At 58.9% G+C, this 115,343-nt stretch carries 104 protein-coding genes, 2 tRNA genes and 2 pseudogenes (2 of these 108 running past the window's edge); 47 read left to right on the top strand and 61 right to left on the bottom strand.

The window, feature by feature from the left end; translation table 11 throughout:
- Window positions 1-387, bottom strand: the 5' portion of a protein-coding gene (locus B30_RS09205; protein WP_009571776.1) for an ABC-F family ATP-binding cassette domain-containing protein. Its footprint begins 1,461 nt before the window's first position; the window shows 387 of its 1,848 coding nt (coding positions 1-387); it begins with the start codon at window positions 385-387; its stop codon lies off the left edge, out of view.
- Window positions 388-724: 337 nt separating this feature from the next.
- Here B30_RS09205 and B30_RS09200 point away from each other — a divergent pair, with 337 nt between their 5' ends.
- Window positions 725-1,480, top strand: a complete 756-nt coding sequence (locus B30_RS09200) for an SDR family oxidoreductase (RefSeq protein ID WP_009571775.1) — start codon at window positions 725-727, stop codon at window positions 1,478-1,480.
- 146 nt (window positions 1,481-1,626) lie between these two features.
- On the opposite strand, the gene B30_RS09195 is transcribed toward B30_RS09200, so the two are convergent.
- Window positions 1,627-2,388, bottom strand: a complete 762-nt coding sequence (locus B30_RS09195) for a GNAT family N-acetyltransferase (protein ID WP_009571774.1) — start codon at window positions 2,386-2,388, stop codon at window positions 1,627-1,629.
- A 177-nt stretch (window positions 2,389-2,565) separates the two neighbouring features.
- Between B30_RS09195 and msrB the strand changes: the two genes are divergently transcribed.
- Entirely contained in the window at window positions 2,566-2,973 is a 408-nt protein-coding gene (gene msrB / locus B30_RS09190) for a peptide-methionine (R)-S-oxide reductase MsrB (RefSeq protein ID WP_009571773.1), read from the top strand.
- Window positions 2,974-3,060: 87 nt separating this feature from the next.
- Here msrB and B30_RS09185 read toward each other — a convergent pair whose 3' ends face one another.
- Window positions 3,061-3,513 (bottom strand): outer membrane protein assembly factor BamE, encoded by a 453-nt coding sequence (locus B30_RS09185; protein ID WP_009571772.1) that lies wholly within the window; start codon window positions 3,511-3,513, stop codon window positions 3,061-3,063.
- Between the two features lie 113 nt (window positions 3,514-3,626).
- Here B30_RS09185 and B30_RS09180 point away from each other — a divergent pair, with 113 nt between their 5' ends.
- The 8 genes from B30_RS09180 (at window position 3,627) to B30_RS09140 (ending at window position 10,020) form a co-directional block, all read left to right on the top strand.
- On the top strand, window positions 3,627-4,193 hold the full coding sequence (locus B30_RS09180; protein WP_009571771.1) for a YceD family protein: 567 nt from the start codon (window positions 3,627-3,629) through the stop codon (window positions 4,191-4,193).
- Between the two features lie 332 nt (window positions 4,194-4,525).
- Complete coding sequence (gene rpmF / locus B30_RS09175; RefSeq protein ID WP_009571770.1) at window positions 4,526-4,732, top strand: 50S ribosomal protein L32; 207 nt, start codon at window positions 4,526-4,528, stop codon at window positions 4,730-4,732.
- Window positions 4,733-4,764: 32 nt separating this feature from the next.
- Window positions 4,765-5,910, top strand: coding sequence for a phosphate acyltransferase PlsX (gene plsX / locus B30_RS09170; RefSeq protein WP_226946380.1), 1,146 nt, complete (start codon window positions 4,765-4,767; stop codon window positions 5,908-5,910).
- Between the two features lie 12 nt (window positions 5,911-5,922).
- Window positions 5,923-6,897: a beta-ketoacyl-ACP synthase III gene (locus B30_RS09165; RefSeq protein WP_009571768.1), complete on the top strand. Its 975-nt coding sequence runs from the start codon at window positions 5,923-5,925 to the stop codon at window positions 6,895-6,897.
- A 168-nt stretch (window positions 6,898-7,065) separates the two neighbouring features.
- Entirely contained in the window at window positions 7,066-7,365 is a 300-nt protein-coding gene (gene ihfA / locus B30_RS09160; protein ID WP_009571767.1) for an integration host factor subunit alpha, read from the top strand.
- Between the two features lie 37 nt (window positions 7,366-7,402).
- Window positions 7,403-8,650, top strand: a complete 1,248-nt coding sequence (locus B30_RS22510; RefSeq protein ID WP_009571766.1) for a MerR family transcriptional regulator — start codon at window positions 7,403-7,405, stop codon at window positions 8,648-8,650.
- A 115-nt stretch (window positions 8,651-8,765) separates the two neighbouring features.
- A tRNA-Pro gene (locus tag B30_RS09145) sits at window positions 8,766-8,842 on the top strand.
- A 104-nt stretch (window positions 8,843-8,946) separates the two neighbouring features.
- Window positions 8,947-10,020 (top strand): 2'-deoxycytidine 5'-triphosphate deaminase, encoded by a 1,074-nt coding sequence (locus tag B30_RS09140; RefSeq protein WP_009571765.1) that lies wholly within the window; start codon window positions 8,947-8,949, stop codon window positions 10,018-10,020.
- Window positions 10,021-10,056: 36 nt separating this feature from the next.
- Here B30_RS09140 and B30_RS21350 read toward each other — a convergent pair whose 3' ends face one another.
- The 9 genes from B30_RS21350 to B30_RS09095 form a co-directional block, all read right to left on the bottom strand.
- Entirely contained in the window at window positions 10,057-11,496 is a 1,440-nt protein-coding gene (locus B30_RS21350) for a GGDEF domain-containing protein (protein ID WP_152003360.1), read from the bottom strand.
- 299 nt (window positions 11,497-11,795) lie between these two features.
- On the bottom strand, window positions 11,796-12,092 hold the full coding sequence (locus B30_RS09130) for a hypothetical protein (RefSeq protein WP_009571763.1): 297 nt from the start codon (window positions 12,090-12,092) through the stop codon (window positions 11,796-11,798).
- A 142-nt stretch (window positions 12,093-12,234) separates the two neighbouring features.
- Entirely contained in the window at window positions 12,235-12,903 is a 669-nt protein-coding gene (gene scpB, locus B30_RS09125) for an SMC-Scp complex subunit ScpB (RefSeq protein WP_009571762.1), read from the bottom strand.
- Window positions 12,900-13,694 carry a segregation and condensation protein A gene (locus B30_RS09120; protein WP_009571761.1) on the bottom strand — a complete coding sequence of 265 codons (795 nt, stop codon included), beginning with the start codon at window positions 13,692-13,694 and terminating at the stop codon, window positions 12,900-12,902. Before B30_RS09120 ends, scpB begins: the two co-directional genes overlap by 4 nt.
- Window positions 13,695-13,701: 7 nt before the next feature.
- On the bottom strand, window positions 13,702-14,736 hold the full coding sequence (nagZ, locus tag B30_RS09115; protein ID WP_009571760.1) for a beta-N-acetylhexosaminidase: 1,035 nt from the start codon (window positions 14,734-14,736) through the stop codon (window positions 13,702-13,704).
- A 6-nt stretch (window positions 14,737-14,742) separates the two neighbouring features.
- Window positions 14,743-16,002 carry an SPOR domain-containing protein gene (locus tag B30_RS22505; protein WP_009571759.1) on the bottom strand — a complete coding sequence of 420 codons (1,260 nt, stop codon included), beginning with the start codon at window positions 16,000-16,002 and terminating at the stop codon, window positions 14,743-14,745.
- 127 nt (window positions 16,003-16,129) lie between these two features.
- Window positions 16,130-17,848, bottom strand: a complete 1,719-nt coding sequence (gene argS, locus B30_RS09105; protein WP_009571758.1) for an arginine--tRNA ligase — start codon at window positions 17,846-17,848, stop codon at window positions 16,130-16,132.
- A 79-nt stretch (window positions 17,849-17,927) separates the two neighbouring features.
- Window positions 17,928-19,958, bottom strand: coding sequence for a cation:proton antiporter (locus tag B30_RS09100; RefSeq protein WP_009571757.1), 2,031 nt, complete (start codon window positions 19,956-19,958; stop codon window positions 17,928-17,930).
- Window positions 19,959-20,006: 48 nt separating this feature from the next.
- Window positions 20,007-21,179: a deoxyguanosinetriphosphate triphosphohydrolase gene (locus tag B30_RS09095; protein WP_009571756.1), complete on the bottom strand. Its 1,173-nt coding sequence runs from the start codon at window positions 21,177-21,179 to the stop codon at window positions 20,007-20,009.
- 212 nt (window positions 21,180-21,391) lie between these two features.
- On the opposite strand from B30_RS09095, the gene B30_RS09090 reads away from it, so the two are divergent.
- The 5 genes from B30_RS09090 to B30_RS09070 all read left to right on the top strand — a co-directional run bounded on the left by B30_RS09090 (window position 21,392) and on the right by B30_RS09070 (window position 24,988).
- Window positions 21,392-21,724, top strand: a complete 333-nt coding sequence (locus B30_RS09090) for a HesB/IscA family protein (RefSeq protein ID WP_009571755.1) — start codon at window positions 21,392-21,394, stop codon at window positions 21,722-21,724.
- Window positions 21,725-21,959: 235 nt separating this feature from the next.
- Window positions 21,960-22,322 (top strand): hypothetical protein, encoded by a 363-nt coding sequence (locus B30_RS09085; RefSeq protein WP_009571754.1) that lies wholly within the window; start codon window positions 21,960-21,962, stop codon window positions 22,320-22,322.
- A gap of 156 nt (window positions 22,323-22,478) precedes the next feature.
- On the top strand, window positions 22,479-23,663 hold the full coding sequence (locus tag B30_RS09080; RefSeq protein WP_009571753.1) for an NAD(P)/FAD-dependent oxidoreductase: 1,185 nt from the start codon (window positions 22,479-22,481) through the stop codon (window positions 23,661-23,663).
- A 59-nt stretch (window positions 23,664-23,722) separates the two neighbouring features.
- A complete protein-coding gene (gene xth / locus B30_RS09075; RefSeq protein ID WP_009571752.1) occupies window positions 23,723-24,553 on the top strand; it encodes an exodeoxyribonuclease III in 831 nt (276 codons plus the stop codon).
- Between the two features lie 66 nt (window positions 24,554-24,619).
- Complete coding sequence (locus tag B30_RS09070; protein ID WP_009571751.1) at window positions 24,620-24,988, top strand: hypothetical protein; 369 nt, start codon at window positions 24,620-24,622, stop codon at window positions 24,986-24,988.
- Between the two features lie 91 nt (window positions 24,989-25,079).
- On the opposite strand, the gene der is transcribed toward B30_RS09070, so the two are convergent.
- The 3 genes from der to B30_RS09055 form a co-directional block, all read right to left on the bottom strand.
- A complete protein-coding gene (gene der, locus B30_RS09065) occupies window positions 25,080-26,606 on the bottom strand; it encodes a ribosome biogenesis GTPase Der (protein ID WP_009571750.1) in 1,527 nt (508 codons plus the stop codon).
- A 178-nt stretch (window positions 26,607-26,784) separates the two neighbouring features.
- On the bottom strand, window positions 26,785-28,113 hold the full coding sequence (locus tag B30_RS09060) for a PQQ-like beta-propeller repeat protein (protein WP_009571749.1): 1,329 nt from the start codon (window positions 28,111-28,113) through the stop codon (window positions 26,785-26,787).
- A 73-nt stretch (window positions 28,114-28,186) separates the two neighbouring features.
- On the bottom strand, window positions 28,187-28,840 hold the full coding sequence (locus B30_RS09055) for a tetratricopeptide repeat protein (protein WP_040402181.1): 654 nt from the start codon (window positions 28,838-28,840) through the stop codon (window positions 28,187-28,189).
- Between the two features lie 540 nt (window positions 28,841-29,380).
- Here B30_RS09055 and B30_RS09050 point away from each other — a divergent pair.
- Together B30_RS09050 and B30_RS09045 are read left to right on the top strand one after the other, a co-directional pair.
- Entirely contained in the window at window positions 29,381-30,562 is a 1,182-nt protein-coding gene (locus B30_RS09050; RefSeq protein ID WP_009571746.1) for an efflux RND transporter periplasmic adaptor subunit, read from the top strand.
- The gene (locus B30_RS09045; protein WP_009571745.1) at window positions 30,559-34,335 is read left to right on the top strand and encodes an efflux RND transporter permease subunit; all 3,777 of its coding nucleotides are present in this window, start codon (window positions 30,559-30,561) and stop codon (window positions 34,333-34,335) included. The genes B30_RS09050 and B30_RS09045 overlap by 4 nt, the downstream gene beginning before the upstream one ends.
- Before the next feature lie 6 nt (window positions 34,336-34,341).
- On the opposite strand, the gene B30_RS09040 is transcribed toward B30_RS09045, so the two are convergent.
- From B30_RS09040 to B30_RS09020, 4 genes are all read right to left on the bottom strand, one after another.
- Window positions 34,342-35,154, bottom strand: coding sequence for a class I SAM-dependent methyltransferase (locus B30_RS09040; protein WP_009571744.1), 813 nt, complete (start codon window positions 35,152-35,154; stop codon window positions 34,342-34,344).
- 33 nt (window positions 35,155-35,187) lie between these two features.
- On the bottom strand, window positions 35,188-36,165 hold the full coding sequence (gene dusA, locus B30_RS09035; protein ID WP_040402102.1) for a tRNA dihydrouridine(20/20a) synthase DusA: 978 nt from the start codon (window positions 36,163-36,165) through the stop codon (window positions 35,188-35,190).
- A gap of 760 nt (window positions 36,166-36,925) precedes the next feature.
- A complete protein-coding gene (locus B30_RS09025; protein WP_009571741.1) occupies window positions 36,926-38,227 on the bottom strand; it encodes an NAD(P)/FAD-dependent oxidoreductase in 1,302 nt (433 codons plus the stop codon).
- Window positions 38,227-39,603: a glutamine synthetase family protein gene (locus B30_RS09020; RefSeq protein ID WP_009571740.1), complete on the bottom strand. Its 1,377-nt coding sequence runs from the start codon at window positions 39,601-39,603 to the stop codon at window positions 38,227-38,229. Before B30_RS09020 ends, B30_RS09025 begins: the two co-directional genes overlap by 1 nt.
- 114 nt (window positions 39,604-39,717) lie before the next feature.
- Between B30_RS09020 and B30_RS09015 the strand changes: the two genes are divergently transcribed.
- A complete protein-coding gene (locus B30_RS09015) occupies window positions 39,718-40,413 on the top strand; it encodes a GntR family transcriptional regulator (RefSeq protein WP_009571739.1) in 696 nt (231 codons plus the stop codon).
- 7 nt (window positions 40,414-40,420) lie between these two features.
- On the opposite strand, the gene B30_RS09010 is transcribed toward B30_RS09015, so the two are convergent.
- The 3 genes from B30_RS09010 to B30_RS09000 all read right to left on the bottom strand — a co-directional run bounded on the left by B30_RS09010 (window position 40,421) and on the right by B30_RS09000 (window position 43,488).
- A complete protein-coding gene (locus B30_RS09010) occupies window positions 40,421-40,609 on the bottom strand; it encodes a hypothetical protein (protein ID WP_009571738.1) in 189 nt (62 codons plus the stop codon).
- 181 nt (window positions 40,610-40,790) lie between these two features.
- A complete protein-coding gene (gene ade / locus B30_RS09005) occupies window positions 40,791-42,485 on the bottom strand; it encodes an adenine deaminase (protein ID WP_009571737.1) in 1,695 nt (564 codons plus the stop codon).
- Between the two features lie 19 nt (window positions 42,486-42,504).
- Window positions 42,505-43,488: a siroheme synthase gene (locus B30_RS09000; RefSeq protein ID WP_081583696.1), complete on the bottom strand. Its 984-nt coding sequence runs from the start codon at window positions 43,486-43,488 to the stop codon at window positions 42,505-42,507.
- Between the two features lie 295 nt (window positions 43,489-43,783).
- On the opposite strand from B30_RS09000, the gene glpK reads away from it, so the two are divergent.
- The gene (gene glpK / locus B30_RS08995; protein WP_009571735.1) at window positions 43,784-45,286 is read left to right on the top strand and encodes a glycerol kinase GlpK; all 1,503 of its coding nucleotides are present in this window, start codon (window positions 43,784-43,786) and stop codon (window positions 45,284-45,286) included.
- A gap of 83 nt (window positions 45,287-45,369) precedes the next feature.
- Here the strand turns inward: glpK and xylA are convergent, their stop codons facing one another.
- From xylA to xylF, 5 genes are all read right to left on the bottom strand, one after another.
- A complete protein-coding gene (xylA, locus tag B30_RS08990) occupies window positions 45,370-46,674 on the bottom strand; it encodes a xylose isomerase (RefSeq protein ID WP_009571734.1) in 1,305 nt (434 codons plus the stop codon).
- A complete protein-coding gene (xylB, locus tag B30_RS08985) occupies window positions 46,671-48,110 on the bottom strand; it encodes a xylulokinase (protein WP_009571733.1) in 1,440 nt (479 codons plus the stop codon). Before xylB ends, xylA begins: the two co-directional genes overlap by 4 nt.
- A 71-nt stretch (window positions 48,111-48,181) precedes the next feature.
- Window positions 48,182-48,949 (bottom strand): ATP-binding cassette domain-containing protein, encoded by a 768-nt coding sequence (locus B30_RS08980; protein ID WP_040402171.1) that lies wholly within the window; start codon window positions 48,947-48,949, stop codon window positions 48,182-48,184.
- 36 nt (window positions 48,950-48,985) lie between these two features.
- Complete coding sequence (locus B30_RS08975; RefSeq protein WP_040402168.1) at window positions 48,986-50,314, bottom strand: sugar ABC transporter permease; 1,329 nt, start codon at window positions 50,312-50,314, stop codon at window positions 48,986-48,988.
- A 213-nt stretch (window positions 50,315-50,527) separates the two neighbouring features.
- Complete coding sequence (gene xylF / locus B30_RS08970; RefSeq protein WP_009571730.1) at window positions 50,528-51,556, bottom strand: D-xylose ABC transporter substrate-binding protein; 1,029 nt, start codon at window positions 51,554-51,556, stop codon at window positions 50,528-50,530.
- A gap of 235 nt (window positions 51,557-51,791) precedes the next feature.
- Here xylF and B30_RS08965 point away from each other — a divergent pair, with 235 nt between their 5' ends.
- Window positions 51,792-53,075 carry an ROK family transcriptional regulator gene (locus tag B30_RS08965; protein WP_009571729.1) on the top strand — a complete coding sequence of 428 codons (1,284 nt, stop codon included), beginning with the start codon at window positions 51,792-51,794 and terminating at the stop codon, window positions 53,073-53,075.
- A complete protein-coding gene (locus B30_RS08960; RefSeq protein ID WP_009571728.1) occupies window positions 53,072-54,589 on the top strand; it encodes a CRTAC1 family protein in 1,518 nt (505 codons plus the stop codon). The genes B30_RS08965 and B30_RS08960 overlap by 4 nt, the downstream gene beginning before the upstream one ends.
- Window positions 54,590-54,592: 3 nt before the next feature.
- Here the strand turns inward: B30_RS08960 and B30_RS08955 are convergent, their stop codons facing one another.
- From B30_RS08955 to B30_RS08935, 5 genes are all read right to left on the bottom strand, one after another.
- Window positions 54,593-55,912: a cytochrome-c peroxidase gene (locus B30_RS08955; protein ID WP_009571727.1), complete on the bottom strand. Its 1,320-nt coding sequence runs from the start codon at window positions 55,910-55,912 to the stop codon at window positions 54,593-54,595.
- Window positions 55,893-56,747 (bottom strand): TolB family protein, encoded by an 855-nt coding sequence (locus tag B30_RS08950; RefSeq protein ID WP_009571726.1) that lies wholly within the window; start codon window positions 56,745-56,747, stop codon window positions 55,893-55,895. The genes B30_RS08955 and B30_RS08950 overlap by 20 nt, the downstream gene beginning before the upstream one ends.
- A gap of 82 nt (window positions 56,748-56,829) precedes the next feature.
- Window positions 56,830-57,867 carry an L-glyceraldehyde 3-phosphate reductase gene (mgrA, locus tag B30_RS08945; protein WP_009571725.1) on the bottom strand — a complete coding sequence of 346 codons (1,038 nt, stop codon included), beginning with the start codon at window positions 57,865-57,867 and terminating at the stop codon, window positions 56,830-56,832.
- Window positions 57,868-57,884: 17 nt separating this feature from the next.
- On the bottom strand, window positions 57,885-58,571 hold the full coding sequence (locus B30_RS08940; protein ID WP_009571724.1) for a D-lyxose/D-mannose family sugar isomerase: 687 nt from the start codon (window positions 58,569-58,571) through the stop codon (window positions 57,885-57,887).
- Window positions 58,568-60,997: a beta-mannosidase gene (locus tag B30_RS08935; protein WP_009571723.1), complete on the bottom strand. Its 2,430-nt coding sequence runs from the start codon at window positions 60,995-60,997 to the stop codon at window positions 58,568-58,570. Before B30_RS08935 ends, B30_RS08940 begins: the two co-directional genes overlap by 4 nt.
- A gap of 229 nt (window positions 60,998-61,226) precedes the next feature.
- Here B30_RS08935 and B30_RS08930 point away from each other — a divergent pair, with 229 nt between their 5' ends.
- The 4 genes from B30_RS08930 to B30_RS08915 all read left to right on the top strand — a co-directional run bounded on the left by B30_RS08930 (window position 61,227) and on the right by B30_RS08915 (window position 64,957).
- Entirely contained in the window at window positions 61,227-62,303 is a 1,077-nt protein-coding gene (locus B30_RS08930; RefSeq protein WP_009571722.1) for a LacI family transcriptional regulator, read from the top strand.
- A 73-nt stretch (window positions 62,304-62,376) separates the two neighbouring features.
- The gene (locus B30_RS08925) at window positions 62,377-62,919 is read left to right on the top strand and encodes a TRAP transporter small permease (protein ID WP_009571721.1); all 543 of its coding nucleotides are present in this window, start codon (window positions 62,377-62,379) and stop codon (window positions 62,917-62,919) included.
- The gene (locus B30_RS08920; protein WP_009571720.1) at window positions 62,916-64,238 is read left to right on the top strand and encodes a TRAP transporter large permease; all 1,323 of its coding nucleotides are present in this window, start codon (window positions 62,916-62,918) and stop codon (window positions 64,236-64,238) included. Before B30_RS08925 ends, B30_RS08920 begins: the two co-directional genes overlap by 4 nt.
- A complete protein-coding gene (locus B30_RS08915; RefSeq protein ID WP_009571719.1) occupies window positions 64,238-64,957 on the top strand; it encodes a phosphotransferase enzyme family protein in 720 nt (239 codons plus the stop codon). The genes B30_RS08920 and B30_RS08915 overlap by 1 nt, the downstream gene beginning before the upstream one ends.
- Here the strand turns inward: B30_RS08915 and B30_RS08910 are convergent.
- Window positions 64,954-65,463: a MarR family winged helix-turn-helix transcriptional regulator gene (locus tag B30_RS08910; RefSeq protein ID WP_009571718.1), complete on the bottom strand. Its 510-nt coding sequence runs from the start codon at window positions 65,461-65,463 to the stop codon at window positions 64,954-64,956. The genes B30_RS08915 and B30_RS08910 overlap by 4 nt on opposite strands.
- Before the next feature lie 92 nt (window positions 65,464-65,555).
- Between B30_RS08910 and B30_RS08905 the strand changes: the two genes are divergently transcribed.
- Complete coding sequence (locus tag B30_RS08905) at window positions 65,556-66,434, top strand: EamA family transporter (protein ID WP_009571717.1); 879 nt, start codon at window positions 65,556-65,558, stop codon at window positions 66,432-66,434.
- Window positions 66,435-66,477: 43 nt separating this feature from the next.
- Here the strand turns inward: B30_RS08905 and B30_RS08900 are convergent, their stop codons facing one another.
- The 7 genes from B30_RS08900 to B30_RS08870 form a co-directional block, all read right to left on the bottom strand.
- Entirely contained in the window at window positions 66,478-68,256 is a 1,779-nt protein-coding gene (locus B30_RS08900) for a SulP family inorganic anion transporter (protein ID WP_009571716.1), read from the bottom strand.
- Window positions 68,257-68,331: 75 nt separating this feature from the next.
- The gene (locus tag B30_RS08895) at window positions 68,332-70,008 is read right to left on the bottom strand and encodes a bifunctional protein tyrosine phosphatase family protein/NAD(P)/FAD-dependent oxidoreductase (RefSeq protein ID WP_009571715.1); all 1,677 of its coding nucleotides are present in this window, start codon (window positions 70,006-70,008) and stop codon (window positions 68,332-68,334) included.
- Between the two features lie 115 nt (window positions 70,009-70,123).
- Window positions 70,124-70,537, bottom strand: coding sequence for a TIGR01244 family sulfur transferase (locus B30_RS08890; RefSeq protein ID WP_009571714.1), 414 nt, complete (start codon window positions 70,535-70,537; stop codon window positions 70,124-70,126).
- Window positions 70,538-70,631: 94 nt separating this feature from the next.
- Window positions 70,632-71,522, bottom strand: a complete 891-nt coding sequence (locus tag B30_RS08885; protein ID WP_009571713.1) for an MBL fold metallo-hydrolase — start codon at window positions 71,520-71,522, stop codon at window positions 70,632-70,634.
- Window positions 71,523-71,560: 38 nt separating this feature from the next.
- Window positions 71,561-72,004, bottom strand: a complete 444-nt coding sequence (locus B30_RS08880; protein WP_009571712.1) for a DUF6691 family protein — start codon at window positions 72,002-72,004, stop codon at window positions 71,561-71,563.
- The gene (locus B30_RS08875; RefSeq protein ID WP_009571711.1) at window positions 72,004-72,465 is read right to left on the bottom strand and encodes a YeeE/YedE family protein; all 462 of its coding nucleotides are present in this window, start codon (window positions 72,463-72,465) and stop codon (window positions 72,004-72,006) included. The genes B30_RS08880 and B30_RS08875 overlap by 1 nt, the downstream gene beginning before the upstream one ends.
- 328 nt (window positions 72,466-72,793) lie before the next feature.
- The gene (locus B30_RS08870; protein ID WP_009571710.1) at window positions 72,794-73,144 is read right to left on the bottom strand and encodes a DNA-binding protein; all 351 of its coding nucleotides are present in this window, start codon (window positions 73,142-73,144) and stop codon (window positions 72,794-72,796) included.
- A 47-nt stretch (window positions 73,145-73,191) separates the two neighbouring features.
- On the opposite strand from B30_RS08870, the pseudogene B30_RS22500 reads away from it, so the two are divergent.
- A pseudogene (locus tag B30_RS22500) lies at window positions 73,192-73,503 on the top strand (hypothetical protein); the annotation flags it as partial.
- Here the strand turns inward: B30_RS22500 and B30_RS08865 are convergent.
- Window positions 73,489-74,757, bottom strand: a complete 1,269-nt coding sequence (locus tag B30_RS08865; protein WP_009571709.1) for a nucleotide disphospho-sugar-binding domain-containing protein — start codon at window positions 74,755-74,757, stop codon at window positions 73,489-73,491. The pseudogene B30_RS22500 and the gene B30_RS08865 sit on opposite strands and share 15 nt — an antisense overlap.
- Window positions 74,754-75,686, bottom strand: a complete 933-nt coding sequence (locus B30_RS08860) for a GntR family transcriptional regulator (RefSeq protein WP_009571708.1) — start codon at window positions 75,684-75,686, stop codon at window positions 74,754-74,756. Before B30_RS08860 ends, B30_RS08865 begins: the two co-directional genes overlap by 4 nt.
- A 195-nt stretch (window positions 75,687-75,881) precedes the next feature.
- On the opposite strand from B30_RS08860, the gene B30_RS08855 reads away from it, so the two are divergent.
- The 13 genes from B30_RS08855 to B30_RS08795 all read left to right on the top strand — a co-directional run bounded on the left by B30_RS08855 (window position 75,882) and on the right by B30_RS08795 (window position 88,307).
- The gene (locus tag B30_RS08855) at window positions 75,882-76,925 is read left to right on the top strand and encodes a polyamine ABC transporter substrate-binding protein (protein ID WP_009571707.1); all 1,044 of its coding nucleotides are present in this window, start codon (window positions 75,882-75,884) and stop codon (window positions 76,923-76,925) included.
- Between the two features lie 106 nt (window positions 76,926-77,031).
- Entirely contained in the window at window positions 77,032-77,892 is an 861-nt protein-coding gene (locus tag B30_RS08850; protein WP_009571706.1) for an ABC transporter permease, read from the top strand.
- Window positions 77,885-78,676, top strand: coding sequence for an ABC transporter permease (locus B30_RS08845; RefSeq protein ID WP_009571705.1), 792 nt, complete (start codon window positions 77,885-77,887; stop codon window positions 78,674-78,676). The genes B30_RS08850 and B30_RS08845 overlap by 8 nt, the downstream gene beginning before the upstream one ends.
- Window positions 78,673-79,734, top strand: a complete 1,062-nt coding sequence (locus tag B30_RS08840; RefSeq protein WP_009571704.1) for an ABC transporter ATP-binding protein — start codon at window positions 78,673-78,675, stop codon at window positions 79,732-79,734. Before B30_RS08845 ends, B30_RS08840 begins: the two co-directional genes overlap by 4 nt.
- A 20-nt stretch (window positions 79,735-79,754) precedes the next feature.
- The gene (locus tag B30_RS08835; protein ID WP_009571703.1) at window positions 79,755-81,032 is read left to right on the top strand and encodes a glycosyltransferase; all 1,278 of its coding nucleotides are present in this window, start codon (window positions 79,755-79,757) and stop codon (window positions 81,030-81,032) included.
- Entirely contained in the window at window positions 81,029-81,388 is a 360-nt protein-coding gene (locus tag B30_RS08830) for a cupin domain-containing protein (protein ID WP_009571702.1), read from the top strand. Before B30_RS08835 ends, B30_RS08830 begins: the two co-directional genes overlap by 4 nt.
- A gap of 12 nt (window positions 81,389-81,400) precedes the next feature.
- Window positions 81,401-81,745, top strand: coding sequence for a cupin domain-containing protein (locus B30_RS08825; RefSeq protein WP_009571701.1), 345 nt, complete (start codon window positions 81,401-81,403; stop codon window positions 81,743-81,745).
- On the top strand, window positions 81,742-82,770 hold the full coding sequence (locus tag B30_RS08820) for an aminoglycoside phosphotransferase family protein (RefSeq protein ID WP_009571700.1): 1,029 nt from the start codon (window positions 81,742-81,744) through the stop codon (window positions 82,768-82,770). The genes B30_RS08825 and B30_RS08820 overlap by 4 nt, the downstream gene beginning before the upstream one ends.
- A gap of 10 nt (window positions 82,771-82,780) precedes the next feature.
- On the top strand, window positions 82,781-84,286 hold the full coding sequence (locus B30_RS08815) for an aldehyde dehydrogenase family protein (RefSeq protein ID WP_009571699.1): 1,506 nt from the start codon (window positions 82,781-82,783) through the stop codon (window positions 84,284-84,286).
- Between the two features lie 16 nt (window positions 84,287-84,302).
- The gene (locus B30_RS08810; RefSeq protein WP_009571698.1) at window positions 84,303-85,796 is read left to right on the top strand and encodes an aldehyde dehydrogenase family protein; all 1,494 of its coding nucleotides are present in this window, start codon (window positions 84,303-84,305) and stop codon (window positions 85,794-85,796) included.
- Entirely contained in the window at window positions 85,793-86,533 is a 741-nt protein-coding gene (locus B30_RS08805) for an NTP transferase domain-containing protein (RefSeq protein WP_009571697.1), read from the top strand. The genes B30_RS08810 and B30_RS08805 overlap by 4 nt, the downstream gene beginning before the upstream one ends.
- Window positions 86,530-87,918, top strand: a complete 1,389-nt coding sequence (locus tag B30_RS08800) for an NAD(P)/FAD-dependent oxidoreductase (RefSeq protein WP_009571696.1) — start codon at window positions 86,530-86,532, stop codon at window positions 87,916-87,918. The genes B30_RS08805 and B30_RS08800 overlap by 4 nt, the downstream gene beginning before the upstream one ends.
- 23 nt (window positions 87,919-87,941) lie before the next feature.
- Window positions 87,942-88,307, top strand: coding sequence for a cupin domain-containing protein (locus tag B30_RS08795; RefSeq protein ID WP_009571695.1), 366 nt, complete (start codon window positions 87,942-87,944; stop codon window positions 88,305-88,307).
- Window positions 88,308-89,293: 986 nt separating this feature from the next.
- Here the strand turns inward: B30_RS08795 and B30_RS08785 are convergent.
- Complete coding sequence (locus B30_RS08785) at window positions 89,294-90,082, bottom strand: alpha/beta fold hydrolase (protein WP_009571693.1); 789 nt, start codon at window positions 90,080-90,082, stop codon at window positions 89,294-89,296.
- A gap of 86 nt (window positions 90,083-90,168) precedes the next feature.
- On the opposite strand from B30_RS08785, the gene B30_RS08780 reads away from it, so the two are divergent.
- Window positions 90,169-90,546, top strand: a complete 378-nt coding sequence (locus tag B30_RS08780; RefSeq protein WP_009571692.1) for a MerR family transcriptional regulator — start codon at window positions 90,169-90,171, stop codon at window positions 90,544-90,546.
- Between the two features lie 289 nt (window positions 90,547-90,835).
- Here B30_RS08780 and B30_RS08775 read toward each other — a convergent pair whose 3' ends face one another.
- A complete protein-coding gene (locus tag B30_RS08775; RefSeq protein WP_009571691.1) occupies window positions 90,836-91,465 on the bottom strand; it encodes a class I SAM-dependent methyltransferase in 630 nt (209 codons plus the stop codon).
- Window positions 91,462-92,931 carry an MFS transporter gene (locus tag B30_RS08770; RefSeq protein ID WP_232616910.1) on the bottom strand — a complete coding sequence of 490 codons (1,470 nt, stop codon included), beginning with the start codon at window positions 92,929-92,931 and terminating at the stop codon, window positions 91,462-91,464. The genes B30_RS08775 and B30_RS08770 overlap by 4 nt, the downstream gene beginning before the upstream one ends.
- An 81-nt stretch (window positions 92,932-93,012) precedes the next feature.
- Between B30_RS08770 and B30_RS08765 the strand changes: the two genes are divergently transcribed.
- Window positions 93,013-93,453: an Rrf2 family transcriptional regulator gene (locus tag B30_RS08765; protein ID WP_009571689.1), complete on the top strand. Its 441-nt coding sequence runs from the start codon at window positions 93,013-93,015 to the stop codon at window positions 93,451-93,453.
- 169 nt (window positions 93,454-93,622) lie between these two features.
- Here B30_RS08765 and prfB read toward each other — a convergent pair whose 3' ends face one another.
- Both prfB and B30_RS08755 read right to left on the bottom strand, forming a co-directional pair.
- Window positions 93,623-94,747 (bottom strand): peptide chain release factor 2, encoded by a 1,125-nt coding sequence (prfB, locus tag B30_RS08760; RefSeq protein ID WP_009571688.1) that lies wholly within the window; start codon window positions 94,745-94,747, stop codon window positions 93,623-93,625.
- Between the two features lie 122 nt (window positions 94,748-94,869).
- A complete protein-coding gene (locus B30_RS08755; RefSeq protein ID WP_009571687.1) occupies window positions 94,870-97,374 on the bottom strand; it encodes a penicillin-binding protein 1A in 2,505 nt (834 codons plus the stop codon).
- A 130-nt stretch (window positions 97,375-97,504) separates the two neighbouring features.
- Between B30_RS08755 and B30_RS08750 the strand changes: the two genes are divergently transcribed.
- On the top strand, window positions 97,505-98,176 hold the full coding sequence (locus B30_RS08750; RefSeq protein WP_009571686.1) for a class I SAM-dependent methyltransferase: 672 nt from the start codon (window positions 97,505-97,507) through the stop codon (window positions 98,174-98,176).
- 47 nt (window positions 98,177-98,223) lie between these two features.
- Here B30_RS08750 and B30_RS08745 read toward each other — a convergent pair whose 3' ends face one another.
- The 4 genes from B30_RS08745 to B30_RS08730 all read right to left on the bottom strand — a co-directional run bounded on the left by B30_RS08745 (window position 98,224) and on the right by B30_RS08730 (window position 102,381).
- The gene (locus B30_RS08745) at window positions 98,224-99,093 is read right to left on the bottom strand and encodes an aldose 1-epimerase family protein (RefSeq protein ID WP_009571685.1); all 870 of its coding nucleotides are present in this window, start codon (window positions 99,091-99,093) and stop codon (window positions 98,224-98,226) included.
- A gap of 220 nt (window positions 99,094-99,313) precedes the next feature.
- Window positions 99,314-99,802, bottom strand: coding sequence for a hypothetical protein (locus B30_RS08740; RefSeq protein ID WP_009571684.1), 489 nt, complete (start codon window positions 99,800-99,802; stop codon window positions 99,314-99,316).
- A 121-nt stretch (window positions 99,803-99,923) separates the two neighbouring features.
- Entirely contained in the window at window positions 99,924-101,210 is a 1,287-nt protein-coding gene (locus B30_RS08735; protein WP_009571683.1) for an N-acetylmuramoyl-L-alanine amidase, read from the bottom strand.
- Between the two features lie 19 nt (window positions 101,211-101,229).
- Window positions 101,230-102,381 carry a pyridoxal phosphate-dependent aminotransferase gene (locus B30_RS08730; RefSeq protein WP_009571682.1) on the bottom strand — a complete coding sequence of 384 codons (1,152 nt, stop codon included), beginning with the start codon at window positions 102,379-102,381 and terminating at the stop codon, window positions 101,230-101,232.
- A 57-nt stretch (window positions 102,382-102,438) separates the two neighbouring features.
- Between B30_RS08730 and B30_RS08725 the strand changes: the two genes are divergently transcribed.
- Together B30_RS08725 and B30_RS08720 are read left to right on the top strand one after the other, a co-directional pair.
- Window positions 102,439-103,776 (top strand): M48 family metalloprotease, encoded by a 1,338-nt coding sequence (locus B30_RS08725; RefSeq protein ID WP_009571681.1) that lies wholly within the window; start codon window positions 102,439-102,441, stop codon window positions 103,774-103,776.
- Between the two features lie 4 nt (window positions 103,777-103,780).
- Window positions 103,781-104,542 carry a DsbA family protein gene (locus B30_RS08720; protein WP_009571680.1) on the top strand — a complete coding sequence of 254 codons (762 nt, stop codon included), beginning with the start codon at window positions 103,781-103,783 and terminating at the stop codon, window positions 104,540-104,542.
- Window positions 104,543-104,655: 113 nt separating this feature from the next.
- Here the strand turns inward: B30_RS08720 and ispG are convergent, their stop codons facing one another.
- The 4 genes and pseudogenes from ispG to hemA all read right to left on the bottom strand — a co-directional run bounded on the left by ispG (window position 104,656) and on the right by hemA (window position 108,459).
- On the bottom strand, window positions 104,656-105,783 hold the full coding sequence (gene ispG, locus B30_RS08715) for a flavodoxin-dependent (E)-4-hydroxy-3-methylbut-2-enyl-diphosphate synthase (RefSeq protein ID WP_009571679.1): 1,128 nt from the start codon (window positions 105,781-105,783) through the stop codon (window positions 104,656-104,658).
- 128 nt (window positions 105,784-105,911) lie between these two features.
- Entirely contained in the window at window positions 105,912-106,694 is a 783-nt protein-coding gene (locus tag B30_RS22740; protein WP_420042215.1) for a DUF4115 domain-containing protein, read from the bottom strand.
- 177 nt (window positions 106,695-106,871) lie between these two features.
- Window positions 106,872-107,036: pseudogene (locus B30_RS22735) on the bottom strand (helix-turn-helix domain-containing protein); the annotation flags it as partial.
- Between the two features lie 193 nt (window positions 107,037-107,229).
- Window positions 107,230-108,459 carry a 5-aminolevulinate synthase gene (gene hemA / locus B30_RS08705; protein WP_009571677.1) on the bottom strand — a complete coding sequence of 410 codons (1,230 nt, stop codon included), beginning with the start codon at window positions 108,457-108,459 and terminating at the stop codon, window positions 107,230-107,232.
- Between the two features lie 263 nt (window positions 108,460-108,722).
- On the opposite strand from hemA, the gene B30_RS08700 reads away from it, so the two are divergent.
- The gene (locus B30_RS08700) at window positions 108,723-110,108 is read left to right on the top strand and encodes a dipeptidase (protein ID WP_009571676.1); all 1,386 of its coding nucleotides are present in this window, start codon (window positions 108,723-108,725) and stop codon (window positions 110,106-110,108) included.
- A gap of 70 nt (window positions 110,109-110,178) precedes the next feature.
- On the opposite strand, the gene B30_RS08695 is transcribed toward B30_RS08700, so the two are convergent.
- Window positions 110,179-111,714, bottom strand: a complete 1,536-nt coding sequence (locus B30_RS08695) for an alkaline phosphatase D family protein (protein WP_009571675.1) — start codon at window positions 111,712-111,714, stop codon at window positions 110,179-110,181.
- A 316-nt stretch (window positions 111,715-112,030) separates the two neighbouring features.
- Here B30_RS08695 and B30_RS08685 point away from each other — a divergent pair.
- Window positions 112,031-113,142 (top strand): IS3 family transposase gene (locus tag B30_RS08685; RefSeq protein WP_085952024.1). Its coding sequence is split into 2 segments (ribosomal slippage): window positions 112,031-112,286 and window positions 112,286-113,142, totalling 1,113 coding nucleotides; the frame shifts between segments, so codons are not numbered across the junction.
- Here the strand turns inward: B30_RS08685 and B30_RS08680 are convergent.
- From B30_RS08680 to B30_RS08660, 5 genes are all read right to left on the bottom strand, one after another.
- Window positions 113,137-113,286: a hypothetical protein gene (locus B30_RS08680; RefSeq protein ID WP_009571672.1), complete on the bottom strand. Its 150-nt coding sequence runs from the start codon at window positions 113,284-113,286 to the stop codon at window positions 113,137-113,139. The genes B30_RS08685 and B30_RS08680 overlap by 6 nt on opposite strands.
- A 42-nt stretch (window positions 113,287-113,328) precedes the next feature.
- A complete protein-coding gene (locus B30_RS08675; RefSeq protein ID WP_051130603.1) occupies window positions 113,329-113,964 on the bottom strand; it encodes a histidine phosphatase family protein in 636 nt (211 codons plus the stop codon).
- Between the two features lie 315 nt (window positions 113,965-114,279).
- Window positions 114,280-114,783, bottom strand: a complete 504-nt coding sequence (locus tag B30_RS08670) for a hypothetical protein (protein ID WP_009571670.1) — start codon at window positions 114,781-114,783, stop codon at window positions 114,280-114,282.
- Window positions 114,784-115,177: 394 nt separating this feature from the next.
- Window positions 115,178-115,252 (bottom strand) — tRNA-Val (locus B30_RS08665).
- A 74-nt stretch (window positions 115,253-115,326) separates the two neighbouring features.
- Window positions 115,327-115,343, bottom strand: the end of a protein-coding gene (locus B30_RS08660) for an HU family DNA-binding protein (RefSeq protein ID WP_198430600.1). Its footprint extends 391 nt past the window's final position; 17 of the gene's 408 nt are visible here — the last part of the coding sequence; its start codon lies off the right edge, out of view; the stop codon is at window positions 115,327-115,329.

Below are 115,343 nucleotides of genomic sequence, written 5' to 3'. Positions count from 1 at the left end.
GGCGGCGCGGCGTTTTTCGCCCCCCGAGGCGGTGTCCACCGGCGTCTCGGGATTAAATTTAAGGCCCTCTGCGACCATATCGACTTTATAGGTCTCGGCCGGATCAAGCTCTGAGGCAGCAAAATCGCCCAAAGTGGCAAAACCCGACAGGTCCGGGTCCTGCTCCATATAGCCGACCGTGATCCCCGGCCCCAAAACCCGCGATCCCCGGTCCGGTTCAACCAGCCCGGCCATGACCTTAAGCAAAGTCGATTTCCCCGACCCATTGCGCCCCACAAGGGCGACACGGTCACCCTCCTGAACCACAAGGCCAAGGCCATCAAATACGGGATCTCCCCCAAAAGTGAGGGAAATGTCGGAGAGCTGTAAGACGGGTGCGCGTGCCATGCCGCACCGCTACTGTGCGCCGCACGAAAGGTCAACGGGGAACGGAGGGGATGGGGATGTGGCGCGGCGACTTAGGGCCGAAGTGAGCAGAGAGCAGGCGTTGCAAACTGTGACCGTCTCACCAAAGCCGCCCTTGGGCAAAGGTGCGGCGTCTGGCCGTTGAGTGTCCATGTATCCGATGCTGCAAGGCGCGCGCAGCAGCTCCAGTTTGCAGACCATAAGCCGACCCGTTTCTTGCGATTTCGATTCAGTTGGCTCAACACGCGCAAGAAACGGGTCGAGTTGGCGGCACCTCTTTCCCTATTTGTTTGGCATGCAAATATAGAAAGGCATGACCATGGAACTGAAAGACAAGACAATTATCATCACAGGGGCGAGTAGCGGCATAGGTGCTGCTGCAGCGCTTTTGTTTGCCGCAGAGGGGGCAAATGTTGTGCTGGGTGCCCGCCGTGAACCCGAACTGAATACACTCGTCGAACAAATTGCACAAAGCAATGGACGTGCCGTTTGCCTTGCGGGCGATGTGACGGACGAAACCTATTCCAGAGATCTTGTCGACCTGGCTGAAAAGCAGTTTGGCGGTCTTGATGGCGCATTTAACAATGCCGGCATTATGGGCGATATGGGGCCAATTCCAAAAATGGATTCAGGTACTTGGCAATCAGTTCTTGCGACAAACCTAACCAGCGCGTTCTTCGCGGCAAAGGCTCAGATTCCGGCAATTGAGAAACGTGGAGGAGGATCTATCGTATTCACGGGCACTTTTGTGGGTTTCAGCAATGGGGGGATGCCCGGCATGGGAGCCTATGCCGCTTCGAAGGCAGGCTTGATTGGGCTCATGCAATCTTTGGCATCCGATCATGCGGCAAATGGTGTTCGCATCAACACCATTCTGCCGGGTGGCACAAAAACCGATATGGCTGGTGATGATCCTGAAACGCACGATTTCATCGCCAGTTTACACCCCATGAAACGTATGGCTCAACCTAAGGAAATTGCTCAATCTGCTTTATTCTTATTGTCCGACAGAGCCAGCTTTGTAACGGGCTCCCCGTTGGCCGTTGACGGCGGCATGGCGACCCGTTTGCTTTGAAAAGCTGCCGTTGGTTGCATCGTGACCAACGGCAACAAAATCTGCATTGCCGTCATCAAAGCGCAACACTGTGAAGCTCCGCTATCACTCTCTGATCGTAACGCCGAAACGCAAATGGCTAAAATCAGCCCTTCAAACCGCCCCCGTCACCCCGCAACAGCCCGTAACAACTTCTTGCGCGCGGGTGGGATGGCGTTGATTTCCACCCCAGTGAACACATGCATCGTGCCAAGGTCACGGTCCACGACGGCGTGATCAGAGACCCAGCCGCCCATCATCAGGTAGGTTTTCAAAAGTGGCGGCATTTTCAACATGGCGCGGCGAGCGTCGGGTTTACGGCGCAGGCGGGCGGCGAATTTGAACACGTTGGGGGCTTTGACCTTGGGGAGGAACCGTTTCGGCCCCAAATGGCGGTGTTTGAGCATGGCCAAAGCGTCGGCGTGGTCCTTCCATTCGGTGCCGTGAAAGGACGAACAGCCAAACAGCAAAGCGATCTCTTGTTCATCGACATAGCGGGTCATCGCCCCCCAGGCGACGCGCAAAATATCGGGGTCGCGGGCTTCGGGATGGATGCAGAACCGGCCCATTTCCAACATCCGGCCTTCAAAATCGGCCAGACCGTCGAGGCCATAAAACTGCGCCGAATAGCTTTGCGCGATCTCGGCCCCTCCAGCCAGATCGAGGAAACGATAGGTACAGACGAGCCGCCCGGTCTTGCGCTCTTCGATCAAGACGTGGCGACAGAGTGCGTCGAAATCATCGGCCTCAAGCCCATCTTCGCGCAGACCTGCACCCTGAACGCCCGATCCGACGATAAAGGCAAGATAACGCAGGCGCTGTGCCGCTTCGATGTCGGGACGGGTCTCAGCAAAACGGGCGGTGTAACGGCCCTTGAGCAACGGGATCATGGCACTGGTCCTTTTTCAGCCTCACCATCGAATAAGTCCCGAACAAGGGACGCCTATAGACTATGGTGTCTCCCCTTCTTGCCCGCAAGACATGACGATTTTTTGAAACCCGGTTCGGCTTGCTTCACGCGGGCAATCCCCTATCTGCTATACCAAAGAGCAAAAGGAGTGCGCACAATGGCGAAGATTCACAAAACAGAGGCCGAATGGCGCGACTCATTAGACCCGGAGACCTTTCGCGTGACGCGACTGGCCGGCACAGAGCGGCCATTTTCGCATCCCGGTTTTCCGAAATCGGCCGGGTCGTTTAAATGCGCCTGCTGTGGCGCGGAGCTGTTTAGCCAAGAGACCAAATATGAAAGCCACTGTGGTTGGCCTGCGTTTTACGCCACCAAAGAGGGCGCGCCCGTGGCCGAAACCCGCGATCTGTCGCATGGCATGGTGCGGGTCGAGGTGCATTGCGACGATTGCGGCGCGCATCTGGGCCATGTGTTTCCCGACGGGCCTCAGGACAAAACCGGGATGCGCTATTGCATCAACGGCGTGTCGATCCGGTTTGAACCGAATGAGGGCGCGGAAGGATAAGGCAGGGTAAGGCGAAAACGCCCGAACAGTCCGCCAAACAAAAAGCCGCCCATAAGGCGGCTTTTTCATGCGGAATATGACAGCACGTTATTGCAACAATTGATCGGCGGAAATCTGCCCCAAGTTGCCAAACAACTGTTTGATAAAGGTGGTGCCTTTGGTGTTGGCCACGGTCACACGACGCGACAAGACCACGACACGGCCCTTTTCCAACCCGAACCGTTCGATATTGCTGACCGTGCCACGCGAATCAAAGGAGATGGCAACGACCTGACGGTCCACCTCTTTGGGCGCAAGTGCCCCCATGTGACGGAATTGCGAGCGGACATAATACCACCCGGAACTGTCCAAAATGCCCTCGGTGCCGGGGACGCCGATCACATCAGAGACCGTGTCCTTGGTGTCCACACCCACGACAACCTGCGCCAAAGCCTCCTCAGAGGGGACATAGCCATGATTGCGGTATTGCGCGACACAGCCGGACAAAACAACAGCAAAGACAACGCCCAAAGAGAGCCCTAGAATGCGGTTCAATCTCATGGTCGGTCCTTTTGGGAAAATGCGTGTGGACATGTGCCCCCTCTTGCCTTGTGCGCGCGCGCCTCGTATCCGGCTTATAGAAACAGCGCCCGACGATCAAGGAGACATCCAACATGGGACACGACGGTTTGACAAGCTGGGGCACTGAGTTGCGCTTGCGCGATCTCTCAAATGCCCACGCTCACCCGTTCCGCCTCATCCCCACCTCGGAAGACATGGAGGTGCTGGCCACGGCACTCGGCCTGTCCGCGGTGAAAAAATTGCGATTTGAAGGCAAACTGACCCCCATCGGCAAACGCGACTGGCAATTGACCGGAACGCTGGGTGCGACGGTGGTTCAGCCCTGTGTGGCCACGCTTGCGCCGGTCACCACGCGGATTGATACGCCGCTCTCGCGCACCTATCTGGCCGATCACACAGATGAGATCGACGTGGCTGATGCAGAAATCGAAGCGCCTGAGGACGACACGATCGAACCTTTGCCCGCAACCTTGTTGCTGTCTTTGGTGGCCGAAGAGGCGCTTGCGCTTGCCGCGCCCGATTATCCCCGCGCCGAAGGGGTCGAAACCGTCAGTGCCCAGATCACCGAGCCGGGCAAAGCGCCTTTGCTCGATGAGGATACAAAGCCTTTTGCCAGCCTGAAGGCGCTGCGTGATATGCTTGGAAAAGACGACAGTTGAGCCCAGAAAAAGGCGCGTAAACCGAGACCAAACAAAAAGGTTGCACGCGTCAAGATTCCGAGTATGTTCCCGGCCTCGCTTCCCGTAACGGTTTTGCCTGTGGCATGTGTGGCGCATGAGATCGGTCCTGACAGTGTCATGGACCAAGACTATGCGCCTCTCCATGTGAAACGACAGGGTCAAACTGCATGGTTTACACTCTGCCCGCGAAGCCCTATGAAGCGCCGAGAATTGATCGGGATAACACCCGAATGTATATGGGGCCACGGCCCCGCCCACCTAGGGGCCCGCAGCAAAGGCGGATCAGATCCCCACGAACCCGAGGTCGAGACATGGCTGTTCCTCAGAATAAAGTCACCCGCTCCAAGCGGAACATGCGCCGCGCGCACGACGCATTGGTTGCTGGCAATCCGGCAGAATGCCCGAACTGTGGCGAATTGAAACGCCCGCACCACGTCTGTGGCGCATGTGGCCACTACGACGACCGCGAAGTCGTTGCACAAGCCGACGAGATTGATCTCGACGACGACGCAGCATAAGCGCGTTTGACTGCCCTGATGCCGCTAAGAGCATGAGCACACCCGTTCCCTCCTCTCCTATGACCGACTCGGATGTTCCGGGTCGGATTGATGAGACGAAAGGGCGGCTTGGTGCGCGCGGGGGCCTTCAGGTCACGCTTTCTATCGACGCCATGGGTGGCGATCGTGGGCCGGCGACCATTGTCGCCGGCATTGCACGTTCTGCGTCCAAAAACCCCCATTTGAATTTCATCCTGCACGGGCCCGGTGACGAGCTTGATAAACTTGTGCGCAAGCGCAAGATTTTGAAAGATCGTGTGGACATCCGCGATGTGCCCGGCGTTGTGCGCATGGATGAAAAGCCATCACAAGCGATGCGCCGCGCCGATACCTCCATGCGCTCCGCCATTGATGCCGTCAAAGACGGTGAAGCGCAGGCCTGTGTGTCCTGTGGCAACACCGGCGCGCTGATGGCCACCTCGATGATCCGCCTGCGCAAGCTCGACGGCATCAACCGCCCCGCCATTGCCTGCCTCTGGCCCTCGCGCAATCCGCAGGGCTTTAACGTCATGCTTGACGTCGGCGCGGATATTCGCGCCGATGAACGCGACCTTTTGCAATATGCGATGATGGGCGCCTCCTATGCCCGCAACGGCCTCAACCTCAATGTCCCGCGCGTCGGTCTTTTGAACGTCGGCACCGAAGAGCACAAAGGCCGCGCCGAATTGAAAGCGGCCCAGGATCTGATCGCCAACGCTTCTGGCATTGGTGGCTATGAGTTTATGGGATTCATCGAAGGCGGCGATATTCCCGGCGATAAGGTCGATGTCATCGTCACCGACGGGTTCACCGGCAATGTCGCGTTGAAAACCGGCGAGGGCACGGCGAAACTCGTGGGTGATTTCCTCAAAGAAGCGTTCAAGGCCACGCCGCTGTCGCGCATCGCCGCCCTGCTCGCTTTGACCTCGCTCAAACGCCTGCAAAAGCGAATCGACCCGCGCCGCGTCAATGGCGGTGTGTTCCTTGGCCTCAGAGGCACCGTGGTCAAATCCCATGGCTCGGCGGACGCCACCGGCGTCTCTGCCGCGATCAAATTGGCCTATGAACTCTCCGCCTCGGGTTTTTCCGAACGTTTGGCGGCACGGGTTGCATCTGCCGTCGCCTCAGCGCAAAATGACGGAACGTCACAACCAAAATAAGGCGGCAAAGCCATGACTATCCGGGCAGTTATCACGGGGGTGGGCCACTACCTTCCCAAACGTGTGGTTGAGAACGCCGAGTTCGAAAAAACCCTCGACACTTCCGATGAATGGATTCGCTCGCGCTCCGGCATTGAACGCCGCCATTTTGCCGCCGAGGGGGAAACCACCTCGATGATGGGCACCACCGCCGCCAGAGCTGCGCTGGCCGATGCGGGCCTGACGGCCGCCGACATTGATGCGGTGATCGTGGCCACCTCGACCCCGGATCTGACCTTTCCCTCTGTGGCGACGATGATCCAAAAAGAACTGGGCATGACCTGCGGCTTTGCCTTTGACGTACAAGCGGTCTGTGCCGGGTTCATCTATGCCCTCTCCAACGCCAATGCCCAAATCGTTTCCGGTCAGGTCAAACGCGTTTTGGTGATCGGCGCCGAAACCTTTAGCCGGATCATGGATTGGACCGATCGCTCCACCTGTGTGCTGTTTGGCGATGGTGCGGGCGCTTTGGTGCTTGAGGCGCGTGAGAGTGCTGGCACCTCCGAAGATCGCGGCATCCTCTCCGTCGATCTCAATTCCGATGGTACTTATAAAGACATGCTCTATGTCGATGGCGGTGTCTCCACCACCGGCACCTCTGGCAAATTGCGGATGCAGGGCAATGCCTTGTTCCGCCAAGCCGTACAAAAACTGGCCGAAACGGCAGAAACCGCCATTGCCAAGGCCGGTTTGACCCCCGCCGATATTGATTGGATCATTCCGCATCAGGCCAATATCCGCATCATCGAAGGCACCGCGAAAAAGCTCGGTCATGCGATGGATCAGGTCGTTGTCACCGTTCAGGACCACGGCAACACCTCCGCCGCCTCGATTCCCCTGGCGATGTCTGTGGGCCGTGCCCGTGGTCAGATCAAAGACGGCGATCTCTGCGTGGCCGAGGCGATTGGCGGCGGTTTGGCCTGGGGCGCAGTGGTTCTGCGCTGGTAATCATGCGCGCTGTGGTTCTGCGCTGGTAAATTGGGGCAGATACAAGCGCATTTGCGACAAAATCCGCCCGTTCGCCTCTCTCAACACCCTGTGCCAAGTCATTGATATTGACGCCTGCTTTGCAAACTGCCACTCTCCTTGGCAACTCAATCCACCCGGGGGAGACCGATGAGCAAAACTTTGACACGTATGGATCTCAGCGAAGCCGTGTTTCGCGAGGTCGGCCTGAGCCGCAATGAATCCGCCGCCCTTGTTGAAAGCGTTCTGGCGCATGTGTCCGACGCGCTGATCGGCGGCGAGACGGTGAAAATCTCCTCTTTCGGCACCTTCTCCGTGCGCGCCAAATCCGAACGCGTGGGTCGGAATCCAAAGACCGGCGACGAGGCCCCGATCCCTGCGCGCCGGGTGTTGACCTTCCGCCCCTCGCATCTGATGAAAGATCGCGTGGCAGACGGCAACAAGGCCTGATCCGAGGTCTACAAACTCTTGTAAAGGTTTGTTTTAAATGGATAAATCACCGGACGCCTTTCGCACAATAAGCGAAGTCGCCGATTGGCTCGACACGCCTGCGCATGTGTTGCGCTTTTGGGAGAGCCGCTTTACCCAAGTCAAACCCGTGAAACGCGCGGGCGGGCGGCGCTATTACCGCCCTGCCGATATGGCACTTTTGGGCGGGATCAAAAAACTGTTGCACGACGATGGGATGACCATTCGGGGCGTGCAAAAACTGTTGCGCGAACATGGGGTGAAATACGTCGCCTCGCTGTCGCCGCATATTGAGGGGGTCGATCCGATCTCGGCACAGGCCAGCGGATCACCGAGTCCCCTCGCCCCACCGACGCATGACGCGATTCCCACGACGAATCCCTTTGTGACTCCCGCTGCGCCCACAGTGCCTCCCGCTGCGCCCACGGTGCCTCCCGTAGCCGACGCGCCCATGGCCGAAAACGTGCCGCATGATGCCTTTGACATCTCCCTCCCTGAGGCAGAGAAAATCGTGCATTTCTCGCGACCTTCTTCCCCTTCGCCGCACGCCCGGTCCGAACCAACCCCGGCTCCGACCCCGATGGCGCCCACCACGCCCGATCTGACGCCAGACGCGATCCCAGAAGCGCCCCATGAGTTCATGGCGGAATCGGAGTCCACAGCGGAATCGGTGTTTGACATGCGGGCCGAAGAGGCACTGACCGATCTGGCTGAGGCCGACGAACCACTGTCGCGTCAGGACAGCCCTGTCGCGGCAGACACGCCGGAGCTTCCCGCCGTACTGCAGACCACCGAACAGCGGACCTTTGACTTTGAACTGACACCGGCGGCCTCCGCGCCAGACCCCTTGACGCCAACCGCCGACCCGCGGCCGACGTTGACCGACGACTTTGCGGCAGACGAGGCGGCGGCGGATGAGGCGGATGAGCTGTCTGGGGATATGGCCGATTTGGCCCCGTCAGATGGCCCGGCCCTTTTCACCGAACCGGGCGAAGAGCCTGTCGCGGGGGCCGATCCAGACAGGTCCACAGATGTCAGCCCTGACATCGCAGCCGAGGCTCCTGCCCCCACTGCGCCCGTGCACCTCCCGCCGCTTGGGGTCGGGATGGACCTGCCGGACGACCCGGATGAGGCGGCGGCGGATTTGGTCGTCGGAGATGGTATTTTGGGCCGGCTCAATCATCGCGATCTGATCCGGATTCCGCCGCAAGACATCGCCACTCTTCTGGCGCGCACGCAAGCCCTGCGCGCGCGGCTGGTGTCCTGACCTGCCGCCATGCCCGGAGGTACGGTGGCGAAATCCTCTCTCATGCGGTTTCGCATCAGATTTGCCGAAATTCCACTTGCCCCTGCCCATAAAATCACTATGTAAGGCTCCAGTTCGGGCTATAGCGCAGCCTGGTAGCGCGTCCGTCTGGGGGACGGAAGGTCGCAGGTTCGAGTCCTGCTAGCCCGACCAAAACACCCTTAAAACCGCTCGTAAGCCTCTGGGCTTGCGGGCGGTTTTGCGTTAAGGGGGATAAACTGCGCCCAGTGGGGCCAAAGCGACGTGAGGGGATAAACATGGGTGTATTGGCTGATCACGCGATCCGCGACATGGTGGCACGAGGCGAAATCACCGCCACACCAGAGGTGATCGACGCACAGGTGCAACCTGCCTCTCTCGATCTGCGTCTTGGCACCCGTGCGTGGCGGGTGCGCGCGTCTTTTTTGGCGGGCGACGGGCGCAAAGTGGCGGATCGGTTGGCCGAATTCGAAATGCATCAGATTGATCTGAGCAACGGCGCGGTGCTGGAAAAGGGCTGTGTCTATGTTGTGCCCTTGATGGAATCTTTGGCCCTGCCGGAGGGCGTTCAGGCGGTGGCCAATGCCAAAAGCTCGACCGGGCGGTTGGATCTTTTGACCCGGCTGATCACCGATGAGGGCGTCGAATTTGACCGCATCGCCCCCGGCTATCACGGCCCGCTATTTGCCGAAATTTGCCCCCGCTCCTTCTCCGTTCTGGTGCGTCCCGGCATGCGGCTGAACCAAATCCGCTTTCGGGCCGGACAAGCGATCCTCAGTGACACGGAGTTGAAAGCGCTGCACAGTGAAAGCCCACTGGTCGATGGGACTGCGATGATTGATCAAGGGCTTGGCTTTTCGGTCGATCTCAAACCCGCGTCGGGTGATCTGGTGGGGTACCGCGCCAAACCGCACACCGGCGTGATTGATCTCGACAATATTGGCTATTACGAGCCCTCAGAATACTGGGAGCCGATCCACGCCAAAGACGGGCGGATCATTTTGGACCCCGGTGCGTTCTACATTTTGGTGAGCCGCGAGGCGGTGCATATCCCGCCCGATTATGCCGCCGAAATGGCGCCTTATCTGGCAATGGTCGGGGAATTCCGCGTCCATTATGCCGGGTTCTTTGATCCGGGCTTTGGTCACGCCAATGCCGGAGGCGCGGGCTCGCGCGGGGTATTGGAAGTCCGCTGTCACGAAGCGCCTTTCGTGTTGGAAGACGGGCAGATCGTCGGCCGTTTGGTCTATGAGCGGATGGACAGCCGTCCAGAGCGGCTTTATGGCGCGGATTTGGCGTCCAATTATCAGGGACAGGGCCTGAAACTGTCGAAACATTTCCGCGCGCAATAATCTATGCCGCCCTGCGTAGCGCTCCCCGGCTCTTGCTCAGTGAACCCTATCACGCGGTGGCAAAAGATCGGTGGAGCGCACCGTCTTACCGCGTTCTGATTTGAAACATTTGACCCGATTGCGCCCCTGCGTCTTGGCACTGTAAAGCGCTGTGTCGGCGTGTTGAATCGTCTGCTCCAACGACTCAGCCCCGTTGCGGCTGTCATAACAGGCCACGCCGATCGAAATGGTGATCGGTTCAACCTCCACCCCATTTTTCCAACTCACATGCGTCGCAATCGCTGTGCGCAAGACCTGCGCCGTGTTCATCGTCTGATCTAACGTGGCTTCGGGCAGCAGCATCAAAAATTCTTCGCCGCCCCAGCGCGCCACCATATCAGAAGACCGCAGCTTGCCCCGCAACACGCCCGCCACGCTTTGCAACACCCGATCCCCCACTTCATGGCCCAGCGTGTCATTCACCCGTTTGAACAAATCAATATCGGCCAAAATCACCCCCACCGTGATCTCGCCGTCATCACGGCGTCGACCACGGGCCATATGCTGCACCATGGCGACATAGTCGCCCACCGCATGGCGGTTCAAAAGCCCGGTCAGCGGATCATGGCGCGCCCGATGTTCGACCTCGCGCAACAACGCCCGCCTGTCGCGTTCGATCCGTTCAAACACAGAGCCGGACACCAAAATGATCATGCCAAAGAGCCACATGGCCGAGGCCAGAATAGCCTCAAACATCATGGCGGTTTCGGTCAGATGCGACACGGCGCCGACGATCCAAACCCCTACTATCGTGCCGAACAATTGTAGTCGCGCCATCCGTCCCCACGCCGATGTGGTGAGAAGCGGTCGCAAAATCACGCTGCGGCTAAAAGAAAAAATCGAGGAAAACCCAATCAGGATAAGCAAAGCCAGTGTCGCGGGAGACATGTCGACACTGGCCGCTGTCAGCCCATATGAGTAAATCAAAAAGACAAAACTCACGGGCACCAGGCCCGACAAGGTGATCACGAATCCTGACACCGGCGCGACGGGGCGCAGAAATGCACCCAAGCTGAACAACATCAATGAGATGGCCGTGCTCATGGTCATATCGTCGCGCGGGTATCTGTTGAACAGAAGCGCAGCCACATCAGACAGGGGCGTGACCGCAAAGAGGTAGGTCTCAGCCAAACGAAACAGCGCAAGGACGAAGACCAAAGCAAACAGCCCACGCCGCCAAGGGTGCACCACCGGAAACAGGGTTTTGTAGATCAAGGCGATGCTCAACAACAGGACACAGATCAGCGTCAGCGGGTTAGGACCATTTCCGGCCGGGTAGAGCAAATCGCCGCCATAGTGAAACAGTTCCATCCCGGCAATGATCACAGCCAGACAACCGGCAATAAGCGCCAGCAAGGATTGCAACCGAAACGCAATGAAGGCCGGGCCAAAAGACGGCCGCGTCTTGTCAGATTGAAAGCCGGAAGGTAGGATCAATGCCTCACTCTCCCCTTGTTTGCGGGAAACAACATACCCAAACACCTAAATTCATCACCAATATTCCTGTGACCGTAACAACATGAGTCCGCTCAGAGGAACTATGCAATGGTCTCTTAATTGTGGTAAATAAATCGTAAAAATATACCCGATGTCGCAGGACATAAGCACATTCCCGCCGATATTGGCGGGAAATCATGCGTTTGTACCCGTTGCCTCACCCGATCCTTTGTGACCTCACGTCACCCGGCCTTAGCGCCTCTTTGGCGCGCATCAGGTGCAGAGATGCTAACTCGGCATTAAAACCGACCGATGCGTTTGCTCATCCGCGCCATTTTGCGCGCGCGTTTGGCGGCTTGTTGCGCCTGAGCATTCAGCTGAGCGTCGCCTTGGCCGCCACTCTGGCCACCGCTTTGGCCTTGCCCTGGTTGAGCGCGGATGTTGCCGTAATCATCGACCTCACCCATCTGCACGCCACCGGATTTGCGCCGCGCCAAGGCGGAACTGCCCGCATCAATGCCCTTGTTGATCCCCTTGCTAATGAGAACCCGCATCACGCGGTTGATGATCATGTTGATCAGCCTGTCCAAATTCATCGTTACTCTGCTTTCCGGCCTCTGCTTTGGCCTGACTGCTGCGGTTTCGGTTCACTTTAACATAGATAGGCGCGCAATGCGCCTTTAACAGGGCTTGATCACGGCAAGGGGATGAAACCCTCGTGACAGCGACAACAGTCGCTTAGCTTTCATCCTCGAACAGATCGTCTTGATCCTCGCTGTCCTCATCGTCCAGCCCCGGCATCGGTCGGCTTTCCAAAAGGCCCGCCGCCCGAAGCTCCCGAACGCCCGGCAAATCGCGCGCGCTTTCCAGACCGAAATGGTCCAAAAATGACGGCGTCACCACATAGGTCACCGGACGCCCCGGCGTCATGCGGCGGCGGCCAAAGCGGATCCATTCCAGCTCCAAAAGCTGATCAATCGTGCCCTTGGACACCGACACCCCACGGATCTCTTCGATCTCGGCGCGGGTGCAGGGTTGGTGATAGGCCACAATCGCTAAGGTCTCGATCGCCGCGCGCGACAGTTTGCGGGTCTCGACCGTTTCCTTTTGCATCAAAAACCCAAGATCGGGCGCGGTGCGGATGGCCCAGGCCTCGCCGATTTTCACCACCCGCACGCCGCGGCCTTCATAACGCTTTTGCAACATCTCAAGCGCGGCTTTGGCGTTGCAGCCATGCGGCATCCGCCCGCTCATCTCGGCCACGCTCACGGGATTGGCGGAGGCAAACAGCACCGCCTCGACCATGCGCTCTTGCTCGGCCAAAGGCGGCGCCTCAAACAGGCTGGCCTCTGCGGGCGCGTCCAAATCCGTGTCGTCACTCGCAGCGTCACTCACAGGCTCACTCATCGTCCAGTCCTCGCCTTGATCTCGATACGGGCGAACGTCCCGCTTTGGCGGATTTCAATCTGGCCCTGTTTGGCCAATTCCAAAGAGGCCGCAAAGGTCGCCGCCGTGGCCGAACGCCGCTTTTTCGGGTCAAGCTCCCAGCCCTCGGGCAGGTAACTTGCCAAATCGGCCCATTCAACCGCATAGGGGATCAACCCGCGCAGCCGCTCCAACGCCTGTTCCATCGACAGGATCGCCTCGCGGTCCATGACAAAGGGGCGAAATTCGTCCTTGGTGCGCACGCGGGCATAGCCCTGCATCAGGTCCAACAGAGAGGCGCTATAGGTGACATTTCTGAGCCGTGCGACCTCTTCGGGAATGCCGCGCACAAAGAAATCCCGGCCCTTTTGATCGCGCGCCATCAATTTCGCCGCCGCCTCCCGCATCGCTTCCAAACGCTGCAACTGAAACGCCAAATGCGCCGCAAGCTCTGCGCCAGACGGGCCGTCATCGGTCGGATCGGGCGGCAGCAACAACCGCGACTTCAAAAACGCCAACCACGCCGCCATCACCAGATAATCGGCGGCCAATTCGATCCGAAGCTCAGTGGCTTTCTCGACAAAGATCAAATATTGCTGCGCCAGATGCAGGATCGAGATTTTCATCAAATCGACCTTTTGCGTGCGCGACAATTGCAACAAAAGGTCCAAAGGCCCCTCATAGCCCTCGACATCGACGATCAACGCCTCAGCCGCGAGCCTCTCCTCGACGCTGAGCAGATCGTTGATTTCAAATTGGTCCGGGTCGGCCATTTTGCCCCTATCGGTTCAACAGGCTTTGAAGTTCGGCATCCAAGGCTGCGATGTCAATGGGGTGATGCATGGGTTGACGTTTAGGGTGGGTACAAATGGCCCGATCCGCACGAGCCTGTGCCGCCTGTGTCATCGGCCCAAGCGCGGCCAGTGTCTCCATCTCGGCCAGATCACCGTTACAGTGCAACACCATGTCACAGCCTGCGACCAGCGCCAGTTCTGCCCGCTCCATGACCGTGCCCGCCAAAGCGCCCATCGAAATATCGTCGGTCATCAACAGCCCGTCAAAGCCGATCTCCTTGCGGATCACTCGGATCGCGGCGGGGCTTTGGGTGGCGGGATGGTCCGGGTCGATTGCCTCCATCACGATATGCGCCGACATGCCCATGCTCAGGTCGTTCAGCACCTTAAACGGGGCAAAATCCACCGCCAACTCCGCCCGCGACGCCGAAACACGCGGCAGGCCCTTGTGGCTGTCCACAGCCCCGCGCCCATGCCCCGGCAGGTGTTTCATCACCGGCGCGACACCGCCCGCCGCCATGCCATCGACCAAAGCGCGGCCCATTTGGGCGACCACTTCCGCGTCATCGGAAAAACAACGGTTCATCAAAAACGGATGGGTCTGTGCAGAGGCCACATCCAGCCCCGGCACGCAGTTCACATCAATGCCGACGCTGTGCAAATCCGCCGCCAACAACCGCCCGCGCAGCCACATGGCCCGCAGCGGATCGGAGGCGGATTGCACCTGATCCAATGGTGGCAAAAATTCGCGCCAATGTGGCGCGCGCAGCCGTTGGACCCGCCCGCCTTCCTGATCTATCAGGATCGGCGCGTCACGGCCCACGGCGGCGCGCAGATCATCCGTCAAACGGCGCAGTTGGTCAGGGCTGTCCACATTGCGCGCAAACAGGATAAAGCCCCAAGGATTGGCGTCGCGAAAGAAATCAGCCTCCAAAGAGGTCAGCGCAAGCCCTTCACATCCAAAGATAAAAGCGCCCTGCCCCGAAACTTTACCCCCTGCGTGCTCCGGCCCCGTTCCCATCGCGGCTTATCGCTGAACCGTGGGCACACAGGCCGCATTCATTGCGGTCAAAGCGGCACAGAACCGGTTGGCATCCGACGCATCAGCAAAACCATAGGCGCGCAGACGGTAAAAGGTCGTCCCGCCGCTTTCGGCCCGCTCGATCACCCGCGATTTGCCTTCCATCAGGTCCTCAAACCGACCCGAAAGACGATCCCATTCGCTGCGCGCAATCTCTTCGTTTTGAAACGCGCCAAATTGCACCAAACGCGCGCCTGTCGGCACTTCGCTCGGGGCCAATTCATCGGTCGCCCCAATCGCCGCCAAAATATCGCCCGCTACGCCCTCAAGGCTGGCAGAAGACGTGCTTGGAACGCTGGCCAAAGACGCCAGCCGCACAGGGCGCGGTTTCGGACGCGGTGAATGGACGATACCCGAGGTCTCAGGCATCACATCGGCGGCAGAGGCCACCTCTTCGACAGAGTCCAGTTCAAGCGGATCGTCCTCAACCGCGACAGTGGTCATATCCGGGGCAACAACCGGCTCTTCCGGTTGCACCGAATAGGCGGTGTTTTCCGGCTCATACGCCGAAACAACGGTTTGGGTCGCTGACATCGGTTGATCTTCGTCGCTCAATGTCGCAATGCGCGGTGCCAAAATCAAACTGTCAGCAGGTGCTGCGGCGGAGCCATCGGCCGTGACGGAATTGACCGCCAAGCCTTGGTGCATCGCCAATTGGCCGCCCGGATCGTCGGGCACCATGCGCGCCGAGCCTTCGAGCGCACGAATGACCGGTACGCCGTTCACATCGCGCATCATCAATTGATAGCCCCAAACCCCAAGACCCAGCACCAGCGCCAGCGAGACCACCGCGCCAGCCCATTGCGCCTTGCCGAGTTTCGGACGCTCAAAACCTTCAGATGAGCCATCGTCGCCCGTGGTGTCATAGACATAAGCTGGCCCGGTGTCCGGTCCTGACGCATAGTGCGATTGCGGCGCGGAAAAACCCTGCGGGGCATGGCCGTGGTGTCCGGCATATTGCACCGACGGCTGACCCGACGGATAGCCGGACTGCGCGCCAGACTGTGGCGCAAACCGCACATCCTGATCGGTGAAATATCGGTCCGGGTCAGTCGCCGCGCCAAAATTTTGCGCGCCTGAAGAGCGCGACTGGCTCAGATGAGCTTCGCGGTAAGTATATGTCCCGTTCTTATCCGCGACATAGTTCCCGTTCACACGGGGGGAAGGATAGCCCGCATTGGGGCCGTTCCGGAAATCCTGCGCCATTTTCGCCTCATACCGATTCCCGCTTTGTTTTCTGCGGGTTATTGACTGCTCTTAAGGGGATGCATGAGGATCTATGCCCTCATTTTGCACCAATCCCTCTCGGGGGTCCGACCTTGGGCGCTTTGACTTAACGCATCTCTTCCGCCGGAGTTACCCCCAGAATAGCAAGACCTGCAGAAATCACAACGGCCACGGCACGCGGTAGGGCAATTTTTGCCGCCGACAGCGCGGGGTCATCCTGCAAGAACCGCAAGGCACTATTGTCATTGCCCTTGTTCCACAGCGCGTGGAAATCGGATGCCAAATCATAAAGATAAAAGGCGATGCGGTGCGGCTCATGGCCCTTTGCGGCGATCTCGACCTGACGCGGCCAATCGGCCAATTTGCGCGCCACGGCGATCTCTGCCGGATCATCAAAGCGCGGCGTGTCAGTCAGGGTCACCCCCGCCTCCTCCGCCTTGCGCAGCACAGAGCGCACGCGGGCATGGGCGTATTGCACATAGAACACCGGGTTGTCTTTCGACTGTTCCAGCACCTTGTCGAAATCGAAATCAAGCGAGGCATCGTTTTTGCGGGTCAGCATGACGAACCGGGTGACATCCGCGCCCACTTCCTCAACCACATCGCGCAGGGTGACAAAATTGCCCGCACGTTTGGACATTTTCAACTCTTCGCCATTCTTGATCAGTTTGACCAATTGAATGAGCTTGATGTCACAGCCAACCTTGCCATCGGACAGGGCAGACACAGCCGCTTTCATCCGTTTGACATAGCCACCGTGATCGGCGCCGAACACGTCGATGATCTCGTCAAAGCCACGTTTCACCTTGTCATAGTGATAGGCGATGTCGGGGGCGAAATAGGTCCATGCGCCGTCGGATTTTTGGATCGGACGGTCCACATCATCGCCATGCGCAGTCGATTTGAACAAAAGCTGTTCGCGCGGCTCCCAATCCTCGGGCATCTTGCCCTTTGGCGGCTCCAACACACCGCGATAGATCAGGCCCTTTTCGTCCAATTCCTTGATCGCGGCCTCGATCAGCCCGGTGTTGTACAAAGATTTCTCCGAGTAGAACACATCCATTTCAACGCCCAGGGCTTTGAGATCACCCCGGATCATCTCCATCATCGCGTCGGTGGCAAAGACCCGCACATCGGCCAACCAGACCTCTTCGGGCTGGTCCAGCAACGTGTCGCCGTATTTGGCCTTCAAATCCTCGCCGACCTGCACAAGGTAATCACCAGGGTACAGCCCTTCGGCGATTTCCGGGTTCAGGCCATTGGCCTCGCGGTAGCGTTGAAACACCGAACGCGCCAAAACATCGACCTGCGCGCCGCCATCGTTGATGTAATATTCGCGCGTCACGTCATAGCCCGCGTAATCCAACAAGGACGCCAAAGCATCGCCAAACACCGCGCCGCGGGTGTGGCCGACATGCATTGGTCCGGTCGGGTTGGCGGAGACATATTCGACGTTGACCTTGGTGCCCGTGCCCATCGGGGAACGGCCATAGCCTTTGGCCGCCAAAATGCCTTCGACCAGCCCGGACCATACGCCATCGGCGAGCCGCAGGTTGATAAACCCAGGCCCCGCCACATCCACAGCGGCGATGCGCGGATCGGCGGCGAGTTTTTCGGCCAGCTTATCGGCAATGTCGCGCGGTTTCAGATTGGCCGGCTTGGCCAACACCATTGCCGCATTGGTGGCCATATCGCCATGCAGCGCATCGCGCGGCGGCTCGACCGCCACATTGGCAAACTCAAGCCCCTCGGGCAGGACGCCATCGGAGACAAGGCCAGTCAGGCTGTCGATCACAAGGGCGCGGATATCGGCGAACAGGTTCATCTTTGGTCTCTCCATCTCTTGCGGCGGGTTTACCACGCCCGCGCGGCGCGTCAACGGCATTGACCCACCATGCACAGCGCTATGCGGGTTTTGGCGGCGCTTTCGCGGCTGTTTTGGCCGCATTTGCACGCGCCGCTGTCGGCTTTTCGACTGTTTTCACGGTTTCGATCTCCGGCGCGGTGGGTACGGAGGCCTCGGGCGGCACCAAGGCGACAAGACGCGCCCCTGCCGCCACGCGCGCCCGCGATGCGGCCTCGCGCGCCTCTGTCATGCGGCGTTTGAGGGCCGCGCGCGCGCTCTCGCGCTGCTCTTCGGGCAAGGCGTCAATCTCCGCTTCGGCGCGCAACGGAAACAGGATATCCGCATCCTCCGACAGCAACCGCCGAAACGTCCCGTCCTCTTTCAAACGGCCCAGCAAAAGCGCGCCTTTGCGATCGGATTTCCATGTCTCGAAATCGTAATCCTCGCTCAATGTCGTCACCGACACCCGCCAACCGCTTTGCATCAGCGTATCCAGATCGCCAAAGGTTTTACCCAGCCCAAAGGGCCGCCCCCCCAATTGCGTCGGCAGGCTGTGGCGGGCTTTGCCCTCTTTCACACGAGCCAGTTGCCAGACGTTTTCGCGGCCATATTCCGAGCCAAAATCGGTCGCAACCAAGGTGTTATAGGCGTCATTGTCCGAGGCCGCGATCAACGTGTCATAGGACAGAATTTCAAGACTGTCTTCGGCCGCCTCGCCCAAAATATCGCCATAAAACACCGGCAAATTTGCCGCGCGCGGCCGCACAAGGCGTGCATGGTTGGGATCGGCGATCAGCACCGGGATGTCCTCGCGCTTGAGCGCCTCGGCCAGTGAAGTGGTGAAACGCGAGCCACCCAGAATCAACACCCCCGGCTTGCCCGTCGAGGCCAGCCCAAGCGCACGCGCAAAAGGTGCCAGCGTGAACCCATGCAACACCACCGTGACCAAAACCAAGACAAAGGCCAGTGGCCCGATGACGCCCGCACCCTCGACACCTGCGGCGGCCAGACGTTCGCCAAACAGCCCCGCCACGGCGACCAAAACCACGCCACGCGGGCCCGTGAAGGCGATCAAAAGCTTTTCATTGCGCGGCAATTTGGTTCCGATCAAAGCAACCAGCACGGTCACAGGTCGCGCCACCAGGATCACCAGCGCCACAAACAGTCCGGCCCGCCAGGTCAATTGCCCCAGAGAGGCAAAATCCATCGAGGCGGCCAAGAGGATGAACACGCCCGACACCAACAGGATCGTTGCGTGTTCTTTGAACCGGCGCAGCTCGTCAAAGGAGGGCAAATCGGCATTGGCGATCACCAGTCCCATCACCGTCACGGCCAAAAGCCCGCTTTCATGCAGCATCAAATCGGGCACGGCAAATGTCGCCAACAGGGTCACAAACAACACCGGAACCTTCATATATTCCGGCACATAGGCCCGCCTGAACGTGTAAGAAATTGCCAACCCGGCCAAAAGCCCCACGCCGCCCGCCACAATGATGCCAAAGCCCAATTGCAGGAGTGCGGCAGACAGGCTTTCGGCTTCGCGGCCCACAAGCACGAATTCAAACGCCAACACGGCGGCCAAGGCGCCGACCGGGTCGTTGACGATGGCCTCCCATTGCAACAGGTTCGCGGGACGGCGTTGGAGTTTCGCCTGTCGCAGCAAAGGCGCGATCACCGTTGGCCCCGTGACCACCATGATGCCGCCAAACACCGCCGAGGCCTCCCAGCCCAGCCCCGCACCCCAATGCAGCGCCGAGGCCGACAACAGCCACCCGAGAGGCGCGCCGACAACCACAAGCCGGAACACGCCATGTTTGGCGTCACCCAATTTATGCAGATCCAGCGTCAGCCCGCCCTCAAACAGGATCACCGCCACCGCCAGAGAAATCAGCGGTTGCACCACCGGGCCAATGTCGCGCGCGGGCTGTAAAAGCCCGAAGCCCGGCCCGACAATCAGCCCCGCCGCCAGCATCAGAACAATCGCCGGGAGCTTCAATCGCCACGCCAGCCATTGCGCGCCCACACCCAAAACGCCGACCAGCGCAAAGGCTTCCACCGGGTTCATCCCTGTCATCGTGTCCGTGGCCATGATCGTCCTTCCCCCATGTGGTCTTGTGTGCGCTCTGTCGTCACAGACTTAGGTACAAAGCCGCTCAAATTCCTGAATGGCAAAGCGATCGGTCATCCCGGCCACATAGTCCAAAACAATGCGAGCCAGTTCCGTATCGCTCTGCGCCAGCTCCACCTCATGACGCCATTCCTCGGGCAACAGCTCGGGCTGTTTCATGAACAAAGGAAACAGCGTGTTGACCATATGCGTCACCCGTTCGCGTTCTTTGATCACCGTAGGAGCGCGATACATCCGTTTGAACAAAAACGATTTAATCGCTTTAAGGTTTTGAAAGAACGGTTTGGAAAAGCGAATGATCGTGCGGTCCATCTCGCGAATATCCTGCGCCGTTTCGGGCTTGGCGCTCTCCAAACGGTTGGTGGCAATGGTGATCACATCCTCGACCATATAACCAAAAATCCGCCGCAGCGCCTCGTGATCGCGCCGATGCGGATCAAGGTCGGGATAGTCGCGATCGACCTCCGCGTAAGCCGGGCCAGTCAGCGGCAATTCCATCAAATCGGCGGCGGTAAACAACCCCGCGCGCAAGCCGTCATGCAGGTCGTGGTGATTGTAAGCCACATCATCGGCAATCGCCGCCACCTGCGCCTCGGCACTGGCAAAGGTGTAGAGTTCAAGATCAAACTGATCGTTCACCTCTTTGAGCGCATAGGGCAGTGGCGCGTCCGCCGGGTGCTTTTTCGGGTCGGCATGTGGCCCCATCACCGGACCATTGTGTTTGGCCAGCCCCTCAAGGCTTTCCCATGTCAGGTTCAGCCCATCAAAATCGGCGTAGTGCTTTTCCAGCTTGGTGACGATCCGCAGCGCCTGGGCGTTGTGATCAAAGCCGCCATAAGGCGCCATCAACAGTTCAAGCGCATCCTCGCCGGTGTGACCAAAGGGCGAATGGCCCAGATCATGCGCCAGCGCCACAGCCTCCGCCAAGCCTTCATTCAGCCCCAATGCCCCGGCCAAGGTGCGCGCCACCTGCGCCACCTCGATCGAATGGGTCAGACGGGTGCGGTAATAATCGCCCTCATGTTCGACAAAGACCTGGGTCTTGTGTTTGAGGCGGCGAAAGGCCGAAGAATGAATGATCCGATCCCGGTCGCGTTGAAACGGCGAGCGAAAGGTCGAGAGTTTTTCCGGGAAAAGCCGCCCGCGGGTTTCAAACGGTTGGCTTGCATAGGGTTTCAACATCTGCCTGTCCTGCTATCTATGACCGGATCGAGCGGTCGCATGGCACGTCTCTCGCGCCATTGCCGCGCCATGTCCTTGTCGATGATCTTTTTCACACTTATATTAAGAGACAAGCCCTACAACAAACAGATGACACGGGGTTATCCCTTGTTTCTGCTTTAAATCGCTGAAATTCGGTGAATTCCCGCCGCTTTAGACCAAAAGGTAGCATCATGTCCCTCACCCTGCCCCCAAAAGTGACCGCCCGCGCCTATGAACGCCTCTCTGAGATCAACGCGGCGACGGGCGAGTCCAAGGCGCTTCGCGTCGCGGTTGAGGGTGGCGGCTGTTCAGGATTTCAATATGACATCACGCTGGACGAGCCTGCGAGCGACGACATTGTGTTGTCCGGCACCGGCGGCACGGTGGTGATTGACCCGGTGTCTTTGCCATTTTTGGAAAACGCCGTGATTGATTTTACCGAAGAGGTGATCGGCGCGCGGTTCGTGATTGAAAACCCCAATGCGACCTCGTCCTGTGGCTGTGGCACCTCGTTTTCGATGTGATCCGCTCCGCAAACCGACACCTTTGACCTGTCCAAACGCCCTGCGCCAAAACGCGGGGCGTTTGGTATCTGGACCAAGCCGCACGCACACGCCACCTCACAAACCGTTCCGTTTCTTGTGATCTTTCAACCCCTTAACATCGCGGGGCGGCACCCCCACCTGTCTTTCACAACGACGGAATATACCCTGTCAGTTATCCGCCGCTCGTAAAACAAGATCAGGAAAGGATAAGACAATGACCTTCAATTCCCTCAAAACCCTCGCCGCTGCTTCACTCATCGCGTTGGCCTCCGGCACCGCCGCATTTGCCGCCGGTATGTCCTACAATTACATCATCCCGGGCACCTACGAGCATACGAACTCAGTCATCAATCTGGACCTTGTACGCGCCGATAATGGCGGCACCGTGTCGATCTATGATTTCACCGACGGCACCCAAGGCGCGCTTCTTGGCTCTGAAATGGTTCACGCCGGGGCCAATGAGAACGTGAAAGTCCAACTTCAGCCAAACGTGGCGCAAAAAGCGCTTGTGGTCTTGAGCGTCGATGGCATGGCCCCCGTGGCCACAGCGACGATCAGCGACTTTAACCAAGGGTAATTCGCCCCTCCCAAGGCGCAGTGAACAGGCCTCGCATCACGCGGGGCCTGTTTGCGTTTGAGACATCGGGGCCGAAGATGAAAGATCGGGCAAATCCTGCCACGTCTCTTGCCAAATCCGCTCCTGCCTGTTCAAACCACAACCAAGGAGCCGGGCATGGAACAGTTTGACACGATCATCATCGGTGCAGGCGCAGCAGGATTGTTTTGCGCCAAATTTGCAGCCGCCAAAGGCGCACGGGTGCTGGTTGTGGATCACGCCAAACGCCCCGCCGAAAAGGTGCGGATTTCCGGTGGCGGACGCTGTAATTTCACCAATCTGGACGCAGGGCCGGACAATTACCTGTCGCAAAACCCGCATTTCGCCAAATCCGCTTTGGCGCGCTACACCCAATGGGATTTCATCGAGCTTTTGGCCCAGCATGGCATCACCTGGCATGAGAAAACCCTCGGACAATTGTTTTGCGACGGCAAATCCGCCGCCATTGTCGAAATGCTTCTGCATGAGGCCCGCGCCGCCGATCTGCGCCTCTCCACCACCGTGGACGAGGTCACGCATGATGGCACAGAGTTTCGCGTGTCTCTGTCTAGGCGCGAGGTTGCAACGCGCCATCTGGTGATCGCCTCCGGCGGCAAATCCATACCCAAAATGGGTGCCACCGGATTGGGCTATCAGATCGCTGCACAATTCGGCGTGCCGCTCGTCGAGACCCGCCCCGGCTTGGTGCCCCTCACGTTCGGTCCGCAAGATTTGGACTGGATCGTGCCCTTGGCTGGCACCGCGCTTGACGCGCGTGTCGGAGCGGGCGGCACCTCCTTTGATGAGGCGCTTTTGTTCACCCATCGCGGTCTCTCAGGCCCGGCGGTGTTGCAGGCGTCAAATTACTGGCGCGAGGGCGAAGAGATTCACGTCGATCTCTTGCCCGCCCGTTCCGCCTTTGACGCGCTCAAAGCCGCCCGCTCCGAGAATGGCCGCCGCCAAATGCACACGGCGCTCTCGCTGTTGTTCCCCACCAAATTGGCCGCCGCTCTGGCGCAAAAATGGAACCTCACGGGCAATCTCGCCGATCAATCCGACGCCAAACTGCACGCTTTGGCCGATCTGATCCACTCACTGCCCCTCAAACCCACCGGATCGGAGGGCTACCGCACCGCCGAGGTCACCTTAGGCGGCGTCAACACAGACGCGCTCTCTTCCAAAACCATGGAGACCAACTCCGTGCCGGGGCTTTATTTCATCGGCGAAGTTGTCGATGTCACCGGCTGGCTTGGCGGTTATAATTTCCAATGGGCCTGGGCCTCCGCCGCCGCCTGTGGGCGCGCAATCGCAGATCGGGGCTGATCCCTCCTTTCCCTTCCGCGCCCATCGCCATACAAAGAGTCAAAGACGAGGAGACGCACATGAAAATCGCCAGTTTCAACATCAACGGCATCAAGGCCCGCGTCGAGGCGTTGCAGGAGTGGCTGAAAGAGGCCGAGCCCGATGTGGCGATCTTGCAAGAGATCAAATCGGTCGACGACAACTTCCCGCGCGGCCTCTTTGAGGACATGGGCTATAATGTTGAAACCCATGGCCAAAAATCCTTCAACGGCGTGGCTCTCCTGTCCAAACGCCCACTCGAAGACGTCACCCGCGGCTTACCCGGCGCGGAAGGTGCAGGTCGCGACGGCGCAGACGACATCGAAGCGCGCTACATTGAGGCCACGGTGGTTGGCGACACACAGGCGATCCGCATTTGCGGGCTCTACCTGCCGAATGGCAATCCAGTGGAGTTGACCCCCGAGGGCGCGCCGGTGCCTGGCTCAAAATATGACTTTAAACTCAAATGGTTTGATCGCCTTGAGGCGCGCGCCCTTGAACTGATGCGCGAAGAACAGCCCTTTCTCATGGCGGGCGATTTCAACCTGATCCCACAGCCCGAGGACGCCAAACGCCCCGAGGCGTGGAAGGACGATGCGCTGTTTCGCCTCGAGTCCCGCGCCGCCTTTCGCCGCTTGATGAACCTCGGCTTTACCGATGCGCTACGGGTCAAAAACAACGCCCCCAACACCTACACATTCTGGGACTACCAAGGCGGTGCGTTTGACAAAAACGATGGCATCCGCATCGACCATTTCCTGCTCTCACCGCAAGCCGCCGACCTGTTGCGCGATTGCCAGATCGACGCCTATACCCGCGCCAAGGCAAAACCGTCGGATCACGTTCCGATCTGGGTTGATCTGAACCTCTGACATCCTCTAAGTGGTGCCGAGGGTCATGTTCAGGCCCTTTCGATGCATTTGGTATAGGACTCTTGAATGAAGAACTTTTTTATCGGTGCGGCTTTGATTGCCGCCCTTTCCGCCTGTTCCGTTGACCCGCAAGCGGCTGCGGACCGCCGTCAGAAGATCAAGGACGTGCTTCTTGAACCTGCGGATCAACGCGGGATTGAACTCCTGTTCCCGTTGGAAAACAACGGACGTCTCTCGACGTTCCAAGTCACCTACAATCCGAAACTCGTGTCCGAACCAGAGGTAATCCGCCGCATCGGCAAAATCTGTGTCGATCAGGGATTCGAGAACGGCATTTCCATCAAAGCCGAGGGCGAACCCGGTTTCTCGACACAACCGGACGGCACGAAACTTCCGATCATCAGCATATGGCTCAAGTGTAACCTCAGCCGCTGACTGTCGCTCGGGCGGCAAGAGATACAAGACACAAAAGGCGCCCGCGGGATATCCGACGGGCGCCTTTTTCAATGCGACTGTCTTGGTAGCCTCAGCGTTTTGGAGGGCGCTGTTTTTGGACCTTTGGCGCGTCGGCACGATCTTTTCCGAGGTGCTTGCGCAGGCGCGATGGCATGGATTTGGTTTTGTTCTTGAACGGGTTCTTGTCGCCCTGTGAGCGGAAAAACAGCCGGATCGGCGTGCCGGGCATATCAAAATCTTCACGCAACCCATTGATCAGATAGCGTTTATAGCTGTCGTTCAATTCCTCAGGATGGCTGCACATTACCACGAATTGCGGTGGGCGCGCCTTGACTTGGGTCATGTAGCGCAGCTTGATCCGGCGGCCACCGGGCGCGGGCGGCGGGTGCGCCGTGGTCATCGCGCCCAGCCAATTGTTGAGCTTGGCGGTGGAGACGCGACGGTTCCACACCGCATGCGCATTCAAAATCGCCTCTTGCAGCTTGTCCAGATTCTTGCCGGTCAGCGCCGACACCGTCACCAATTGCGCGCCGCGCAGCTGAGGCAAAAGCCGGGTGAATTCTTCGCGCAGAGCCTTGGCTTTGTTGGATTTATCGGTCTCTTCGTCCCATTTGTTGACCGCGATCACCACCGCACGACCTTCGCGTTCGGCCAAATCGGCGATGCGCAGGTCTTGTTGTTCAAAGGGGATCGACACGTCGAGCAACACGACGACCACTTCGGCGAATTTCACCGCACGCAGCCCGTCAGAGACCGAGAGTTTCTCAAGTTTTTCCTGAACCTTGGCCTTTTTGCGCATCCCCGCCGTGTCGAACACCCGAACAGGCACGTCGTTCCACGTCATCGTCACCGAAATACTATCGCGGGTGATGCCCGCTTCTGGCCCGGTCAAAAGCCGCTCTTCGCCAAGCAACTTGTTGATCAGCGTGGATTTCCCGGCGTTCGGACGACCAACGACGGCGATTTGCAGCGGCTTATCAAGGGTGAAGTCGCGCGAAAATCCGGCCTCATCGCCTTCTTCGAAATCCTCGCCAAGGGCTGCTTCTTCCTCGGACAATTCAATGTCGGTCGCAGGCGCCTCAGAGGCGGCGCGTTCGTCGAATTCTTTCGAGAGCGGCAACAGCGCGTCATACAGCTCATGCATGCCCTCGCCATGTTCGGCAGAGAGGCGCAAAGGCTCGCCCAGACCCAAGGCATAGGCCTCCAAAAGCCCGCCCTCGCCGGCTTTGCCCTCGGCCTTATTGGCCGCCAAAATCACATGTTTGGCGCGTTTGCGCAGGATTTCGGCAAAGATTTCGTCGGCGGGCAAAATGCCCACGCGGGCGTCAATCATAAACAGGCAAATGTCGGCCATATCGACCGCGCGCTCGGTGAGTTTGCGCATCCGGCCCTGAAGCGATTCATCGGTCGCTTCCTCAAGCCCGGCAGTGTCGATCACGGTGAAACGTAGGTCCACAAGCCGCGCCTCGCCTTCGCGCAGGTCGCGGGTCACCCCCGGCTGGTCATCCACAAGCGCCAGACGCCGCCCAACCAGACGGTTGAACAGGGTCGATTTGCCCACATTGGGACGGCCAACGATGGCAAGCGAAAAACTCATGAGGATAGCTCCGGGTCATAGTCTAAAACGGTCCGCCACACACCTGAGACACGGGGTTCTTGGCGAAAGGTGCGACACGCTGAGATGTTGCGCTGCGCACCGCCTTTCCCCAAAACAGGTCAAAGGCCGCACGCTTTAGCGGCCCCGATACACCCAAACCGGGGGCGCGGTAAAGGCCTTAACGCAGTGCGGCCAGGTTCCCGTCCTCAAGCAGCACATACATCACGCCCCCGACAACGATCGGGTCGGAGGCCGCGCCCTTGGGCAAGGCGACAGAGGCGATCAGCGCACCGGAGGCCGGATCAAAGCCCCGCAGCACCGCGTCATTGGAGGCAACCCAAAGTTTGCCCCCCGCCGCCACAGGCCCGTAATGGGCAAAGACATCTTTGCGTTTGCGCTCTTTATCGGTGGTGAAAAACGGCAGTTGCACCGACCAGACCCGCGCGCCGGTGGCAGCAGACAACCGCACCAAAGCGTTGCGATCCGTGACGATAAACACCGATCCGCCGATCACCGTCGCCGGGCTATAGGCGCCCTCATCCGCGGTCCATTTGCGCGCGCCGGTCTCGACGTCAAAGGCGGCATAGCGTCCGGCTTGGTTGCCGACATACATCGTCGGGCCTACGACCACAGGATCGGATGTGATGTCAGAGATATTGGCGTAGACCACGCCTTTGCGTTGGCCAGCCAAAGAGGCGGACCACATGCGGATGCCGCCCTTGCGGAATGCGCCGTACAGATCGCCGGAGGCAAAGGGGAAGACCACCATACGGTCGGTGACAACCGGCGAGGCGGCACCTACGCGCGAGGTTACGGTTTCGGGTCCACTGATTTGCCATTTGACCCGGCCATCCGATGTTTTCACCGCCCAGCCCTGGCCATCGCCCGCCACGACATAGACCAAGCCATCATAGACCGCGAGGCCAGAGGCCCCCACAGCATCCAAGGATTGCCGCCATTTGACCGCGCCCGTGGTCAAATCCAAAGCAATCAGTTCGCCGTAACCAATGGTGGCATAAACGGTTGTGCCCTCAATCGCCAAAGCCCCGCCTGAGGCCTTGCCGGGCTTTTCGCCCGCGGGCGTCAGATCGACCGACCACACCGGCGCACCAGAGGCGGCAGACACGGCGCTCAAGTGCGCCGCCGCATCCATCGCCACGACCAAACCGTTCGCGGCGACAGGATCAACAGAGAGGCGCAGTTTGCGCGAGTTGCCTTGGCCAATCGGCGCGGTCCAAGCCACAGTTGGCGTGCCTGAGGTAAAGGCATTGTGACCAGAGGCATGCAACCGCCCGGCCCCGGTTGTGGTCCATGCGGCGCGGCTGACCTGTTGACCAAGGGCGATATTTTCAACCCGGTTGGCCGTCTCGGTCTGCGCCGGACCAAAGACCAAGCCTTCGCGCGGATCAAGGCGCTGCCCTGACAGGATCTCTTCGCGTCCAGCCCCACATGCCGTGAGCGCCAGCACGGCGCAAAAAAGCCCCGCTTTCCCTGCCTGACCGATCATGCCCGCACTCCCATTTGTCTCAACTCGACTTAAACCCACGCCCCGAGAGGCACCATATGCACTCACCCGGCGCTCACTCAACCGCCGGGTCGGCTCCAAGCGCCACAATCATCTGCAGCGCACGCCGACGCAAGGCATTACTTGCCTCACCATCTTGCGAGATCGCCCGATAGCCATCAATCGCCGCCTCGACCTGACCCATTTCAACCTGAGCGGCGGCAATTTGTTCTTCGGCCAAAAGCCTGTACGGCGCGCCGGGGGCGGCAATGCCCGCAAGCTGGCTCACCCGCTCTTCAGCCGGGATGTCGCCCGCACCGATCATGGCGGTTTTGAGCACGGCCAAATCGCGATACACCGGGTCCAACATGGCATCCGCGGTAAATGGCGCCAAAGCGGCGATCGCCCCTTTGGCATCGCCCGCCGCATGCAATTCGCCCGCGCGCAGCATCGCCGTGATCACCCGGACATCGCCCTCGCCGCCAATCTCGGCCAAGGCTTGCGCCCGTGCCGTGGCATCCGCGCCCTCAAGCGCCGCCGTCAACGCATCGCCCATGGCCTCTGCCTGAGTCCGGGCTTGGGCTTTGGCGTATTCGTTCCACGCCGCGCCCCCGACCAGAACACAGACGGCCAAAATGCCGATCCAGCCAAACTTGCGCAGAAAAGCATAGAATTTGTCACGGCGGACCTCTTCGGTCACCTCGTCGATAAAACTGTCGGTTTGGCTCAAGGGGCCCCCATCTCGCAACACGGCGTGCGGTCATTATGTTTCAACCTGTTGCCCCCTCATACCCCGATCTGAAACCGAATGCCAAGACCTGAGCAACGGTCTGGATCGGGGAGCGTGGTAAATCGTCCTGCCCATGGTGTTGGCCACGGCCCCGCCCACGGTGTCGGCCCCTCACGACTTGAGCCGCATTCCGGCTTGGGTTAGGCTCCTTACCGTGGCCTCGTGATCACGCCGCTGTCACCAACGCCGTCACAAGCAAGGTGCAATCTGAGCGAATTTTAACCTGCAGAGACCGAAATTTCTATATTCAGGCGATTTTTTTCCATCGCGACCTTGTGATTGCCCTGCGATCTCCCCATCTTGGCCGCAATGTTAATGATGTTAACTCTATGGTGAACGCGCCACAAAACCTGACAGGCCGCAAAATATCTGCCAAAAATATCCGGCAAAATGAACTGTTGTGTGCACGACGCCGTATATCGAACTGAAACCCAGCCTCTCTGAGAAGAGAGGACGCCCCAGACCGAGACAGAGACCCACATGCGTATTGTTTCCATCGTCATCGCCTTGCTTGTCACCATTGCTCTGTATTTCTTTGTCTTTGAGCGTGATCGGCTGACCAATTTTGCCGCCTCAGACAGCCCGCCTTCCGGGGAAACGCCAGACACCACCGCACAGACAGAATCAGAATTTGCAACGCCCGCGCAAAAAACCATGGGTGAGGCCCGTCCCGTTTCCGTGGTGGTGCGCCACTCCACCGCACAGCTTTTGACAAATGTGGTGGTTGTACGGGGGGAAACCGAAGCGGCGCGCGAAGTCAATGTGACGGCGGAAACCTCCGGTCGTGTGGTCAACGCCCCGCTGCGCAAAGGCGCTTATGTTCAGGTCGATCAAACGCTTTGTGAGCTTGATATAGGCACCCGCGAGGCGACATTGGCCCAAGCCAAGGCCGAATTCACGCAGGCCGAGGTCGCATTGGCGAATGCGCGTAAACTGGCCGAGGGTGGCTATGCCTCCGAGACCCAGATCCTGACCGCGGAGGCCGGGATCGAAAGCGCGCGCGCGGCGGTCGCCTTGGCCTCCCGCGACATCGAAAACCTCACCATCAAAGCGCCGTTTGCCGGGCTTTTGGAAAGCGATACGGCCGAGCTTGGCACGTTTTTGTCCTCTGGCTCCGCCTGCGCCACGGTGATCCAACTCGATCCGATCAAATTGGTCGGCTACGCACCGGAAGCAGACGTGGCGGCGATTGAGGTCGGGGCTTTGGCAGGTGCACGGTTGATCTCGGGCCGCGACGTCACCGGCCGCGTCACGTTTTTGTCGCGCTCCGCCGACCCTGCGACCCGCACGTTCCGGGTTGAGGTCGAAATCCCCAACCCGGATTTCTCCATCCGCGATGGTCAAACCGTTGAAATGGCAATCTCCGCCGCCGGCCTGGCCGCACATCTGGTGCCGCAATCGGCGCTGACTCTGGACGATGAGGGCCAAATCGGGCTCCGGCTCCTCGGTGCGGACAGCCGCGCCGAATTTGCCCCGGTTCAGGTGCTGCGCGACACCCGCGAGGGCATTTGGGTGGCAGGTCTGGCCGATGAGGTCGACATCATCGTGGTGGGTCAGGATTTTGTCAAAGCCGGGGTTTTGGTGGCGGCCTCTTTTGAGGAGGCCCCCGCCGCAACCGATACAGAGACGCAGATGGAGACGCCTATGGAGAGCGACCAATGACCGGTCTCGTCGATTGGGCGGGCGAACGCGCCCGGATGATCCTCGCCTTCATCGCGCTCACCTTGATCGCGGGGACATTTGCCTATGTCAGCCTGCCAAAAGAGGGCGAACCGGATATTGAAATCCCCGCGCTCTTTGTCTCCGTCCCGTTCCCCGGCATTTCCGCCGAAGACGCCGAGAAGCTTCTGGTCAAACCGATGGAGACGGAACTCTCCGATCTCGACGGCCTCAAAACCTTGTCGGGCACCGCCGCCGAAGGCTACGGCGGCATCGCGCTTGAGTTTGAATTTGGCTGGGACAAAACCAAAATCATCGCCGACGTGCGCGACCGGATGGGCCGGGTTCAGGCGAATTTCCCCACGGGGGCGGACAATTATTCGATCACCGAGATCAACTTTTCCGAATTTCCCATCCTGATCGTCAACCTGACCGGCCCCGTGCCCGAACGCACTTTGGTCCAATATGCCAAGCGGATGCAGGACCGGATTGAGGGCCTGGAGCCGATTTTGGAAGCGCAGCTTGCCGGACAGCGCGACGAGATGCTGGAGGTGGTCATCGACCCGCTGCGGCTTGAATCCTACAATGTCACGGCGGGCGAATTGATCTCGGTCGTCACCAACAACAATCGCCTTGTTGCGGCGGGCGAAGTGGAAACCGATCAGGGGACATTTTCGGTCAAAATCCCATCGTCGTTCAAAGATCAACGCGATGTCATGGCTCTGCCCGTCAAGGTCAATGGCGACCGTGTCGTCACGCTGGGCGATTTGGCCGACATCCGCCTGACCTTTGAAGACCGCGAGGGCACGGCGCGCTTTAATGGCGAAAACACCGTCGCGCTTCAGATCGTCAAACGCAAAGGCTACCCGATCATCGACACGGTTGCCTTGGTCAAAGAGGAGGTGCGCGCCGAGGTCAAAACCTGGCCGCAAGCCCTGCAAGACGCCGTGGTGGTCGGCACCTCCAACGATCAGTCGCGTCAGGTCGCCTCGATGGTCAGCCAGCTTGAAGGCTCGGTTCTGACCGCTGTGGCGCTGGTGATGATCGTGGTGTTGGCCTCTTTAGGCATCCGCTCGGCTTTGCTCGTGGGCTTTGCCATTCCGACCTCGTTTCTCCTGTGTTTCATCCTCTTGGGGCTGATGGGCATCACCATTTCCAATATCGTGATGTTTGGCCTCATTCTGGCCGTGGGCATGTTGGTCGATGGCGCGATTGTGGTGGTCGAATATGCCGACCGCAAAATGGACGAGGGCGAAGGCCCGATGGCGGCCTTTGTCGAGGCGGCCAAACGGATGTTCTGGCCGATCGTCTCCTCCACCGCCACCACGCTTTGCGCATTTTTGCCGATGTTGTTTTGGCCCGGTGTTGCAGGCGAATTCATGGGCATGTTGCCGGTGACGATCATCTTTGTGCTCTCCGCATCTCTGATTGTGGCGCTGATTTACCTGCCGGTGATGGGCGGTGTGTCAGGCCGGATCGCGCGGATATTTGACCGCGCCTCAGCGGGCCTGCGCGCCACCACGCCCTATTGGCTGCGCGCCGTTTTGGTCGCACCTTCGGCCTATCTGGTGTTCCTGGGCCTGATGCAATTGATGAACCCCAGCTATCTCATGGGCGTGGGGGCTTCTGGTATTATGCCCAAGATTGTCGGCGGCGCTTTGTTCCTCATCGGCTCATCGCTGACGGGCATCATGTTGTCGGCAGCCCGGATCGAACGGGCGGAGAAAAAGGTCAAATCCGGCTACAAACGCACCCTATTCGGCCATTTCACCCATGCCATCGCGGGCAACCCGGTGATGCCTTTGGTGGCGATTGGTGTGGTGGTTTTTGGCGTGATCTCGGTCTTTGGCTATTACGGCAAACACAACAAGGGCATTGAATTTTTTGCCGCCTCCGAGCCCGAACAGGCGATCATCTATGTCCGGGCGCGCGGCAACCTCTCGGTGGCGGAAAAAGATGCGCTGGTGCGTCAAGCCGAAGAGGTGGTGTTGACCCAGCCGGGCGTCGACAATGCCTTTGCCTTTGCGGGCTCCGGAGGGCTCAACGCCAACACCGGCGGCGGATCATCGCCGCGCGACACCATCGGGCAAATCCAAGTCGAATTGATTCCATGGGAAGACCGCCCGACCGAAACCAAGGACGGCTGGTTGTTCTTTGAGGACACCCATGTTGCGCCGGAGTATGACGGCGATTATGTCTTGGCCCAGTTGGAGGCCCGACTGGCCGAAATCCCCGGCATCTACACCGAAACGCTCAATCTGGCGATGGGTCCCGCCTCGGCCAAGCCGGTGCACTTGCGCCTCAAAAGCGACAGTTTCGAGGATTTGGAAACGGCCACCGCCCTTGTGCGCGCCAAATATGACGCCACCCCGGCGCTCACCGACGTTGAAGACACCCGCCCCCTGCCCGGCATTGATTGGCAAATCGACGTCGATGTCGCCAAGGCCGGGCGCTATGGTGCGGATGTGGCGACCGTCGGCGGCATGATCCAATTGGTGACGCGCGGGCTGTTGCTCGACACCATGCGGGTCGACAGCTCGGATGAGGAAATCGACATTCGTGTGCGTCTGCCGGAACAGGACCGGGTGCTGTCCACGCTCGACACGCTCAAAGTGCGTACGATGGACGGGCTTGTGCCGCTGTCGAATTTCATCACCCGTCAACCCGTCGCCAAGCTGGCGCAAATCGACCGGGTCGATCAGCAACGCTATTACGATGTCAAAGCCGCGGTCGACTCCGGCCTGACCCGCGAGGACGGCGTGGCGATCACCGCGACCGAACGGATCGAAACCCTGACCAAATGGCTTGAGAGCGAGGCCACATTGCCCAATTCCGTCACATGGGAATGGACCGGAGATGATGAGGAGCAAAAGGAAACCGGGGCGTTTTTGGTCAAAGGCTTCAGCGCCGCCTTGGCCCTGATGTTCATCATCCTTCTGGCCCAGTTCAACAGTTTCTATAATTCCGTTTTGGTGCTGATGGCGGTGGTCATGTCCACGGCGGGCGTCTTGGTCGGCCTTTTGGTGATGGACATGACATTCGGCATGATCATGACCGGCACCGGGGTCGTGGCCCTCGCCGGGATCGTGGTGAACAACAACATCGTGCTCATTGACACCTACCAGGAATATTCCCGGTTTATGCCCCGGATCGAGGCCATCGTGCGCACCGCCGAAGACCGCATCCGCCCCGTGCTTTTGACCACGATCACCACCATGGCAGGCCTGACGCCAATGATGTTTGGCCTCTCGTTGGACTTTATCAATGGCGGCTATTCGATGAATTCGCCAACGGCGGATTTCTGGACCAACCTGGCCACCGCCGTGGTCTTTGGTCTTGGCATCGCAACGATTTTGACGCTGATCTTCACCCCGGCCATGTTGGCTTTGCGGGTCTGGTTCTGGGACATCGCGCATCATCTGGCCATGCGTTTGGCCACGCTGTTGGGCCGTCAATCGCGCACGGCCGAAGATTTCCGCCTGCGCGCCGAAGCCAAACGCGCCAAAAACCCGGAATTCGTCTGGTCCACCGGCGCGGCCGCATGGGGGACGCCCGAAGACTTCGACGCCCACCGTGCCACAGCCCCGGCCCTCGCCTCAGCCTCCGCCCCGGCAGCGGCCCCAATGGACAAAGCCCCCGAGCGCCCGGTGACCCAACCCACCGCCACACCCGAAAGCGTGGTGGAGTTTGAAGCCGAACAGCCCGAAACCGGCACGCTCAAAAAGGGGAAAAAGGAGAAAAAACCGAAGCGTGGCGGGCAGGAGGCGGCGGAATAATCCGCCCTAACCTTCGCGCCGCGCAACCAATGTATAGCTCATCGGGATTTGCGCGGCGCGTCCCTCATAGAGGTCATATTCCGGCTCACGATTGCTGTGTCCATGTTCCGTCAACCGCTCAATCCGCAACCCGGCCCGGATACAGGAGGTCACAATCTCGCCCAGTGTGTGCGGGAACCAATAACTGGTTGTCCCCGTGCCGTGATCCTGGCCGTAATAGCTGAACATCTCGTCCTGCCTATGCGGCACTTGTTGGAAATAACTGAACGCTGGCTCATGCGGCTGCTCCGCCACCGGGTCGAACATTTCCATCACCGGATGGGTCTCATAGATCACCAGCCGGGCGCCGGGCGCCATCACCCCCGCGACAATCTCGAAAAATCGCGCCAGATCGGGCATCCAGTTGAGCACGCCAATGGTGATCAGCACAAAATCGAACGCGCACATGTTGGGCGGCAACTCGTACACATTCGCCTCGATCCACTCCGGGGTGAGCTTTGCCGCCTCTGACAGCATACGCGCCTGTGCAAGAAAGGCCCCGGACTGGTCGATCCCCACTGCGGGCACTGCGCCATACTGCGCCAGAGACAACAGCTCGCGCCCATTGTTACACCCGATCTGAACCGCGCGTTTGCCCGAGAGATCAAGGGCCCCAAGCGTCTCCGCCAAGCAGGTGTCAAAGGTTGAGAACCCTGGTTCTGACGCCGCTTTGAGCAGCGCCTCCCATCCCGCACCCGTCCCATGCAGAGGCGCGGAGGCCTCCCAAGCGGCTTTGTTTGCCTGTGTCGCCTCTAACAGGCTGAGAGCATCTTTCATCATATGCGCCTCCTGCGCCGGTTGTCATTCCGCCCGTCACGCGGGCAAAGCCTCTTTCACCAGTTCAAACCCCGCGCCGTCTTTATGTGCGCCCTCGGAGAGCACTCGTTTCCACCGCCGCGCGCCGGGTTGGCCGGCGAACAGCCCCAACATATGTTTGGTGATCTGCGCCACCTTGCCCCCCTCCGCGATATGCCGGCCGATATAGTCCTCCATCGCCAGCACGACCTCATGCCGGGTCAACGCCACACGGGTGTCGCCAAAAATCCGCGCATCTGCCGCGCCTAAAATGTCATAGGGCTGATGATAGGCGGCGCGCCCGACCATGACGCCATCCATATAGGTCAGTTCTTCTTCCACCATTTCAAGACTTTGAATACCGCCATTGATCGACAGATGCAGATCGGGGAAGACCTCTTTCATCGCATGGGCCAGCGGGTAATCCAAAGGCGGAATATCGCGGTTTTGTTTGGGGCTGAGTCCGTCGAGCCAGGCCTTACGGGCATGAATTTGCATCCGGGTGATACCTGCGGCGCGCATGGTCTCAACGAAGGCGGGCAAAACCTCGGTCGGTTCTTGATCATCCACCCCGATGCGGCATTTTACCGTCACGGGCACATCGCCCGCCGCCTCTTGCATCAACGTGACGCAATCCGCCACCAGCTCCGGCGATTTCATCAACACCGCGCCAAACGCCCCCGATTGCACCCGATCCGAGGGGCAACCGACATTGAGATTGACCTCATCATAGCCGTGATCGACGCAGATCTTCGTGGCCTCTTTCAACTCTACCGGATCAGAGCCGCCAAGCTGTACCGCGACCGGATGTTCCTCCGGGTTGAAGGTCAATAAATGCACAGCCCCACCGCGCACCAAAGCCGGGGCGGTCACCATTTCGGTGTACAAAAGCGCATGATGCGACATCAACCGATGCAGGTACCGGCAATGGCGGTCGGTCCAATCCATCATCGGCGCAACGGACAGGCGAGAGGCCGTTGATATGTCTTGTTTCATATTTTTAACAACCACTTATAAGCACCTTTCGTCCGCCTCATTTCCGCTCATTTCGGGCCAAATAAAAAGGCCATTATCGGTTCGATCACGACTCGCAAACGCAGGGATGGACGTCACGGCTATAGGGCACGTCTGCGAGTGATGCGCGAGGGAACCGTCTATCACGACACGAAGACTTTTGACAGACGCCCGCCGCAACCGCTTGGGGAAAAAAAGAGCTTGCCAGACCTGACGCGCTAAAGGGCTGAACGTATGCGACCCTCCGTGGTTCAAAGTGATCGAACGCGCCACCGCAGAGGCTGTAAAGAAGACCAGACGCACGAAGGCACAGGCCCTCAGAGCCATCACGAACGATCCGTTCGCCGATCTGCCCTCCGCCACCCTGTCGAAGGAGATTATCGGGTTCCGTCCGTCTCTGTCTGGGCAACCTCACCTCGTTGGGAACGACGCGCCCCCTTGCCTCCATCTTCGTCATCGCAGGTGGCCCGCGATGAATGATCGCGTAGAGTTGGGGCCGGACACCTACGCAGTCCCTGATCTCATGTAGGATCTGAAATCTGGCCGACCCTGCTCATCCGTAGTGAGAGGCCGAATGTCAATCCTATAAGACACCTGCGCAGTCGCAAAGCGCGTCAGAGCCGCGTGGGGCCGTGAAATTTACTTGCTCGGATTAAGAAGTTCCGGTCTGTATAGAGGTCAGATAAGCCTGCGCCGCGCCCCCTCTGGAGCGCGGCGTACCATGTTTTAGACACCCAGCGTTTTAGACACCCAGTTTGTCGCGCAGCGCGTACCACCACGATCCGATCACCGAATACGGCACCCGCAACGCGCGCCCGCCGGGGAACGGAATCCAAGGCAAGGCGGCAAACACGTCAAACCGGGTCAGATCGCCATGGATTGCCTCGGACAGGATGCGGCCAAAGGTGTGCGATCCGGTGACGCCGTGACCGCTATAGCCATGGGCGAAATAGGTGTTGGCGCCAAGGCGGCCCATCTGTGGCACCCGCGAGAAAGACAGCGCGAAATTGCCGCTCCACGCATAGTCGATCTCGACGTTTTTGAGCTGCGGAAAGACCTTATCAAGATTGCCTTTGAGCTTGGCTTTGATGTCCTTCGGATCGGCCCCGCCATAGACCGTTCCACCACCAAACAGCAACCGCTTGTCGGCAGACATACGATAATAATCAAGGATATAGCGCACGTCCTCAACGCAGACATCGGTGGGCATCAGCTCGGCTGCCAAGGCCTCGCCCAGCGGTTTCGTTGCCATCACTTGCGTCGACACCGGCATCACCCGCGCGGTCAGCGCCGGGACGACATGGCCCAGATAGGCATTGCCGCAGAGCACCAAGGTTTTGCAGGTCATAGACCCCTCAGCCGTGCGCACAACCGGCCGCGCCACCTCTGTGTCCGCCGAGGTCACTGGCGACATTTCATAGATCACGCCGCCCAGGGATTCAAACGCCGCCGCCTCGCCAAGCGCAAGGTTGAGCGGGTGCATATGGCCGCCGGAATGATCAATCATACCCCCGACATAGAGGTCCGATTTGACATGGGCGCGCATCTCGTCTGCGCTCAGCATATCCTGATTGTGGATGCCATATCCGGCCCAAAGCGCGCGGCGTTCTTCGAGTTCCTGCATGTGTTTCGACGTCAAAGCGGCAAAGACATTGCCCTCTTTGAGGTCACATTGAATGTCATAGGTCTTGATCCGCTCGCGGATGATCTGACCGCCCTCTTGCACAAGACCGGCCACGAATGTCGCAGTCTCACCACCGTAGCGCTTGCCGATGGTCTGAAGGCTGGCGTTCAGACCGTTGACGATCTGACCGCCGTTGCGCCCGGACGCGCCCCAGCCGACGCGCGCACCTTCAAGGATCGCAACCTTATAGCCTTTTTCAATCAAATGCAGCGCGGTCGAGAGGCCGGAATAGCCCGCGCCCACAACACAGACGTCAATCTCATGATCGCCGGTCAGGGCCGGACGGTCCGGCACAGGGTTGGCTGAGGCGGCATAGTAGCTTGTCGTATGCGCGCCGGTGCCCGCGTAGGGATGAGCCATTATACGGCCTCCAGGTAAGAATGGTATTCGAAATCAGTGACATGGCGGGCAAAGCGGCGCAGCTCTTGTTGTTTGCACTGCACGAACATGCGCTTGAGGCGCTTGGAATAGATGTCTTCGACATGGCGCCCGCGACTAAAGGCTTCGATCGCCGAGGCCCAGTCATAGGGCAAGTGAAGCAGGTCCTGCGAATAGGCATCTCCAACGATGGGCGCGCTTGGCACCCATTTGTTTTCAATCCCCAAAAGCGCGCCGCCCAAGATCGAACAGAGCACCAGATAGGGGTTGGCATCCGCCCCCGCGACCCGATGTTCGATCCGCCGTGCCTTATGGCCGCCGCCGGGGATGCGGATCGAGGCGGTGCGGTTTTCATAGCCCCACGACACGGTCGAGGGCGCATGGGCACCGGGTAAAAGCCGACGGAACGAATTTTCATGCGGCGCGAACACCAAGGCGTTTTCCTGCATCGTTTCCAAAAGACCCGCAACCGCTTGGCGCATCACTTCGGTGCCCTCATTGCCGCCATCGTCAAAAACGTTGTTGCCCTCTTCATCGACCAGCGAGAAATGGACATGCATGCCCGAGCCGGAGCGGTCGCCATACGGTTTGGCCATAAAGGTCGCGGCAAACCCATGTTTGCGGGCGATGCCATGCACCAGACGTTTGAACAAAACCGCATCATCCGCCGCCTTTAGCGGGTCAGCGACATGCATGAAATTGATCTCAAACTGCCCTGCCCCGTTTTCCGAGATGGCCGCATCCGCCGGGATGCCTTGGGCACGGCAGCCATCGTAGATTTCATTAAGAAACGCGTCGAAATGCTCCAACTCATCGAGTGAGAGCGCGCCATCAGAATCAAGGCGCTTGCCAGTGACCGGCGAGCACGGCGGTTGCGGTGCAGCCTCGGAGGGGTCAACGACATAGAATTCCAATTCGGTCGCCACAACCGGCGTCAGACCCAGCGCCTTGAACCGGGCCGTGATCGTGTCGAGGGCGCGGCGCGGGTCGCCCGGAAACACCGAACCGTCTTCTTGCCGCATCCAAAGCTGGGCAAAGGCCGCCGGGCGACTGATCCAATCGACCGGGCTTAAATCGCGGCCGGTGAAATCGCACAACCCATCGGCATCGCCGGTATCAAAGACCAATTCGTTGCCCTCAATATCTTCGCCCCAAATGTCCATACTGAGCAACGAGAGCGGCATCCGCAGCCCGCCCTCCAAGATTTTATCAAGCTGATCGACCGGCACACGTTTGCCGCGCATCACACCGTTGAGATCGCAAATACAGGCGAATATCGTCTCGATTTCCGGGTTCTCAGAGCGCCAAAGCTCTGCCTGTTCCGAAGCTGTTACCGATCCTGTCTGTGCCGATGTCATATCGCGCCCCTAAATGTGATACCATTTATTACTTTGTGATCTCTTTTAGGCTTGTGTCAACCTCAAACACGCGCCATTCTCGCGATATTGAGACAACAGCAAGGTCCGACACCCATGGCGGCATCAGCTATTCCTGAATTTACGGGGGATCATGGCACCACCACGCAGGAATATGCCTATAGCCGCTTGCGCAATGCCATCATTGTCGGGGCTTTTGCGCCCGGAACCGCGCTGACCATTCGCGGACTGGCGCAGGAATTGAACCTCAGCCCCACCCCGATCCGCGAGGCGGTGCGCCGGTTGAGTTCGGAAAATGCCATTCAGGTGTTGGGCAACCGCCGCCTCAAAGTCCCCGACATGAGTCTTGGGCGATTTGAGGAGCTGGTGCATCTGCGCATCAGTTTGGAAACCCACGCCGCAGAGCGGGCGTTTCCCTATATCTCTACCGTCATCATCGAAAAAATGCGCGCACTTGACGATCAGATGGATGTGGCATTGGCCGCGGGCGATCTGGACGCGCTGACCCGGATCAATCAGGCCTTTCACAAAGACCTCTACGGGCTCAACCCGCATCAAGCGGTGATGCCGATGATCGAAAGCCTGTGGTTACAGCTCGGCCCCTTTCAGCGCCAAGTGATCAAAACCATCAAAGTCAGCGCCATGATCGACCGCCACAAAGAAATGTTGGCGGCCATGGAGGCGCGCGATGTGACGGCGCTGTGTTCGGCGCTTGAAAGCGACATTCGCGATGGCTCAATCCGCCTTGGCCGCGCGATATTGCGCAACCAAGCCGGGGAAACTGTGGCCTAGCGCCCGTTTATGCACCCATCATATCCGGGGCGGCGGTGATGGCCAAATCACCGGGGTGATCGGTCGAAGAAATCGGCTGACAGGCGACCGGATAATGATCGGCGGTCGTGCATTGCGACACGGGATATGTATCCACGGCGTCACAGGCGGCCAGTGTCAGCGTCAGTGCAAAAACAGCCAAAATCGAACGGGTCATAAGGAACCTCCTGATTTGAAAAAGTAGGACGCGTTGCGCCCATTGCTCTCTCTCAAATGTGCCGAGTTGACAGTTTTGTCAATTGTAGAATCTCTAAAAATGAACTGATCGGTTCACTTTGCGCAACACACACGCCCCCCGCCCACTCCCAAGGCTGCGCAGATCAAAAAATGCACAAAAATCAGACGATGATTTCGAATTTGATCACATCGACCATGCCGCGGTCGGTGATTTTGAGCGCCGGAATGACCGGAAGCGCCAAAAACGCCAATTGCAAAAACGGCTCTTCCAATGTGACCCCCAAGGACGCCGCCGCCGCCCGCAGATCGACCAAATGATCGCGCACCTCTTCGAACGACAAAAGGCTCATCAACCCCGCCACGGGCAGTGCCAATTCCGCCAAGATCACGCCATCGCGGACCACAACAAAGCCGCCTTCGATCTCCGACAAGCGGTTCGCAGCCAAGGCCATATCGTCGTAATCGACACCCACAGCCACGATATTGTGGTGATCATGGCAAACGGTCGAGGCAATCGCCCCTGCCTTGACACCAAAGCCTTTGACAAAACCCGAGGCGATATTGCCATTTTTACCATGGCGCTCGATCACCGTGATCCGGGTCAGATCGCGGGTCGGATCGGGGCGCTTGTCGCCATCAATGATGGGGATGGTCTCATGCAGATGTTCGGTGATGATTTTACCTTCGAGGATGCCGATCACATCGGTCTGCTCGCGGTTGCCGGTGGTACGAAAATCCTCCGCCGTCACTTTGCGCGCTTTGACCGAGTGCCGCCCGATCGGATCGACCGACCCGCGCGCGGCAAAGGCGGCCTCCGTGACCTCAACCCCACCGGCAAACACGCGTGAGGCATGACAGCCCTCTAGACTGTCGATCACCACAAGATCGGCGCGTTTGCCCGGCGCGATCATGCCACGATCCTTGAAGCCAAAGGCCTCGGCGGCGGACAGAGAGGCCGCGCGGTAGACCGCCAAAGGCGAACAGCCAAGCGCAATCAAGGTGCGGATCATGTAGTCCAAATGGCCGTGTTCGCCGATGTCCAACGGGTTGCGATCATCGGTGCACAGGCACATGTAAGGCGCGGTCAGATCGGACAAAAGCGGCTGCAACGCGTGCAAATCTTTCGACACCGACCCCTCGCGGATCAAAACCCGCATGCCCTTGCGCAGTTTTTCACGCGCCTCATCCGCCGTGGTTGCCTCATGTTCGGTGCGAATGCCCGCCGCAATATAGGCGTTGAGATCACGGCCCGAGAGTTGCGGGCAATGGCCATCAATATGTGCATCTTCAAACAGATACAGCTTTTTCATCGCCTCCGGGTCGCGGTAAATGACGCCAGGATAATTCATGAACTCGGCCAGCCCGATGGCGGACCTATGCCCCATGACCTTGGCCAAATCCTCGGCCAAAAGCTCGGCTCCTGCGGTTTCCATATGGGTCGAGGGCACGCACGAACTGAGCTGCACCCGGATGTCCATCACCGTGTGCTCAGAGGCCGCTTGAAAATACCGAATGCCGTCCAGACCGATGACATTGGCAATCTCATGCGGATCACAAATCGCCGTCGTCACCCCACGCGGCGCGACACAGCGGTCAAATTCAAACGGCGTGACCAGAGAGCTTTCGATGTGCAAATGCGTGTCGATAAAGCCCGGAACAATAATCTGGCCGCTGACATCAATCTCGCGTGCACCCTCGTAGCTCTCATAAACGCCCGCGATCCGGTCGCCAACGATGGCCACATCGCCTGTGATCAATGCGCCGGTCATCAGATCAAAAATCATCCCGCCCTTGAGGACAATATCCGCCGGGACCTCGCCCCGCGCCACGGCAATACGATGTTCCAGATCACTCATGCTTATCTCCTAAACCCACCTAAACCCGAACAGCGGGCACCCGTTCAATATCCTCCGGCAGGCCAAGCGCGGCCCGCTCCGCATCGCGGCGCGCCACGAGCCAGACGACCCGCGCGCCCGTCGCGAATTCATCCAAAATCACCTTGCGTTGATCGGATACAAGCCAATCTTCGGTGCCATGATCGCGCCCGACCACGATACGCGCGGCATCGCGGCGCGCCAATTCCAGGATCGGCACAAAACTCGCATCCGAACAGAGCACCAAATCGGCCTCCTGCAACCGCTGCACCGCGCGCAGGGTCATCAGATCCGGTTCAAGGCTGCTGACGGGCAACAGCGTCACGGCCCCCTTGGTGCCCGCCTCTTTCGGCGCGCCCCCGGCCTCAATCGCCTGTTTGATCAGTTCTGCCGCCTCGCGTTCGGCGCCTCGTGCATGTAGGCGACGCGGCGCGTCATCATAGACCCAGCGCCAAAAAGCACGGCGGTTTTCGCGTGGCACACGCGCCGCCACAGCGCCCCTGAGCCGCCCGCCCAAGCCCACCAGATCGCCCAAACGCGGCTCCAAAATGCTTTCCAACCGGGTTTTGATCTGACGTGCCAGGATCGGTGCCGCCCCTTCGGTGCCAATCGCCACCACCAAGGGATCGCGATCCACAATCGACGGCGTCGTCGCCTCGCAGAGTGCGGGTTGATCGACCACATTGACCAAGGCCCCTGCCTCACGCGCCAAGGCATGCAACGCGGCATCTGTCCCCGGACAGCCGGTGCCGATGAACGTCAGCGCCGCACCGCGAAACAACTCCGGCGAGATCGTTCCGCTGTGATGGCGCGCGCGGCCCTCGTCGACCAAAGCGGCCAGTTCGAGGTCCAGTTCGGGGGCGACAAAAATCAACCGCGCCTCGGTTTTCAACATCAGCCGCGCTTTTTGCGCCGCCGTTTCCCCGCCGCCGACGATCACAACATCTCGTTCAGCCACCCGAAGGAACATGGGGAAAAATTTCATCGACGCGACCTCTTGGTTTGGGTTCTTGCTGCGGCTTGGGTCTTTCGGTAAAACTCCCTGATTGGCGGCCAAATGACAAGGGCGCGCATACATGCTCTGCGCTTTTCATTTAGCAAAGAGGGCGATACCAACTCCCTTCCGCCCCCCGATCGCACCACAGCAGCTATGACCTCATCCTCGGCGGCGGCTTTGGCGAAGATCGGCAATTATATGACGATGGGGCCGCCCCTTCCTATCGATCCCCTGCTTGTCGAAACCTGATCCGCGCCCTATCGTTTGGGTCAAGGGAGACGACATGAGCAACACGATTTTAAGCCTGGACCAAGGCACGACCTCGACCCGCGCCATTCTGTTTGACGCGGAGCTGCGGCCCATTTCCAGCGCCCAAGAGGAATTCACCCAATATTACCCGCATCCGGGCTGGGTCGAACATGACGCGATGGATTTGTGGCAGACCTCTGTGCGAGTGATCCGCAATGTATTCGCGGACACTGTCACGGACTCTGGCGCATACCCGGCCGCCTTGGGTCTGACCAATCAACGCGAAACCACCGTGGTCTGGGACGCCGAGACCGGAAACCCCATCGCCCCCGCCATCGTCTGGCAAGATCGGCGCACCTCCGCGACCTGCGCCAAACTGCGCGCCGATGGCTTTGAGGCGGAGGTGACAAAGCGCACCGGGCTTTTGTTAGACCCGTATTTCTCCGCCACCAAACTGGCCTTTATCCTCGATCAAACCGAAGGTGCGCGCGAGATGGCGCGCGCGGGTCGGCTCAAATTTGGCACGGTGGACACATGGCTGATCTGGAACCTGACAGAGGGCAATCCGGGGGGCCGGGTCCATGCCACAGACGCCACCAACGCCTGTCGCACCATGCTCTATAACATCCATGAAGGCACATGGGACGCGACGATTTGCGACCGCCTTGGCATCCCGATAGAGATGCTGCCCGAGGTGCGCGACAGCTCCGCTGACTTTGGCGAAACCACCCTGTTCAGCGCGCCGATCCCCATTCGCGGCGTTGCGGGCGATCAACAGGCGGCCACGGTCGGTCAGGCGTGTTTTCGCCCCGGCATGATGAAATCCACCTATGGAACCGGCTGTTTTGCTCTGTTGAACACCGGCAGTACCCCAGTGACATCGCAAAACCGGATGCTCACCACCATCGCCTATCAATTGAACGGCACCCCCACCTATGCGCTCGAAGGGTCTATCTTTGTCGCGGGGGCCGTGGTGCAATGGCTGCGCGATGGGCTTGGCATCATCACCGACGCCAAAGACACGCTCGAGTTGGCACAACAGGCCGATCCCGAACAAAACCTCTACCTCGTCCCCGCCTTCACCGGCCTCGGAGCACCGTGGTGGGATGCCGAGGCACGCGGCGCGATCTTTGGCCTGACGCGCAACACCGGGCCTGCGGAGTTTGCCCGCGCCGCCTTGGAAAGCGTCGGTTATCAGACCCGCGATCTGATCGAAGCGATGCATGCCGATTGGAGTGCGACGCCAGAGGACACCACCCTGCGTGTCGATGGCGGCCTGTCGGCCAATCCCTTTGCGATGCAATTCCTGGCCGACATCTTGGGCGCGCCGGTGGACCGTCCGGCCAATCTGGAAACCACCGCTTTGGGCGCCGCCTATCTGGCCGGGCTTGCGGTCGATCTGTGCCCAGCCCCCGATGAGTTTGCCAAGGTCTGGCGAGCAGACGCGACCTTTACGCCGCAGATGGACGCGGCGCTGCGCAAGCAAAAATATGACGGTTGGACCGACGCGATCCATCGCACATTATCGAAAGCCTAACCCCTTCATAGCAGCCAAAATACTCAAATCAGCAATAAAAAGGGCGGGAACACCCCGCCCTTTCCACATTACAAATCAAACCCTTACAGGTATGAGTTCACCAGGTTCTCCAACCGTTCCTGACGTCCGGACCGCGGTTCCGGGTTGACGCCATCGGCCAGAACGCGGGCTTGGATTGTCTCCAGATCGCCGTCTTTCAGCATGGCTTGGTTCGCGGCCGTATCCCAATCGGCATAGCGCGCCTGACGTGCCGCTTCCAATTTACCGTCTTCCAACATCCTTGCTGCGGCTTTGAACCCGCGCGCGCAGATGTCCATCGCGCCGACATGACCTAAAATCAAATCTTCCGGGTCGAGCGATTGACGTCGAATACGGGCATCGAAATTGGTGCCCCCCGTGGTGAACCCACCCGCGCGCAAGACCTCGTAATAGGCCAGAGCCACTTCGGGCACATTGTTCGGGAATTGGTCGGTGTCCCAGCCGGATTGGTAATCGTTGCGGTTCATGTCAATGGACCCGAGGATGCCCAAAGAGCCCGCCAGCGCCAATTCGTGATCGAACGAATGACCGGCAAGAATGGCGTGGCCCTGTTCGATGTTCACTTTGACCTCATTCTCCAACCCATAGCGTTTGAGAAATCCGTAAACGGTGGCGACATCGAAATCATATTGGTGTTTCGACGGTTCTTGCGGCTTCGGTTCGATCAGGATCGCCCCATCCCAGCCCATTTTATGTTTGTAATTCACCACCATTTCCAACATCCGCGCGGCTTGGTCCGCCTCGCGTGTCAGATCGGTGTTGAGCAGCGTCTCATAGCCTTCGCGCCCGCCCCAAAGGACGTAATTGGCCCCGCCCAGTTTGATCGTCGCATCCATACAGGATTTGATTGTCGCGGCGGAGTAGGCAAACACGTCCGGGTCCGGGTTGGTCGCCGATCCGGCCATGAACCGGCGGTGGGTGAACAGATTGGCCGTGCCCCACAACAGCTTGGTTTTCGACGTCTCCATTTTCTCGGCGAAATAGTCGATGATTTCCTCAAGATTGCGTTTGCTTTCGGCAAAAGTCGCACCTTCGGGACGAACATCAAGGTCGTGGAAACAGAAAAACGGCGCTTGCAGAATGTCGAACATCTCAAAGGCCACATCGGCCTTGAGTTTTGCCTTGTCCATGCCCTCGCCAAACCACGGACGATCAAAGGTGCGCCCGCCAAACGGGTCGCCGCCCTCATAGGCAAAGCTGTGCCAATAGGCGACGCCAAAGCGCAGATGATCTTCCATCCGCTTGCCCATCACAACCTCATCCGGGTTGTAATATTTATAGGCGAACTCATTATGCGAGGCCGGGCCTTCGTAATGGATCTGTGGAATGCCTTTGAAAAACTCAGTCATGTCAGCCCCTTAATGGCAACCTGTGCCGCTTTGAACCGGGCGAACCCGTCTTCAAACGCAGCACTCAGGCTTTGGTTAGGTTCAATCGTTGTCTCAATGGCGGGCGTTGCGGCCAGCTCGGCCCCGCCCCCGGTTGCGGCCATTTGGCCAAGGCGCGCCGCACCGTAAGCGCCGCCAAAATCCCCCGCCACGGGCAGGTCCACGGCGACATTCAACGCGGTGGCGATGGCCTCGACCCAGTAGTGGGATTTCGAGCCACCTCCGACCGCCAAAAGCCGGTCAATTTTGGTGCCAGTCGCGGCCAGTGCCTCGGCGCAATCTTTGATCGCGAAGGTCACGCCCTCAAGCACCGCGCGGGTGCCCGCATGCGTGTCCGTCGCATGTTCAAGGCCAATAAAACCGCCGCGAATGGCAGAGTCGTTCAACGGTGTGCGCTCGCCGCCCAGATAAGGCAAAAACCGGGTCTTGCCGGGGGCTTCAAGCCCACCAAGCGCACGGGTCAGCGTCGCCGCGTCTTGGCCGACAAATCGCCCATACCAATTGAGCGCATCGGTCGCCGCCAAGATCACGCCCATCTGGTGCCAGGTGTTTGGCAGCGCGTGGCAGAAGGTATGAACAGCGGTGGCTGCGTCCGGTTGATAGCCGTCGTTGGCGGCAAAGAGCACGCCGGAGGTGCCCAAAGACACAAAGGCCTGCCCGGCTTTCACAACGCCCACCCCGATGGCAGAGGCGGCATTGTCACCGCCGCCCCCAGCGATCACACAGGTGGGCGAGACGCCCCATTTGGCGCAGAGATAAGCGCGCAATGTGCCTGAAACCTCAGAGCCCTCGACCAAGCGCGGCATGAAAGAGCGATCCATGTCGGTCGCGGCCAGCAAATCATCGGACCAATCGCGCGCGCCGGTGTCAAACCATGCGGTCCCGGCGCTGTCGGACATGTCGCCCACATGCTCCCCGGTCAGATAGAGCCGCAGGTAGTCTTTCGGCAAAAGCACCTTTTTGAGCTGCGCGAAAATCTCCGGCTCATGGCGTTTGACCCAGGCAAGTTTCGGCGCGGTGAAGCCCGGAAACACGATATTGCCGGTGACCGCGCGAAAGCGTGGATCGGCGTCCATCTCCGCCGCCTCGACATGGGAGCGGGTGTCATTCCACAGGATGCAAGGACGCAGCACCCGATCCGCGCCGTCCAATAGGGTCGCACCATGCATATGCCCCGAAAGACCGATGCCTTTGACCGCTGAGAGATCGGCCTTGGTGCCAAGGTCGGCCATCACCCGATCACAGGCGGCAAGCCATGTGGCCGGGTCCTGTTCCGACCAGCCATCCTGCGGGCGCTCATTGGTCAGGGCCACATTGGCTTCGGCGACGACATGTTGCGCCTCCGTGATCAGGATGGCTTTGAGACCAGAGGTCCCGAGATCAAGTCCGATATACATGAGATATCCGTTTGGTTGTGCGGCGGGCGCGATGGATCAGCGCCCGCCATGAGAAAAAGGGAATGGCCAGATCAATATGCCTGCGGCGGCTTTTTCCCCATGATGATCATGCCCAGAATGTCCTCATCCGTGACCTCGTCAACGTTGACCGTGCCAACGCTTTGGCCGTTTTTCATCACCATAGCGCGGTCACAGAGCCGCATGACGTTGTGAATGTCATGTTCAATGAGGAAAATCCCCAAACCCTGCGCTTTGAGTTCTTCGATCAGTTCGGCCACCATCTGGGTTTCATGTGGACCAAGCGCGGCTGTGGGTTCGTCCATGATCAGAATTTTGGCGTTGAAATAGACCGCGCGTGCAATGGCAACCGATTGGCGTTGACCACCTGAGAGCGCGCTCACCGGCTCTTTGAATTTCTGGAAATTCGGGTTCAACCGCCCCATGATCTTGCGCGTCTCCGCCTCCATCGCCGGTTCATCGACAAAGCCAAACGGTGTGACCAATTCGCGCCCCAAAAACAGGTTGGAGGCGGCGTCCAAATTGTCGGCCAAAGCCAGCGTTTGATAGATGGTTTCGACATTGTATTTGCGCGCATCGCGGGTGTTGCGGATCTCCGCCTTCTCACCATTGATATAGACCTCGCCCGCGTCCTTTTGATAGGCGCCAGACAGGCATTTGATCAGCGTCGATTTGCCCGCGCCATTGTGGCCCAACAGGCCCACGACCTCGCCGGCGTGCAGATCAATCGAGACATGATCCACCGCCTTGATCCCGCCAAAAGAGATCGAAATGTCTTTGAGTTCGACCAGCGGCGTGCCGGTGTTGGGGTTCTTGCCCATGGTTGTGTTTGCACTGTTTTCCATGCTTATTCCCCCTTAAATTTTCATACCAAGACGTTTGCGATACTGGATGTCGATCCAGACAGCAAAGACCAGAACCGAACCAACCACGATGTTTTGCAACGGCGCATCGACACCGACCATGGCCATGCCCGATTGCAAGGATTGCATGATCAAAGCGCCCAGAATGGCCCCGTGAATGGTGCCGATCCCGCCGGACAAGGCCGTGCCACCGATCACCGCCGCCGCAATCACGCGCAGCTCATCAAGCGTGCCAATGTCATTGGCGTGGCTTTGCAAACGGGCCGAAGCGATCACCGCAGAGAGACCGCAGAGAAAGCCCATCAACGCAAAGATCTTAACCGTCAAAAGTTTGGTGTTGATGCCCGAAAGCTCTGCCGCATCCGGGTTGCCCCCCGTCGCAAAGATGTATTTACCAAGGCGGGTTTTCTTGGCCACAAGGGTCATGGCAATGGCGACGACGATCAAAATGATCACCGAAATCGGCAGGCCGTAAGCCTCGGAATAGCCCGCTGGCATGATCTCGCCGCGCGCTTCAAACAGGCGTTTGAGTTTGCCCACCGGGATATCATAGGCGTTGAGCGTGGCGATATAGCCAAGGATCGCCACCACGGCGACACCGCCAATGGTGACTTCGGCCCAGAGCGGCTTGATCGGAAAACCGTGGTTTTTCCGAGCGTTGCGCGCGTTCCAAAGGGCATAGATGGTGAATGCTGAGGCCAAAATACCGACCGCCCAGGACAGGGTGACGCCCAATGTGCCCTCGGCCCCGCCCAAGACGGTAAAGGTCTGATCGAGCGGCGCAATGGTTTGACCATCGGTGACGTACCAGCCGACATAGCGCCAAATCAACAGACCGCCCAAGGTGACGATAAAGGCCGGGATTTTTTGATAGCCAACCAGCCAGCCATTGAACGCGCCGATGAGGGTGCCGACCGCCAGACAGGTCACAATCGCGATCGGCGCGATCAGCGGATTGCCGTAATCAAGACCCACAATCTGTGGCAACCAACGCGCCTGCATCATCGCGCCAATGGCCGAGGAAATCGCCAACAAAGCCCCGACTGAGAGGTCGATGTGGCGGGTGACGATGACAAAGACCATGCCCGTCGCCATGATCGCAACCGAAACGGTTTGCACGGTCAGGTTAAAGATATTGCGCGGTGTGACAAACCGCCCATCGGTGAACATATTGAACGCCAGCGCGATGAGGATAAACGCCCCCACCATGCCCAAGAGCCGCATGTCGATCTCCAACAGGGAGAAAAACCCTTTGTTGCTGGAACTCTGTGGGCCCGCCTGTGTGTCTGCCTGTGTCGCCGCTGTCTGTGATTGGTCCGCCATTGTCGCCTTCCCCATTGTCGCCTTCCCCTAGGTCTGAACGAGGTCTGCGCCTCGTGTGCCTCATGTCCCGATCTTTATGTCTTGATCTCTGCTCTGCCTGCGCGTGTCGGATAACGCGACAGCAGATGTGATGAGGCGGACCGCCCCCGCCGAACCCGGCAGGAACAGTCCTAAGTGCCCGGCGAACCGGGAGGATTTTGGTCCTGAAACCAATCAGTTACAGGGGGCCGGACCGTTTTCAACGCCCTGACACAGCGCGTCTTTGGTGATCCAACCGGCGTCCACAACCACCGACAGATTGTCTTTGGTGATCGGGATCGGGGCCAGGAATTTGGCGTTCATGTCATTGCCACCCGGGGTGGTGAAATCTACGGTGCCATCCACATCGGTCGCCATCATGCCGCCCGCCAATTCAACTGCGATCTCGGCGGCGTTTTTGCCAAGTTCACGGGCGTCTTTCCACACGGACACGGTCTGGGTGCCCAAAGCCACACGGTTCAAAGCGGCGTGATCGCCATCCTGACCGGAGACCGGGATACCCGCCATGCCTTGAGCCGCCAAAGCGGCCACAACACCGCCTGCGGTGCCATCATTTGAGGCCACGACCGCGTCCACTTTGTTGTCGGTAGCGGTGAGGATGGATTCCATGTTGCGCTGTGCGTTGGCCGGGAGCCACGCATCGGTGTAGGCCTCGCCCACGATGGTCACCGCACCGGAATCAATCGCCGCCTGAAGCACCTCTTGCTGACCGCCCCGCAGGAAGTCGGCATTCGGATCGGTCGGCGAGCCTTTGATCATGACATAATTGCCGGTCGGCTGAACATCGAACACGGCTTTGGCCTGAAGACGACCGACTTCAATGTTGTCAAAGGTCAGGTAATAGGCGCGTGAATCTTCGATCAGGCGGTCATAGGCGATGACCGGAATGCCTTCGTCAGCCGCCATTTCAACGGCCGGAATGATTGCCTGGGTGTCTTGCGCCAACACGATGAGCGCATCCACACCCTGTGCGATCAGGCTTTCAATATCGGAGAGCTGTTTGGCCGACGATGATTGCGCATCGGCGGAGACATAGGTGGCCCCAGCCGCCTCAAGCGCCGCTTTCATCGCGCCTTCGTCGGTTTTCCAGCGCTCTTCCTGGAAATTGGACCAGCTCACACCGACGGTGAGATCGGCGGCGAACGCCGAAGTTGTAAAGCCGGCAGCCACAATGGTGGCCGCCATCAACATGGATTTACGCATGAATATCCTCCCAAATAACCACGTCGGTCTCACTCCTCCTACAGATAAGTGCCGACGGGTCCCGACTCGCAGTCGGGATGGAGAAATCATGGCATATTTAATTTGAGTGTCAAAATAATAATAACGCCCAACATTCACTTTCTGATGGATATTCAAAATAAACCATGCATTAATCGCTCAAACCTTAGGCGAAAAGGTGCGTAAATCGTCTATTAAATTAGATTGGCGAATTTTTATGATCCCTGACGTGACAACAGACATCCCGACGGAAACCGCCGTTGATCCACTCACCCAGCCCCACCCGAAGGCGGGCTGCGGCCCCCTGTTCCCAAGCGCGGACACCGGCGCAAAACCCTATAAACGCCAAGTGTTTGAGGCGGTGCGCGCCGCAGGTGCCATCGCCCGCGTTGATCTGGCGCGCCAGCTTGCCATCTCGCCCGCAACCGTCACCCAAATCGCCTCCGATCTGATCGGCGCGGGGTTGATCGAGGAAACCGAACTGCCCCGCCGCGACACAGACTCCACTCGGGGCCGCCCCCGCGTCGGCCTCAAAATCGGCACCACATCCGGCATCATCGTCGGCATCAAAATCTCGGATCGCTCCAACTCCGCCGTGGTGCTGGATTTGGCCGGCAATCTTTTGGGTTCGGCCACCCTGCCCGCGCCCCCAATGGCGCGCACGACCGACGAGATTCTGATTGAGGCCGAGACCATCGTCGCGGCGGGCCTCAAGGATGCGAACCTGACCGGCACACGGCCCACCGCCGTGGCCCTCGGCCTGCCCGGCATGGTCGATTTCGACGCAGGTCATGTGCTGTGGTGCCCCTTCATGGAAGCCGCCGATATCCCGCTGCGCGACCTCTTGGCGGAACGTTTGGGCGTGCCGGTGCGGATCGACAATGATGCCAATCTTTTGGCGCTGGCCGAACTGTGGTTTGGCGCCGGACGCGGGTTGGACAACTTTGCCGTGGTCTCGATCGAACACGGGTTGGGCATGGGCCTTGTGATCCGGCACCAGTTGCACCGCGGCGGCATGGGGCACGGGATGGAACTTGGCCACACCAAGGTACAACTCGACGGCGCGCTGTGCCGCTGCGGGCAGCGAGGCTGTCTTGAGGCCTATGTCGCCGACTATGCCTTGGTGCGCGAGGCCCACACCGCGCTCAACATCGGCCCGCAAAGCCGAAGCGCCGACGACATGTTGGAAACGCTCTATCGCCAGGCCAAAGACGGCAACGCCTTGGCGCGGACAATTTTTTCCCGCGCCGGGCGCTACTTGGCCGCAGGGCTGGCCAATGTCGTGACCCTGTTTGACCCGGCATTAATCCTTCTCTCCGGCGATCGTTTGCGCTACGATTTTCTCTATGCCGAAGATGTGCTGCACGAGACCCGCATGTTGACCCACAAACCCGGACGCCCGCCGACCCCGGTGGAAATTCACGCCTGGGGAGATTTGGTCTGGGCGCGGGGTGCGGGTGCCTTGGCACTTGATCTGGCCACGGAGATGCTTGTGGGATGACCCGCCGATTTTTGTTCCCCCTCTGTGTGCTCTGCACGCCCACTGCCCTCATGGCGCAATCCATTCCACAATTCCAAGATCGCTCCGACGCCCTGCCCGCGCATGTCTACGGCGGCGGATGGGAACATTTTGTCGGCGGCGGCGTCGCCTCCTTTGATTGCAATGGCGATGGGATGACCGATCTCCTTGCCGCAGGCGGTGAAAATCCCGCCAGCCTGATGGTGAACCGCTCCGAGCGTGGCGGGACATTGGCCTTTGAACCCGGCGAGATGGCCGAGATCACTGGCGTCACCGGGGCCTATCCGATCGACATCGACAGCGATGGGATCACCGATCTCGCGGTGCTGCGGGTCGGCAAAAATCTACTGTTAAAAGGCTTGGGCGACTGCGCCTTTGAGGAGGCCACAGAGGCCTGGGGCTTTGACGGCGGCGACCGTTGGACCACGGCGTTTGCCGCCGGGTGGGAGGGTGACAACACCCGCCCGACCCTGTTTTTCGGCAATTACGTCGACCGTGACAACCCGGACGGGCCGTTTGAGGCCTGTGACAGCAACGAATTACACCGCCCAAACGCCACGGGATGGGACAAAACCATCCTGTCGCCGGGATTCTGTACGCTCTCCGCCCTGATGTCCAAAGGCGCGCGCGGGGTGCAAAGCCTGCGACTTTCCAATGATCGGCATTACTACGTCAAAGGCGGCTACGAACAGATCTATGACCTTCAAAACAATCGCTTTTTGGATGAGAGCGATGGTTGGGACCGGGTCTCGCTTTGGGGCATGGGCATCGCGGAACGTGACATCAATGGCGATGCGATCCCGGATGTAATGTTGACCTCAATGGGGGATCAGTTGCTGCAATTCGGTCGCGCGAATGGTCATTATGAGGCCGCGCCTTTTGACATCGGCACCTATGCCCATCGGCCGCATTTGGGCGATGACGGGCGGCCCTCGACCGGCTGGCAGGCCGATTGGGGCGATGTCGACAATGACGGGCGGGCCGATCTGTTTATCGCCAAGGGCAATGTCGAACAAATGCCCTCAAACGCCGCACGCGACCCCAACAACCTGTTGCAACAAAGGCCGGACGGGACGTTCCGCGAGGTCTCGATTGCGGCGGGCGTGGCGTCCTTGGAAAAATCGCGCGGCGCGGGATTGGTGGATTTAAATGGTGACGGCAAGCTCGATCTGGTGGTGGTCAATCGCGGCTCCAACATGGAGCTTTATGAAAACGTGACGCCCACCACCGGGCAATATTTGGACGTCTCTTTGGTGCAATCCGGGACCAATAAAGCCGCCGTCGGCGCGGTGGTGTCGGTGCTGACCAACCTGGGCCTACAGGTGCAAGAGCTGAGCATCGGTGGCGGGCACGGATCGGGCAAGGCGGTGCCGTTGCACTTTGGCCTGGGTAACGCGGAGAGCGCAAAGGTTCAGGTCACATGGCCCGACGGCTTTGAGAGTGATTGGGTGGAACTGACCCGGTTTGATCGTTGGGTCGAGCTGGCACGGGAGTAAACGCTACTTCTCAAACGGCAAACCTGATGGCACCGTGTCCGGCACGCCCAGCCGATTTGGATTGTCTTCAAGCGCAGCAAGAAACGCCATCAGCGCGTCGATTTGATCGTCGGGCAAGCTCCGGTCCGGTACTTTGATCGCCGACAGTATCGCCGCGACATCGGCCTCCGTGTCCATCACCTCCCAATCCGCAACCGGCAGATCGGGCAGCACAGCCTGTGCGCGATCATAGGTCATCAGCGCCTCTGAGGGGGCCAGATGCGCCACCACAAAATCGCGCAGATCGGCGTAGGCGCCCGTGTGACCATAGGGAGATGTCAGCGTGACATTGCGCAGGGCGGGCGTGCGAAAGGCGTAGAGGTCTTGCGGCTGGCCGGTGACGCGGAACCGGCCTTCGTCGCGCGCACCCTGTTCAAAGATCAACGTCTTGCCGGGGCCAAATTGCGGCTGGCCCATGGCGTGAAAATCATGGTCGGTCTGAAACGCGCCGGAATGGCAGGCGGCACAGCCCGCCTCGCCGTAAAACAGCGCCATCCCCGCCTTGGCCTGATCGCTCAAAGCCGCCTCGTCGCCGCGCAGGTATTGGTCAAAGGGGCTGTTATCAGAGCGGAATTCAAACGCCATAAACGCCGCCACCGCATTGGAAATATCGGCAAAGGCGATGGGGCGGCCAAAGGCGATTTCGGGATAGGTCGCCTCAAAACGCTGTTGATACGCGGGGATCGCCGCGACTTTACCCGCGATCATGTCCCATGCGCCGCCGGGACCGGAAAATTGCCCTTTGCGGATCGCTTTGGACAGGGGGTTTTCACTGACCTGCCCACCCATCTCATCGGGCGAGAGCACGGGGAACGCCGCTTGGGTCGCCAAAACGCCCGACACTGTGGCGAAAAACCCATCCTCAATCGGCACGCGCAAATGGCCATCGACCTCCTCGACCCGACCATCATGGAACATCCGCGTGTACTCATGCGCGCCAAGATTATAGAGCGCGGGCGCGTTGCGCGGCACGCGATGTTCGGGCAGGTTTTGCGGGTCCGCCACACGCATCGGCCCAAGACCGACCCCGCCCTCACCCAAGCCCAAAGAGAGCCCGTCCGAGGTGCCAAATTTTGGATGATGGCAGGTCGAGCACGAGATATTGTCATTGCCCGACAGGATCGGATCAAAGAACAAAAGCTGCCCCAAAGCGACCTCGGACGGACTTACTGTGAGGTAATCCTCATCCGTCACCGGCGCGGGCAAGTCACCCCCCCACACCGGGCTGGCCAGACTGGCCAAAATCAAAGCCGAGACACCGGCCCTATTCCGCGTATTCAACATAGGCAAATGCCCCCCCATCGGGCGACCATGATGGCACATTGATCGTGCCCTGTCCGCCGGTCAACGTCACCAGCGTTTCACTTGGGTGCCCCGGTCGCCACAGCCGCAATTCCACATGCATCATCGGCGGATGGCCCACCGTGCCCTCGGGATAGGCCAAATAGACCACCGCATCGCCTTCGGGCGCGGGATGCGGGAACCAATTGACCATCGCGTCCTGAGTCATCCGCTCCAACCCCGAGCCATCGGGGCGCACCCGCCAAAGTTCGGACGCACCGGTGCGGTCCGAGTTGAACCAAATCCACGCCCCATCGGCGGAGAAATCCGGGCCATCGTAATGATGACCACCCTCGATCACGCAATGCTCGCCGGAGCCATCGTTTGCCGCGACGTAAATACCAAACAACCCCTCGCGCACCGCCGTGTAGCAAATCCATTGGCCATCGGGTGACATGCCATGAAACCACGACGGGCGTTTCTCCGTGACCTGTTCCGGGTCGGCCTCACCGTCCAGAGATTGCCGCCAGATCAGCGCGCCGCGGCCATAGGTGTGATCCGAGAAATAAAGGGTCGCGCCATCGGGTGAGATGCCGTGATCATTGTTGAGATTGATGCACAGCCCGGTGTCGATCTCCAACAATTCCGGTGCCTCCAGATCGACCCAAAACAGGCTGCCCCCGCCATTCACGATCAACGCCGATCCGTCCGGCGTCCAGTTGGGCGCGGCAATCTCGAAATCGGTTTCAAGCACGGGTGTGCTGATCCGATCCTCAAGGTCAAAGATCATCAAACGCGATGTCCATTGCCCGCCAAATTGAGCTGTCTCATTCGTCATCGCGGCCCCTCCCGAGCGTATTTTCACCTAGAATACAGCCTCCGAGAGAAGCCGCCAATGACTTAAATCACAACCACTTAGACTAATCTTGATCGCTTTCCGACGACAGCGCCCAGAGGTTGATTTTCTCCTCGTCGGCGGCTTCGTCAATTGCCGCCAATTCTTCCGCCGTAAACGTCAAGTTGCTCACCGCCCCCACACAATCGACAACCTGCGACGGCTTTGACGCGCCGATGAGCGCCGTGGTGATGCCCTCATCGCGCAACACCCAAGCGATCGCCATTTGCGCCAATGTTTGACCGCGCGCCTGCGCGATGTCGTTGAGTGCGTTGAGGTTTTTGATCGCCCGATCCGACACCATCGACGGGGCCAGGGATTTGCCTTGGGTGGCGCGCGAGCCTTCGGGGATGCCTTTGAGGTATTTCGCCGTCAACATGCCCTGCGCCAAGGGCGTAAAGGCGATGGAACCGACGCCCAGCTCTTTGAGCGTGTCTTTCAACCCGTCGCGTTCGACCCAGCGGTTGAGCATGTTATAGCTCGGCTGATGGATCAGGCAGGGCGTGCCCAAGTCTTTGAGAATGGCCACCGCTTCGCGGGTGCGGGCGGAATTATAGGACGAAATCCCCACATAAAGCGCCTTGCCCTGACGCACGATGCTATCCAATGCGCCCATGGTTTCCTCCAACGGCGTGTCGGGATCAAAGCGGTGCGAATAGAAAATATCGACGTAATCCACCCCCATGCGTTTGAGCGAAGCATCACAAGAGGCCATCAGATATTTGCGCGATCCCCATTCGCCATAGGGCCCCGGATGCATGCGATAGCCCGCCTTGGAACTGATGATCATCTCGTCACGGTAGCCGGCAAAATCGGTTTTGAGGATCTCGCCAAAGGCCACTTCGGCACTGCCCGGAGGTGGGCCGTAATTGTTGGCCAGATCGAAATGAGTGATGCCGTGATCAAAGGCGGTGCGCAGGATGTCGCGCTTGGTTTGATGTGGCGTGTCATGGCCGAAATTGTGCCACAGGCCCAGCGACACGGCGGGCAGTTTCAGCCCGGAGTGGCCGCATGTGCGGTAGATCATCGTGTCATAGCGGTCTTCGGCGGGGGTATAGGGCATCTGGGCCTCCTTTTGGCTCACAGCCAACTGTCATAATCGCTGACCAAAAGGTGCAGCGGTGCTTCGTCTTCTTCGATCTGGCTGAACCGCCCGATCGGTTGGTGAAAAATATTATCCGTGCGGTCATCGTTCACATTCGACACTTCGCCGATCAACACCTTACCGCCCTCGCCCCAAAATGCGTGCCAATGCCACGGTTCCAACGTCACGCTTTCCCCCGGTGCCAGCGCCAAATGTTCGCCCGCTTTCAGCGTGCGCATTTGGCCATCGGTCATCACCTCGACCGGGGCCGTGTCATCGAGGACGCCATCTTCGGTCCGGGTATAAAGTTGCAACACCAAGGTCGCGCCGCCGCGGTTGATGATGTCTTCGGTCTTGTAGATATGGTGATGCATCGGCGAGAGTTGGTTCTCCTCCGAGATCAACAGTTTTTCGGCATAAAGCGGCCCCATGCCCCGCGCCACATTGGCGGCAGTGCCATTGCGCAGGGTAAACAGGAACAGGCCCAAATTATCGAAATCGCCCTGACCATAATCGGTGATGTCCCAGCCCATCATATGATCACGGATCATCGCACCATCGCTGGCCACGCGGGCTTTGAGCGCCTCGGGTGTCAGATAGGCAAAGGGCGGCATGACAAAGCCGAAAGAGCGCATAAAGGCATCCGACTCTCGGATGATCTCGTTGACAATGGATCGTTTCATCTGGCCCCTCCCAAGGTCGCCTCATAGAGATTTTGAACTGTAAAATTCGTTTTCATATCTGCATCTTGCGGCACAAAGGTGATCTTTTGCGGCATGTCTGGCAATAACGTCACAGCATTGGCCGAAAACCGCCCCGGCTGATCTGCCTCAAGCGTGACAAAAAGCGCGAGCGCTCTGGCCTCAAGTGTGATTTCAATTTTTCCGCGCAACTCTTTGGTTCCAATCACAATCTGAGGATCAATCAGATCATAAGTCTTGAACGGTTGTGGCGCATGACTGTCGCCGCCTTCGCCGCCCTCATTTTGCCCCTTATACTGCCATGTAAAGACGTAGAGTTCATCCTGTTTTAACAGGCTACGCTCCAACTCCAAAACATCAAAGGCTTTGTGGGTCATCGCCGTGACGCAGACCTCCGCCAAAGGCCGCACATCGCCTTTTGGCGTGACGGCAGCGACCTGGATGGACACATCCACCTCATCTGGCAAATCGTTGATAAGTTTAAACACATCTTTATCGCCCTGCGGCACGACTGTGACCAAAACCGGGGCATAAAACCGCGCGGCCATATGGTGTAAAATCTTCCAGCCGCCGCCATACTCCAAGCTCGACCAAGAGGCGCAAGGCCATGTGTCGTTGAGTTGCCAATAGAGCGTGCCCATGCAATGCGGCTTGAGCGCGCGCCATGCGGTGACGGCGGTTTTGATCGCGAGCCCCTGTTGCACCTGCGACAGGTACACGAGGTCTTCGAACCGCTCCGGCAGGCGAAAATCGCGCATCATCGTGCCCACGATCCGGGCATTGCCGCCCGCGTTTTTCTGATGCGCGTCCATCACCGCAGAGGCCATATTGCGGTCCTCGGGCGCGATGAACCGGCGGATCACCGCCATTGACGGAAAGGACTGAAATCCAAATTCGGAGACAAACCGCGGCCTCATCTCGCGGTAGGCCTCAAACGGCATATTCTCGTGCCAAACGGTCCACACATGCATGTCGCCCGAGCTGTCCTCATGCCAGGCATCGCCAAAATTCAAAGGCCCCAGCGAGGGCGAGGACGGCCACCAATTGGCCTCTGGGTCCGCCTCAAAAAGCGCACGTTCCAAGGTCTGATTGAGCCGATCATACATCACCAGATAGCGGTCGCGGTTGGCCCGCGCCTCGGGAAATTCGTGCAACATGCCCAAAAGCTCGTTGTCACCACACCACAGCGCCAAACAGGCGTGATGCTGCAACCGCTGCACCTGTTCACGCACCTCAGCCGCCACATTGGCCAAAAACGCCCGATCTGCCGGGTAGAGATTGCAGGCGAACATAAAGTCCTGCCAGACCATCAGCCCCATCTCATCGCAGAGATCGTAAAACCAATCCGGCTCATAACGCCCGCCGCCCCAGACCCGGATCATGTTCATATGGGCATCGACGGCGGAGCGTAAAAGATCGCGCACCTTGTCGCGCTCAATGCGCCCATGCAGCGCATCCGCCGGAATCCAATTCGCGCCTTTGGCAAAAACATCCCGGCCATTGACCCGGAATTTAAACCCGGTGCCCCCCGTGCCTTTCGCGTCGTTGACCGCCACATGTTCAATCCGCCTAAGCCCAATCCGGCGCGTCACCACCGCCGCGCCACACCTAACCTCAAGCGAGTAAAGCGGCTGATCGCCCTGCCCGTTTGGCCACCAAAGCCTTGGCGCCTCGACAAAAAACACCGCCTGCGCCACGCCATCCGTGACCACCGCCTCGCGCATCCGATCGGCAAAGCGCATCTCGACCAACGCGCCGTCCCCATGCTCGACATGCGCCGTCACCGTGACCGACACACTCTCGGCCTCAATATCATGATGCGCCTGCTCCACATGGAGATGCGCAATCCGCGTCTTCATTGCAGGACAAATACTCACACCCCCGCGGACCCCAAACGGCGCCAAGGCGATGTTCCAATCCCAACCAAAATCGCATTGCTGTTTGCGCAGCATGTTGATGTTGGGGATCGGGCAATTGGCCTTGTGATAGGGGATGTAAAACGGTTGGGATGTTTGCAGTGCCTCTGCCGCATGGATCACCGAGTGGAACCGCAATTCGATCTGATTTTCGCCGGTCTGAGCATACTCCGACAGGTCCACCCGCCAGGTTCGAAACGCATTGTCGGCGGTCAACACATCGACCCCGTTCACCGAGACATCGACGACGCCATCAAGGCCAGAGAGCACCATCACAACATCCGCCTGCGTCAGTGTGACCGAGCGGCGTAACACCCAATCGCGCTCGGCAATCCAGCGCAGCGCAGTTTCCGCGTCGCCCGCATAAGGCTCCGGCCCATGCCCCGCCGCAACAACAGTCGAGACGCTGTCAAACGGCAGTGAGACCGGCAGATCATAGTCGCCCTGCGCATCAACAAACCGCCACCCCTGTGTCAATTCAATCTCCGCCACGACCCCTCCCAGACACGGTTCCAGCCTCCACACTCCATCTAAAACGTTTTAGTGCTTCATCAAAAGCGATTCTTTCACGGTGATCGGCCAAGATGCCCGACGATGGGTTTTTTCAGGTTGGAAAATTTTCCCGAATAGTCTTACCGTGCTGTCGCGACCCCAGCGACCGCACAAGCGACACTGCTGCGATCCATGATGGGCGAAGCTGACGTCCTCGTAAGGAGCGGATATGACAGGTGAGGATGAGCATGAGAAAACGGCCCCTGTGATCACACACCCCTTGTCTCCGGGCGAGCGCCCGACCCTTAAAACCATCTCCCGCATCACCGGGCTGGCCATCGCCACGGTCAGCCGCGCGCTCTCAGATGCACCGGATATTTCGGTCGAGACCAAAAGGCGTGTGCGTGAGTGCGCCGATCACATCGGCTATCAACCGAACCGTGCCGGTCAGCGCCTGCGCACGGGCAAAACCCATGTCGTGTCGCTGTTGATGCCCACCGAACCCGACATCATGTCCCACACCGCGCAACTGATTTCCTCCATCGCCGAAGGCCTTCAAGGCACGGCCTATCATCTGGTCGTCACCCCCTATGCCCCGAATGAGGATTTGATGCGGCCGCTGCGCCATATGATCGGCACCGGCTCCGCCGACGCCGTGATCCTCAACCAGACCATGCCCGAAGACCCGCGCGTCGCCTATTTGATGGAGCGGGGATTTCCCTTTGCCACCCATGGCCGCACGATCTGGGCGGATCAACACGCGTGGTTTGATTTTGACAACCGCCGCTTTGCCGAACTGGGCATTGCCGCCTTGGCCCGGCGCGGGCGGCGTCATGTGCTGATTGTCGCCCCGCCTCTGGATCAGCTTTATGGTCAGGACATTCTTGAGGGTATCACAAAGGCCTGCCAGATTCATGGCATGACGCCGATCTGGCTCAAAAGCGCCACCTCGGACAGCGCCTCCAAAGTGATTGAAACCGCAGTGAGCGCCGCCCTCAAAGAGAGCCCCGAGATTGACGCCATCCTTTGCGCCTCACCGATGAGCGCCATCACAGCCATTGACGCAGCCGAGCGGTCGGGCCGTGTGATCGGCAGAGATTTTGATGCTTTCGCCAAAGAGGCCACCCCACTTTTGACCCGGTTTCGGCGTGAGGCGCTGACGCTTCATGAAGATGTCGCCAAGGCTGGCAAGGCATTGGCCCGCGCCGTCATTCAGGCGATTGAACAGCTGCAGGCTGCACCTCTTCAGGGCATGGATGTGCCATACTATGAGGACCCCTTGGATCTTTCGCGCAGCCAGAGCTGATTTTCACGTTGACCTGTCCCTGTGTCACGTTAAACCCCTGCTGCAGTCCAGCCACAGCTTGAGGGGGCCCCAGATGCATCACCGCCTGTCCCGCAGCCTGACCCACAGCCTGCCCCAGTGGGTCGCTGGTTTGGCGCGGCTGACCGCCTATGCCGGTGGGCTGAGCCTTTTGGCCGTGATCGCATTGACCTGCGTGTCCATTCTGGGCCGGGCTTTGGATGGCGTCGGCTTTGGCCCGATCCCCGGCGATATTGAGCTGGTTGAATTTGGCATCGGATTTGCCGTGTTTTCCGCCATGCCTTATGCCCAATTCGCCCGCGCCCATGCTCGGGTCGATCTGTTCAAACCACTGATGGGGTATAGGCTCAATCGCCTGTTGGACTTGATCGGCGATCTGTTTTTGTTGGGTTTTTCCGCCCTCGTGGCGTGGCGACTTTGGCTCGGGATGATTGACAAAGGGACCTATAACGAGACCTCGTTCATCCTGCAGATCCCGGTGGTCTGGGGCTATCGCGCCGCCATGACCACCTGTGGAGTGGCGGTGATCGTCGCGCTCTACTCTGTGCTGCGCTCAACTCGCGCCCTGCTGTCCCCCTCCAACGGAGGCCACACATGAGCCGCTTTGAAATCGGCCTTTGGTCTTTCCCCATCCTCTTGGCATTGATCTTTTTGCGTATTCCCATCGGGGTGGCGATGTTTGCCGTGGGTTTTGGCGGAGCCTATCTCCTGAGCGGCAATTCCGTGATGATGTTGAGCCAATTCAAACACCTGATCTATGGCGAATTCTCGTCCTATTCGTTTTCCATCATCCCGCTGTTTTTGTTGATGGGCCATTTCGCAACCATGGGCGGCATGTCGGCGGGGTTGTTTAAGGCGGCGGAAACATGGCTCGGCCACCGCAAAGGCGGGGTCGCCATGGCCGCGGTTGGCGCCTGTGCCGGTTTTGGTGCAATCTGTGGGTCGTCCTTGGCCACCGCCGCCACCATGGGCAAAGTTGCGCTGCCGGAGTTGAAAAAATATGGCTACACGGGACGTTTGGCGACGGGCGCGCTGGCCGCCGGCGGCACATTGGGTATTCTCATTCCGCCCTCGGTGATCCTCGTGGTTTACGCCATGTTGGCAGAACAAAACATCGCCAAGCTCTTTGTCGCCGCCTTTATTCCCGGGATTTTGGCCGCCCTTGGCTATATGATTTGCATCTCGATCTACGTGCGTATCCGGCCACAATCCTGCGGGCAACGCGACAAGGCACCGATGACCGAACGCCTCAGCGCACTTGTGGCCGTCTGGCCGGTTTTGACGATTTTTGTCGCGGTCGTGGGCGGTATCTATTTGGGCATTTTCACCCCGACCGAAGCCGCCGCCGTGGGCGCGGCAGGCACTGGAATCGTGGCGCTGGCCGGTGGCGGATTGACATGGCGCGGCACGGGCGAGGCGATTTTGGAAACCGCCGCCTCGACCGGCATGATTTTCCTGATCCTGATCGGGGCGAAAGTGTTCAACAACTTTTTGGCACTGTCCGGCGTGCCGATGCAGGCCGCCGCCTGGGTCGGTGCTTTGGGCCTCACCCCTTGGGTGATTTTGGCGGCGGTTCTGCTGCTTTACCTCGCCTTTGGTTGCGTCATGGACAGCCTGTCGATGATCATTCTCACCATCCCGATCCTGTTCCCGATCTTGGAGGGTTTGGACTTTGGCTTGCCCCATGGCGAGTTCGGCCTGTGGTTCGGCATCGTCGTCCTGATCGTGGTCGAAGTTGGTTTGATCACCCCGCCCGTGGGGATGAACCTGTTTATCATCAATGCTTTGGACAGGGAAACGCCAATTTCCGAGACCTTCAAAGGCACCCTGCCTTTCGTCATCACCGACCTGATCCGCGTCGGGCTTTTGATCGCCTTCCCGGTACTCACCCTTGGCCTCGTGCGGTGGGTGTATTGATGCCTGCACTGCCACCCAGTCCCCTTTGGGGTGTTCAAGCCGCCTTGGAGCCGATCGGTGGCGGTCATCGCAATGCGGTGTTTCGCACCTCGGGCCTCAAACGCGATTTGGTGTTCAAATCGACCCGGCGCACGGAGGCGGCGCTATTCTGGCTCACGCCCGTCATGGACGCCGCCGAGGCCGCAGGGTTCACCGTCCCCCGGCTTATCCCGGCGTTGGACGGCGCTTTATCGGCGGCTGGATGGACCTGCGAACCCTATCTGGAGGGGCGTCCCTTTGCCCCCGAAGACATTCCCAAAGTGGCGGCTCAGATCGAGCACTTTCACTGCAACACCCGCGCCCTGCCGCAGCGTCCGGGGTTTTTGAGCAGTCTCGACCTGATTGAGGCCACCACCGGTGGCGATGTCGATCTGATGGCCATGCCCGCCGAGATCGTCGCGCTGTGCCGCCGGGCGTGGCAGCCGATGCAGGGCAAGGTCGGCGTGATCCATGGCGATCTGAGCGCGGGCAATCTGATCGACACCGAGCACGGTCCGGCGCTGATAGATTGGGACGAGGCGCGGGTGGATTTGCGCGCCTATGACCTGATCCGCACTGATCCCGAACACGCGACAGCGGCGGAAAAAACCGCAGCGCTGGCTTGGGAAGTGGCATGCAGTTGGGGGATCGAACCGGATCACGCCCGGATTTGCGCGCAGGTTTTGCAACGCCGGATTTAACCGGCCTTGCGACCGTCAAGCTTGGCCAGATAGCCCGCCAGCCCCGCATCCAGCGTGGCAAATTCCGTGTCCGTGAGCAACGCGGTCAGGCGATGTTGGGTGGCGACATGATCCTCGATCACCCGATCAATCAGGGCAAATCCCGCCTCTGTCAGGCCGACAATCGCCCGGCGCGCGTCCTCTTTGTCCGCGCGGCGCTCCACCAGACCTTTGACCTCTAACCGATTGATCCGATTGGTCACTGTGCCCGAGGTGATCATCATATTGTCCATCAATTGCCCGGCGGTGAGCGCATGCGGCGGTTCAGCACGGCGCAACGTGGCGAGCAAATCGAAACTGGCTTGGTTGAGACCATGGCGGGCGAAAGTCGCCTCCATTTCACGCGACAACACGCGGGTGATCCGCCCCAATCGGCCAATCAGCCCCATCGGTGCCGTGTCAAGATCGGGCCGGGCTTTCGCCCATTGCGCCCGGATGTGGTCAATCTGAATGCTGTCATCGCTCATGCAAAAGGCTTTGCAGAAAATAATCTTGACGTCAAGATTTATCGCATTATCTTAACATCAAGATAAATTCAGTTTCCTCCAAAGGCCGCACAATGCCACATCCCTCCTCTCGCAGCTCCGACATTCTGCTCACCGCCCTTGCCCCCGCCATCTGGGGCTCGACCTACCTTGTCACCACCCGATTTTTGCCCGAGGGCATCCCTTTCAGCGTCGCGCTTTTGCGCGCCTTGCCTGCGGGGCTTTTGCTTCTGGTGATCCTGCGCCGCCTGCCGCCGCTGGCACTTTGGTGCAAAATCTTTGTCTTGGGGGCGCTGAATTTCACCCTATTCTGGAGCTGCCTGTTCATCGCCGCCTATCGTCTGCCGGGCGGTGTGGCGGCCACATTAGGCGCGATGCAGCCGTTGATTGTGTTGATCTTGATGCGAGTTTGGATGGGCGCGGCGCTACGCCCCTTGGCGGTATTTGCCGGGGTTGCGGGCGTCATCGGTGTGGCGCTTTTGGTGCTCACCCCCGCCGCCACATTGGATCCGCTCGGCCTCATCGCAGCCCTGATCGGCGCTTTGTCCATGGCCATCGGCACGGTTTTGACCCGCACATGGGCCCTGCCCGCCACGCCGCTCACCGTCACGGCCTGGCAATTGGTCGCCGGGGGGCTGTTGCTTTTGCCCATCGCGCTGATCCTTGATCCGCCGATGCCACAGGTGAACGCCACCAACATCATCGGCTTTGTCTATCTCGGGCTGATCGGCGGGGCTGTGACCTATTTCCTGTGGTTTCGCGGCATTGCCCGGCTGGATCCGCAAACCGTTGCGCCCTTGGGCCTGTTAAGCCCGTTCACCGCCGTGATCTTGGGCGTGGTGATTGCCCGCGAAAACCTGTCCGCGTTGCAATCCCTTGGCATGGTTGTGGTTTTGGCCTCGGTCTATCTGGGCCAATATGCGCAGGCCCCCCGCCGCATGAACCCGGCCTGAACCCTCTCCAAAGAAAACGCCCGCCGGATGTGGCGGGCGTTTTTTAGGCGGCTGTGTCGGACTGGGTCTCGGGCGGTACAGGCTTTGTCACATCCCCCAAAGCCTTCATCGCCGCGAATTGCGACAAGAACACCTGCCCGCTCAAATCCTGCAACAAATGCGATTTTTGCAGCCGATCCATCACCGGGCCTTTGACCTCGGAGAGGTGCAACTTGATCCCGGCATCATTCAAACGTCGATTCAACTCTTCGAGCGTTTCAAGCGCCGAAGAGTCGACATCATTCACCGCCGGACACATCAGAACCACATGTTTGATCACCGGGTTGTCGGCAATCCGGTCCAAAATATAATCCTCCAAGAACCGCGCATTGGCGAAATACAGGCTCTCATCCACCCGGATCGTCACCATCTCCGGCACCGTCAACACGTCATGACGGTTGATGTTGCGAAAATGCTCGGACCCCGGCACCAGACCAACCTCGGCCACATGCGGACGCGAGGTTTTATAGAGGTGCAGCGCGATGGACAGGATCACGCCCGACGACACACCTGTTTCCACCCCAAACCAAAGCGTCAACAGGATGGTGGCCAGAACGGCGGCGAAATCGGCCTTGCTATAGCCCCAGGTGGTTTTGAGGATTTTGAAATCCACCAAGGACAGCACGGCGACGATGATGGTCGCGGCCAGCGTGGCGATGGGCAAGAAATAGAGCAAAGGCGTGAGGAACAAGGCTGCAAGCGCGATGCCCACGGCGGTAAACGCCCCCGCTGCGGGGGTTTCCGCGCCCGCGTCAAAGTTGACGACAGAGCGCGCGAAGCCCCCCGTCACCGGATAGCCGCCCGAAATCGCCGCGGCGATGTTGGAGGCCCCAAGGCCGATGAGCTCTTGGTCCGGGACGATGCGTTGGCGTTTTTTGGCGGCCAGAGTTTGCGCCACGGAGACGGATTCCACAAAGCCGATGATCGAAATCAGAATGGCAGAGCCAAACAGTTGGCTCCAAATTTCCGGCGAGAAATGCGGCAAGGTCAAAGGTGGCAAGCCACGCGGCACCTCACCGACGATTTTCACGCCGTGATCGTTGAGCGAAAATGCGAATGAAATCAGCGTGGTGACCACAACGGCGGCGACAGGGCCGGCCTTGGTCGCAATATCCGCCATGCGCGGGCCCACGCCTTTGGAGATCAACAAGGGTTTCAAACCTTTGCGCACCCAAAACAAAAACGCCGTTGCCGCCACGCCGATGATCAGCGTGATGAAATTGGTCTGACCGAGGTGTTGAGCGAGCGAGATCAGCCGCTCCGGCAAGGTCTCGCCCGATGCGGAAACGCCAAAGATATGTTTGATCTGCGACGCCGCGATCAGGATGCCCGAGGCGGTGATAAACCCGGCAATCACCGGATGCGACAGGAAATTGGCAAAGAACCCAAGTCGGAAAAAACCCATCACCAACAGGATCACACCGGAAATAAACGCCAATGTGATCGCGGCGGCGGCATATTCGGCCGTGCCTTGCAATGCCATGTTGCCAACTGCCGCGGCGGTCATCAACGAGACAACCGCGACCGGCCCCACGGCCAGGGCGCGCGAGGTGCCGAAGATGGCATAGGCGACGAGCGGCAGGATCGAGGCGTAAAGCCCCATCTGCGCCGGCAGCCCCGCAAGCAAGGCATAGGCCAGAGATTGCGGGATCAACATGATCGTCACGATGATCGCCGCGATGCCGTCATTGGCGAAGGTCGAGGGCGTGTATTTCGAACCCCACTCAAGGATGGGGAGGTAACGGCGCAGTTTGCGCGGGTCAAATGACCGGGTCACAGACAAGGGACTGTCCTTTCGCTTGGACACAGGATCGGGGAGGACATCCGGGCAGAAGATGTATTCTGCCCGGATGCGTGTTTATTTCGCGTGAACTTTTTCGGGTTTGATCAACCATTCCTTACCGCGCAACATGGCTTTCCAATAGACTGGCGGTAGGATTTGTTCTTTCAAAATCCAAGCCTTACGCGTCGGCTTCGTGCCATCCAAAAGCCATTTCGGGAAAGATGGCAACAACACCCCACCATAACCGAATTCGGCCAAAACGATCTTGCCCTTCTCGACCGTGAGCGGACAGGAGCCGTAGCCATTATAGGCCGATTGCGGCGATTTCCCGTCGATGTCGGCGGCGATATTGTCGGCCACCACGGGGGCCTGCATCCGGGCTGCGGCGGCGGTTTTGGCGTTGGGCGCGTTCATCACATCGCCCAAGGACCAGATGTTGTCATACTCCTTGTGGCGCAGCGTGACCTGATCCACATCGACCCATCCGGCCGCATCGGCCAGCGGCGAGACGCGGATGAAATCGGGCGCGACCTGTGGCGGCACCACATGGATCATGTCGAAATCGACGGTGATCGTCTCCTTTGCCGCGTCGGGTTTGGCGACCTCAAAGGTGGCTTTTTTGCCCGGCCCGTCGATGGCCACCAGATTGTGGAAGAAATTCACATTGGCGCCATAGCGTGCGATGTAGCCCTCAAGTGCGGGCACATAATCTTTGACGCCAAACAACACGCCGCCCGCGTTCATGAAATCAATCTCGATATTGGGCAAAACACCGCGCGTTTCCCACTCATGCGCCGAGAGGTACAGCGCCTTTTGCGGTGCTCCGGCGCATTTGATCGGCATCGGCGGTTGGGTAAAAATCGCCTTCCCCCCCTTCAAGCCCTGCACCAATTTCCAGGTATAAGGCGCCAAATCATAACGATAATTCGAGGTCACACCGTTTTTGCCCAAGGTCTCGGTCAGGCCCTCAATCCGTGCCCAATCGAGTTTCAGCCCCGGACAGACCACAAGGCGATCATATTTCACCACCCGGCAGCCATCCAAAATCACCGCGTTGTTTTTCGGTTCAAACGCCGCCACAGCGGATTTGAGCCAATGTACCCCGCGCGGGATCAGGCTGCCCATGGTTTTGGCAGTGGTCTGCGCGTCAAACACGCCCGCGCCCACCATGGTCCATCCCGGTTGGTAATAATGCGTGCCCGCCGGATCAATGATGGCGATCTCAAGATCAGGTTTGCGCGCTTTCAGCGACGCCGCCATCGCCACACCCGCAGCCCCGCCGCCGACGACAACCACATCGAATTTGGCATCTTCGACACTGTCCGTCGGTGTCACACCGCCATTGGCGATGCGCCGTGCCACGCCCGACATGTCGTAGCCTGCGGCTTTGGTTGCGGCCAAAATATCGACCACGGATTTCTCTTTCGCCATCGCCAAAGACCACAGCGTCGTGGTGCGCGTACCCGTGCGGCAATAGCCAAACACCGGACCGGGCAATTCGGTCAATGCGGTGCGAAACGCCTCCGCCGTCTCTTCGGAAACGATGCCCGGCGTAACCGGCAAATAAAGAAATGCCAATCCTGCGGCCTCGGCCGCGCGCTGCATTTCCTCATGGGTCGGCTGATCGGCGGCCTCGCCATCCGGGCGGTTGCACACCACCGCCCGAAAGCCACGGCGGGCCAGTTTGACCATGTCGTCGATCTGAATCTGTCCCGACACGGACAATCCGTCCGTGATTTTTTTAATGTCCATCCTGCGTCTCCTCGCAAAGCAAGACGGATCCGGCTCCCGCCCGGACCTGTCCCAAAACCGTACATACCCCGTTCGGGGTCGTGGAAGCCGGGACAGAGACGCGTATGGGCGCGTCTTAGCCCCTTAGAAAATCAACCATCGCGCTCAGGTCATAGCCTGCGCCCGCGGCCTGTTCGACAATCTCATCGGCGGACAAGATGCCGATTTGTGCCAGCGCCCACGTGGTGCAAGAGCGCGTGCCAGAGCGGCAATAGGCATAGACAGGACCGTCCAGATCGGCCAGGGCCTGTGCCATATCCGCGATCAGATCGGGGGTGAATTGCCCCGGCATGACCGGCAAATAGAGGTAGCTCAGCCCAGCCGCCTTTGCCGCCTCTTCCATCACATCCGACGACAAGCCCGGCTCAACTTCCATATCCGGGCGATTGTTGATCAGCGTTTTATAACCTTTCTCGGCCAACCGTGTGACCTCGTCGGGGGTGATTTGGCTGCTGACCGTCAGTGTGTCGTTGATCTTGTTGAAATCCATGTCTGATCTCCTGATGTGCGTGGGGCCGCCCTGCCCGTTCCACGGGCCTGAAAGCGACAAAGCGGCAACGCGCCCCACGACATCAAAAGAGGTCTTAGAGCCCGTTCACCGGAACCTTCAGGAATGTCTTGCCATCCTTATCCGCCGGGGGCAACTCACCCGCGCGCATGTTGACCTGCAAAGACGGAATAATCAGCCGTGGCATCGCCAATTGTGCATCGCGTTCCTCACGGAATTTAACGAAATCGGCCTTGGTTTTGCCGCCGCCAACGTGAATGTTATGGGCCTTTTCGTCACCCACCGTGGTTTCCCACGCAATGTCGCGGCCATTCGGGCCGTAATCGTGGCACATGAACAGGCGCATGTCGTCCGGCAGGGCCAGAAGTTTTTGGATGCTGTCAAACAAGATGCCCGCATCGCCGCCCGGAAAATCGGCGCGCGCCGAGCCGCCATCGGGCATGAACAACGTGTCGCCAGTAAAGGTCGCATTGCCCATGGTGTGGGTCATACAGGCCGGGGTGTGGCCCGGCGTGTGCATGGCGAAACAGGTCATCTCGCCCACCTGATAGGTGTCGCCGTCCTTGAACAGGCGATCAAACTGCGAGCCATCGCGTTGGAATTCTGTGCCCTCGTTGAACACTTTGCCAAACACGTCCTGGACCACGGTGATGTTTTCGCCAATGCCGATCTTGCCGCCAAGCTTGTCCTGAATATAGGGCGCGGCCGAGAGGTGATCGGCGTGAACATGGGTCTCGATCAACCATTCGAGTTTCAGGCCCTGCTCCTCGATATAGGCGATGATCTCATCCGCACTTTTGTAGGAAATGCGGCCGGCGGCGTAGTCGATGTCCATGACACTGTCGACCACCGCACAGGCGTTGGAGGCCGGGTCCTTGACGACATAGGAAATCGTCCATGTTTCAGGGTCAAAAAAGGCTTTCACCTCGGGATTGACCGACATATCGACGGGATAATTCGATGCCATTTCTCTCTCCTTTTTCTCTTCGATCTGCACCAAAGGCCTCATGCGGCCCGGCGCGCGGCTTTGGCCGCCGTTAACTTCATCATAAACTTGGCGGCAAAAATCCCCGCCACAAGTGCGACAAAAAACACCCAGACATTGGCATCCAGTGCACCAAGCGCCGGAAGCGCGCCGCCCGGACAAAACCCCGCGATGCCCCAACCGACGCCAAAAACCAGGGAGCCGCCCACCAGTTTGGCGTCAATCACCCGGCTCGTCGGCACGATAAAGCGCGGCTCAAAGGCCGGGGTCTCATAGCGTTTGAACAGGGCGCGGTAGCCAAAGAAACTCACCGTCACCGCCCCGCCCATCACAAACACCAGCGAGGGGTCCCAGGTTCCGGCAAAGTCAAAAAAGTTCAACACTTTTGCCGGGTTGGCCATGCCGGACATGGAAATCCCAAGGCCAAAGATCAGCCCGGTGAGATAGGTCAGAAAATGTTTCATCACGCCCCTCCCACAACTTGGCCGAACACATGGCGGATCAAATAGACCGTCACCGCCGTGGCAAACATAAAGCTCAGCGTGGCCACAATCGAGCGCGGGCTGAGCCGCGACATGCCGCACACGCCATGGCCCGAGGTGCAACCCGACCCGTAACTCACGCCGATGCCAACGATAAACCCGCCGATGATCAGCGCCGTTTTTGACACCGGCACCTCAACCACCGGCATATGCCCGGTCAACGCCGCAAAGGCCAAAGGCCCCGAAGCCATCCCCGCCAGCAAAATCGCCCGCCACGCCCAATCCGACGAGTTCGTCGGGGTCAAAAACCCAGCCAAAATCCCGGTCGCGCCAAAAATCCGGCCCTGTAGCGCCATCAACAACACGGCGGCAGCGCCAATCAAAAGCCCACCGATGAGCGAAGCCCATGGCGTAAACTCGGTTGGCGAAAACTCCGTAATCATCCTGTCTGCCCTCCCGAAAGAGGGGCTTTGGTCTCAGCCCAATATGTCATCTGTGCATGTCCTCCTACGCGGGTTTCCCGCTTGTCTGCGCTCAGTCTATGCGAGCGCAAACGCAGCTGTCGGTGAGTTTGTCACATAAGGGGGCTGGATGGGGGAATTTGTGGGCGATGGGGTGAGGACAGAGTGAGCGCTCTTTTTAGCGGTCAGACCTATGTTGGTGGCCCGACGCAGCGATTAAAGCAAAGTCCTACGGAGAAAAAAGCTGGCATTAAGGGCTGCAAGGATGGATGACGGCTACGCCGGACAAAACGGACCTTGCTCATTCTGGCTACTTGTTGCTTTTGATGCTCGACCGAAGAAATTTCGACGCTGACCGAAAGTGACTCGGTCCCGCGGCTTCTGCCCGGCGGCCGGGGGTCACGTATTGCTGCAAAAACGCATCTATCGAAACCTGAGGGATGATCTCGGTCTCATTGAGTGTCGCCGGGTTTTGGCCTTTGTAGGTTGTCAGAAAACCTTGATCGAGCAGATAGCGCAGCGTCGGACTTGAGACCCGCAATTTTCGAGACATCTCCCGGTAGGTCAGCCCGGAGAATGAGATCGCCTGCATCGCATTTTTAAGTGCGTCGAGGTGAACAATCGCCCCTGCCAATCCTGTCTTGCCACGAAGCAACCCCACGCATGGCACCTTCCGCGTCGCCAAGAGATGCAGGATTTCGGAACTCCGGTCATGTCTTTCTCGGCGCCGCGCCGCGCTATGACGGGTCCGATCAGGGATGATTCGACACCTGTGCCACGCTGGCGCTCCGCTGTTCGACGCCGATGGTGGCGGTCGGCGAGGTACTCATGCATCACGGGCGTCGGCGCAGGCTCGCGGATGTGCTGACCTGTCTGCGCGAGGGGTTGACCATCGACTGGATCGGCACGCGCGCCCTACCCAATGCCGCACGCCGCCTCAAGGGGGCCTCTGATATGGCGCGGTTCTACCCTGAAGAGCGGCTGCGGATTAAAACTGGCTTACGGCTAAGAAATCACTGTCAAAATCGACTGCGCCGCGATGTGCGTGCCGGGGGTTGCTTTCATCTGCTCAGAGATGGTCTTGAGATGGGCCAACATCGCCGTGTCACCCAAAAGCGCGGTGATCACCTCACGCAATTGTTCGGGCGTCCAGTCGTTGCGCTGCAAAAACGCACCAGTGCCAGTCTGTTGTGCGCGCAGCCCGTTGTCATGGCCATCCCAACAATAGGGCATCACCAGAGACGGCACACCAAAATACATTGCCTCACAATAGCTGTTGTTGCCGCCATGATGGATGAACAAATCCGCTTGCGACACGATCGAGGGCTGCGGGAACCAACTGCCCAGATACACATTGTCCGGCACTTGGCTATAGCTTTCCAAAAAGCCACCGACATTGACAAAGAACCGGGCGGGAATCGTGGCAAACACCGCGATCATCCGCGCAAACAGATCGGTGTCGATGGCGCCAAGGCTCCCAAAGCTCATATAAACAATCGGCCCCTCGTTGATGGGCAAAGGCGGCGGGTCGAATTGCGCCTCTTCGCGCACGCAGCCTTCGAGAAACACGAAAAGACGCTCGTCCAGCGGCACCAGACGGTCATGGCGGATCGCCGTGGGGGCCAACAATAGGTTCAAATAGGGCGAAGGTTCCAAAAACAACCCCGCAGCCAAAGGCGGCAGGCCGCGCTGACCTCGGAACGTATTATATCTGAGATGCGCCGGGGCCGTGACCTCAAGATAGCGCGCCTCAAAGGCCGGACGCGCAGGGTCGTGTGCGGCCATGCCCGAGAGATAGGGCGGGACATGTGCATCAGGGATTTCGGTTTCGGTACAGGACACCACCCGCACCCACGGCACGCCCGCATTGGCGATGGCCGGAAACATGATGACGTTGTCGAGCACAATCCCTGCGGGTTTGATCCGTTTAAGCAGGGTCTCAAGCCCATCCTCGGCCCGGATGGCCGTGTCCACGATCGCGTCCCAAGTGGGCGCAACATAGCTGTGCAGTTGTGCCATGGGATCTTGGTTGAAATGGGCGACATGGGCGGTGACAAAGCTCTGCCATGTATCCTCGGTTTGCGGCTGCGAGGGCGCGGTGTCCGGAAGTTGGTATTCCTTAAACCCGTATTCGGCAAAAACACCGTTGAAACCGGGGTGACACAGGAACACCGGGACGGCACCATGGCGTTGCAACTCCTGAGCAATGCCAACGCAATTGAGAGCGGAGCCAAAACTGGCTTCGGGGAAAAGGGCAATAATGGGCTTCGTCATAAAGAGCCTCCGCGCGCGAGGGGTAGAATGCCGCGATTGACCGTTTGCGGTTTGCGGATCTGGCTGCGCCGTAGATGCAGCACCATTTGATCGGCGGCAAGCTGAAGTTGCATCCGCTCCAGACTGTCGAGAATACCCAAATGTTCATTCAGCGATTGGCGCAGACGAAAATCCGCGATGGTGTGATCCTTTTGCGTCGAGAGGCGCAGGCGCTGGTGGGCCAGCAAGACGCCGCGAGCAAAACGGTTGCCGGAGCTTTCTGCAATGAAGCTGTGAAAGGCACAATCCAAGCGTAGAAAGGCCGAGGAACTGAGCTTGCCATCAGGGCGTTGGAGAAACTCTTCCATCTGTTGCCGCATCAGACCGATCTTTTGGCTGTCGACCTGAAAACCCGGCGTCAAAATGGCCTGTGGTTCAAGCGTCAATCGAAATGCGAGACTTTCCTCAATTGCGTTTGGCGTGTCCAACATCGGCTGAAACGCCCAGGCGCGGCCCGGCAGTTGAACGACGATTCCATCTGAGGACAGTATTTTTAGAGAATTTAGTACAGACGATCTTGGCGCGCCATAGCGCCGAACAAGCGCGCTGACCGACTGAACATCCGAAAGGCGGCGCTCAGCCCGATCCGAAAGAATACGCGCCGCCAAAGACCCCTCCATATCGTCAAGATCAGAGGAGATGTCCGCCGACAGCGCATCCGGCGGGAGATTAAGGAAAAACCCACCCTCCTCTCGTTTTTGAACAATTTCCTTTTGTTCCAGCAATTTAAGAGCAGATCGAATGGGCGTCCGAGACACGCCGCAAGCCTCGGACAAGACCGATTCCGGGAGGTGATCACCCTTGCTCAAATCGTGCTCCAGAATGAACTCGATGATCTGGCGGGCCAGCTTGAGGTGGTTTTGACGCGTATTACTGCGCGATATCGGCATGAGCCTCTCCTTTGAGGCAGGGGTTTTGGGCCCTAAGAGTCCGACCAACCAGCCGACACCAAAAAAGACCGCAAAAACAAATTGACGTATAATTTCCACGATTAATACTGAGACTATAGCGATCGTAAAGAATCGCAACACAAATTACCGGGCCACGGTCCGGACAGTCCAACAGACCCTTTGGAGGTTACGTTTATGATACGACACACACTGCACAGCGGTGTTTGCTTGACCGTGACACTGGCTGCGATGGCCGCACCTGTCTTGGCTGAGCCGCTCACCGTGTCAAACTGGGATGGCTATATGGCCGCCGATGCGATTGACACGTTTAACGCCGCAACCGGCAACGAAGCCGAGTTGGTGTTGCACGCTACAAACGAAGAAATCATGGGCAAATTGATCGCGTCAAAAGGCGCAGGCTATGATGTTGTCTTTGTGTCCTCACCGTTTGCCGAAGTCTTGCACAACCTTGGTTTGGCCGAAGAGCTCGACCACGACAAAATCCCCAACATCGCCAATCTCTACACCGAAGCCACCGAGCTGCCGCATGATCCGGGCAATGTGTTCTCACTGCCGTATGCTTGGGGTACGACCGGGCTGTGCTATCGCTCCGATTTGGTTGCGGAACCGACGTCCTGGTACGATCTTTTGGAACCGACAGAGACCGTGTCCGGCAAGACCACCATGCTCGCAACCGACCGTTGGTTGCTGGCCGCTGGTCAATTGGCGCTTGGCTATTCGGTGAACGAAACGGATCCCGACAAAATGGCCGAAGTGCGTGATCTTCTGATCAAAGCCAAAGGCACTTTGTTGGCCTATGACGACACCACATTCTACGCCAAACTTGTGTCCGGCGAGGCGGAGTTGGTGCAGGCGTGGGATGGCTGGTGCAACTACGGCATCGGCGAAAATGCCGACATCACATATATGATCCCGACTGAAGGCTCTGATCTTTGGGTCGACACGATGGTGATCCTGAAGGCGTCTGAGCACAAAGACGCAGCCTATGCATTTGTGAACTACATTCTGGATGCCGAAAATCACCGCTGGGCTGCCGAGAATATCCTCTACAAAGTGCCGAACAAGGCCGCGATGGACGGTGTGGACCCGGCACTGATCGAGACATACCCGAACATGGGCATGGCCCCGGCGGACATGTTGAAATTTGAGCAATTGCGTGACGTGGGAGCCGCGCAGCGCGACTATTCCCGCCTTGTCTCCGAGATCAAAGCGAACTGATCCAAACACGCCTCGCTCCCTTTTGGTCCCGCCTCTCCCCAAGGGCGGGACCATCCCCCCCCAATCGCACAAAATGATGCTGGCTCGTTCAGCACAGGGATCTTCTATGTCCACTGACCGCCGTCCCATGATCTTGATGACCCCGGCCATGCTTTGGCTGTTTGGGTTGATGGTTGTGCCCTGTGTGCTCATCCTCGTGCTCGCCTTTTTCCGGCGCGGCGTTTACGGCGGGATTGAGTATACGGTCACACTTGAAAACCTCGCGCTGGTGTTTGACCCGCTGTATTTCAAGATTTTCCTGAAATCCGCCGGGATCGCCGGGCTCTCTGCCGCCATTGCCTGTGTACTGGGCTATGCTGCGGCCTATGCCATTGCCGCGATGCCACGTCGCCACCAATCCATGCTGTTGTTCTTTGCCGTGCTGCCGTTCTGGTCGAACTATCTGGTGCGCACCTATGCGTGGATCGTGTTGCTGAACCGCGAAGGCTTGATCGTGAACCTCGCGCGCTGGCTTGGGTTTGAGGGCGAATTGCCCAGCATGTTGTACTCCGAGCAAGCCGTGATCATCGGTTTGGTCTACAACTATCTGCCCTTCGTCATTCTCAGCTGTTACGCGCCACTGTCGCGTCTGAACCCCGATATTTCCGAGGCCTCGCGCGATCTGGGCGCGTCTGGATGGACCACGTTTCGCCGTGTGACGCTGCCAATGACGGTGCCGGGGATTGCCACGGGGTTTGTCTTTGTCTTCGTCCTCTCGATCGGCAATTTCGTGACCCCCGCGCTGCTTGGTGGAGGCCAGTTCCAGATGATCGGCAACCTTGTCTACGCCCAATTCCTGACCGCGAATGATTGGCCGTTTGGTGCGGCGCTCTCGATGGTGTTGATCGCGGTGATGCTGGGTCTCTTGATGTTGCAAGCTGTGGTGGCCGAGCGCGCCTCTGGTCGCAAAGGAGCGCAAAATGGCTGATCGCAACACATTCCGCCTGATGTTGATCATCCTCGGCGTGATCTTCGCCTTTCTCTACATCCCGATTTCGGTGCTGGTGGGCCTGTCCTTTAACGAAGGTGGCCTCCCGACCGCTTGGACCGGATTTTCGTTCAAATGGTATGGTGCCTTGCTTGAGAATGAAGACATCCTCAAAGCGGCGGGCAACACTTTGATCGTGGCGATTTTTTCGACCCTCTTGTCCACGCTTTTGGGCAGCCTTTTGGCCATCGGCGTCGAAATCCGCCGTCGCAATGGCAAATGGTTGGAAACCCTCATTTTCGCCCCGATGATCATTCCCGACATCGTTTTGGCCATCGCTTTGTTGTCGTTTTTCTCGCTGATTGGCGTGAAGATGGGGCTGCATACGATCATCGTCAGCCATGTCGTGTTCAACCTGGCCTTTGTCTGTGCCGTGGTGCGGGCGCGGTTGAAAAACTTTGACTGGTCGATTGTCGAAGCCTCCGCCGATCTCGGCGCCTCGACATTCACCACGCTCAAACGCGTCATCATTCCGGTGTTGATGCCCGCCATCGTTGCGGGCGCGCTTTTGGCCTTCACCCTCTCGGTTGACGAATTCATCATCGCCTTTTTCACCGCCGGGGCCGGACGCGCCTCAATCACTCTGCCGATGCAGATTTTCGCGATGATCCGCTTTGGGGTGACCCCTGAAATTAACGCTCTGGCCACGCTGGTGATGGCGGTCTCGGTGATCGCACTGGCCCTCTCCCAACGACTGAACAAAGGAGGCTTGCCCGGCCAATGACCCAATCGTTTTTAAGCATCAAAGACGTCTCCAAGACCTTTGGCACTGTGCAAGCTGTTGATGGCCTGTCGCTGGACATTCGCAAGAACGAGTTCTTCGCGCTCCTCGGTGCATCGGGCAGTGGCAAAACCACGCTGTTGCGCATGCTCGCAGGGTTTGAAGACCTCTCGGCCGGTGACATCACGCTGGAGGGCACATCCATCGCCGGACTCGCGCCCAACCAGCGGCCTTTGAATCTGATGTTCCAATCCTACGCGCTGTTCCCGCATATGACCGTGGCGCAAAACATTGCCTACGGGCTTGAAATGGACCGTCTGCCGAAAGCGGAAATCGCAGCGCGGGTCAATGAGATCCTTGAGGTCATTCAGCTCGGCCATTTGGCCAAACGCAAACCCGAACAACTTTCGGGTGGGCAACGCCAACGGGTCGCCCTGGCGCGGGCTTTGGTGAAACGGCCAAAGGTGCTTTTGCTCGACGAACCGCTCGGCGCGTTGGACAAAAAACTGCGCAGCGAGATGCAGCTTGAACTCAAACGGTTGCAGCATGAGTTCGGTATCACCTTTATCATCGTGACGCATGACCAAGAAGAAGCCCTGGTTATGGCCGACCGCATCGCCATCATGAAGGATGGCAAACTTTTGCAGGTCGGCACCCCGCATGACATTTACGAAGCGCCGCAAAGCAAATTTGCCGCCGACTTTATCGGGGTGATGAATTTCCTGCCTGTCGAGAAAAAAGGCACCAATTTCGTTGGCGCGGATGGCAGTGTGATCCGATCCGAAAGCGTGACCGAGATCGCCAAGAATGGCGCGGCCATCGCCGCCATTCGTCCAGAACGGCTCCATGTCACCGGCACCGGCGAAAACCAGTTGAGCGGTGAGATCGCCGCGGTGGCCTATCACGGTCTTGATCTGTTGCTGCATATCAAAACGCCGCTCTCTGACACGCCGGTGATCTCGCGGATGACCGCAGATGAGGCGGACGGCCACGCCCCCGAGGTCGGCCAAAGCATCACCGTGCAGTGGTCCGCCAAAGACACCCATATTTTCCCAAATTGAACCCCGTCAAAGGAGTCACCATGGAACAGAAAACCTTCGCCCTTTTCCCCGAAGCCGCCTACGGTCCCGCGTTGAATTCGGTCGGGATTGCACAAGCCTTGACCAAAATGGGACATAAAGTGGTATTCCTGTCCGATCCGGGCTTTGTCGAGATTTACCAAGGCTACGGATTTGAGGCCCATCCCGTGGCCCTCTCGGAACCGATGCCACCCGAACAGATGGCGAAATTCTGGGAAGATTTCATCAACGGTCACATCCCCAATTTCCGCAAAGCGCCGATTGATCAGATCGACAATTACGTCAAGGAATGTTGGGAGGCGATTGTTGACAGCGCCAAATGGGCACAAAAAGATTTGCCCGCCGTTTTGGACCGGATCAAACCCGACGTGATTGCCGTCGATAACGTCATCCTGTTCCCGGCGATCAAACAATATGGCGTACCATGGGTGCGGATCATTTCGTGTTCTGAAAACGAGATCGAAGACCCGGCCATCCCGCCGCATCTCTCCGGCATGTCGGAAAACGACACCGAGGGCCACGCAGCCTTCCGCGCCAAGTTCGAAGACGTCATTGCCCCGATCCATGCGGATTTTAACGCCTTCCTCGCAGAGTGCGGCGAAGACGCGTACAAGATCGGCGAGTTTTTCGAAGCCTCCCCCTACATGAACATGATGCTCTATCCGCAGCCGCTGACCTACAAGCGTGAGACCCCTCTTGACCCGGCGCGGTTCCAGTACCTCGAAGGCTGCGTGCGCGAAGATGCCGCCTATGAAGTGCCAACATTTGCCGCCAACAACGACGGTCCGCTGCTTTATGTCTCCTTCGGCTCGCTGGGTTCTGGCGACACCGACCTTTTGAAACGGCTGATCACCCTGATCGGCAAGACCCGCTATCGCGCCTTGTTCAATGTCGGCGATTACAAAGACGAATACTCCGACATCCCGCCCAATGTGATCATCGAAAGCTGGTATCCGCAGCCCTCCGTCATCCCGCAAGTCGATGCGGTGATCCATCATGGCGGCAACAACTCCTTCACCGAGTGTCTGTATTTTGGCAGACCCGCAATCATCATGCCCTATGTTTGGGATGGCCATGACAACGCAATGCGCGTGCAAGAAACCGGCTACGGTTTCCGTTCGGATCGCTATGAATGGAGTGACGAAGAAATGATCGCCAAGATCGAGGCCTGTCTGACTGATACAGACATGGCCGACCGCCTGGCCATGATTTCCAAGCATATGCAGTCCTGCGAAGGGCCCCTTAAAGCCGCGAAACTATTGGCGGGGTTGGTCGCATGACAAACCTTTCCTCTTCCGCGCCGCATATTCACGGTGCCGCCACGTTTGACGATCTCGCGGATTGGGGCGCACAGCCCGATGCCCTTGCAGGTGCATCGCAGTCCACCGGGCGGCTCCTGTTCAAAGGGCCAAACAATAGCCCCGAAACCGGCATTTGGGTCTGTACCCCCGGCACATGGCGGCTTTCGGTGCCGCGCGACGAGTTTTGTTACTTTATCTCCGGGCGCGCCCAATACCGCAGCGATGACGGCGAGGTGATCGACATCACCCCCGGCACCGCTGTGGTGTTTAAGGCCGGATGGACCGGCGTGGCCGAGATTTTTGAGACAACCCGCAACAGCTACATGCTCACCTAAGGGATTTGAGAGATGACAACACCTGTTTTAAGAAACCCGACTGCGCTCACCGAGACCGTCGATTGGGGCATCATCCCCACCATGATCGAGGGCGAGTCCCACGTCAGCGGCGTGGTGATGCACAAAGGGCCTGAGGGCCAGTCTGAATGCGGGGTGTGGATTTGCACCCCCGGCACATGGGAGTGCCATGTGACCTCTGACGAGTTCTGCCATTTCCTTGAGGGGCGCTGCACCTATGTCCATGAAAGCGGTGAGGTGATTGAAATCACCCCCGACACGGCGGCGTTTTTCCCGAAAGATTGGAAAGGCGTCTGCACCGTCCATGAGACCATCAAAAAGGTCTATATGATCCGATGACCGTGCTCTGTGCCCCCACCAAACTTGATCCGCCCATTGCTTCGTTTCTGGCGCGCCATGGGCAGGCTGCGGCACAGGTGTCGGCGCTGCCCGGCGATGCCTCGGCGCGGCGGTATTTCCGCCTGACGGATACGGGGCTGTTGTTGATGGATGACCGCACCGACCCGGTGGGCTTTGCCGCGTTCCTGCGGTTGGCGCGGCATCTGTCGAGCTTGGGCCTGAGCGCCCCGCGGGTTGTGGGGGTAGACCCGGCGGTGGGGCTTGCCCTGATCGAAGATTTCGGCACGGCGACCTATGGCAATTTGCTAACCTCCGGGCATGATGAAACCGAGCTTTATGAATTGGCGATTGATGCTTTGGTGCATCTGCACAGCCAACCGACCGCAATTGAGGTGACCGTTCCGGCCTATGATCGGCCGGTTCTGCTCGAAGAAGTGTCGCGGTTCTCCCATTGGTTCGTCCCGGCGTTTCGCCCTGATCTGGACGCGACTGTGTTCGACGCCCGGTTCTCACGGCTCTGGGACACCGCCTTTGCGCCACTGGACGAGCAGTTGAACGCTTTGGTTCTACGTGACTTTCACATCGACAACCTGATGTTGTTGACCGATCGCCAAGGCGTCGCGCGCTGTGGCCTGCTCGATTTCCAAGACGGCGTGATCGGCGCGGGGGAGTATGATCTCATGTCCCTGCTGCAAGATGCGCGCCGCGATTTGGCACCCGGATTGGAACAGGCGATGTTGGATCGGTACCTCACCGCCATCCCGGACCGTTGCGGCAGCAAAGATGAGATCCTGCACCGATATCACCTTTTGGCGGCACAGCGGCACACCCGCTTGGCCGGACAATTCCTGCGCCTGTGCAAACGCGATGGCAAGCCCGGCTATCTGACCTTCATGCCCCGCGTGATACGCCAGATGCAGACCGCCTTAGAGGCCGCCAATCTCTATGAGATCACAGATTTTATTGACCAGACGTTGCCCGGCTGGCGCGACGCTGGACCCGCATTTTCGCGGATGAATACGTAAGGATACCGCTATGACTGACATTCTCAACGCCTGTTATTTTGTGTCGCCAGACTTCACCAAAAGTGCGGGGGGCACACAGGATGTGATCGACCCGGCGACGCTCAACACCGTTGGCCAGCGCGCGGAAGTGACGGCGTCGGAGATCGACGCGGCCCTCACTGCCGTGGCAGCGGCGCAATCGAAATGGCAGGCGACGGATGCCAAAAGCCGCGCCAAGATGCTGCACGATCTCGCCAATTTCATTGAGACCGCCGACCTCACCCATTGCGCCATCGTGATGAGCCGCGAAATGGGCAAGCCCTATCCCGAAGCCATCGGTGAACTGGCCAATTGCGCACCGATTTTTCGCTACTACGCCGAAATGGCGCGCGACGAGGCCGGCAAAGTCGCGGGCACCACTCAAATCGGCTCGCTGCAATTCGCCAAATATGAACCGCTGGGCATTTCCGTACATATCATGCCGTTTAACTTTCCAGTGTTGTTGATGTGCTGGACTGTGGCTGCGTCCTTGGCCGCAGGGAACGGCTGTGTCATCAAACCGGCCGAGGCGACAACGCTCTCGACGCTGGAATTTATGAAAGTGTTCCGTCGTCTGCCCGAAGGCCTTGTGGCCTGTCTGCCCGGCGGCGCCGAAGTCGGCAAGGCACTGGTCGCAAGCCCTCGCACCCATGCGGTGGCCTTCACCGGCTCCGTGGCCGCAGGTCAAGCCGTGGCCATGGCCGCCGCGTCCAAACTCAAACCGGCCGTGATCGAGGCGGGCGGCTCCGACCCGATGATCATCTCCGCTCATGCGCCAATCGACGTGGCCGCCGCCGGGGCAGTGACCGGGGCCTTCCACATGTCGGGTCAGGTTTGCACCTCGACCGAGCGGCTGTACGTCGTCGATGCGGTGCACGATGCCTTTGTCGCGGCGTTCAAAGCCGAAACCGCACGTCTTCGCATCGGCAATGGGTTGGATAAATCCGAAATCGGTCCGCTGGTGAGCAAAGCCGCCCGCGATAAGGTGGAACGCCTTGTGGCCGATGCGCTCGCCAAAGGTGCCACGCTGGTCTGCGGCGGGCGCGTGCCGCCGTCCCAGACCACCGGATGGTTTTACGAGCCAACGATTTTGACCAATTGCACCACCGAGATGGACATCCTGCATGAGGAATGTTTCGGCCCGGTCGCCGCGATTGTGCGGGTGCCGGATTTCGATGCCGCCATTGCGGGCGCCAATGCCTCTGAATTCGGCCTTGGCGCGTCTATTTTCACCACCTCGCTCGAAGAGGCCCATGAGGCGCATGAGCTGCTTGAGGCTGGGATGGTTTGGATCAACAACCCGATGATTGACAATGATGCCCTGCCCTTTGGCGGCTGGAAAAACTCCGGTATTGGGCGCGAGTTGGGGCGGATGGGGCTTGAGACCTTCCGCCGTTCGAAAATGGTGATCTTGGACCACAAACCGGTGCGGCAAGACTGGTGGTATCCTTACCCGGATGACTGGTTCCTGGATGCAGGCGGGCGCAAAATTTCCTAATCGGGAGGCAGAGATCATGCAGACGACCGAACTTTATATCGACGGCGCTTTTGTGGCCCCGGCTGAGGGCGACAGCTTTGAGGCGATCAATCCGGCCACCGAAACGGCCTTTGCCCGCATTGCTGCGGGCGGGGCAACGGATGTGGACCGGGCCGTGCGTGCCGCGCGACGGGCCTTTGACCAGGGTCCGTGGCCAACCCTGCCCGCAACTGCGCGCGCAGCGGCGTTGCGGCGCATCGCGGCGGGGATCAAAGCGCGGCTGCCGGAAATCGCAGCGGTCGAGACCCGCGACAATGGCAAGCCGATTCCAGAGGCCGAATGGGACATTGGCGATGCGGCCTTTGTGTTTGAATATTACGCCGAACTGGCCGAGGCGCATGAGCGCGACGGAGCAACCACCGTCGATGTCGGCGATCCCACATTCACCAGCACGGTGTCCACCGAACCTTTGGGGGTGGTCGGTGCCATCACGCCATGGAATTTCCCGATGCTCATGGCAGTTTGGAAAGTCGCTCCGGCGCTGGCGGCGGGCTGTACGGTGGTGCTCAAACCCTCAGAATTCTGTTCGCTGAGCTGCGCGCTTTTGGCCGAAGTCATTGATAACGCCGATCTACCGCCCGGCGTCTTTAACCTGATCACCGGCACCGGGCCGGAGGCCGGCGCACCGCTGTCCGATCACCCGCTGGTGGACAAGCTCGCCTTTACCGGGTCGACCGCAACCGGGCGCAAAATCATGACGGCGGCGGCGGCGGGCATCCGCACCGTGTCCTTGGAACTTGGCGGCAAATCCCCCTTTGTCATTTTCGCCGACAGCGACATCGACAAAGCAGTCGAATGGATCATGTTCGGCATTTTTTGGAACAAGGGCGAGGTGTGTTCCGCCACTTCCCGCGTCTTGGTCGAGCGCAGCCTCTATCCCGCTTTGCTCGCGCGGCTAAAACAAGCGGCAGAGGCAATCACGATTGGCGCCGGAGACGCGCCAGGCGTCAAACTCGGGCCGATTGTGTCAAAGCCTCAATATGACAAAGTCATGGCCGCGATTGCGGCGGGCAAAGCCACAACGGCGCGACTGGTGAGTGGGGGCGGACGTCCCGAAGGGGTTGAGACCGGCTATTACATCGCGCCCACGATCTTTGCCGATGTGCCACGTGAGGCCGCGATTTGGCGCGAGGAAATTTTTGGCCCCGTTGTTTGCGTGAACCCGTTTGACACCGAAGACGAAGCCCTCACACTGGCCAATGACAGTGTGTATGGGCTTGCCGGTGCGGTGATGTCGGACGATCTGGAGCGCTGTGAACGGGTCGCGGCCAAGCTGCGCGCGGGGGTCATTTGGGTCAACTGTTCGCAGCCCACATTCACGCAAGTGCCATGGGGCGGCTATAAATCCTCAGGCATCGGACGCGAATTGGGCACGGCGGGTTTTATGGCCTTTCGCGAGACCAAACAGATCACCCGCTATGACCACACCCAAACCTGGGGTTGGTATTTAGATCCGGCAGACCCGTCATGAGCCAGACACCGATTGCCGCCGTTGTGCTTGCGGCTGGAAAAGGCACGCGGATGGGCTCTGATCTGCACAAGGTACTGCACCCTTTGGCCGGGCGGCCAATGTTGGACCATTTGCTCGACAGTTTGGACGAGCTCGGCGCGTCCCAGCGGGTTTTGATCGTCGGCGCAGGGCGGGAGCAGATCACGCGGGCCTATCCCAACGAAACAACCGCGCTACAAGAACCGCAGCTTGGCACAGCCCATGCGGTGCAAATGGCAGCGCCTGCGCTCAAAGCGTTTCACGGCGTGGTGCTTGTGCTATATGGCGATGTGCCCTTGGTCACCACGGCGACAATGCGGCGGCTATGTAAGGCGGTCGATGCAACCAATGCCATGGCGGTGTTGGGCTTTCGCCCAAACGACACGCGTAGCTATGGCCGCCTTGTTACCGATGCCAAAGGCGGGTTGGAGCGGATTGTTGAGCATGCCGAGGCCACGGACGGAGAACGGAGCATCGGGCTTTGCAATTCCGGCATTGTCGCCCTGCGCTCTGACATCCTTTGGCCGTTGTTGGCCACCGTGAAAAATGACAACAGCAAAGGCGAATATTATCTCACCGACCTTGTCGCCCTCGCCCGCGCCGATGGTCACTCTGTGGCCTGTGTCGAAGCGGATGAGGACGAGGTCACGGGCGTCAATTCCCAAGCCGAACTGGCCGCTTTGGAACAACGCCTGAGCAGAGTAGGAGGCATGCGATGACAAGCGACATGCGGTTGAGCGCTGCCCAACCCCTTCCGTTTTGGACTACGACCGTCCCGACTTTGCCCGCTTGCCTTCCGGCCACCTCCGATCTGTCCTGTGATTTGGCGATTGTCGGCGGTGGCTTTACCGGATTGTGGAGTGCGCTGAAGGCCCGCGAACGTCACCCTGACGCTACGATTGTTGTGCTTGAGGCCAAGCGATGCGGCCAAGACGCCAGTGGGCGCAATGGCGGCTTTTGTGCCCCATCTATTTCGCATGGCGTGTCCAATGCGCTCACCCGCCACACAGGCGAGGCGGAGCGATTGATCCGGCTTGGACGTGACAATCTTGATCACTACGCACGAGACCTTGAGCACTACGGGATGAATGCGGGGTTTGAGCGCTCCGGCAAACTCAATGTCGCAGCAACGCCATGGCAGGCACAGGGGTTGCAAGACATGGCGCGCAACTATGCCCGCTTTGGCATCGAACACAGTCTGCTGTCAGGTGCGGAGTTGGCCGATAAACTCGACAGTCCGGTCTATTCCGCCGGTCTGTTTGAACCGAATTATGCGCTGGTTGATCCGGCGCGCACAGTGGCCGAGCTGCGCCGGGTCTGTTTGCAGCAAGGTGTTACGATTTGCGAAAACTCCGGTGTCTCCAAGCTGTCCCGCGATGGCACCGTCCTCCAGTTGGACACCGCCCAAGCGGTGATCCGCGCCAAACAGGTGATCTTGGCGACGAACGCGGCCAAGCCCTTGCTCAAGCGCCTGAGCTTGTCCTTCATCCCAATTTTTGATTACTCGCTGGTGACCGAACCGATGACCGAGGCGCAATGGGCCAGCATCGGTTGGACAGACCGCTATGGTATCGCTGATTGCGGCAACCAGTTTCACTATTTCCGCAAAACCGCCGACAATCGGATGCTTTGGGCCGGGTATGACGCGATTTATCACTACGGCAGTGATCGCAGTGACGCCTTGTTGCAGCGCGACGAGAGTTTCCAGCGGCTGGCAGACCAGTTTTCGGCCGCCTTCCCGTCCCTTGCGGATGTGCGATTTGACCACGCCTGGGGCGGTATCATCGACACCTCGGCCCGCACCACCTTTTTCTCTGGTTTGGCCTATGGTGGTCAACTGGCCTATGCAATGGGCTTTACCGGACAGGGCGTCTCCGCCAGCCGCTTTGCCGCCTTGACCATGTTGGATCTGTTGAATGGGGCCGACACTGAACGCACGCGGTTGAAAATGCCACGCCGCTGGGCGGTGCCTTTTCCGCCCGAACCGATCCGCAGCATGGCCGTCAAAATGGCACAAAAAGATTTGGCCCGCGAAGATGAAACAGGCCACCGTGGCGCTACTCTGCGCCTTCTGGATGCCTTTGGCATTGGCCTCGCATCTTGACGCTACATTTTGATAGGACAGATATGACGAACCCCGCCCATGTGATTGCCTTTGAAACAAATGGCGCCCCGCGCGCAACCCGCGTGGACGATCCCGCCTTGGTCGATGCGCCCTATGATAGCAAAAGCTGGCGCTGTTTTGAAAGCACAGATGGACGCGCGCTCAGCGGCATTTGGGAAGCTGGCCCGCATTTGGAACGCTGCGCCTGCGACTATGACGAGATGTGTCATATTTTGGAGGGCCAAGTGCGCCTGACGGATGCAGAGGGTGCGCAGCGGGTCTTTGGTCCCGGTGACAGTTTTGTTGTGGCGGCTGGTTTTGTCGGCACATGGGAAAATCTGACCCATGTGCGCAAGGTGTTTTTCATCCTGACTGCCGCTGCCATCTAACGCCTCTGTCTCGCCGTGGCCGAACCGGCTTGGGACAGCGCCACTTTAGAGTGAGCTGTCTGAACGGATCATAGCGCCACAGCATCGTCTAAAGGATAAATCGGGCGCGGAACGCGACAATACTTTAAACGCCCACCCCGCGGGCTGGCCAAGCCGCCACCATCAACAAGGGCAATGCGTGCAGCATAGGGCGAATAGGCCGCCCGGAAAGCCTGTACCAGTGTTGAGTGTCATCCGGCGGTGCATGGTCGGCTATAGGCGCGAGCTTTGATTGAAACTCCGCGTCTACGGCTTCGTCGAATTGAGGTGCCCCTAGATTTGTAGACGCTTTGCGTCGCGGCTGATATTCAAAGTCTTGAAGGATTTGAAGGACGGGAAATGTGCCAGAAAAAACCTTCGCTGGCTTTTGAGCAATGGCGTCACGTGATCCGGTAACTCGTCGCGCAACATCGTACATCAAATCCTCGCGTTTACGGCTCTGTGTTGCGTCGAGAGGATACGGAAGATAGCAACCTCGTTTTAGTTGATCCTATGCCAGAAACCACTCTTTTCGATTTGGGAGGCTTACAGGACGCTCTCGCAGAGGCCTTGAACGTCAAGGTTGATGTCAAGACGCCTGGAGATCTTCCGGAGCGGATCAGTGATCGCGCGCGTGTTGCGGGAAGCCGTTCCGGTTTGACGGCGACAAGCGCCTCTGATGCTCGTTGAAAGGCAGATGAGTTCAATTGCGACGCAGGCAAAGAAGGCCAAAACGGCCCAGAGGAGACAGTCACCGCCCCCGCCAACGCCGCGTTGCAGCTTTCGCCTTCCAGACGTTCATGCGCCTCGCAGCATTTTTCCGACCGAGCGGCGACTGTGCGGACAAAACCGCCCGTCACTTTTGTAATGTGAAGGACGGCATTGGATCGTGTTTCTACCTGCGAGAAGTGGCGCGCCCGTGGCTCTGTCGTGCTCTAGGAAGCGCTGTTGCCACCCTATGTATGGCGTCAGTCGTGAAAAAACCGCGTTAGCAACTCTGCAATCGGCTTCGGTGTTTCCATCAAAGCCAGGTGTGGCCCGTCGATCCAATCGAGCGTGGTACGGCCGATGCCATCCGCCAGAGCGATCGAGGCCTTGGGGTCAACCATCTGATCCTGCTGATTGCCAAGTACCAACGTATGAGCGCGAATATCTGCCAGATCGCTTGAGACATCGACTTGGAGGTCGAGTTCGGCCTGCCGCGCGATACCTTGCCAGTTGCTGCTTGCCACCATTTCGGCAACGACCGACTCCATATCGTCTATTCCTGCGAGGAAGGCGCGGCTGAAGCCTGTCAACAGCATGAGCCGTGCGAGCGATGCCGGGTCCCGCCGTGCAAGATCCGCCCAGTGCCGAAACTGCATCTGCGACCGAGGATCAGCTCCAGTGACAAAGCCACCGACTAGGACGAGCCGTTCGATCCTGTCTGGCTGGCGGGCCGCAAGCCGAGCTGCAACAGCAGCGCCGAGGGAGAAGCCCAACAAATCGAAGCTCTCGACGCCGGCATGGTCCACCGCAGCCAGCACTTGCCCGGCCAGCCGGTCCAGTGTCAGGGCCTTGGCGGGATCATCTGTCAGCCCGGCCCCTGCGTAATCAGGCCGGATTACCCTTCGGGCAGACAGGTAGGGCATCACGCCAGAAAAGTTCGCCTCACCGTCCCCTCCTGTCCCATGCACCAGCACCAGAGGCCGCCCCTCACCGTCGTCACGATAACCAACGCGGGCACCGTCATGCTGCAAATGTTCTATTTTCGACATGATTCTGTTCTCCGACTTGATGTGTCGGCTCTCGTCATGCACCCTGACAGCGTTGTTAGGGTCAAATGAAAAATGGAGATATATCAATGCAGATCGGAGAAATTTCTCAGCGCTGTGGTATCACCGTCCGGATGTTGCGCTTTTACGAGGCCGAAGGCTTGCTCCAGCCGCACCGAACCGGCAGCGGCTATCGCGACTATTCTGAAGCCGACCTCGAAGAGGCAAAGCGGATAAAACAGTTGGCGGATGCCGGCCTGACGGTCGAGGCGATGCACGACCTTTTGCCCTGCATCATCAGCCCGAAGCCGACGTTCCACCCCTGTGACCGCTTGCGCGCCCGGCTTGAAGGTGAAGTGGCGAAACTGGACCAGAGGCTGGCGGATATGGAGCGGTCCCGGTCCCAGATTGTCGGCTACTTAGCTGATCTGCCAGTGGATACCCTCGTCCCCATGTCTCAGGACTAAGGCATTTACACTGTAGCCAGTTTTTCTAAAGACTGCCTCGCTGAACAGTGCCTATGAATGGATTGAAGGGCCGTCAGAGCCGCCCTTCTTGCCTTGCGCAGCATTGATCAAAGAGGGCTCTCCGGGTACTTTCGCCGCGCTGGTGTCGGGTGACCGGTTCGGAGTTCATCGCTCTACGCTTTGCGGCGCATGAAATGGTAAATTGCCGGACAAAGCGAGCATTCACTATTGCTGAGCCAATGACCGCTTTGAAAAACGCTCGCCTCCGGAAAACGTTCAAGAACCGTGATTAACTCCGCTCAATGGCAATGACTGTGTCAATCACTACAGCGCTCTGCCCGTCCGGGCCTGTCGCAGCTCGTTCGATGGGTCCGACAAAGACGTTCCGCCAATCGTCTGCGTTAACAGCCAGGTCCGCCAGCTCGTCTTGTGCAGTTGGATAGACCGTATCTGGATCAGCCCATGACCAAGGCGCGCGTGAACCATGTGCAACGATCAAAAGAAGCCCGCCTTGTGCGACGGATTGTACGGCACGGCGCAGCGCCTGAACCCGCCCAAAATCGACCGGTGAATGGAAAAACATCGCTGTCACCAAGTCGAATTTTCCAGTTGGAAAGGTCATACCCAGGTCATGCCGTTCAAATGTCGTTCGATCCGAGACGTTCGCTTCCTGCGCGGATGCACGGGCCGCACTCAATGCGGCCTCGGCAACATCAACCCCTGTGACCGTCCATCCTTGCTTTGCCAGCCAGATTGCGTCGTCGCCACGGGCGCACCCCAGTTCAAGCGCGGTTCCGATTGGTCGCGCCTCGACAAACTGCTTCAAAACGGCGGAGACACGGCCGCCAGACGGACGAGTCATTTTGGCGTAGTGTGGTTCCCAAAAATCTTGCGAGGGGTTTGATGATTTATCGGTCATTGTGGGGGCTTTCTGTTGCGATAGGCTGACACTCCAAGGCCGAGGGCCAAGGCCGCAAAGACGGCCATCGAATAGAGCGTGGCTTGTGACGCGGCATGGACAAAACGGGACGCGGCCTCTGTGCCCACTTCCATTTCGTCCTCACCGAGCAGAGAGAAGAATATCTGACCTGCGATTGCGATACCGAGGGCAGCGCCGACTTGTTGGAAAGCTTGCATGGCACCAGAACCGGCCCCTGCATCTTGCGCTTCAACGCTCGACATAGTGACCTGAAACAGCGACATGACCGCCGTTCCCATGCCAAAGCCGCAGATGATCAACGGCACGGTGAACAGATACGGGTTCAGGTCAGTCCCCACGCCGTTGATCACGACCCGAAGTCCAATCATGCCGATCGTCAGAAGTGCAGCACCGCACGCAATTCTGAGTGTCAGATACGCGTTTCCAAAGCGTGATGTGAGTGTGGACGCCAGCATAACGCCAACAGGGAAAGGCGTGGTCACAAGGCCGCTTTGCAGGGCTGACAGGCCAAACCCGGATTGCAGGAAGATGGCGAGGACAAGGAACAGACCGGGGATGCCGGAGAAGAATAAGATCACCAACCCAAGGCGGATCAGGTAGGGCCGGTTTTGCAAAAGTCCCTCGGGCATCAGCGCGGACAAGCCGCGTTTGCTCAGGCGACGTTCCCAAAGCACAAAGCCGACCATCATTGGCACACAGGCCAAGAGTGCCGCAAACGTCCACCAAGGCCAGCCAAGGACGCGACCCTCGATCAGCGGCAGGACCAAAAGAACGATTGCCCCGGCAAACAATCCCGTTCCGATCCAGTCGGGGCGCAATGTGGTGTCAGTCTCCAGATCAGGGACAAAGCGCATGGCGCCGATCAAGGCGACCATACCAAGCGGAACATTGATCAGGAAGGCCAGCCGCCAGCCCAGCCCCGCGAAATCAGCGGTAATCACCGCGCCGCCAATGATCGGCCCTGCGACGACGCCAAGGCTGGAGACTGTACCAAACAGACCAAAGACCCGGGCCTTTTCATCCGGTGGAAAGATCACATGCACAATCGCAAGAACCTGCGGCACCATCATGGCGGCGAAACTACCCTGCGCCGCGCGGGCCGCAATCAAGGTCAGTATATCAGGTGCGACCCCGCAAAGAACGGATGCGACAGTGAACCCAAACAGGCCCCACAGGAACATACGGCGGCGTCCGAACACATCACCGAAGCGCCCAAAGGGCAGCAGGCCCACGGCAAGGGCAAGAACGTAGACTGCCGCCACCCATTCAAGCTGGGTCGCTGTCGCACCCGTGTCCACTTGTATGCGCGGTAGGGCGACATTCACGATGCTGACGTCAATCAGGTTCATGAAGCTGGCAAGGAACAGAACGGCCAAGGCCATCCACCTGTCGGAGCGCGGCTTGTGCTGAGACACATCGGCCATGGTACTTTTGAAAATATTCATGTAACATCAAATGTACCATAACACACCAAGAGTCAATCTCTTGTGTTTTCAAATGTTACATATGAGCGATGGAGACTCAAAATGCGTCAGGATAAAAGACTTTCCCGCGTTCTTCATGCCCTTCTCCATCTTGACGGCATGGACGAGCCAGCAACATCAGAATTGATCGCGCAGATGTTGCAGACCAATTCCGCCGTGGTGCGACGCACGATGGCAGGGCTGCGCGATGCGGAAATTGTCACGTCCACGAAAGGGCATGGTGGCGGCTGGATATTGATCAAGCCGTTGAGCGAAATCACCCTGCTTTCCATTTACAAGGCCCTAGGATCACCGACCTTGTTTGCGCTTGGCAATGATGAGGATGAGCCAACCTGTCTGCTTGCCCGCGAAGCGAACGCCGCCACGACCGAAGCGTTGAACGCAGCGCGGATTCAATTTGAGCGATCACTTGGCGCAGTGACGGTCGCCCAGCTCACAGCAGGCTGGCGACAAGAAATGGCGAACTGCAACGTAGCTTCATAGGTTTTGAGCAAGAGAGTCGCAACGATATCATAAGGCAAGTGATCAAAAGCAAATCACGTAAGTGGACATTCATGCACCGCGCAGCATCATGCACTTTGGGCTCAACCCCGCCATTCGCTGCATCCATGCTCAATGGCGGCTTCGGCGCAACTACACTCTCCGCCAGACTTCACTCCCCTTGAGCATCCGCGCGTGATTTCCCCGACACGTTGAGCGCTAAGGTGGCGGCCATGAAGCCGTCGAGGTCGCCGTCCAGAACGCCTTTGGTGTCGGAGGTTTCAAAGTTGGTCCGAAGGTCTTTGACCATTTGATAGGGCTGCAACACGTAGGAGCGGATTTGGTTGCCCCAGCCGGCGTCACCGGCGTTTTCGTGCGCTTCATTCACCAAGGCGGAGCGTTTGTCCAATTCCATTTGGTACAAGCGCGATTTGAGGGCCTTCATCGCGATGTCACGGTTTTGGTGTTGCGATTTCTCAGAGGAGGTCACCACGATCCCGGTTGGAAAGTGGGTGATCCGCACGGCGGAGTCGGTGGTGTTGACGTGCTGACCGCCCGCCCCCGACGAGCGATAGGTGTCGATGCGGATGTCGGAGGGGTTCACCTCGATCTCGATATTGTCATCCACCACCGGGTAGACTTTGACCGAGGTAAAAGACGTGTGGCGCTTGGCGGCGCTATCAAACGGCGAGATGCGGACGAGACGGTGGACGCCAGACTCGGATTTCAGCCAGCCATAGGCATTGGGACCGGAGATTTTATAAGCGGCGGATTTGATGCCCGCCTCTTCGCCCGCGCTCTCGGACTGCAATTCGACCTTATAGCCCTTTTTCTCCGCCCAACGGACATACATCCGCGCCAACATTGAGGCCCAGTCACAGGACTCGGTGCCGCCCGCGCCGGAGTTGATCTCAAGGAACGTGTCATTGCCATCGGCCTCGCCATCCAACAACGCCTCAAGCTCTTTCTCAGCCGCCGTTTTGGTCAGCGCCATCAGCGCCGCTTCGGCCTCGGCGATGACCTCTTGGTCCTCTTCCATCTCGCCCATTTCAATAAGCTCGATGTTGTCTTTCATATCCTGTTCGATGGATTTCGCGGTGTTCACCGCATCCATCAACATCTGGCGCTCGCGCATCAGTTTTTGCGCCCGCTCGGGATCGTCCCACAGGGTCGGGTCCTCGATCATCGCGTTGAATTCCTCAAGCCGATGCGGCGCAGTTTCCCAATCCAGCCGCTGCTTGAGCAGCGCCACGGATTTTTCGATTTTGGCCACAGTGTTTTGGATTTCAGCGCGCACGGGTGTCTTACCTTATTCTTGTCTCAACGATCAAAGCGTCTCAGGGGCTCAGCGTGTGTGGAGATTTACGCGCACCGCCCCCAAGAAACAAGGGGGCGGACAGGCGGATCTTGCGAAAGGGTTTAATACAGCCCGCCCGAGGACAGCGAGTTGATCTTGGCCTTTTCGGGCACTTTAATCACCTTGCCCGTCGACGTCTGAACCTCGCGTTGACCACTGCCATCGCCAGCGCCTGACACCAAGGGCAAATCCGCCCCCATGGCAAAGCCACCATCATACATCAGCCCAAAGATCGGTTCTTCGCCATCGCGGAAATATTCGGCCACCACATTCGGACCCGAAGCCTCATCATTGAGGCGGGCCCCCGTATAGCGGTCGATTTTGATGAAATGCCCGCCCGGTGGCACTTTGAACTTGCCACCGCCGTATTTTTTCACCGCGTCTTGCATGAAGGCGTCAAACACCGGACCACAAAACCCGCCGCCCGATGCCCCAGACATTGCCCGCGGCGTGTCAAAGCCGATGTAACACCCCGCTACGATGTTGGAGGTAAAGCCAATGAACCACGCGTCTTTGCCGTCATTGGTGGTCCCGGTTTTCCCCGCCACGGGGACGTTCAAATGCACCTTGCCGGCGGCGGTGCCGCGCGAGACCACGCCCTGCATCATCGAAGTCAATTGATAGGCGGTGATCGCGTTCATCACCCGTTCGCGGTTGGCCGTAATGGTCGGAGCTTTGCCCGGCGCAAGTGTGGCGACCTCGCATTCGGGACAGGCACGTTGATCATGTTTGTAGATGGTGCGGCCCCAACGGTCCTGCACCCGGTCGACCAGCGTCGGTTCCACCCGCTCGCCGCCATTGGCGAACATCGCATAGGCCGAGACCATTTTGAACACGGTGGTTTCTTCGGCGCCCAAAGCGGAGGCCAGATATTGCCCCATGTGATCGTAAACGCCAAAGCGTTCGGCATACCGCGCCACCGTGTCCATACCGACCTCTTGCGCCAGACGGATGGTCATCAGGTTCCGGGACTGTTCGATCCCGGTACGCAAGGGCGTGGGCCCGTAAAAGGTGCGCGAGGCGTTTTTCGGACGCCAGACACCTTGGGGTGTGTTGATCTCGATCGGGGCGTCCACGATAATCGTCGCCGGTGTAAAGCCACTGTCCAAAGCCGCCGCATAGACGAAAGGTTTGAACGAAGACCCCGGCTGACGCGTGGCCTGTGTGGCGCGGTTGAACACCGAGTTCTGATAGCTAAAGCCCCCCTGCATCGCGATCACGCGGCCGGTGTTGACGTCCATCGCCATGAACGCGCCCTGCACCTGTGGCACCTGCCGCAGGCTCCAACGGATCAGATCGCCCTCACCATTGTTGCCGGTGGTCATACGCCGGATATGGACAACATCGCCGCGTTCAAAATTGTCGCTGAACCCGCCTTTGATCCATTTGATGTCCTCGCGCGGCACGGTGACTTCGCCGACCTGTTCGACCATCACCGTCATCTCGGAGGCGCCAATGGTGTTGACCGCGCCGACCGACCATTTGCCATCGAGCGTCACGTCACGTGCCACATTCACAGTCCCAAGCGCATTTTCCCATGTGCCATCCTCCAGCGTGGCGACATCAATCGTCTTGCCCGTGCCGCGCCATTGGCCCCGGCCCCGGTCCAACTCTTCGAGCCGCTTTTGCAACGCATGGGCGGCGCTGGTTTGCATCTCCGGATCCATGGTGGCGCGGATTGAGAGGCCACCTTCAAAGAATTCCTCTTCACCAAAGTCCTTGGACAATTGGCGGCGGATTTCGTCGGTGAAATAATCGCGCGGCGGCAGGCTTGCACGGAAGCTCTCGTAATCACCGTTTTGCACCGATTTGATCGGTTTTTCCCGCGCCGTTTCGTAGTCCGCCTGGCTCAAATAGCCGTTTTCATACATCTCGCGCAAAACGAAATTGCGCCGTTTGAGCGCCGCGTCATAGTTTTTCACCGGGTGATAGGAATAGGGCGCTTTCGGATGAATCGCCAAAAATGCCGCCTCTTCCGGGGACAGCTCCGAGAGCGATTTGTTGAAATAAGACTGCGCCGCAGCCGTCACCCCAAAGGAGCGCACGCCAAGGTCGATCTCGTTGAGATAGAGCCCAAGGATTTGATCCTTGGTCAGGGTCTGTTCCAACCGGGTGGCCAGGATCAACTCTTTGATTTTACGTTCAGCGGAGCGATCCGAGGAGAGCAAAAAGTTTTTCATCACCTGTTGCGTGATGGTCGATGCGCCGCGCAGGGTGCCGCCTTTGGCCGCCTCAAGCGCCGCCGCCGCCATGCCGCGCAGATCATAGCCGTGATGGGTGTAGAAATTTTTATCCTCTGCCGACACAAACGCATATTTCACCAGATCGGGGATTTCTTCAGGTGGGGTATACAGGCGGCGTTCCTTGGCAAATTCGTCGATGATTTTGCCCTCGCCGGAATAAATCCGCGAAATCGTCGGTGGCGTGTATTGCGCCAAGGCTTCGTGATTGGGCAAATCGCGCCCATACATCCAAAAAATCCCGCCGATGACCACAGCCAACAGAAAGGCCCCCGTGGTCACCCACGAGAAAATTGTGCCGAAAAAAGAGAGAATAAATCGAAGCACGTGTTTGCCTTTCCCACCACCTGACCCGGCCCTGACTCGCATCAACGCCCGATCTTTGCTCCTCCTTATACAGGCACGACCTCCGGGTCAAAACATCCCCCGCGCAAATGTGAGCAGAAAGACGCCGCTTGTGATCGCGCCCGATACAGTTAGGCTTGCCCTGCCCCGTCTGCCCCCCTATCTGCTGGTCACCATGACACCCGAAAATATCTTGCCCACCTACGAACGCCAAGCCAAAGGCTTTGATCGCAACCGCAGCAAGGCCCTGTTTGAACGGGTCTGGCTGGACCGGCTTTTGGCCCACGCCCCGCAAAGCACCGGCAAACGCCGGGTGCTTGACCTTGGCTGTGGCGCAGGTCGTCCGATCGCACAATATCTGGTGGATCGCCGGGTAGAGGTCACAGGCGTCGACGGCGCGGCGGCCATGGTCGCCTTGTTCCAAGAGAACCTGCCCAATGTGCGGGTGTTTCACGAGGACATGCGCGGGCTCGACCTGCAAGAGACCTTTGATGCGGTGATCGCATGGGACAGCTTCTTTCACCTCTCGAAAGACGACCAGCGGGCGATGTTCAAAACCTTCGCCCACCACCTCGCGCCCCGTGGCGTGTTGCTGTTCACTTCGGGTCCTGAGGACAGCGAAGTCATCGGCAATGTCGAAGGCGAAGAGGTCTACCACGCCTCGCTTGGACCCGACGAATACCGCGCCCTGATGACCGAGCAAGGCTTGGAGGTGCTGCGCTATGTGCCCGAAGACCCCGAATGCGATTTCCACACAGTATGGATGGCGCGTTTGGCGGGGTGACGGGGCTGTCAGGTCTTGCCAGCCAATACCGCGGCGGACATCCCAATTCACATCCGAACTGTCACCTCATAGCCAAACTCCACTACCGCCTCGGGCGCGAGTGCGATGCTGTTCGGGCGCTGCGATATTTGCGGGCCATCCCCGGTGTAAGAGGCCGTGCCATGCCATGGTTCAATGCACAAAAAAGGCGCGCCTTTCGGGCGCCAGAGCGCCAGATCGGGAAGATTATGGAACTGAAATTCCAAAGTCAGTCCTTTGGCGGGACCATAACGCAACGCCTCTGATCCATTCGGAAAAACCAGCGCCCCTTCGGTGAACAGATCCTCATCAATCGCAAGTTTACCCTCGACGAATGGGCTGGGAAGCGGCTGCGGATCGAGCAATCCGTCATCGAGTTTATGCATATCAGGGGTGCTGTGCGTGGCAAGTGTGACGTAATGCGCCGCCCGCCCGGCATTGGGCAGCGGCCAACAAAATGCCGGATGGAAACCAAAGCCAAAAGGCATGGTCTGGGCGCTGTTGTTTTGCACCTGCGCTGTGACCTGTACAGTGTTTCTCTCCAGTCGGTGCGTCACTTTTAGCGTAAAGTCAAAGGGATAGACCGCCAAGCTTTTAGAATTCTGTGTAAGGATATGGCTGCACGACACATCTGTTTGGTCTTGAAGCGCAAAGAGGCTCCGCCGGGCAAATCCGTGTTGGGACATCGGCGCTTTATGATCGGCAACCGCAATCACATCATCCACCGCTCGCCCAACGATTGGAAACAAAACGGGCGCGCGGCCAGACCAAAAAGTGGCATCCCCGTTCCAAAGCAGATCGTCCCCGGCCGAGGTCCGCAAACTTTGCATTTCCGCGCCCAAAGGCGCGACCTCAAGACTGAGGAAATCATTCTGCAACACGCAGCGCGGGGCAGTCATAGCCCCGCTCCCTGAGCGTTCAACACCGTGCGCATCACGACAGGCCCTGACCGCAGTTCAACTCTGTTCAAAAAATGGAGGTTTGCCATCACTTCCTCACCCAAGATATGACACCACAAAATAGATTTTTGATCCAAAGTCACCCCTTATTTCCGCAACATCCCCATCACAACGCGCGCTCTACCCCGCCTCTTCAATCTCGGACACCTCGTCCAAACACCTAGCGATGTTCAAGGAACGCGTGCGCCTGCAAAAGGCTTGCGGCCAGACCGTCGAAAAAGCCCGGAACGCCAATATCAATCAGGTCTGACGGCGCGTTTTCGTCTTGCGTCGTTGCGCCTTTGGTGGGCTTCACATGGACAAGTGCGGTGGGAGTGTCGAGCAATTCCCGGTAGCTTGCGCCTTTTCCGTGTTTGAGCACGTTGATGGCGAGGTAATAGATGTGGATGCGCTCGGCGAGGTCGCCGCGTCCGGCCTCTTTGAGGGCGGCGGTGAGTTTGCGTGAAAACGGGCCGCGTTTGAAATGGTGCTGCATCCGTGCCTCGAACAGGGTGAAAGCATCGACGGCGGCCAGTTCAAGCGCAACCTGTGCGGCGCGCAGGTCTTGCGCGCTGGACGCGGCCTGCCCTGCCAAAATGATGTCTTCGAATGTCTTTGCTTTGGCCTGTACCGCTGCAATCAGCTCCGGCACGCTCTGTGACGCTGTCATCGTTCAGTTCTCCGTATGGGTCCCCCCTCCCATACGCGAAGCGGCGCGGAATGATAGGGCGAAACGGTTCATCTGAGCCGCGTCACCTCAGTCACGAGGGCGCAAGGCGCATAAAGCGGCCTTATTTTCGCAATTTGCCCATCGCCACCCGTTCCTCATCCTGCCAAGCATAAAGCGCATCGCGGATGGCCCAAGCCGCGCGGGTGCGCCAAGCCGGGTCATTGAGCTTGGCGCGATCTTTGGGCGAGGACAGAAAGCCCAATTCCAACAACACGGAGGGCATATCGGGGGCTTTGAGCACGGAAAACCCAGCTTCCAAACGCGGGCGTTTGTGCATCCCGACGCTGGCTTGCAGCTGCGTCACCAGCGCATCGGCCAAACGGTCCGTGCGCGGTGTGGTCTCATTACGGGCCATGTCCATCAACACACCCGCAATGACATCGTCCTGATCGCTCAAATCCACGCCCGCCAACAAATCGGCGCGATCATGGCGTTCGGCCAGTTTTTGCGACGCAGTATCCGAGGCGCGATCGGCCAACGTATAAAGCGTCGCCCCCTCAGCCCGACCTTCGGAAATCGCATCGGCGTGGAGCGAGATAAACACCTCCGCCCCCGCCTCCCGCGCCAAGGTCAGGCGGGTTTCGAGCGGCACGAATGTGTCATCTGTGCGGGTCAACGTAACGTCAAACCCACCGGCACGGATCAGCACATCCCGCAATTCACGCGCGAAACTCAGCATCAAATCCGACTCGCGCACGCCATCGCGTTCGGCACCCGGATCAATGCCGCCATGGCCGGGATCAAGCACAACCTTCAACGGCCCCTCGCCAAATTTTTTGCGTGGGATCACCGCACCGTCCGGCTCTGAGCGACGGACAAGCTGCGCCTCCAACGGCGTCCCGGCCCCCAAAGCAAACTCATCGGCGGCCATCGGATCAAGGTTGAGCCGCAACACCGCCCCCGCCTCATCGCGCGACATTTCGGCATGGACCAGCCCGTAAGGCGCGGCCAAATCCATCACCATGCGCGACCAGCCGGGGACAAACCCGCCCACCCGCAGGTCGGTGACGCCCTCAGCCGTGTCAAAGGCCTGTACGTCAAACCCGGTCCAATCGACCTCGGAAAAATCCACCACGATGCGTCTGGGATCATCAAGCGAGAAAATCCGAAACGGCACAGGTTGGGACAGGCGCAACATCATCTCAAGGCTGTCGCCCTGATCGACCAGCGCTGAGGCCGAACTGTCGGCGCGGGCCAAGGCGGTCAGCCCGTCTTGCGCCTGCAACGGCAGAGCGGAGAGGCATAGGAAAAGGAGCGCTTTGAAAACCTGCATCGAAACCTCATAAAACCGGCCGCGTGTCCGGCCTTTGGCGCAGTGTAGCCGGACAGGCGCGGCCTGAACAGCCATCAGAACGGCCAAAGCGCACTCACTTTTGCGACATTTCGGCGGCCATAAACGCAGACAGGCGGCGCAGCCCTTCACGAATGTCCTCGGTCGAGCGGGCATAGGAAAACCGCATCGTCTGGTGGCCGCGTTTGGGGTCAAAATCCAACCCCGGCGTCACGGCCACCCCGGCCTCGTCCAAAATACGGGCACAAAGGGCGCGACTGTCCTCGGTCAGCTCCGACACATCGGCATAGATGTAAAACGCCCCGTCTGGTGGCGCGATCCGGTCAAAACCGATTTTTGGCAGCTCGTCCAACATCAAACGGCGGTTCTCGGTGTAGACATCGACTAAGGCCTGACACTCATCGCGACCTTCCAGCGCGCCCAAGGCGGCGACCTGTGCGGCATGGGGCGGGCAGATGAAAAAGTTTTGTGCAATGCGTTCAATCACCCGCACATGATCCTCGGGCACCACCATCCAACCGACGCGCCATCCCGTCATCGAAAAGAATTTTGAAAACGAATTGATCACATAGACATCGTCCGAGAGTTCCAACGCTGTCACCGGACGCGTGCCGTATTGGATGCCGTGGTAAATCTCGTCGGAAATGAACGACACGCCCCGGTCCTGACAGGTCTGAATCAAGGCGCCCATGGCCTCCCGATCCAACATCGTGCCGGACGGGTTGCCGGGGCTGGCGACGATCAAGCCATCCAAACCGTCGGGGATCTCGCTTGGCACCGGCTGTAGGCGGTTCTCCATCTGCGTCTGAATGCCCACCGGCGTGATGTCGAGCCCCGACAGGATTTGCCGATAAGACGGATACCCCGGCTCGCCCAAGCCCACCTTGGCCCCGGCGTCAAACAGCGCGGTGAACGCCAAAATGAACGCCCCCGAGGAGCCCGGCGTGATCACCACCCGCCGCCAATCCAAACGCACCCCGTACCAATCCTGATAGAGCGCCGCGATGCCTTTGCGCAGCTCCGGCAGGCCAAGGGCGACGGTGTAGCCCAAAGGCCCCTGCTCCATCTCCTGCGCCAATTTGGCCCGCGCCGCGTTGGGCGCGCCCGTGGCAGGTTGACCGACTTCCATATGGATGATGTGCCGCCCGGCCTCCTCATGTGCGCGCGCCGCCTCCATCACATCCATCACGATAAAAGGATCGACTTCAGAGCGGCGGGAGGTTTTCATCGGGCATGTCCTGTGGTTGTTTGGAGCCTGAAATGCCAGCGACAGAAAGGAATTGCAATGCGGCAGATGCGAGTACGCGCCATGCGCCTTTTGATGACCTTCGCGCTAATGCTTTGCCTGCCGCTGTCGGCCTGGGCCAAGGGGATTTTGCGCGACCCGGATATTGAATATGCGCTTGGCCGTCTGGCCGGACCGATCTTTGATGCGGCGGGTCTGTCGGCCGCGCGGATGAAAATCGTCGTCATCCATGACGACCAACCGAATGCCTTTGTTGCTGATACCTCCCATGTGTTCCTCCATTCCGGCCTGCTTTTGCGCCTCGATACGGCGGCCGAAGTACAGGCGGTGATCGCCCATGAGGTCGCCCATATCACTGGCGGCCATATCATCAGGCGTCAGGCCAATATGAAAAATGCCTCGACGGCGGCGGCTCTTGGCCTGTTGCTGTCGGGGGCGGTGGTAGCCGCCACGGGCAATGGCGAGGCGGCGGCGGGCATCGCCATGGGCGTCACCGGATCAGCGCAGCGGGTGCTGTTTGGCCACACCCGCGCCGAGGAAGCCTCCGCGGACCAGGCCGGCATCCGCTACATGGCGCGCGCGGGCGTCCCACCACAGGCGATGCTGGATGTACTTGAAATGTTTCGTGGCCAGGAGGTCTTGTCCGAGAGCCGCCAGGACCCCTACGCGCGCACCCATCCTTTGACCCGCGAGCGTCTGCGCGCGCTCAAAGGCTATGCAGCCGCATCGAAACTCACCGCCAATCCCGACCCGGAGGCCAACTATTGGTACGCCCGTGCGCGCGGCAAGTTGGAGGCGTTCATCCGCCCGCCCGCCTATACGCTGCGCCGGGTGCCCGCCTCTGATGGCTCCGACATCGCGCTGATGCGCCGCGCCGTGGCACTGCACCGCGTGCCCAAGCCGAAAGAGGCGATGGCCACCATGGCCCGCCTCGTCGCGCTACGCCCAAACGACCCCTATTACGCCGAGCTTCAGGGGCAGATTCTATTGGAAAGTCGCCAATTTGATGCCGCTGTCACCGCCTATCGCCGGGCGGCCCAATTGGCACCAAATGAGGCGCAAATTCAGACCGGGCTTGGCCGCGCGCTTTTGGCGACGACCAATAAGGCCAACCTCCCCGCCGCGCTGGAGGCGGCGCGGGCGCGCGATGGCTATGACCCAAATCTGTTGCGTCATTTGGCCTCCGCCTATGCCCAATCGGGTCAGGACGCCATGGCCGCACTCAACGCCTCAGAGGCCCATATCATGCGTGGCGATTGCAAAGCCGCGATGCCTTTGGCCCAACGTGCCGCAGCAGCGCTGGGTCACGGAAGTGTTGGGTGGAACCGGGCGCAAGATGTGGTAAACGCGTGCGAAACCGCTCTCAAACGGAGATAGAGATATGCCTTTTGCCAAAGCCTGCGCCCGACTCGGTGCCGCGGCCCTTTTGACCGCTTCCACCGCGCTTGGCGCCTTTGCTTTTGACATCGGTGACATGTCCGATGCCGAGCGCGCGGCGTTTCGCGCCGAAGTGCGCGCCTATCTTTTGGACAATCCCGAAGTGTTGATGGAGGCGGTGGACGTCTATCAAGCGCGTCAGGCCGAGGCTCAGGTCTCCAGCGATGCCGACATGATCGCCGCCAATATGGACGCGATTTACAACACCGCCTTCGATGGCATCTACGGCAATCCCGAAGGCGATATCGTGATGGTCGAATTCACCGACTACCGCTGTGGCTATTGCAAAAAAGCCTTTCCAGATGTGAAAGCACTTTTGGAAAAAGACGGCAATATCAAACTGATCGTCAAAGAATTCCCGATCTTGGGCGAGGCCTCCGTTTTGGCGTCGCGCTTTGCCGTTGCGACCAAAATGGTGGCTGGTGATGACGCTTATTTGACCTTCCATGACGCGCTGATGGAAGCGCGCGGCGATGTCACAGTTGGCTCGCTGCGCCGTCTGGCCACCGACCTTGGCATCGACGCCGATGCGGTTGTCGCCAAAATGGACAGCGAAGAGGTCACCACGGTGATCGCGAAAAATCACCAACTGGCGGCGGAGTTGCAAATCTCGGGCACGCCGACCTTTGTGATGGGCGACCAGATGCTGCGCGGCTATGTGCCCTATGATGCGATGGTTGAAATCGTGGCGGAGCTGCGTGGGTGAACATGCGGCAGGACGCGGGTCACAGCGCCGGTTTATACCTGGAAATGACAAAACCCCGCCATTGGCGGGGTTTTTATTTGAGTATTTGAGCTGCGCTGAAGCGGTTGTGGTGCTTATTCAGCGGCCTCGGACGCGGTCTGAGCCTCGATCTCGGCGGCTTTGGCTTCGACCTGTTCAACGATATGGTCAACCATATTGTCATTGGACATTTTATGGCTCTGCGCCCCGCCGAGATAGACCATGCCATGGCCAGCTCCACCGCCGGTCCAACCGACATCGGTCATCAACGCCTCGCCGGGACCGTTGACCACACAGCCGATGATCGACAGGCTCATCGGCGTTTTGATATGTTCCAACCGCTTTTCCAGCGCCTCAACAGTTTTGATCACGTCAAAGCCCTGACGCGCGCAGGACGGGCAGGAGATGATATTCACGCCGCGGTGGCGCAGGCCGAGAGATTTGAGGATTTCATAGCCAACCTTGACCTCTTCGACCGGATCGGCAGACAAGCTGACGCGGATCGTGTCGCCGATGCCCATCCACAAAAGCTGACCCAGCCCGATGGCCGATTTGATCGTGCCGGACATAAGCCCACCCGCCTCGGTGATGCCCAAATGGATCGGCGCATCGGTGGCCTCGGCCAATTGTTGATAGGCGGCGGCGGCGAGGAAGACATCAGAGGCTTTGACCGAGATTTTGAAATTGTGAAAATCGTTGTCTTCCAGAATTTTGATATGATCCATGCCGGATTCGACCATCGCGTCGGGACAGGGTTCGGCGTATTTGTCCAACAGGTGCTTTTCCAAAGAGCCGGCGTTGACGCCAATGCGGATCGAGCAATTGTGATCCTTGGCAGCTTTGATCACCTCACGCACCCGCTTTTCATCACCAATATTGCCCGGATTGATCCGCAGACAGGCGGCCCCGGCTTCGGCGGCCTCGATGGCGCGTTTGTAATGGAAATGGATGTCAGCGACGATCGGCACCGGGCTTTCACGGCAGATCTCTTTGAGCGCCAAAGCCGAGTCGCGGTCGGGGGCGGAGACGCGCACGATGTCGGCCCCGGCCTCTGCGGCGCGCAGCACCTGATCCAAGGTCGCTTTGACATCGGTGGTCAGCGTGTTGGTCATGGTCTGCACGGTGATCGGCGCATCGCCCCCCACCGGCACATTGCCCACCCAAATCTTGCGGCTCACGCGTCGGTCAATGTTGCGCCAAGGGCGAATGGAATTGTGCGACATGGGAACGGGCCTCTTTTGGGACGGTTTTGGGACGGTTTTGGGAACGTCAATTCAGCCCCCCTTAGATAAGGCGGCACACCGCAAGTGACAAGCGGCGGAAGCGGCAGAGTGATCAGATGAAAGCCGGTTTATTGGCCGTTTTGGGCGACCTGAAAGGCCTCGGCGACCGTGTCATTGGCGGCCAGATCGACCTGGGCAAAACTGTCCGACACATCCGCGACCGAGAGGGCGATGTTTTTCACCACAGACCCAGAGGCACCGACCGGGCCATAGGCCTGACCATTGACGTCGAAATAGACGCCACCGGCATTGCCCGTGCGCAGAATCGGCGCTTTGTCCATCGCCGGAACGATGTAACGTTCACCGGCATCAAGAATCTTCTCAAACAAAACGGACCCATCGGCGGCCTGGACGCGCACCCATGACGGGCGCACGGCGACCAGCGCCAATTCGGGCGCGCCCTCTTCGACCACGCGCACATCCCCCTCGTCCGTGTCGGAAAGCGCCGCCAAGGCAATGTCAGACGACATGGCGTTCAGGCGCTCTTCGCGCTCGGCGGCAAGTCCTTCGCCCGCCAAAGCCCCAACAGAGCGCGGATCAAGCGCCGCGATAGGCCCGTCACGCGGCACCAAAACCGGCACATCCAGCGCCTGCGGACGATACAACCGATCCAGCGCCTCGGCGGAGGGGGTCGCAAGGCCGACGCTCTCGTCCATCTGCGCCAAACGGGTCTCGGAGCCTGCACCACCAAGGGGGGCAACTTCGGCGATCACGGCCGGGGCCTGATCGACCGGGGCCATTTTGACCTTTTGGATTTCTTGCAACACCGACCAGCCGCCATAGCCGATCACGCCCAAAAGCGCGAGCAACACAGCGGTTGATCCCAGCGCGCCGGGTTCGATCCGGGACATAAACCCCTGTCCGCGCGGGACAAAGCTGGCGTTGGGATCGGAGAATGGATCTTTCTTGACAGGTGCCGCCGCCGCCTTGGCCGGTTTGCGTTTGGTTGAGGCCTCGGGGGACATGCCGTGGGCAACCGTAAAGCCGCTTTCAGAGCAAAACCGTGCAAAAGCCCAATCGGGATCAAGATTCAGATAGCGGGCATAGGAGCGCACATACCCCGCGATGAAACCCTGGGTTTCAAACACAGAGGGGTCAGAGTTCTCAATGGCGGCAATATAGGTTGCTTTGATCTTCAACTCGCGCTGAACATCCAAGAGCGATTTGCCAAGGGTGGCGCGTTCCCCACGCATGACGTCGCCGAGCTGAAGCTCGTAATCGTCAAAACCGCGAGGATGTTCCTGCTCCTCGACGTGTGGCTTCGTCCACCGCCTGATCATGCATTCGCCCCAAATTAACCTGCCCGCCCTTTAGGCGTCGATTCGTCGCCTAAAGTTGATAAACTGTTACCATATGCTCAACGGGGCCGCCCAGCGTATATCTTGATTAACCCGCCATTTCGGCGCGATTCAGCGCACAATGGCTCCAAAGCGCGTCCAAAGCATGAACCAGAGCATCCATTTCGCGCGGCCCGTGAACCGGTGAGGGCGTAAAGCGCAACCGCTCTGTGCCGCGCGGCACGGTCGGGAAATTCACCGGCTGAACGTAAATGCCATAATGTTCGAGCATCATGTCGGACATGAGTTTGGTGTGTTTCGGATCTCCCACAATCAACGGCACGATATGCGAGCCATTGTCGGTGATCGGCAGGCCAAGGCCTTTGAGCCGCAGTTTGAGGATTTTCGCCTGAGTCTGATGCTCTTCACGCAGCTTTACACCGCCCTCGCCTTTGAGGAAGGCGATCGATGTCGCCGCCCCTGCCGCCACAGCGGGCGGGATCGAGGTGGTGAAGATAAAGCCCGGCGCATAAGAACGCACCGCGTCACACATTTTGGCCGAAGCAGCGATATAGCCGCCAAAGACGCCAAAGGCCTTGCCGAGTGTACCGTTGACAATGTCGATCCGATCCAAAAGACCGTCGCGTTCGGCCACACCGCCCCCGCGCGGGCCGTACATGCCAACCGCGTGAACCTCGTCGAGATAGGTGAGCGCATTGAATTCTTCGGCCAGATCACACAGCTCTTTGAGCGGACCAAAATCGCCATCCATCGAATAGATCGATTCAAAGGCGATGAGTTTCGGCGTTTCGGGATCATCCGCCGCCAAAAGGGCGCGCAGGTGATCCAGATCGTTGTGACGGAAAATGCGTTTCGCGCCACCGTTGCGACGAATGCCCTCAATCATCGACGCATGATTGAGCGAGTCGGAATAGATGATGAGACCGGGGAACAGCGTCGGCAGGGTCGAAAGCGTGGCATCATTGGCTATATAGGCCGAGGAGAACACCAAAGCCGCCTCTTTTTGATGCAGATCGGCAATCTCGGCTTCAAGACGTTTGTGATAAACCGTGGTGCCGGAAATATTGCGCGTGCCACCAGAGCCCGCGCCCGTTGCATCCACCGCCTCTTTCATGGACGCGAGAACGGACGGGTGTTGACCCATGCCAAGATAATCGTTGCCGCACCACACGGTTACGGGTTGCTCTGAGCCATCCGGTTTGGTCCATGTGGCGTGCGGAAACTGCCCGCGCTTGCGTTCAATATCGATAAAGGTGCGGTAACGCCCTTCGTCGTGCAACCGTTGAAGTGCTTCGTCAAGCTTCGCCGTATAGTCCACTGTTCGTCCTTTCGCGCGTCTCAGGTCTGCCTCTTTTAGCGGCATCAAGCGAAAATTGCGACTCATATTCACATTTCGCAAGATAATACCGCAACAGCCCCCTATGAGCCTCTTCTGCTCTGCCTTGTCAGCTTCACCTTCTTATGACGTATCCATTCCCTTTCAGAATGATCTATGTCAACCCGCCCGCCCCCTCTGGACACCATTTTTCAGAGGCGTAAGCTGCGGCAAAATATCCCGAGCATGATAAAAGGTTTCCCATAATGAACTCTCGCCTCGCTCCGGTGCTTGAACGCATCGACACTGATCTCGACGCTACCCTTGATCGCTTGATGACATTTTTACGCATTCCGTCGATTTCGACCGACCCGGCCAACAAGGCCGATTGCCAGGCGGCGGCGGAGTGGCTTGCCGCGGAATTGACCTCGTTGGGGGCGGATGCCGAAGTCTGCGCCACGCCCGGCCACCCGATGGTGATGGGTAAAATCGGCTCCGGTGGGCCGCATTTGCTGTTTTACGGTCACTATGATGTGCAGCCGGTGGACCCGCTCACCCTCTGGGATCACGACCCGTTTGCGCCCTTTATCGAAGAGCGCGCGCAGGGCAAAGTGATCCGGGGCCGCGGCGCATCCGACGACAAGGGCCAGTTGATGACCTTCGTCGAGGCCTGCCGCGCCTGGATTGCCGAAAACGGCACCCTGCCCTGCACGATCACGTTTTTCTTTGAAGGCGAAGAGGAAAGCGGCTCGCCCTCCCTGATCCCCTTCATGAAAGCCAACAAAGACAGGCTCGCCGCCGATCTGGCGCTGATCTGTGACACGTCGATGGTCGCCCCCGGCGTGCCCTCGATCTGTAGCCAGCTGCGCGGGATGCTCAAAGACGAGTTCACCCTGACGGGGCCGACGATAGATCTGCATTCGGGCCATTACGGCGGCCCGGCACTGAACCCGCTGCGCGAAATCTCCAAAATCATCAGCACATTCCATGATGAAGCGGGCCGCGTGACGATCAAAGATTTCTACGACGGCGTGCATGAGGTGCCCGACGACATCCTGCGCCAATGGCAGGGCTGTGGCTTTGACGAGGCGGATTACCTATCCGGCATTGGCATGACCAAAGCCCATGGCGAGGCCGCCTATTCGACCTTGGAACAACAATGGGCCCGCCCCACTTTGGAGATCAACGGGCTTTGGGGCGGCTATCAGGGACCGGGCACCAAAACCGTGATCCCAGCGGAGGCGCATTGCAAAATCACCTGTCGTTTGGTGGGCGATCAGGACCCGGACGCGATCCGCAAAAACCTGCGTGCCCATGTCGAAAGCCGCCTGCCGGTGGACGCCAAAGTCACATGGAACCAAGACCTCGACGGGTCCCCCGCCGCCGTGATGAACACGGATCGTGCGGAATTCGAGGCGGCACGTCAGGCCCTGTCCGACGAATGGGACCGCGAGGCGGTGTTTGCCGGCATGGGCGGGTCGATCCCGATTGCGGGCTATTTTACCACGATTTTGGGGCTGGATTCGATGTTGGTGGGCTTTGCTGATGACGACGACCGCATTCACTCTCCGAATGAGAAATACGGCCTCAAGAATTTCCACAAAGGCATCCGCTCCTGGGCGCGAATTCTGGACGCTGTGTCCAAAGCCTAAGTTTCGGGCCTAAATCTTGCATCTATAGAAAAAGCCCCGGAGATCACTCTCCGGGGCTTCTTTATGCGATTTACGCCAGATCGGGTGCGATCGTCGTGGACCACAACAACGTGTCAGCCGCATCCAAAAGCGACACGGTCATCGTCCGGTCCGCAGCGGAAATATCGACCTTGCCAAAGAACTGATAGCCATCGGACGGCGGCAGGTTGAACTCGCCTTCTGGCGGCGCTTTGGCAAATTCGACCTTCGGGCCAAAGGTGTTGTCATACTCACTCGGACCAAAGGTGCCCGCGTGCAGCGGACCGGAAACGAATTCCCAGAACGGCTCAAAGTCCTGAAACTCGGCACGCTCCGGGCTATAGTGATGCGCGGCGGTGTAATGCACATCGGCCGTGAGCCAGACGGTGTTTTTGACCTTGGCATGTTTGATAAAGGACAGCACTTCGGCGATATCGAATTCACGCCCCAGAACCGGACCATCGCCATTGGCCATGTTTTCAAACGCCTCTTTGCCATCGCGCACCATCATACCGATGGGCATATCGGCGGCGATGACTTTCCATGTGGCTTTCGACGTCGACAAAGCGCCCTTGAGCCAAGCAATCTGTTCGGCGCCCAGGAAATCCTTCGGCGTCGGCTGACGGTTGCCGTCATTGTCGTCGCGGTAGGTGCGCATGTCGAGAAAGAACACGTCCAGCATCGGACCATAGGAGACCTTGCGATAGACACGCTTGGGTTCTGCGGCATTGACGCGGATCGGGTACATTTCAAAAAACGCCTGCGCCGAGCGGGCAAACAGTTTGGCCGCCGATTTCTCGGTGTAACGATCATCCGAGGCGAAGGTCTCGTTCGGATACCAGTTGTTGGTGACCTCGTGGTCATCCCATTGATAGAGGATCGGAACTTCGGCGTTAAACGCCCGCACATTCTTGTCGAGCATGTTGTATTTATGCGCGGCGCGGAACTCATTCAGCGTCTCGGCCACTTTGGTCTTTTCTTCGACCATGACGTTTTTCCACATCGTGCCGTCTTTCAACTCGACCTCAGCCGAGAGCGGGCCATCGGCATAAACGGTATCGCCGGAGTGGATCATGAAATCCGGGCGATGTCCCAGCATGGTCGCGTAGGTGGTCATGCCGCCGCGACCCTCGTCAATGCCCCAGCCCTGACCGGCGGTGTCGCCAGACCAGACGAAAGACACATCGCGCAGCGACCCCGGCGCGGTGCGGAAATGGCCGGTGACCGCCTCGGAGACGGAATTGGTGTCCGACAGATCGGCCATGGCGACGCGGTAGAAAATATCCTGGTCCGACGGCAGGCCTTCGAGCAACATTTTACCGGTAAAATCGGATGTATCGCCAACGGAGAGCGGCTGAACCCGCGTGGCATTGGCGAACGTGTCCGTGGTGGACCACTCCACCATCATTTTGGACTCGCGGTCCGCGCGGGCCCAGATCATTGCACCATCATGGGCGACATCACCGGACTGAACGCCGTGGGTGATCAACGGACGGGTGGCGGCGCGGGACAGGCCGGGCATGGCAAGGGAGCCGGCAAGGGCAGCGCCCCCGGCAAGCGCCTGACGGCGCGTGATACGGATGGACATATAAGGTCTCCGGGTTGGATGTGCGTTTATGAGACGCAGGGCGTTGAGCCCCGGCGTCTTCAACCGCACTGTCTCGGAGAAATGTGTCAGACAATTTTCCAAATGGTAAAATCTATCCGACAGTTTCGTGACATTGACGGCTAGACAGCCTGTCCCCGATCGCCCCGCGCCAGTTTCAGCACCAAAAGCGCCCAAGGCAGACCGTGAAACACCAGATCAAACATATCGATCGGTCGGCTCAACGCGCCCGCTGACGTGCTCCCCTGAAAAGTCCTCGATTTGAGGTTAGCCTGTTCTCCAACTGAGGAGACAGACGATGAAGAGAAGCCGTTTCAGCGAAGACCGGATTATTGGCATCTTGAAGGAGCACCAGGCCGGGCTCGGCGCGAAGGAGCTGTGCCGCCAGCACGGGATCAGCGACGCGACCTTTTACAAATGGCGGTCGAAATATGGCGGCATGGAAGTGTCGGATGCGAGACGGTTGAAGGCCCTCGAGGCCGAGAACGCGAAGCTCAAGAAGATGCTGGCCGAGCAGATGATGGACGTCGCCACGCTGCAAGAGATGCTCGGAAAAAACTTCTGAGGCCCGGTTCGAGGCGGCGAGCTGTGGACTGGGCCATGAAAGAAAAGAGCTACTCACAACGGCGGGCCTGCGCTCTGGCCGGGATCGATCCGCGAGTGTATCGGCGACAGCCGAAGCGGTCGGAGGACAAAGATCTGCGCCAGCGGCTGCGAGAGCTATCGGCTGAGCGGCGTCGATTTGGATATCGCCGCTTGCACATCTTGCTGAAGCGCGAGGGCTGGGACGTGAACTGGAAGAAGCTCTACAGGATCTACCGCGAAGAGGGCCTGACCGTGCGCAAACGCGGCGGGAGGAAACGGGCCATTGGCACCAGAGCGCCGATGGCGATCCCACAGGAGCCAAACCAGCGCTGGAGCTTGGACTTCGTATCCGACACGCTCTCGGAGGGGCGTCGTTTCCGCATCCTGAACGTGATCGATGACTTCAGTCGGGAATGCTTGGCCTCGGTGGTCGATACGTCGCTGTCAGGCGTGCGTGTCGCCAGAGAGCTGGATCGGATTGCTGAGATGCGGGGCTATCCTTGCATGGTGGTCAGCGACAATGGGACGGAGCTCACCTCGAATGCGATCCTGAAGTGGCAGGAGGAGCGTTGCGTTGAATGGCACTACATCGCGCCGGGAAAACCGATGCAAAACGGCTTCGTCGAAAGCTTCAACGGGCGCCTGAGGGACGAGTGTCTGAACGAGCACCTGTTCGCAAACCTGCGCCATGCTCGGGCTCTGATCGGGGCCTGGCGCGAGGACTACAACCATCACCGCCCCCACTCGAGCCTCGACGGGCTCACCCCGTGGGAGTATTACCAAAGGTCAAGAGAAGGCCAAAACCTGAACAGAGCGAACTTATAACTGCGGACTCCTTAGGGAGCAGGTCACCGCCAACAGCATTTTGATCTTTTCCCAGACATGCGGTTCCGGGAAAAACGGCGCCAGCCCGAGGGTCAGCGCAGCAATCACAAAGGTGGAGGTCGGGATTTTGTCAAAAAAGCTCATAGGCCCCTCCTGCCCCATCCCAAGCGCCCAAACCAGAGGGCGTCATGCCGCAGGGGGATCGGTCGCTAGGGATTGGGCCAGATAGGCTTCAGCCGCCTCTGTTGTGTCAAGCACCCGCGCCTGACCGCCTGAGAGCACCGTCACCACACCCTGAACATGAGGCAATGCGGCGATCTCATCCAAAGAGAGACCACAGATGATCCCGCGCAAAAAGGCCGAGACCACGCCATGCGAAATGATCACGGTGGGCTGGGTGAGGCTGGCCAGATAAGCGCGACAGCGGGCCTCCAAAGCCGCGCCCCCCTCGCCGTTCGGGGCGCTTAAAAACAGCGAGAACATATCCTTTTCTTCCGCCGATCCAAAGCCCCGCTCCGCCACGACTTCAGCGCGCAACCGGCCTTCCCATGTGCCGGCGAACACTTCTTTGAGCCCGTCCACCGCCTGCACTGCGCGCCCCTCGGCAACGACAGATGCGGTGCGCCACGCTCGGCCCAAAGGGCTTGCGTGGATCGCGATCCCCGGATGCGCGGCCAAAATCGGCGCCAAAATCGCCCGCTGCGCATGGGCCTGCGCCACGCCGGTCTCAGTCAGCGCACTGTCAAGACGGCCCTGAAGACGGCCCTCGACATTCCATTCGGTCTGGCCGTGGCGCAAAAGATAAAGAGTGGGATAGGTCACAGATTGAGTCATGGAATCGGATTACTGTGCCGAACCGGGTCTGACAAGTTAGATTTCGTCTCAGCTCTGCGGCAAAACCACGCTGAGCCAAAACAATCCGGCAAAAAGCCCCGACCAAAACGCCCAGCGGAGGATAAGGCGCACCGCCCCTTCACACCACCTCCGCCGATACGACCCATGCGCGATTGATCGACCTTGGGGTGGAACCATTCGTGGTGAAAGACCTGCTGTGCGGGGTGCTGGAGCGGCGCAAAGCTCTTGGAGCCTATGAGCGAAGGTTCTCCATAAACCAAAAGCATGCCCGTGAAGTGTCCACTACGCTGTTCGACTTTTATTTCTTTTGGAAATTCGCTCCCAGACATATTCCGACAAGAGTGACGAACAAAAACCGCCCCACACAAGGGGATCACCAACAAAAATCGAAGTCCTGACCCAAACCAAAACATCAAAATCAGCGTCGATAAGGTCCAAGGAAACAAACATACCTATCCACAAACTGTAAGTGCCCAAACGAACAAGGGCTCTTCGCCTTACATTCAGTTTGCGAGATAACAAAATCGTAATGATGGATATGATGCCGTAGAAAGCGAGTAAGTATGCCAGGAGCACCAAAGCACTGAGGGATATGTAATAGTGCCAAACTCCATCGCCCGGGGGAATGTCGCTTGCAAATGGATCCGAGATATTAAAGCCAAAGATAAAAATGATTGCAATGAACGGCGCCAAAAAGATATCGACCAAAGCTAAAGTCAATAATCGCAGTAAAAACCGCCATAGTCCTCTCAACGACATCTTCGCTTTTTTACTTTGCTCTTTCATTTGGTCACTGCCTCAGATTGCCTTTTCTGGCGTCTCGCGCGGCTCTCGGGTGGCTTGTCGTTCAGCTCTTCTCTTCCGCTCCGCGGCCGCAACATCTTGTCCACTTCAAGTGCGGCCTTTCTTGTCTCAGCGTCCGAGAGATCAGCCTATCCAGTTCAGCCAACCTCGCAATCCTCACGACACATATTCGTCATGATGCCCGCGTTCGCCAACGCCTCTTTGATCGCGTTTTCAGGATCAAAAGCTGTGCTGCGGCGCATGTGAGGTTCCATGCATATGCTATTACCTGCTCTTGCAGTAAAGCGCACATACATTTTGAAAGGTTTTCACCATACAATTGAAGTTGGCGTGAGAAAAAGTTTATTTAAAAACAAAATGTGGAAAATGTGGAAAATGGTGGGTGATAAGAGATTTGAACTCCTGACATCTTCGATGTGAACGAAGCGCTCTACCACTGAGCTAATCACCCGCCGTGGCGCGGTGTTTAGCGCCACGGGTCCTTTGATGCAAGGGGCGAAATGCAGATTTTTAAAGCGCGAGGCTTTAGCTTTCTGCGGCTT

It is taken from the genome of Celeribacter baekdonensis B30 (genome assembly GCF_000299875.1).
In the GTDB taxonomy this organism is placed as follows: Bacteria; Pseudomonadota; Alphaproteobacteria; order Rhodobacterales; family Rhodobacteraceae; genus Celeribacter; species Celeribacter baekdonensis_A.
This window is presented reverse-complemented; position numbering and strand designations above follow the sequence as displayed.

Coding starts and splice junctions, on each gene's coding strand:
- B30_RS09200 (WP_009571775.1), top strand. CDS start 725: ATGGAACTGAAAGACAAGACAATTATCATCACAGGGGCGAGTAGCGGC.
- B30_RS09195 (WP_009571774.1), bottom strand. CDS start 2,388: ATGATCCCGTTGCTCAAGGGCCGTTACACCGCCCGTTTTGCTGAGACC.
- msrB (WP_009571773.1), top strand. CDS start 2,566: ATGGCGAAGATTCACAAAACAGAGGCCGAATGGCGCGACTCATTAGAC.
- B30_RS09185 (WP_009571772.1), bottom strand. CDS start 3,513: ATGAGATTGAACCGCATTCTAGGGCTCTCTTTGGGCGTTGTCTTTGCT.
- B30_RS09180 (WP_009571771.1), top strand. CDS start 3,627: ATGGGACACGACGGTTTGACAAGCTGGGGCACTGAGTTGCGCTTGCGC.
- rpmF (WP_009571770.1), top strand. CDS start 4,526: ATGGCTGTTCCTCAGAATAAAGTCACCCGCTCCAAGCGGAACATGCGC.
- plsX (WP_226946380.1), top strand. CDS start 4,765: ATGAGCACACCCGTTCCCTCCTCTCCTATGACCGACTCGGATGTTCCG.
- B30_RS09165 (WP_009571768.1), top strand. CDS start 5,923: ATGACTATCCGGGCAGTTATCACGGGGGTGGGCCACTACCTTCCCAAA.
- ihfA (WP_009571767.1), top strand. CDS start 7,066: ATGAGCAAAACTTTGACACGTATGGATCTCAGCGAAGCCGTGTTTCGC.
- B30_RS22510 (WP_009571766.1), top strand. CDS start 7,403: ATGGATAAATCACCGGACGCCTTTCGCACAATAAGCGAAGTCGCCGAT.
- B30_RS09140 (WP_009571765.1), top strand. CDS start 8,947: ATGGGTGTATTGGCTGATCACGCGATCCGCGACATGGTGGCACGAGGC.
- B30_RS09130 (WP_009571763.1), bottom strand. CDS start 12,092: ATGAATTTGGACAGGCTGATCAACATGATCATCAACCGCGTGATGCGG.
- scpB (WP_009571762.1), bottom strand. CDS start 12,903: ATGAGTGAGCCTGTGAGTGACGCTGCGAGTGACGACACGGATTTGGAC.
- B30_RS09120 (WP_009571761.1), bottom strand. CDS start 13,694: ATGGCCGACCCGGACCAATTTGAAATCAACGATCTGCTCAGCGTCGAG.
- nagZ (WP_009571760.1), bottom strand. CDS start 14,736: ATGGGAACGGGGCCGGAGCACGCAGGGGGTAAAGTTTCGGGGCAGGGC.
- B30_RS22505 (WP_009571759.1), bottom strand. CDS start 16,002: ATGGCGCAGGATTTCCGGAACGGCCCCAATGCGGGCTATCCTTCCCCC.
- argS (WP_009571758.1), bottom strand. CDS start 17,848: ATGAACCTGTTCGCCGATATCCGCGCCCTTGTGATCGACAGCCTGACT.
- B30_RS09100 (WP_009571757.1), bottom strand. CDS start 19,958: ATGGCCACGGACACGATGACAGGGATGAACCCGGTGGAAGCCTTTGCG.
- B30_RS09095 (WP_009571756.1), bottom strand. CDS start 21,179: ATGTTGAAACCCTATGCAAGCCAACCGTTTGAAACCCGCGGGCGGCTT.
- B30_RS09090 (WP_009571755.1), top strand. CDS start 21,392: ATGTCCCTCACCCTGCCCCCAAAAGTGACCGCCCGCGCCTATGAACGC.
- B30_RS09085 (WP_009571754.1), top strand. CDS start 21,960: ATGACCTTCAATTCCCTCAAAACCCTCGCCGCTGCTTCACTCATCGCG.
- B30_RS09080 (WP_009571753.1), top strand. CDS start 22,479: ATGGAACAGTTTGACACGATCATCATCGGTGCAGGCGCAGCAGGATTG.
- xth (WP_009571752.1), top strand. CDS start 23,723: ATGAAAATCGCCAGTTTCAACATCAACGGCATCAAGGCCCGCGTCGAG.
- B30_RS09070 (WP_009571751.1), top strand. CDS start 24,620: ATGAAGAACTTTTTTATCGGTGCGGCTTTGATTGCCGCCCTTTCCGCC.
- der (WP_009571750.1), bottom strand. CDS start 26,606: ATGAGTTTTTCGCTTGCCATCGTTGGCCGTCCCAATGTGGGCAAATCG.
- B30_RS09060 (WP_009571749.1), bottom strand. CDS start 28,113: ATGATCGGTCAGGCAGGGAAAGCGGGGCTTTTTTGCGCCGTGCTGGCG.
- B30_RS09050 (WP_009571746.1), top strand. CDS start 29,381: ATGCGTATTGTTTCCATCGTCATCGCCTTGCTTGTCACCATTGCTCTG.
- B30_RS09045 (WP_009571745.1), top strand. CDS start 30,559: ATGACCGGTCTCGTCGATTGGGCGGGCGAACGCGCCCGGATGATCCTC.
- B30_RS09040 (WP_009571744.1), bottom strand. CDS start 35,154: ATGATGAAAGATGCTCTCAGCCTGTTAGAGGCGACACAGGCAAACAAA.
- dusA (WP_040402102.1), bottom strand. CDS start 36,165: ATGAAACAAGACATATCAACGGCCTCTCGCCTGTCCGTTGCGCCGATG.
- B30_RS09025 (WP_009571741.1), bottom strand. CDS start 38,227: ATGGCTCATCCCTACGCGGGCACCGGCGCGCATACGACAAGCTACTAT.
- B30_RS09020 (WP_009571740.1), bottom strand. CDS start 39,603: ATGACATCGGCACAGACAGGATCGGTAACAGCTTCGGAACAGGCAGAG.
- B30_RS09015 (WP_009571739.1), top strand. CDS start 39,718: ATGGCGGCATCAGCTATTCCTGAATTTACGGGGGATCATGGCACCACC.
- B30_RS09010 (WP_009571738.1), bottom strand. CDS start 40,609: ATGACCCGTTCGATTTTGGCTGTTTTTGCACTGACGCTGACACTGGCC.
- ade (WP_009571737.1), bottom strand. CDS start 42,485: ATGAGTGATCTGGAACATCGTATTGCCGTGGCGCGGGGCGAGGTCCCG.
- B30_RS09000 (WP_081583696.1), bottom strand. CDS start 43,488: ATGAAATTTTTCCCCATGTTCCTTCGGGTGGCTGAACGAGATGTTGTG.
- glpK (WP_009571735.1), top strand. CDS start 43,784: ATGAGCAACACGATTTTAAGCCTGGACCAAGGCACGACCTCGACCCGC.
- xylA (WP_009571734.1), bottom strand. CDS start 46,674: ATGACTGAGTTTTTCAAAGGCATTCCACAGATCCATTACGAAGGCCCG.
- xylB (WP_009571733.1), bottom strand. CDS start 48,110: ATGTATATCGGACTTGATCTCGGGACCTCTGGTCTCAAAGCCATCCTG.
- B30_RS08980 (WP_040402171.1), bottom strand. CDS start 48,949: ATGGGCAAGAACCCCAACACCGGCACGCCGCTGGTCGAACTCAAAGAC.
- B30_RS08975 (WP_040402168.1), bottom strand. CDS start 50,314: ATGGCGGACCAATCACAGACAGCGGCGACACAGGCAGACACACAGGCG.
- xylF (WP_009571730.1), bottom strand. CDS start 51,556: ATGCGTAAATCCATGTTGATGGCGGCCACCATTGTGGCTGCCGGCTTT.
- B30_RS08965 (WP_009571729.1), top strand. CDS start 51,792: ATGATCCCTGACGTGACAACAGACATCCCGACGGAAACCGCCGTTGAT.
- B30_RS08960 (WP_009571728.1), top strand. CDS start 53,072: ATGACCCGCCGATTTTTGTTCCCCCTCTGTGTGCTCTGCACGCCCACT.
- B30_RS08955 (WP_009571727.1), bottom strand. CDS start 55,912: ATGTTGAATACGCGGAATAGGGCCGGTGTCTCGGCTTTGATTTTGGCC.
- B30_RS08950 (WP_009571726.1), bottom strand. CDS start 56,747: ATGACGAATGAGACAGCTCAATTTGGCGGGCAATGGACATCGCGTTTG.
- mgrA (WP_009571725.1), bottom strand. CDS start 57,867: ATGCCCTATACCCCCGCCGAAGACCGCTATGACACGATGATCTACCGC.
- B30_RS08940 (WP_009571724.1), bottom strand. CDS start 58,571: ATGAAACGATCCATTGTCAACGAGATCATCCGAGAGTCGGATGCCTTT.
- B30_RS08930 (WP_009571722.1), top strand. CDS start 61,227: ATGACAGGTGAGGATGAGCATGAGAAAACGGCCCCTGTGATCACACAC.
- B30_RS08925 (WP_009571721.1), top strand. CDS start 62,377: ATGCATCACCGCCTGTCCCGCAGCCTGACCCACAGCCTGCCCCAGTGG.
- B30_RS08920 (WP_009571720.1), top strand. CDS start 62,916: ATGAGCCGCTTTGAAATCGGCCTTTGGTCTTTCCCCATCCTCTTGGCA.
- B30_RS08915 (WP_009571719.1), top strand. CDS start 64,238: ATGCCTGCACTGCCACCCAGTCCCCTTTGGGGTGTTCAAGCCGCCTTG.
- B30_RS08910 (WP_009571718.1), bottom strand. CDS start 65,463: ATGAGCGATGACAGCATTCAGATTGACCACATCCGGGCGCAATGGGCG.
- B30_RS08905 (WP_009571717.1), top strand. CDS start 65,556: ATGCCACATCCCTCCTCTCGCAGCTCCGACATTCTGCTCACCGCCCTT.
- B30_RS08895 (WP_009571715.1), bottom strand. CDS start 70,008: ATGGACATTAAAAAAATCACGGACGGATTGTCCGTGTCGGGACAGATT.
- B30_RS08890 (WP_009571714.1), bottom strand. CDS start 70,537: ATGGATTTCAACAAGATCAACGACACACTGACGGTCAGCAGCCAAATC.
- B30_RS08885 (WP_009571713.1), bottom strand. CDS start 71,522: ATGGCATCGAATTATCCCGTCGATATGTCGGTCAATCCCGAGGTGAAA.
- B30_RS08880 (WP_009571712.1), bottom strand. CDS start 72,004: ATGAAACATTTTCTGACCTATCTCACCGGGCTGATCTTTGGCCTTGGG.
- B30_RS08875 (WP_009571711.1), bottom strand. CDS start 72,465: ATGATTACGGAGTTTTCGCCAACCGAGTTTACGCCATGGGCTTCGCTC.
- B30_RS08865 (WP_009571709.1), bottom strand. CDS start 74,757: ATGACGAAGCCCATTATTGCCCTTTTCCCCGAAGCCAGTTTTGGCTCC.
- B30_RS08860 (WP_009571708.1), bottom strand. CDS start 75,686: ATGCCGATATCGCGCAGTAATACGCGTCAAAACCACCTCAAGCTGGCC.
- B30_RS08855 (WP_009571707.1), top strand. CDS start 75,882: ATGATACGACACACACTGCACAGCGGTGTTTGCTTGACCGTGACACTG.
- B30_RS08850 (WP_009571706.1), top strand. CDS start 77,032: ATGTCCACTGACCGCCGTCCCATGATCTTGATGACCCCGGCCATGCTT.
- B30_RS08845 (WP_009571705.1), top strand. CDS start 77,885: ATGGCTGATCGCAACACATTCCGCCTGATGTTGATCATCCTCGGCGTG.
- B30_RS08840 (WP_009571704.1), top strand. CDS start 78,673: ATGACCCAATCGTTTTTAAGCATCAAAGACGTCTCCAAGACCTTTGGC.
- B30_RS08835 (WP_009571703.1), top strand. CDS start 79,755: ATGGAACAGAAAACCTTCGCCCTTTTCCCCGAAGCCGCCTACGGTCCC.
- B30_RS08830 (WP_009571702.1), top strand. CDS start 81,029: ATGACAAACCTTTCCTCTTCCGCGCCGCATATTCACGGTGCCGCCACG.
- B30_RS08825 (WP_009571701.1), top strand. CDS start 81,401: ATGACAACACCTGTTTTAAGAAACCCGACTGCGCTCACCGAGACCGTC.
- B30_RS08820 (WP_009571700.1), top strand. CDS start 81,742: ATGACCGTGCTCTGTGCCCCCACCAAACTTGATCCGCCCATTGCTTCG.
- B30_RS08815 (WP_009571699.1), top strand. CDS start 82,781: ATGACTGACATTCTCAACGCCTGTTATTTTGTGTCGCCAGACTTCACC.
- B30_RS08810 (WP_009571698.1), top strand. CDS start 84,303: ATGCAGACGACCGAACTTTATATCGACGGCGCTTTTGTGGCCCCGGCT.
- B30_RS08805 (WP_009571697.1), top strand. CDS start 85,793: ATGAGCCAGACACCGATTGCCGCCGTTGTGCTTGCGGCTGGAAAAGGC.
- B30_RS08800 (WP_009571696.1), top strand. CDS start 86,530: ATGACAAGCGACATGCGGTTGAGCGCTGCCCAACCCCTTCCGTTTTGG.
- B30_RS08795 (WP_009571695.1), top strand. CDS start 87,942: ATGACGAACCCCGCCCATGTGATTGCCTTTGAAACAAATGGCGCCCCG.
- B30_RS08785 (WP_009571693.1), bottom strand. CDS start 90,082: ATGTCGAAAATAGAACATTTGCAGCATGACGGTGCCCGCGTTGGTTAT.
- B30_RS08780 (WP_009571692.1), top strand. CDS start 90,169: ATGCAGATCGGAGAAATTTCTCAGCGCTGTGGTATCACCGTCCGGATG.
- B30_RS08775 (WP_009571691.1), bottom strand. CDS start 91,465: ATGACCGATAAATCATCAAACCCCTCGCAAGATTTTTGGGAACCACAC.
- B30_RS08770 (WP_232616910.1), bottom strand. CDS start 92,931: ATGAATATTTTCAAAAGTACCATGGCCGATGTGTCTCAGCACAAGCCG.
- B30_RS08765 (WP_009571689.1), top strand. CDS start 93,013: ATGCGTCAGGATAAAAGACTTTCCCGCGTTCTTCATGCCCTTCTCCAT.
- B30_RS08745 (WP_009571685.1), bottom strand. CDS start 99,093: ATGACTGCCCCGCGCTGCGTGTTGCAGAATGATTTCCTCAGTCTTGAG.
- B30_RS08740 (WP_009571684.1), bottom strand. CDS start 99,802: ATGACAGCGTCACAGAGCGTGCCGGAGCTGATTGCAGCGGTACAGGCC.
- B30_RS08735 (WP_009571683.1), bottom strand. CDS start 101,210: ATGGCTGTTCAGGCCGCGCCTGTCCGGCTACACTGCGCCAAAGGCCGG.
- B30_RS08730 (WP_009571682.1), bottom strand. CDS start 102,381: ATGAAAACCTCCCGCCGCTCTGAAGTCGATCCTTTTATCGTGATGGAT.
- B30_RS08725 (WP_009571681.1), top strand. CDS start 102,439: ATGCGGCAGATGCGAGTACGCGCCATGCGCCTTTTGATGACCTTCGCG.
- B30_RS08720 (WP_009571680.1), top strand. CDS start 103,781: ATGCCTTTTGCCAAAGCCTGCGCCCGACTCGGTGCCGCGGCCCTTTTG.
- ispG (WP_009571679.1), bottom strand. CDS start 105,783: ATGTCGCACAATTCCATTCGCCCTTGGCGCAACATTGACCGACGCGTG.
- B30_RS22740 (WP_420042215.1), bottom strand. CDS start 106,694: ATGTCCCGGATCGAACCCGGCGCGCTGGGATCAACCGCTGTGTTGCTC.
- B30_RS08700 (WP_009571676.1), top strand. CDS start 108,723: ATGAACTCTCGCCTCGCTCCGGTGCTTGAACGCATCGACACTGATCTC.
- B30_RS08695 (WP_009571675.1), bottom strand. CDS start 111,714: ATGTCCATCCGTATCACGCGCCGTCAGGCGCTTGCCGGGGGCGCTGCC.
- B30_RS08680 (WP_009571672.1), bottom strand. CDS start 113,286: ATGAGCTTTTTTGACAAAATCCCGACCTCCACCTTTGTGATTGCTGCG.
- B30_RS08670 (WP_009571670.1), bottom strand. CDS start 114,783: ATGAAAGAGCAAAGTAAAAAAGCGAAGATGTCGTTGAGAGGACTATGG.